This window comes from Mycobacterium sp. Panama NTM2, from assembly GCF_054355555.1.
On record NZ_CM135953.1, the window covers coordinates 5,342,629 to 5,455,553 of the forward strand.

108 protein-coding genes and 3 pseudogenes (2 of these 111 only partly in view) are annotated in these 112,925 nt (G+C 66.3%); 52 read left to right on the plus strand and 59 right to left on the minus strand.

The annotated features are described in order from the left end of the window. Together ACXYX3_RS25675 and ACXYX3_RS25680 are read left to right on the plus strand one after the other, a co-directional pair. Positions 1–863: the 3' portion of an aldo/keto reductase gene (locus ACXYX3_RS25675; protein WP_458609530.1), read on the plus strand. 208 nt of this gene lie to the left of the window's left edge; only the last 863 of its 1,071 coding nucleotides appear in the window; its start codon lies beyond the left edge, outside the window; it ends in the stop codon at positions 861–863. 31 nt (positions 864–894) lie between these two features. After that, on the plus strand, positions 895–1,281 hold the full coding sequence (locus tag ACXYX3_RS25680) for a hypothetical protein (protein ID WP_458609531.1): 387 nt from the start codon (positions 895–897) through the stop codon (positions 1,279–1,281). On the opposite strand, the gene ACXYX3_RS25685 is transcribed toward ACXYX3_RS25680, so the two are convergent. Next, on the minus strand, positions 1,270–2,448 hold the full coding sequence (locus tag ACXYX3_RS25685) for an FAD-dependent monooxygenase (RefSeq protein WP_458609532.1): 1,179 nt from the start codon (positions 2,446–2,448) through the stop codon (positions 1,270–1,272). The genes ACXYX3_RS25680 and ACXYX3_RS25685 overlap by 12 nt on opposite strands. Positions 2,449–2,679: 231 nt before the next feature. Here ACXYX3_RS25685 and ACXYX3_RS25690 point away from each other — a divergent pair, with 231 nt between their 5' ends. Next, positions 2,680–3,183, plus strand: coding sequence for an STAS domain-containing protein (locus ACXYX3_RS25690; RefSeq protein ID WP_458609533.1), 504 nt, complete (start codon positions 2,680–2,682; stop codon positions 3,181–3,183). Between the two features lie 11 nt (positions 3,184–3,194). On the opposite strand, the gene ACXYX3_RS25695 is transcribed toward ACXYX3_RS25690, so the two are convergent. Further along, positions 3,195–4,061: a nitroreductase family protein gene (locus tag ACXYX3_RS25695; protein WP_458609534.1), complete on the minus strand. Its 867-nt coding sequence runs from the start codon at positions 4,059–4,061 to the stop codon at positions 3,195–3,197. A 54-nt stretch (positions 4,062–4,115) separates the two neighbouring features. After that, positions 4,116–5,099, minus strand: a complete 984-nt coding sequence (locus tag ACXYX3_RS25700; RefSeq protein ID WP_374238352.1) for a glycoside hydrolase family 6 protein — start codon at positions 5,097–5,099, stop codon at positions 4,116–4,118. Between the two features lie 109 nt (positions 5,100–5,208). Here ACXYX3_RS25700 and ACXYX3_RS25705 point away from each other — a divergent pair, with 109 nt between their 5' ends. Further along, positions 5,209–5,952: an SDR family oxidoreductase gene (locus ACXYX3_RS25705; protein WP_458609535.1), complete on the plus strand. Its 744-nt coding sequence runs from the start codon at positions 5,209–5,211 to the stop codon at positions 5,950–5,952. 12 nt (positions 5,953–5,964) lie between these two features. Here ACXYX3_RS25705 and ACXYX3_RS25710 read toward each other — a convergent pair whose 3' ends face one another. Continuing rightward, a complete protein-coding gene (locus tag ACXYX3_RS25710; protein WP_241204478.1) occupies positions 5,965–6,459 on the minus strand; it encodes a MarR family winged helix-turn-helix transcriptional regulator in 495 nt (164 codons plus the stop codon). Continuing rightward, positions 6,459–8,798 (minus strand): arylsulfatase, encoded by a 2,340-nt coding sequence (locus ACXYX3_RS25715; protein ID WP_458609536.1) that lies wholly within the window; start codon positions 8,796–8,798, stop codon positions 6,459–6,461. Before ACXYX3_RS25715 ends, ACXYX3_RS25710 begins: the two co-directional genes overlap by 1 nt. 78 nt (positions 8,799–8,876) lie before the next feature. On the opposite strand from ACXYX3_RS25715, the gene ACXYX3_RS25720 reads away from it, so the two are divergent. Together ACXYX3_RS25720 and ACXYX3_RS25725 are read left to right on the plus strand one after the other, a co-directional pair. Beyond that, positions 8,877–9,908: a fused (3R)-hydroxyacyl-ACP dehydratase subunits HadA/HadB gene (locus tag ACXYX3_RS25720; RefSeq protein ID WP_458609537.1), complete on the plus strand. Its 1,032-nt coding sequence runs from the start codon at positions 8,877–8,879 to the stop codon at positions 9,906–9,908. A gap of 102 nt (positions 9,909–10,010) precedes the next feature. Beyond that, entirely contained in the window at positions 10,011–10,955 is a 945-nt protein-coding gene (locus tag ACXYX3_RS25725; protein ID WP_458609538.1) for an NADP-dependent oxidoreductase, read from the plus strand. A gap of 6 nt (positions 10,956–10,961) precedes the next feature. Here the strand turns inward: ACXYX3_RS25725 and ACXYX3_RS25730 are convergent, their stop codons facing one another. Both ACXYX3_RS25730 and ACXYX3_RS25735 read right to left on the minus strand, forming a co-directional pair. Then, on the minus strand, positions 10,962–11,450 hold the full coding sequence (locus ACXYX3_RS25730) for a MarR family winged helix-turn-helix transcriptional regulator (protein WP_458609539.1): 489 nt from the start codon (positions 11,448–11,450) through the stop codon (positions 10,962–10,964). A gap of 33 nt (positions 11,451–11,483) precedes the next feature. Continuing rightward, entirely contained in the window at positions 11,484–12,113 is a 630-nt protein-coding gene (locus tag ACXYX3_RS25735) for a DedA family protein (protein WP_458609540.1), read from the minus strand. A gap of 140 nt (positions 12,114–12,253) precedes the next feature. Between ACXYX3_RS25735 and ACXYX3_RS25740 the strand changes: the two genes are divergently transcribed. Beyond that, positions 12,254–12,730, plus strand: a complete 477-nt coding sequence (locus ACXYX3_RS25740; protein WP_458609541.1) for a hypothetical protein — start codon at positions 12,254–12,256, stop codon at positions 12,728–12,730. 6 nt (positions 12,731–12,736) lie between these two features. Here the strand turns inward: ACXYX3_RS25740 and ACXYX3_RS25745 are convergent, their stop codons facing one another. Next, the gene (locus ACXYX3_RS25745; protein WP_458609542.1) at positions 12,737–15,628 is read right to left on the minus strand and encodes an MMPL/RND family transporter; all 2,892 of its coding nucleotides are present in this window, start codon (positions 15,626–15,628) and stop codon (positions 12,737–12,739) included. Continuing rightward, positions 15,625–16,071, minus strand: a complete 447-nt coding sequence (locus tag ACXYX3_RS25750) for an MmpS family transport accessory protein (protein WP_241204470.1) — start codon at positions 16,069–16,071, stop codon at positions 15,625–15,627. The genes ACXYX3_RS25745 and ACXYX3_RS25750 overlap by 4 nt, the downstream gene beginning before the upstream one ends. Positions 16,072–16,304: 233 nt before the next feature. Here ACXYX3_RS25750 and ACXYX3_RS25755 point away from each other — a divergent pair, with 233 nt between their 5' ends. The 4 genes from ACXYX3_RS25755 (at position 16,305) to ACXYX3_RS25770 (ending at position 20,055) form a co-directional block, all read left to right on the plus strand. Continuing rightward, positions 16,305–17,375: a sodium:calcium antiporter gene (locus tag ACXYX3_RS25755; RefSeq protein WP_458609543.1), complete on the plus strand. Its 1,071-nt coding sequence runs from the start codon at positions 16,305–16,307 to the stop codon at positions 17,373–17,375. 33 nt (positions 17,376–17,408) lie between these two features. After that, positions 17,409–18,236, plus strand: a complete 828-nt coding sequence (locus ACXYX3_RS25760; RefSeq protein ID WP_458609544.1) for an MOSC domain-containing protein — start codon at positions 17,409–17,411, stop codon at positions 18,234–18,236. 51 nt (positions 18,237–18,287) lie between these two features. Next, a complete protein-coding gene (locus tag ACXYX3_RS25765; RefSeq protein WP_458609545.1) occupies positions 18,288–19,316 on the plus strand; it encodes an alpha/beta fold hydrolase in 1,029 nt (342 codons plus the stop codon). Positions 19,317–19,395: 79 nt separating this feature from the next. After that, positions 19,396–20,055 (plus strand): class I SAM-dependent methyltransferase, encoded by a 660-nt coding sequence (locus ACXYX3_RS25770; protein WP_458609546.1) that lies wholly within the window; start codon positions 19,396–19,398, stop codon positions 20,053–20,055. On the opposite strand, the gene ACXYX3_RS25775 is transcribed toward ACXYX3_RS25770, so the two are convergent. Continuing rightward, a complete protein-coding gene (locus tag ACXYX3_RS25775) occupies positions 20,025–21,380 on the minus strand; it encodes an NAD(P)/FAD-dependent oxidoreductase (RefSeq protein ID WP_458609547.1) in 1,356 nt (451 codons plus the stop codon). The two genes, ACXYX3_RS25770 and ACXYX3_RS25775, sit on opposite strands and share 31 nt — an antisense overlap. An 84-nt stretch (positions 21,381–21,464) precedes the next feature. Here ACXYX3_RS25775 and ACXYX3_RS25780 point away from each other — a divergent pair, with 84 nt between their 5' ends. Next, complete coding sequence (locus ACXYX3_RS25780) at positions 21,465–23,078, plus strand: diguanylate cyclase domain-containing protein (RefSeq protein ID WP_458609548.1); 1,614 nt, start codon at positions 21,465–21,467, stop codon at positions 23,076–23,078. Here ACXYX3_RS25780 and ACXYX3_RS25785 read toward each other — a convergent pair. Continuing rightward, positions 23,066–23,881: a lysophospholipid acyltransferase family protein gene (locus ACXYX3_RS25785; protein ID WP_458612233.1), complete on the minus strand. Its 816-nt coding sequence runs from the start codon at positions 23,879–23,881 to the stop codon at positions 23,066–23,068. The genes ACXYX3_RS25780 and ACXYX3_RS25785 overlap by 13 nt on opposite strands. Before the next feature lie 131 nt (positions 23,882–24,012). Here ACXYX3_RS25785 and ACXYX3_RS25790 point away from each other — a divergent pair, with 131 nt between their 5' ends. The 5 genes from ACXYX3_RS25790 (at position 24,013) to ACXYX3_RS25810 (ending at position 27,619) form a co-directional block, all read left to right on the plus strand. Then, positions 24,013–24,723: a TetR/AcrR family transcriptional regulator gene (locus ACXYX3_RS25790; RefSeq protein WP_458609549.1), complete on the plus strand. Its 711-nt coding sequence runs from the start codon at positions 24,013–24,015 to the stop codon at positions 24,721–24,723. Between the two features lie 8 nt (positions 24,724–24,731). After that, positions 24,732–25,097, plus strand: coding sequence for an RNA-binding S4 domain-containing protein (locus ACXYX3_RS25795; RefSeq protein WP_458609550.1), 366 nt, complete (start codon positions 24,732–24,734; stop codon positions 25,095–25,097). Between the two features lie 166 nt (positions 25,098–25,263). Further along, complete coding sequence (locus ACXYX3_RS25800; protein WP_458609551.1) at positions 25,264–26,337, plus strand: catalase family peroxidase; 1,074 nt, start codon at positions 25,264–25,266, stop codon at positions 26,335–26,337. Then, a complete protein-coding gene (locus ACXYX3_RS25805) occupies positions 26,334–26,900 on the plus strand; it encodes a cytochrome b (protein WP_458609552.1) in 567 nt (188 codons plus the stop codon). Before ACXYX3_RS25800 ends, ACXYX3_RS25805 begins: the two co-directional genes overlap by 4 nt. After that, the gene (locus ACXYX3_RS25810; protein ID WP_458609553.1) at positions 26,897–27,619 is read left to right on the plus strand and encodes a cutinase family protein; all 723 of its coding nucleotides are present in this window, start codon (positions 26,897–26,899) and stop codon (positions 27,617–27,619) included. The genes ACXYX3_RS25805 and ACXYX3_RS25810 overlap by 4 nt, the downstream gene beginning before the upstream one ends. Positions 27,620–27,683: 64 nt before the next feature. Here the strand turns inward: ACXYX3_RS25810 and ACXYX3_RS25815 are convergent, their stop codons facing one another. From ACXYX3_RS25815 to ACXYX3_RS25825, 3 genes are all read right to left on the minus strand, one after another. After that, entirely contained in the window at positions 27,684–27,902 is a 219-nt protein-coding gene (locus ACXYX3_RS25815) for a hypothetical protein (protein ID WP_046364887.1), read from the minus strand. Between the two features lie 41 nt (positions 27,903–27,943). Then, complete coding sequence (locus ACXYX3_RS25820) at positions 27,944–30,802, minus strand: bifunctional diguanylate cyclase/phosphodiesterase (RefSeq protein WP_458609554.1); 2,859 nt, start codon at positions 30,800–30,802, stop codon at positions 27,944–27,946. 138 nt (positions 30,803–30,940) lie between these two features. Further along, positions 30,941–31,801 carry a universal stress protein gene (locus tag ACXYX3_RS25825; RefSeq protein WP_458609555.1) on the minus strand — a complete coding sequence of 287 codons (861 nt, stop codon included), beginning with the start codon at positions 31,799–31,801 and terminating at the stop codon, positions 30,941–30,943. Between the two features lie 81 nt (positions 31,802–31,882). Between ACXYX3_RS25825 and ACXYX3_RS25830 the strand changes: the two genes are divergently transcribed. Further along, positions 31,883–33,295, plus strand: coding sequence for an APC family permease (locus ACXYX3_RS25830; RefSeq protein ID WP_458609556.1), 1,413 nt, complete (start codon positions 31,883–31,885; stop codon positions 33,293–33,295). A gap of 64 nt (positions 33,296–33,359) precedes the next feature. Then, entirely contained in the window at positions 33,360–34,703 is a 1,344-nt protein-coding gene (locus ACXYX3_RS25835; RefSeq protein ID WP_458609557.1) for an NAD-dependent succinate-semialdehyde dehydrogenase, read from the plus strand. Positions 34,704–34,712: 9 nt separating this feature from the next. On the opposite strand, the gene ACXYX3_RS25840 is transcribed toward ACXYX3_RS25835, so the two are convergent. Continuing rightward, a complete protein-coding gene (locus ACXYX3_RS25840; RefSeq protein WP_458609558.1) occupies positions 34,713–35,459 on the minus strand; it encodes a 3-oxoacyl-ACP reductase family protein in 747 nt (248 codons plus the stop codon). 143 nt (positions 35,460–35,602) lie between these two features. Here ACXYX3_RS25840 and ACXYX3_RS25845 point away from each other — a divergent pair, with 143 nt between their 5' ends. Next, positions 35,603–36,301: a TetR/AcrR family transcriptional regulator gene (locus ACXYX3_RS25845; RefSeq protein WP_241204450.1), complete on the plus strand. Its 699-nt coding sequence runs from the start codon at positions 35,603–35,605 to the stop codon at positions 36,299–36,301. Positions 36,302–36,314: 13 nt separating this feature from the next. Here the strand turns inward: ACXYX3_RS25845 and ACXYX3_RS25850 are convergent, their stop codons facing one another. Next, positions 36,315–37,124 (minus strand): class I SAM-dependent methyltransferase, encoded by an 810-nt coding sequence (locus ACXYX3_RS25850; protein WP_458609559.1) that lies wholly within the window; start codon positions 37,122–37,124, stop codon positions 36,315–36,317. A gap of 84 nt (positions 37,125–37,208) precedes the next feature. Between ACXYX3_RS25850 and ACXYX3_RS25855 the strand changes: the two genes are divergently transcribed. From ACXYX3_RS25855 to ACXYX3_RS25880, 6 genes and pseudogenes are all read left to right on the plus strand, one after another. Continuing rightward, on the plus strand, positions 37,209–38,276 hold the full coding sequence (locus tag ACXYX3_RS25855) for a sulfite oxidase (RefSeq protein ID WP_458609560.1): 1,068 nt from the start codon (positions 37,209–37,211) through the stop codon (positions 38,274–38,276). 10 nt (positions 38,277–38,286) lie between these two features. Next, on the plus strand, positions 38,287–39,231 hold the full coding sequence (locus tag ACXYX3_RS25860) for a LysR family transcriptional regulator (protein WP_458609561.1): 945 nt from the start codon (positions 38,287–38,289) through the stop codon (positions 39,229–39,231). A gap of 168 nt (positions 39,232–39,399) precedes the next feature. Further along, on the plus strand, positions 39,400–40,416 hold the full coding sequence (locus ACXYX3_RS25865; protein ID WP_458612234.1) for a TDT family transporter: 1,017 nt from the start codon (positions 39,400–39,402) through the stop codon (positions 40,414–40,416). 32 nt (positions 40,417–40,448) lie between these two features. Then, positions 40,449–41,183, plus strand: coding sequence for a universal stress protein (locus tag ACXYX3_RS25870; RefSeq protein ID WP_458609562.1), 735 nt, complete (start codon positions 40,449–40,451; stop codon positions 41,181–41,183). Between the two features lie 53 nt (positions 41,184–41,236). After that, entirely contained in the window at positions 41,237–42,334 is a 1,098-nt protein-coding gene (locus tag ACXYX3_RS25875; protein ID WP_458609563.1) for a methyltransferase, read from the plus strand. A 39-nt stretch (positions 42,335–42,373) separates the two neighbouring features. Beyond that, positions 42,374–44,566 (plus strand): annotated as a pseudogene (locus ACXYX3_RS25880) (glycoside hydrolase family 3 C-terminal domain-containing protein). Here ACXYX3_RS25880 and ACXYX3_RS25885 read toward each other — a convergent pair. Both ACXYX3_RS25885 and ACXYX3_RS25890 read right to left on the minus strand, forming a co-directional pair. Beyond that, positions 44,529–44,957 (minus strand): DoxX family protein, encoded by a 429-nt coding sequence (locus ACXYX3_RS25885; RefSeq protein WP_458609564.1) that lies wholly within the window; start codon positions 44,955–44,957, stop codon positions 44,529–44,531. The pseudogene ACXYX3_RS25880 and the gene ACXYX3_RS25885 sit on opposite strands and share 38 nt — an antisense overlap. Positions 44,958–44,991: 34 nt before the next feature. Next, positions 44,992–45,429 (minus strand): MarR family winged helix-turn-helix transcriptional regulator, encoded by a 438-nt coding sequence (locus ACXYX3_RS25890; protein ID WP_458609565.1) that lies wholly within the window; start codon positions 45,427–45,429, stop codon positions 44,992–44,994. Positions 45,430–45,547: 118 nt separating this feature from the next. Here ACXYX3_RS25890 and ACXYX3_RS25895 point away from each other — a divergent pair, with 118 nt between their 5' ends. After that, the gene (locus ACXYX3_RS25895; RefSeq protein WP_458609566.1) at positions 45,548–46,018 is read left to right on the plus strand and encodes a DUF4174 domain-containing protein; all 471 of its coding nucleotides are present in this window, start codon (positions 45,548–45,550) and stop codon (positions 46,016–46,018) included. Positions 46,019–46,043: 25 nt separating this feature from the next. Further along, the gene (locus tag ACXYX3_RS25900; RefSeq protein WP_458609567.1) at positions 46,044–46,637 is read left to right on the plus strand and encodes a CIA30 family protein; all 594 of its coding nucleotides are present in this window, start codon (positions 46,044–46,046) and stop codon (positions 46,635–46,637) included. 9 nt (positions 46,638–46,646) lie between these two features. On the opposite strand, the gene ACXYX3_RS25905 is transcribed toward ACXYX3_RS25900, so the two are convergent. The 3 genes from ACXYX3_RS25905 to ACXYX3_RS25915 form a co-directional block, all read right to left on the minus strand. After that, positions 46,647–47,732: a coiled-coil domain-containing protein gene (locus ACXYX3_RS25905; protein WP_458612235.1), complete on the minus strand. Its 1,086-nt coding sequence runs from the start codon at positions 47,730–47,732 to the stop codon at positions 46,647–46,649. A gap of 106 nt (positions 47,733–47,838) precedes the next feature. After that, positions 47,839–48,261, minus strand: coding sequence for an NAD(+)--rifampin ADP-ribosyltransferase (arr, locus tag ACXYX3_RS25910; RefSeq protein WP_458609568.1), 423 nt, complete (start codon positions 48,259–48,261; stop codon positions 47,839–47,841). 106 nt (positions 48,262–48,367) lie between these two features. Beyond that, on the minus strand, positions 48,368–50,062 hold the full coding sequence (locus ACXYX3_RS25915) for a hypothetical protein (RefSeq protein WP_458609569.1): 1,695 nt from the start codon (positions 50,060–50,062) through the stop codon (positions 48,368–48,370). 135 nt (positions 50,063–50,197) lie between these two features. On the opposite strand from ACXYX3_RS25915, the gene ACXYX3_RS25920 reads away from it, so the two are divergent. Together ACXYX3_RS25920 and ACXYX3_RS25925 are read left to right on the plus strand one after the other, a co-directional pair. Continuing rightward, positions 50,198–50,803 (plus strand): PadR family transcriptional regulator, encoded by a 606-nt coding sequence (locus ACXYX3_RS25920; protein ID WP_458609570.1) that lies wholly within the window; start codon positions 50,198–50,200, stop codon positions 50,801–50,803. Between the two features lie 7 nt (positions 50,804–50,810). Beyond that, entirely contained in the window at positions 50,811–51,791 is a 981-nt protein-coding gene (locus ACXYX3_RS25925) for an NAD(P)H-dependent flavin oxidoreductase (RefSeq protein ID WP_458609571.1), read from the plus strand. Between the two features lie 7 nt (positions 51,792–51,798). Here ACXYX3_RS25925 and ACXYX3_RS25930 read toward each other — a convergent pair whose 3' ends face one another. Then, positions 51,799–52,236 carry a pyridoxamine 5'-phosphate oxidase family protein gene (locus ACXYX3_RS25930; RefSeq protein ID WP_458609572.1) on the minus strand — a complete coding sequence of 146 codons (438 nt, stop codon included), beginning with the start codon at positions 52,234–52,236 and terminating at the stop codon, positions 51,799–51,801. Between the two features lie 76 nt (positions 52,237–52,312). Between ACXYX3_RS25930 and ACXYX3_RS25935 the strand changes: the two genes are divergently transcribed. Continuing rightward, entirely contained in the window at positions 52,313–53,248 is a 936-nt protein-coding gene (locus ACXYX3_RS25935; RefSeq protein WP_458609573.1) for an AraC family transcriptional regulator, read from the plus strand. Here the strand turns inward: ACXYX3_RS25935 and ACXYX3_RS25940 are convergent. From ACXYX3_RS25940 to ACXYX3_RS25960, 5 genes are all read right to left on the minus strand, one after another. Beyond that, positions 53,243–53,902 carry a stage II sporulation protein M gene (locus ACXYX3_RS25940; RefSeq protein WP_458609574.1) on the minus strand — a complete coding sequence of 220 codons (660 nt, stop codon included), beginning with the start codon at positions 53,900–53,902 and terminating at the stop codon, positions 53,243–53,245. The two genes, ACXYX3_RS25935 and ACXYX3_RS25940, sit on opposite strands and share 6 nt — an antisense overlap. Then, positions 53,874–54,494, minus strand: a complete 621-nt coding sequence (locus tag ACXYX3_RS25945) for a TetR/AcrR family transcriptional regulator (RefSeq protein WP_458609575.1) — start codon at positions 54,492–54,494, stop codon at positions 53,874–53,876. Before ACXYX3_RS25945 ends, ACXYX3_RS25940 begins: the two co-directional genes overlap by 29 nt. A gap of 79 nt (positions 54,495–54,573) precedes the next feature. Continuing rightward, the gene (gene hchA / locus ACXYX3_RS25950; protein WP_458609576.1) at positions 54,574–55,455 is read right to left on the minus strand and encodes a glyoxalase III HchA; all 882 of its coding nucleotides are present in this window, start codon (positions 55,453–55,455) and stop codon (positions 54,574–54,576) included. Positions 55,456–55,521: 66 nt separating this feature from the next. Further along, positions 55,522–55,908: a VOC family protein gene (locus tag ACXYX3_RS25955; protein WP_241204424.1), complete on the minus strand. Its 387-nt coding sequence runs from the start codon at positions 55,906–55,908 to the stop codon at positions 55,522–55,524. Continuing rightward, positions 55,889–56,206, minus strand: a complete 318-nt coding sequence (locus tag ACXYX3_RS25960) for an ArsR/SmtB family transcription factor (protein ID WP_458609577.1) — start codon at positions 56,204–56,206, stop codon at positions 55,889–55,891. Before ACXYX3_RS25960 ends, ACXYX3_RS25955 begins: the two co-directional genes overlap by 20 nt. Positions 56,207–56,316: 110 nt before the next feature. Here ACXYX3_RS25960 and ACXYX3_RS25965 point away from each other — a divergent pair, with 110 nt between their 5' ends. Together ACXYX3_RS25965 and ACXYX3_RS25970 are read left to right on the plus strand one after the other, a co-directional pair. Continuing rightward, positions 56,317–57,078 carry an SDR family oxidoreductase gene (locus ACXYX3_RS25965; protein WP_458609578.1) on the plus strand — a complete coding sequence of 254 codons (762 nt, stop codon included), beginning with the start codon at positions 56,317–56,319 and terminating at the stop codon, positions 57,076–57,078. Between the two features lie 91 nt (positions 57,079–57,169). Next, positions 57,170–58,258 (plus strand): YdcF family protein, encoded by a 1,089-nt coding sequence (locus tag ACXYX3_RS25970; protein ID WP_458609579.1) that lies wholly within the window; start codon positions 57,170–57,172, stop codon positions 58,256–58,258. A 13-nt stretch (positions 58,259–58,271) separates the two neighbouring features. Here ACXYX3_RS25970 and ACXYX3_RS25975 read toward each other — a convergent pair whose 3' ends face one another. Both ACXYX3_RS25975 and ACXYX3_RS25980 read right to left on the minus strand, forming a co-directional pair. After that, positions 58,272–59,102 (minus strand): acyl-CoA thioesterase domain-containing protein, encoded by an 831-nt coding sequence (locus ACXYX3_RS25975; protein ID WP_458609580.1) that lies wholly within the window; start codon positions 59,100–59,102, stop codon positions 58,272–58,274. Positions 59,103–59,130: 28 nt separating this feature from the next. Beyond that, on the minus strand, positions 59,131–59,952 hold the full coding sequence (locus tag ACXYX3_RS25980; RefSeq protein ID WP_458609581.1) for a MerR family transcriptional regulator: 822 nt from the start codon (positions 59,950–59,952) through the stop codon (positions 59,131–59,133). A gap of 120 nt (positions 59,953–60,072) precedes the next feature. Between ACXYX3_RS25980 and ACXYX3_RS25985 the strand changes: the two genes are divergently transcribed. Both ACXYX3_RS25985 and ACXYX3_RS25990 read left to right on the plus strand, forming a co-directional pair. Then, on the plus strand, positions 60,073–60,411 hold the full coding sequence (locus ACXYX3_RS25985) for a nuclear transport factor 2 family protein (RefSeq protein ID WP_458609582.1): 339 nt from the start codon (positions 60,073–60,075) through the stop codon (positions 60,409–60,411). Further along, a pseudogene (locus tag ACXYX3_RS25990) lies at positions 60,408–61,247 on the plus strand (SDR family NAD(P)-dependent oxidoreductase). The gene ACXYX3_RS25985 and the pseudogene ACXYX3_RS25990 overlap by 4 nt, the downstream one beginning before the upstream one ends. A 2-nt stretch (positions 61,248–61,249) precedes the next feature. On the opposite strand, the gene ACXYX3_RS25995 reads toward ACXYX3_RS25990, so the two are convergent. Further along, positions 61,250–61,852 carry a TetR/AcrR family transcriptional regulator gene (locus ACXYX3_RS25995; RefSeq protein WP_458609583.1) on the minus strand — a complete coding sequence of 201 codons (603 nt, stop codon included), beginning with the start codon at positions 61,850–61,852 and terminating at the stop codon, positions 61,250–61,252. A 95-nt stretch (positions 61,853–61,947) separates the two neighbouring features. Here ACXYX3_RS25995 and ACXYX3_RS26000 point away from each other — a divergent pair, with 95 nt between their 5' ends. Next, entirely contained in the window at positions 61,948–62,691 is a 744-nt protein-coding gene (locus ACXYX3_RS26000; RefSeq protein ID WP_458612236.1) for an SDR family NAD(P)-dependent oxidoreductase, read from the plus strand. A 63-nt stretch (positions 62,692–62,754) separates the two neighbouring features. Here ACXYX3_RS26000 and ACXYX3_RS26005 read toward each other — a convergent pair whose 3' ends face one another. Further along, on the minus strand, positions 62,755–64,242 hold the full coding sequence (locus ACXYX3_RS26005; protein WP_458609584.1) for an HNH endonuclease signature motif containing protein: 1,488 nt from the start codon (positions 64,240–64,242) through the stop codon (positions 62,755–62,757). Between the two features lie 84 nt (positions 64,243–64,326). On the opposite strand from ACXYX3_RS26005, the gene ACXYX3_RS26010 reads away from it, so the two are divergent. After that, positions 64,327–64,878, plus strand: coding sequence for a YaeQ family protein (locus tag ACXYX3_RS26010; protein WP_458609585.1), 552 nt, complete (start codon positions 64,327–64,329; stop codon positions 64,876–64,878). Positions 64,879–64,966: 88 nt separating this feature from the next. Here the strand turns inward: ACXYX3_RS26010 and ACXYX3_RS26015 are convergent, their stop codons facing one another. Further along, complete coding sequence (locus tag ACXYX3_RS26015) at positions 64,967–66,250, minus strand: spinster family MFS transporter (RefSeq protein WP_458609586.1); 1,284 nt, start codon at positions 66,248–66,250, stop codon at positions 64,967–64,969. Positions 66,251–66,392: 142 nt separating this feature from the next. On the opposite strand from ACXYX3_RS26015, the gene ACXYX3_RS26020 reads away from it, so the two are divergent. Continuing rightward, positions 66,393–67,223: a helix-turn-helix domain-containing protein gene (locus ACXYX3_RS26020; protein WP_458609587.1), complete on the plus strand. Its 831-nt coding sequence runs from the start codon at positions 66,393–66,395 to the stop codon at positions 67,221–67,223. Here ACXYX3_RS26020 and ACXYX3_RS26025 read toward each other — a convergent pair. From ACXYX3_RS26025 to ACXYX3_RS26035, 3 genes are all read right to left on the minus strand, one after another. Next, positions 67,198–68,106, minus strand: coding sequence for an aldo/keto reductase (locus tag ACXYX3_RS26025; RefSeq protein WP_458609588.1), 909 nt, complete (start codon positions 68,104–68,106; stop codon positions 67,198–67,200). The two genes, ACXYX3_RS26020 and ACXYX3_RS26025, sit on opposite strands and share 26 nt — an antisense overlap. Next, a complete protein-coding gene (locus ACXYX3_RS26030; RefSeq protein ID WP_458609589.1) occupies positions 68,099–69,043 on the minus strand; it encodes an alpha/beta hydrolase in 945 nt (314 codons plus the stop codon). The genes ACXYX3_RS26025 and ACXYX3_RS26030 overlap by 8 nt, the downstream gene beginning before the upstream one ends. Before the next feature lie 116 nt (positions 69,044–69,159). Continuing rightward, positions 69,160–69,684 (minus strand): DUF308 domain-containing protein, encoded by a 525-nt coding sequence (locus ACXYX3_RS26035; RefSeq protein ID WP_241204409.1) that lies wholly within the window; start codon positions 69,682–69,684, stop codon positions 69,160–69,162. A 139-nt stretch (positions 69,685–69,823) separates the two neighbouring features. Between ACXYX3_RS26035 and ACXYX3_RS26040 the strand changes: the two genes are divergently transcribed. Further along, positions 69,824–70,396, plus strand: a complete 573-nt coding sequence (locus ACXYX3_RS26040; RefSeq protein ID WP_241204408.1) for a TetR/AcrR family transcriptional regulator — start codon at positions 69,824–69,826, stop codon at positions 70,394–70,396. Positions 70,397–70,411: 15 nt separating this feature from the next. Here ACXYX3_RS26040 and ACXYX3_RS26045 read toward each other — a convergent pair whose 3' ends face one another. From ACXYX3_RS26045 to ACXYX3_RS26055, 3 genes are all read right to left on the minus strand, one after another. Then, a complete protein-coding gene (locus tag ACXYX3_RS26045) occupies positions 70,412–71,503 on the minus strand; it encodes a sensor domain-containing diguanylate cyclase (protein WP_241204407.1) in 1,092 nt (363 codons plus the stop codon). Positions 71,504–71,903: 400 nt separating this feature from the next. Next, the gene (locus ACXYX3_RS26050) at positions 71,904–74,813 is read right to left on the minus strand and encodes an MMPL/RND family transporter (protein WP_458609590.1); all 2,910 of its coding nucleotides are present in this window, start codon (positions 74,811–74,813) and stop codon (positions 71,904–71,906) included. After that, positions 74,810–75,256: an MmpS family transport accessory protein gene (locus tag ACXYX3_RS26055; RefSeq protein ID WP_458609591.1), complete on the minus strand. Its 447-nt coding sequence runs from the start codon at positions 75,254–75,256 to the stop codon at positions 74,810–74,812. Before ACXYX3_RS26055 ends, ACXYX3_RS26050 begins: the two co-directional genes overlap by 4 nt. 209 nt (positions 75,257–75,465) lie before the next feature. On the opposite strand from ACXYX3_RS26055, the gene ACXYX3_RS26060 reads away from it, so the two are divergent. Continuing rightward, positions 75,466–76,047 (plus strand): TetR/AcrR family transcriptional regulator, encoded by a 582-nt coding sequence (locus ACXYX3_RS26060; protein ID WP_458612237.1) that lies wholly within the window; start codon positions 75,466–75,468, stop codon positions 76,045–76,047. Between the two features lie 38 nt (positions 76,048–76,085). Here the strand turns inward: ACXYX3_RS26060 and ACXYX3_RS26065 are convergent, their stop codons facing one another. After that, positions 76,086–76,829, minus strand: a complete 744-nt coding sequence (locus ACXYX3_RS26065) for an SDR family oxidoreductase (RefSeq protein ID WP_458609592.1) — start codon at positions 76,827–76,829, stop codon at positions 76,086–76,088. 879 nt (positions 76,830–77,708) lie between these two features. Further along, entirely contained in the window at positions 77,709–78,608 is a 900-nt protein-coding gene (locus tag ACXYX3_RS26070) for a nucleoside triphosphate pyrophosphohydrolase family protein (RefSeq protein ID WP_458609593.1), read from the minus strand. A gap of 87 nt (positions 78,609–78,695) precedes the next feature. Here ACXYX3_RS26070 and ACXYX3_RS26075 point away from each other — a divergent pair, with 87 nt between their 5' ends. The 5 genes from ACXYX3_RS26075 to ACXYX3_RS26095 all read left to right on the plus strand — a co-directional run bounded on the left by ACXYX3_RS26075 (position 78,696) and on the right by ACXYX3_RS26095 (position 83,204). Next, positions 78,696–79,001 carry a transposase gene (locus ACXYX3_RS26075; protein ID WP_003891404.1) on the plus strand — a complete coding sequence of 102 codons (306 nt, stop codon included), beginning with the start codon at positions 78,696–78,698 and terminating at the stop codon, positions 78,999–79,001. Next, positions 78,914–79,891, plus strand: a complete 978-nt coding sequence (locus ACXYX3_RS26080) for an IS3 family transposase (protein ID WP_458612238.1) — start codon at positions 78,914–78,916, stop codon at positions 79,889–79,891. Before ACXYX3_RS26075 ends, ACXYX3_RS26080 begins: the two co-directional genes overlap by 88 nt. A 438-nt stretch (positions 79,892–80,329) precedes the next feature. Next, complete coding sequence (locus ACXYX3_RS26085; RefSeq protein WP_029372812.1) at positions 80,330–80,770, plus strand: DsrE family protein; 441 nt, start codon at positions 80,330–80,332, stop codon at positions 80,768–80,770. A 93-nt stretch (positions 80,771–80,863) separates the two neighbouring features. Continuing rightward, positions 80,864–82,321, plus strand: a complete 1,458-nt coding sequence (locus ACXYX3_RS26090; RefSeq protein WP_458609594.1) for a catalase — start codon at positions 80,864–80,866, stop codon at positions 82,319–82,321. 115 nt (positions 82,322–82,436) lie between these two features. After that, on the plus strand, positions 82,437–83,204 hold the full coding sequence (locus ACXYX3_RS26095) for an SDR family oxidoreductase (RefSeq protein WP_236732177.1): 768 nt from the start codon (positions 82,437–82,439) through the stop codon (positions 83,202–83,204). A 250-nt stretch (positions 83,205–83,454) separates the two neighbouring features. Here ACXYX3_RS26095 and ACXYX3_RS26100 read toward each other — a convergent pair whose 3' ends face one another. The 6 genes from ACXYX3_RS26100 to ACXYX3_RS26125 form a co-directional block, all read right to left on the minus strand. Beyond that, complete coding sequence (locus tag ACXYX3_RS26100; RefSeq protein WP_458609595.1) at positions 83,455–84,300, minus strand: alpha/beta fold hydrolase; 846 nt, start codon at positions 84,298–84,300, stop codon at positions 83,455–83,457. Between the two features lie 56 nt (positions 84,301–84,356). Beyond that, positions 84,357–85,355 carry a zinc-binding alcohol dehydrogenase family protein gene (locus tag ACXYX3_RS26105; protein WP_029372807.1) on the minus strand — a complete coding sequence of 333 codons (999 nt, stop codon included), beginning with the start codon at positions 85,353–85,355 and terminating at the stop codon, positions 84,357–84,359. A 70-nt stretch (positions 85,356–85,425) separates the two neighbouring features. Beyond that, positions 85,426–87,798: a transketolase-like TK C-terminal-containing protein gene (locus tag ACXYX3_RS26110; protein WP_458609596.1), complete on the minus strand. Its 2,373-nt coding sequence runs from the start codon at positions 87,796–87,798 to the stop codon at positions 85,426–85,428. Beyond that, a complete protein-coding gene (locus ACXYX3_RS26115; protein ID WP_458609597.1) occupies positions 87,795–89,153 on the minus strand; it encodes an FAD-dependent oxidoreductase in 1,359 nt (452 codons plus the stop codon). Before ACXYX3_RS26115 ends, ACXYX3_RS26110 begins: the two co-directional genes overlap by 4 nt. Before the next feature lie 377 nt (positions 89,154–89,530). Then, positions 89,531–89,740 (minus strand): hypothetical protein, encoded by a 210-nt coding sequence (locus ACXYX3_RS26120; protein WP_051244253.1) that lies wholly within the window; start codon positions 89,738–89,740, stop codon positions 89,531–89,533. Positions 89,741–90,167: 427 nt separating this feature from the next. Further along, positions 90,168–90,779: a TetR/AcrR family transcriptional regulator C-terminal domain-containing protein gene (locus ACXYX3_RS26125; RefSeq protein ID WP_458609598.1), complete on the minus strand. Its 612-nt coding sequence runs from the start codon at positions 90,777–90,779 to the stop codon at positions 90,168–90,170. A 256-nt stretch (positions 90,780–91,035) separates the two neighbouring features. On the opposite strand from ACXYX3_RS26125, the gene ACXYX3_RS26130 reads away from it, so the two are divergent. Both ACXYX3_RS26130 and ACXYX3_RS26135 read left to right on the plus strand, forming a co-directional pair. Then, complete coding sequence (locus ACXYX3_RS26130; RefSeq protein WP_458612239.1) at positions 91,036–91,932, plus strand: alpha/beta hydrolase; 897 nt, start codon at positions 91,036–91,038, stop codon at positions 91,930–91,932. Then, a complete protein-coding gene (locus tag ACXYX3_RS26135; RefSeq protein WP_029372799.1) occupies positions 91,929–92,405 on the plus strand; it encodes a winged helix-turn-helix transcriptional regulator in 477 nt (158 codons plus the stop codon). The genes ACXYX3_RS26130 and ACXYX3_RS26135 overlap by 4 nt, the downstream gene beginning before the upstream one ends. Here ACXYX3_RS26135 and poxB read toward each other — a convergent pair. The 4 genes and pseudogenes from poxB to ACXYX3_RS26155 form a co-directional block, all read right to left on the minus strand. Beyond that, positions 92,402–94,137, minus strand: a pseudogene (poxB, locus tag ACXYX3_RS26140) (ubiquinone-dependent pyruvate dehydrogenase). The gene ACXYX3_RS26135 and the pseudogene poxB sit on opposite strands and share 4 nt — an antisense overlap. Positions 94,138–94,190: 53 nt before the next feature. After that, the gene (locus ACXYX3_RS26145; protein WP_458609599.1) at positions 94,191–94,847 is read right to left on the minus strand and encodes an isochorismatase family protein; all 657 of its coding nucleotides are present in this window, start codon (positions 94,845–94,847) and stop codon (positions 94,191–94,193) included. Positions 94,848–94,894: 47 nt separating this feature from the next. After that, positions 94,895–96,490, minus strand: a complete 1,596-nt coding sequence (mdlC, locus tag ACXYX3_RS26150) for a benzoylformate decarboxylase (protein ID WP_458609600.1) — start codon at positions 96,488–96,490, stop codon at positions 94,895–94,897. A gap of 51 nt (positions 96,491–96,541) precedes the next feature. Further along, on the minus strand, positions 96,542–97,663 hold the full coding sequence (locus ACXYX3_RS26155; protein WP_458609601.1) for an enolase C-terminal domain-like protein: 1,122 nt from the start codon (positions 97,661–97,663) through the stop codon (positions 96,542–96,544). Positions 97,664–97,959: 296 nt separating this feature from the next. Between ACXYX3_RS26155 and ACXYX3_RS26160 the strand changes: the two genes are divergently transcribed. From ACXYX3_RS26160 to ACXYX3_RS26170, 3 genes are read left to right on the plus strand one after another with little or no spacing between them, the layout of a single operon-like run. Next, positions 97,960–98,712 (plus strand): glycine betaine ABC transporter substrate-binding protein, encoded by a 753-nt coding sequence (locus ACXYX3_RS26160; protein ID WP_458609602.1) that lies wholly within the window; start codon positions 97,960–97,962, stop codon positions 98,710–98,712. Then, positions 98,709–99,494 carry an acetolactate decarboxylase gene (gene budA / locus ACXYX3_RS26165; RefSeq protein WP_458609603.1) on the plus strand — a complete coding sequence of 262 codons (786 nt, stop codon included), beginning with the start codon at positions 98,709–98,711 and terminating at the stop codon, positions 99,492–99,494. The genes ACXYX3_RS26160 and budA overlap by 4 nt, the downstream gene beginning before the upstream one ends. Positions 99,495–99,499: 5 nt before the next feature. Further along, entirely contained in the window at positions 99,500–100,747 is a 1,248-nt protein-coding gene (locus ACXYX3_RS26170; protein WP_458609604.1) for a condensation domain-containing protein, read from the plus strand. On the opposite strand, the gene ACXYX3_RS26175 is transcribed toward ACXYX3_RS26170, so the two are convergent. From ACXYX3_RS26175 to ACXYX3_RS26190, 4 genes are all read right to left on the minus strand, one after another. Beyond that, the gene (locus ACXYX3_RS26175) at positions 100,727–101,197 is read right to left on the minus strand and encodes a cupin domain-containing protein (protein WP_458609605.1); all 471 of its coding nucleotides are present in this window, start codon (positions 101,195–101,197) and stop codon (positions 100,727–100,729) included. The genes ACXYX3_RS26170 and ACXYX3_RS26175 overlap by 21 nt on opposite strands. A 10-nt stretch (positions 101,198–101,207) precedes the next feature. Next, positions 101,208–102,443, minus strand: a complete 1,236-nt coding sequence (locus tag ACXYX3_RS26180; protein ID WP_458609606.1) for an LVIVD repeat-containing protein — start codon at positions 102,441–102,443, stop codon at positions 101,208–101,210. Positions 102,444–102,524: 81 nt separating this feature from the next. Beyond that, positions 102,525–103,511: an NADPH:quinone reductase gene (locus tag ACXYX3_RS26185; RefSeq protein WP_458609607.1), complete on the minus strand. Its 987-nt coding sequence runs from the start codon at positions 103,509–103,511 to the stop codon at positions 102,525–102,527. Positions 103,512–103,543: 32 nt separating this feature from the next. Further along, positions 103,544–104,620 carry an SMP-30/gluconolactonase/LRE family protein gene (locus tag ACXYX3_RS26190; protein ID WP_458609608.1) on the minus strand — a complete coding sequence of 359 codons (1,077 nt, stop codon included), beginning with the start codon at positions 104,618–104,620 and terminating at the stop codon, positions 103,544–103,546. Between the two features lie 209 nt (positions 104,621–104,829). On the opposite strand from ACXYX3_RS26190, the gene ACXYX3_RS26195 reads away from it, so the two are divergent. Together ACXYX3_RS26195 and ACXYX3_RS26200 are read left to right on the plus strand one after the other, a co-directional pair. Further along, the gene (locus tag ACXYX3_RS26195; RefSeq protein ID WP_458609609.1) at positions 104,830–105,240 is read left to right on the plus strand and encodes a winged helix-turn-helix transcriptional regulator; all 411 of its coding nucleotides are present in this window, start codon (positions 104,830–104,832) and stop codon (positions 105,238–105,240) included. 93 nt (positions 105,241–105,333) lie between these two features. Continuing rightward, a complete protein-coding gene (locus tag ACXYX3_RS26200) occupies positions 105,334–108,210 on the plus strand; it encodes an FAD-binding and (Fe-S)-binding domain-containing protein (protein WP_458609610.1) in 2,877 nt (958 codons plus the stop codon). A gap of 280 nt (positions 108,211–108,490) precedes the next feature. Here the strand turns inward: ACXYX3_RS26200 and ACXYX3_RS26205 are convergent, their stop codons facing one another. The 5 genes from ACXYX3_RS26205 to ACXYX3_RS26225 all read right to left on the minus strand — a co-directional run. Next, the gene (locus tag ACXYX3_RS26205) at positions 108,491–109,276 is read right to left on the minus strand and encodes an SDR family oxidoreductase (RefSeq protein WP_458609611.1); all 786 of its coding nucleotides are present in this window, start codon (positions 109,274–109,276) and stop codon (positions 108,491–108,493) included. Continuing rightward, the gene (locus tag ACXYX3_RS26210) at positions 109,257–110,126 is read right to left on the minus strand and encodes an NAD(P)-binding domain-containing protein (RefSeq protein WP_321180835.1); all 870 of its coding nucleotides are present in this window, start codon (positions 110,124–110,126) and stop codon (positions 109,257–109,259) included. The genes ACXYX3_RS26205 and ACXYX3_RS26210 overlap by 20 nt, the downstream gene beginning before the upstream one ends. After that, positions 110,123–111,022, minus strand: coding sequence for a dihydrodipicolinate synthase family protein (locus ACXYX3_RS26215; RefSeq protein WP_458609612.1), 900 nt, complete (start codon positions 111,020–111,022; stop codon positions 110,123–110,125). Before ACXYX3_RS26215 ends, ACXYX3_RS26210 begins: the two co-directional genes overlap by 4 nt. A gap of 66 nt (positions 111,023–111,088) precedes the next feature. Next, the gene (locus ACXYX3_RS26220; RefSeq protein ID WP_458609613.1) at positions 111,089–112,246 is read right to left on the minus strand and encodes a substrate-binding domain-containing protein; all 1,158 of its coding nucleotides are present in this window, start codon (positions 112,244–112,246) and stop codon (positions 111,089–111,091) included. A gap of 14 nt (positions 112,247–112,260) precedes the next feature. Further along, a protein-coding gene (locus tag ACXYX3_RS26225) for an ABC transporter permease (protein ID WP_458609614.1) crosses the window boundary here: on the minus strand, positions 112,261–112,925 show its 3' portion. 442 nt of this gene lie beyond the right edge of the window; 665 of the gene's 1,107 nt are visible here — the last part of the coding sequence; the start codon falls outside the window, past its right edge; its stop codon occupies positions 112,261–112,263.

The following is a 112,925-nucleotide window of genomic DNA, read 5'->3' on the forward strand; positions in this document are numbered from 1 at the left end:
GCATCACACATTTCGACCTGGCCAACAACTACGGCCCGCCGTACGGTTCGGCGGAGGAGAACTTCGGCCGCATGCTGCGCCGAGACTTCAAGCCGTACCGCAACGAGTTGCTGATCTCCACCAAGGCCGGCTGGGACATGTGGCCCGGCCCGTACGGTCAGCTCGGCGGCCGCACCTATATGTTGAACAGCCTCGACGAGTCCCTCGATCGCCTCGGGCTCGACTACGTCGACATCTTCTACTCCCATCGCATCGATGCGAACACTCCGCTGGAGGAGACGATCGGCGCGCTCGACACGGCGGTCCGCATGGGCAAGACCCGCTACGTCGGCATCTCGTCGTACTCGCAATCCAAGACGGCAGAGGCGGCGGCGATCGCGCGCCGGCTGGGCACGCCCCTGGTCATCCATCAGCCGTCGTACTCGCTTCTGAACCGCTGGATCGAGGACGGTCTGGCCGCCGAGCTGAACACGGCGGGCATGGGCGCGATCGCGTTCACCGCGCTGGCGCAGGGCCTGCTCACCGACCGCTATCTCACCCAGCCCGCCGACGGCGTGGAGCGTGCGACGGCGCGGCCGACCTTCGATGACGAGCAGGTCACCGACGACGTGCTGGAGCGGCTGCGGGGCCTGGCCGCCATCGCCGAACGTCGCGGTCAGTCGCTGGCCCAGCTGGCGCTGGCCTGGGTCCTGCGGGAGCCGACGGTGGCGTCGACGTTGATCGGCGCGTCGAGCGTGGCCCAGCTCGACGAGAACCTGGGCGCGTTGAAGAACCTGGACTTCACCGACGAGGAACTCGCCGAGATCGACCGATACGCCATCGAATCCGGCATCGACCTGTGGCGGGAGAGCTCCGACGTCTGACCGGGTCTCGCTCGAGACGCTGGGCGCGTGGGTGATCAAGGCCAACCCACGCCACACGCCGGTCGAGCCCATGGTCGCGGCCGGACACACTGCGCCGCAGTGGTGTGTGGCCGACAACTACCGAACGCGGTTGATGCAGCCCGGCCAGCGGGTGCTGCTGTGGGTGACGACGCGGCCGGACCGCGGCATCTGGGGCCTGGGACGGATCACGGGCGACGTGGTGATCGCCGACGGCCGACACCGGGTACCGGTGCACATCCCGCTGCTCTCCACGCCGCTGACGGCGGCACACCTGCGGACGGTTCCGGAGTTGGCCGAGCTCGAGGTGTTTCGCGTTCCGATGCAGGCGAATCCATCGTGGGCGAGCGCCGCTGAGATGAGGGTCATCGACGCACTGCTGCACGCATCAGGGCAGTGACACCTCGTCACCGCCGATCCCTGCCATTCCCGACACCGCACCGACTGCTCTGCCGAGCGGACCCGCCGCGACGCGCCCGACGGCGTGCACGGCGCGCACCCCGGCCTGCGAGCGTGGATTGGCCAGCCGCAGCGTGCCTTCGCGGACGGTGGGCGCTGTCGCCACGAACGGTTGCATGACTCGCTGGTAGCGGCGCAGCGCGCCGCCGGGATCGTCCCCGTCGGCGAGCTCGCGGGCCAACAGATGGCCGCCGATCAGCGCGAGGCTGGTGCCGGCACCGCCGAACGTCGCGTTGCAGAACGCGCTGTCGCCGAGCAGCCCGATGCGTCCCTTGCTCCAGACCGGCGGATGCACCTGGCCGACGGCGGAGAAGTACATCGGTGCTCCGGCGTCGAGGGCATCGAGGATGCGCGGCGCGGCGCCCCCGACGTCGGCGAACGTGCGACGCAGCAGCGTGATCTGGTCCCCGCTGCTGAGTTCCTCGAGGCCCCGCACGTCGGACATGAACGTCAGCAATGCCCGGGTGGTGCCGAGGTTGTCAGGTCGAAGGTGCACGCTGCGAGACCTGGTCGCGTGCTGCCAGTTCCACCATCGGTCGTCGGTGTGCTCCCGCGGCAGCGTGGCATAGGCGCAGTACATCCCCAGGGTGTGAACGGCGACGGGGGTGACGAACCGGCGCGACCGCGAGTACAGCCCCTCGGCGATGACGAGAACGTCCGCGTCCAACGTCGAGCCGTCGCTCAGAGCCGCGGTCACCCGGTCGCCGTGGTCGGTGACGTCGCAGAGCTGGGTGTCGAAACGGTAGTCGGTCTGCTGTTCGGTGTGTTCGACGAGGATGCGGGACAGTTCACCGCGCAGGATCTCCAGTTCGGCGGTGGGTCCGTCGGAGCGGCCCCCGCGGCCGACCGGGAACGAGGCCACGGCTCGCCCGTCGGCGGTGACGAAACGGGTTCCGATCTCGGTGGTGTTCGCCGCGCGCACGTCGGCGTCGATGCCCATGCGCCGGATGACCTCACGTGCGGCGCCGCGGATGTCGACGTTCTGTCCCTCGTCGCGACGCTGCGGGTAACGCTCGAGAACGGTGGTGCGCCAGCCGCGCGCGGTGAGTTGGTGGGCCAGGGCAGGACCGGCGATGCCGGCGCCGGAGATGATCGCATGTGAGGGCACGATCCATTGTGCCTGCGGTGACGCGACGACGGATTTCGTAGCACTTCCGCGTCAGATCAGCCTGAGCGTCAATTTTCAGGCGATGCGCAGACACAGACGCGCTGCTGAGAGGCGTCTGTCAAGAATGCGAACGAACCTTTCGCTCAAACGAAATCCGTACTATCTTGACTTTGGTTGAGCTTGCAGCCCGCGGAGTGTCCACGAGTTCGACCGATCCGAGGTGCCACCACCATGACCACCGTCGAGAAGCAGCGCCGCTTCTCCATACAGCACAGCTCGGACTACGAGCAACAGCGTTGCGGCGCAGCCGTTTTCGAGGCCCGGCACTGCTCGTCCACCAGGGTCGCCATCGCGGTCGTCGGTGAGATCGACGCTCTCAACGGCCGCGACTTCGGCCGCTACGTACAGCGCCACACACGGATCTCGAAGCAACTCGTGCTCGACTTGCGCGCCGTCGAATTCTTCGGCACCGCCGGTTTCACTGCGCTGTATTACATCAGCGTGCACTGCACGCGCATCGACGTGGACTGGATGATCGTGGGCGGCGACCCGGTGCGCCGGATGCTGTCGATCTGCGACCCGGACGGCGAGCTTCCGCTTGCCGCCGATCTGGCGTCGGCGCTTGCCCGTCTGGACCGCCTCGGGCACGGTCTCGCCCACGTCATCTGGACGGCGCAGTCGGGATGGCACCGGCCGCAGCGCCGATCAGCGCCGCCGCAGCGGATGCGCCGCTGACCCCCGCGCCACTAACTCCCGGATACCGACCACGTCGTCGTCTCGGCCAGCGGCCGCCGGGCGACGGGCGGCACATCCGGCGCATCGGGCGGTGGTGTGCCGATGCGGATCAGCATCTGTGGGTGCCGGGTGCCGTCGAACACCTCACACGCCACCGCGACCCGGTCCCGCGCCGAGCGCAGCGGCTCGGTCAACGGACAGGTCGCCAAACCCAGCGCCGTCGCCGACAGGAGAACGCGGCTGGCCACTTCCCCGGCGCGCAGCCGTGCCGCATCGGAGTCGTCCTCGGTGCCGAGCACGAGCAGCGCGCCGTCGGCAGGGGTTGCGGTCGGGCCGGCGTGGACCGCGTCGCCGAAGTGGAGATGCACCTGCCCGGAGTCGTCGCGGTGCCAGCGGGCGGTCGGCACCACCGCCAGATCCACACCGCGGCGCGCAGCACGCACCAGCAGCGTTTCGATCGTCGCGTCGGGAAGGGCAGCGGTGCCGTAGCCACGCCGGTCGGACCGGCGGCGGCGGATGACACCGGCGAGCTCGCGCGCGGCGGGCGCGGGAACCGATTCGATCATCTCGAAGGTCGCCAGGCGCACAGGATTCAGACCGGGATCGAGCACGGCGCCGCCGGGAAAGCGGTGGATGCGGGTGGCCCAGCCCGCAGCGCCCAGCGCGATCGCGCAGTGATCGAGCACGGCTCCGCAGGCGAGCAGGACGTCACGTCGGTCGAAGGGTGACCCGCCGAGCCGGCGACTCCAGTCGGCGTCCAAATGCAGGGCGTCGGGGTCGACGTGCCACTGCCACGGTTGCGTGTTCTGTGCCGATGGCGCCCAACCGGCCGCCTCCAGCACCCGCTTCAGCGTCGCGGTATCGGGTCCGCTCGCCACCGTGTGTCCTTCCGCCCGGGGTTCTGCGGAAGAAATCCTACGCGCGCGGGACGCTCACCAGCCGGCGTTGCGGGCCAGGTCGATGGCGTACTGGTTGACGAAGGTGCCTGCGCCCGGCTCGCCGCGGCCGCACGAACCGTCGGATTCGCCGGGCCGCTTGACCCACAGGAAGGCGTCCACCTGCGGGTTGCCGGTGTTGGCGGTGGGCGCCACGCCGAGGGCACGTCCTTCGGGGTTGCACCAGTACAGCGGGTCACCCTCGACCGGGCCGGCGCCGTTGCGCGAGGTGTCGATGACGAACGGCTTACCGCCGGTCATGCCGGAGATCGCCGAGCCGTAGCCGATCTCTTCCTCGGTGGTGAAGAAGTTGGCGGTGTTGAGGCTGAAGCCGCGAGCCTTGGCGACACCGACCTGGTTGAGCCGGTTCGCCATCTCCTCGGCGCTGACCCACCGGGAGTGGCCGGCGTCGACGTAGACGGCGGTGCCGGGGTTGCGCGTCAACGTGTCCACCGCATACGAGATCAGGTCGAACCGCTCTTGCCGTTGATCGCCCGAGAGGCAGTCGGCCATCGCGAGGGCGTCGGGCTCGAGGATCACGGTGGCAGGTCCGCCGCCGATCGCGCCCGCGACACCGTCGATCCAGTTGCGGTAGGCGCCCGCGGATCCGAAGCCGCCCGCGGCGAAGCTGCCGCAGTCGCGGTGCGGGATGCCGTAGAGGGCGAGGATCGGCATGGTGCCTGCAGCCTGTGCGGTCGCGATGTACTTCGCGTCGACCGCCGGAGTGGACAGCTGGTCCATCCAGTACGCGGTGGGCGTGTTGACCACTCGGTCCAGCGTCGGATTGCCGGCGCCGCGAGCCGCCCTGATGCCCTTGGAATCGGGGTTGACGTAGAAGGGCAATCCCGCCAGCGGGTTGGCGTCGGCCGCGAGGCGGATCGCCGGTGCAGGAGTGACCGGAGCCGAGACGAGTCCAGCGACGGTGAGCACGGCCAGGAGCGGAACGGTCCAGCGCGCGATGACGCGCGCAGCGCGGGAGATCACCCAGAGAAACCTAGTGCCGGTCGCCGACCGCGCGCCAATTTACACCTGGAATAGGTGACATGTCACCTACGTTGAAGCGCGTATCCACCAAGAGAAGGGAAGCATCATGGGACAGCTGGACGGCAAGACCGCACTCGTCACCGGCGGCACCTCAGGGATCGGACTGGCCACCGCGCAGCGCCTGGCCGCCGAGGGCGCTCATGTCGTGATCACCGGTCGTCGGCAGGATGCGCTGGACGCAGCCGTCGCGTCCATCGGCGACGCGGCGACGGGGGTCCGCAGCGACGTGTCGAAGCCGGAGGAACTGACGGCGGTCGTCGACGCCATCGCGGCCCGGGGCAAGGGCTTGGACGTGGTGTTCGCCAACGCCGGCGGCGGCGAGTTCGCCGCACTGCCCGACATCACCGTCGAGCACTTCACCTCAACGTTCACCACCAACGTGGGCGGCACCCTGTTCACCGTGCAGAAGGTGCTGCCTCTGCTCAACCGCGGCGCCTCGATCGTCCTCGCGGGCTCCACGGCGGCCTCCAACGGCACGCCGTCGTTCAGTGTGTACGCGGCCACCAAGGCGGCGATCCGCTCCTTCGGCCGCACCTGGGCTGCCGAATTGGCGCCCAGCGGCATCCGGGTCAACACCGTGGTGCCCGGCCCGATCGAGACACCGGGACTGGTCGGGCTGGCCCCGGGTGCCGAGCAGGAGCTGTTGGACTCCGAGGCGGCGAAGGTCCCGTTGGGCCGGGTCGGCCGGCCGGAGGAGATCGCCGCTGCGGTGCTGTTCCTGGCGTCGGATCAGAGCAGCTTCATGACGGGGGCAGAGGTGTTCGTCGACGGTGGCACAGAACAGGTGTGAGCGCAGGTGTGACTAGTCGGCCGGCGGCCCGAATCCCGGAGGCGGGAGCGTGCCCGCGCGCAGGAGTGAGTCGTGGACCGTGGTCAGGACGTCGGCCAGCGCCGTCTCCTGGCCACGGTCGGTGTCGGAGAACACCGTCTCGCTCACCCAGGCGGCATGCACCGGGGCGGCTTCCCGGAACCGGCGGGCGCCGTCGTCGGCGAGCGTGATGTCGGTGGCGCGGCGGTCGGCGGTCGAGGGCAGCCGGTCGATCAGCCCGCGCGTGGCCATGCGCTTCAGGTGGTGCGAGAGCCGGCTGCGCTCCCATCCGATGACGGTGGCCAAGCTGGACAGTTGGGCACTGCGCCCCGGCGCGTTGTAGAGCGCGTTGAGCACCGTGTAGTCCGCAAGTGACATCCCGCAGTCGCGCTGCAGGTGCCGGTTCATCTCGTACTCGAGCCGGTGGTACACCCGCATGTAGGCGACCCACGCCCGCTGCTGAGAGGCGGTGAGTCCGTCGCCCGCCACTAGAGGTAGGCGACGTGCACGCGGTCGATGTGTCCCTCGAAGGGGAACGGAGCCCGTTCGCGATAGTCCCGTGACACGGGCGAGCCCAGGCAGGTGCCGATGTCGAGGCAGTCGTTGGCGGTGAACAGCAACGGTGCGCTGATGGGAACCCGGCCCGCCGCGACGTCGTCTCCGTCGACCGTCACGGTGACGTCGAGCGGTCCGGCGGGTCGACGTTCCGCATAGCGCGTCGTCACGACGATCTGCGACCGGCCCGGGTTGATGCGCCCTTCCGAGCGGATCACGGTGCGGGACAGGATGAACAAGTTGTACTCGTAGCAGAGGTAGCCGTCGTCGAAGTAGCAGGTGAGCCCGCCGGCCGCGCCGCCGAGGGCATACAGCACCCCGTTGGCGTTCGCCGGGATCTCCGCGTCGATGACCACGGTGTTGTCCTTGTTGCCGAGTGCCGGAGCGCAGAACTCGGGCATGCGCACCATGTCACCGGAGAACTCCCACTCGCTGTACGGCGGGGTGATGCGCAATTCCGGGTGATACACCGGCACCCACAGTCCACCGCCGATCGGAAGCACCGCGTTGCGGGCGGCTTCGATCGCGAACATCTCGCGCATCTGAGCGAGCTTGTCGGGGTGTGCGGTGGCGAGATCGTGTGCCTGCGACCAGTCCTCGTCGAGGTGGTAGAGCTCCCACGCGTCATGGTCGGGTGTCCAGGTGGCGATGCCCTCCGGTTGACCGGGCACCCACGGCAAACGCGGGCCGCGGGCACACGCCAGCCATCCTTCGTGGTAGATGGCCCGGCTGCCCATGATCTCGAAGTACTGGGTGGGTTTGCCGCCGTCAGCCGACCGGTCGGTGAGCGTCCGGGCGAAGCTGACGCCCGCGAGAGGCATCTGGGGTTCGCCGTTCACCGACCGCGGAGGCTCGATGCCGATCAGCTCGTACAGCGTGGGCACGACGTCGTTGCAGTGCAGGAACACGTCGCGCGGCGTGGGGTCGGCCGCGACCATTGCGGGCCATCGCACCACCATCGGGTTGCGGGTGCCACCGAGATGGGACGCCAGCAGTTTCATGCCCTTGTACGGCGTCGAGCCCGCCCACGCCCATCCCGCGTGATACTGGTTGTCCACCACAGGCGAGCCGAGCACGTCGAGGCCGCCCAACTCCTCGAGCGCATCGATGTGCTGCCGAACCGTCGTCGGAATCCCGTTCTGCGCCAACAGCTCTGCAATGGTGCCGTTCTGTCCCTCACCAGAGGAGCCGTTGTCACCCCAGATGTAGACGAACACCGTGTTGTCGGCGTACCCGAGCCGGTCCAGCTCGTCGGCGAGGCGACCGACCTGGACGTCGACGTGTTCGGCGTAGCCGGCCGCGACCTCCATCAGCCGCCGCTGGAACGGTTTCTCGTCCTCGGGGATGTCGTCCCACGCGGGCAGCGTCTCGTCGCGTTCGGTCAGTTGGCAGTCGCCCGGCAGCCAGCCCTTCTCCTTGGCTCGCTCGAACACCCGAGCCCGGTAGGCGTCCCATCCGTCGTCGAAGGCCCCGGCGTACTTGTCTGCCCAGTCCTTCATGATGTGGTGCGGCCCGTGCAGACAGCCGCTGGCCCAGTACATGAAGAACGGTTTGTCGGCGTTGAACGCGCGGTGGCGGCGCAGCCAACCGATCGCGTCATCGGCCAGGTCCTCAGACAGGTGATAGCCCTCCTCCGGGGTCCGAGGCGGGCTCACCACCGTGGTGTTGCGGACCAGGTGGGGCTCGTACTGGGAAGCCTCGCCGGCCAGGAAGCCGTAGAAGTACTCGAATCCCAGCCCTGTGGGCCAGTTCTCGAACGGACCTGCTGCGGTCGTCTCCTCCGCCGGGGTGTTGTGCCACTTACCGAAGGCCGATGTGGCGTATCCGTACTGCTTGAGCACCTCGGCCACCGTCGCGCTCGAGCGGGGGATCTTGCCGGCATAACCGTCCCAGTCATTGGCCAGCTCGGCGATCTGACCGTTGCCGATCTCGTGGTGATTGCGCCCGGTGAGCAGCGAGGCCCGCGTCGGCGAGCACATTGCCGTGGTGTGGAACCTGTTGTATGACACACCTTCTGATGTCATTCGGTCCAGCGTCTCGGTTCTGATCTCGCCGCCGAAGGTCGAGGGGAGCCCGGGGCCCGCGTCGTCGATCAGCACGATCACGATGTTGGGGGTGTCCGGGTGCAGCCGCTGCGGCGTGGGACGCGGCGCATACGTCGACTCGCCCAAGGTGCGGCCGGCGACGCTGCCCGAGGGCACCGGCGGGAAGGGCAGGGTCGCCCCTCCTGGCAGTGGTGGAGCAACGATGGACACGGATGGGCTGTCGGTCACCTGATCTCCTTCGCCGAGCGGTGCGCACACAGTCTGCGACAAAGGTGCCCGCTGCGTCACGCGTAAGATCACGCAGTCATGACTGCCGCAGCCGAAACGTCGCCGTTGGAAGCCCGGGTGGGCCACTACTACCAGATGGACGGCACGTACCTCGTCGGCCGCGAGAAGTTGCGCGAGTATGCCCGCGCCGTGCAGGACTACCACCCGGCACATTGGGACGTCGACGCCGCCGCTGCCCTCGGCTACGCCGACCTGATCGCGCCGCTGACATTCACCTCGGCGCCGGGGATGCAGTGCAACCGCCGGATGTTCGAAGAGGTGGTCGTCGGCTACGACACCTACATGCAGACCGAGGAGGTCTTCGAGCAGCACCGCCCGATCGTGGCGGGCGACGAGCTGAAGATCGACGTTGAACTGACCTCGGTACGCCGCATCGCCGGGCGTGACCTGATCACCGTCACCAACACGTTCACCGACGCCGCAGGCGAGCGGGTGCACACACTGCACACCACGGTGGTCGGGGTGACGGCCGAGGACATCGGCGCCGACGTCAAGACCGCGGTGCAGAACGCGATGATGCACGACATGAACATCCTCGACATCGGAGGATCGCAAGAAGGCTACGAGAAGACGGTGCGGCCCGACGGTGACGTCCGGGTGTCCGACGGTGGCTCGACGCGGACGCCGGGCTCGCGGGCGTTCGACGACGTGGCCGCCGGCGAGGAGATCCCCGTGCTCCACACCCGGCTCTCGCGGGGCGACCTGGTCAACTACGCCGGCGTGGCCGGCGACGCCAACCCCATTCATTGGGACGAGGACATCGCCAAGCTGGCCGGGCTGCCCGATGTGATCGCGCACGGCATGCTGACGATGGGCTTGGGCGCCGGATTCGCCTCGTCGTGGACCGGTGATCCCGGCGCGGCGCTGCGATTCGCCGTGCGGTTGTCGGCGCCGGCGATCGTGTCGGCCAAGGAGGGCGCCGACGTCGAGTTCAGCGGCAAGGTGAAGTCTCTGGACCCCGAGACGCGGTCGGGGGTCCTGATCGTGGGCGCGAAGTCGGCCGGCAAGAAGATCTTCGGCCTCGCCACCCTCGCGGTCCGGTTTTCCTGACCACCGCAAGACCTCCGGGCTCTCGGGAATGCTTCGACAGTGAAGTGAGTTGCAGCCTCCAGATGCTTCGAATTCGAAGCACATGAGCTGGAGGAGGACACCATGAAGGCAATCCGGTACCACGAGTACGGCAGCAGTGACGTGCTGCGTTACGAGGACGCGCCGCGCCCGACACCCGGGCCGCAGCAGGTGCTGGTCGAGGTCGCAGCCACCTCGTTCAACCCGGTGGACGCGGGCATCCGGGGCGGTTACCTCGCCGAGGTCTACCAGGTCGCGTTCCCCCACATCCCGGGTGTGGACGTGGCCGGCACGGTCGCTGAGCTGGGCGACGGCGTGACCGGGTGGACCGTCGGCGACGCCGTGGTGGCATTCCTGCCACTCGATGCGGACGGCGCGGCCGCCGAGTACGCCGTGGTGCCCGCGCAGGCGTTGGCCGCGGCTCCCACCTCGGTGCCCCTGGCCGACGCCGCCGCGCTGCCCGAGCCTGCGCTGACCGCCTGGCAGGCCCTGTTCGAGATCGCCGGGCTCACATCGGGACAGCGAGTGCTGATCAACGGGGCGTCGGGAGCCGTCGGGGGGTACGCCGTGCAATTGGCGAAGCAGGCCGGCGCACACGTCACGGCGACGACCAGGGACCGTGACGCGCAGCGGCTGCTGGGCCTCGGGGCCGACCAGCTGGTCGCCCACATCGACTACACCCACTCGCCTATCCAGGTCGAAGGCGCCCCGTTCGACGTCGTCCTGAACCTCGTCTCCACCACCGACGAACAGACGCGGGAACTGATCAGCCTGATCGCCGACGGCGGATTCCACGTGGGCACCATGGTGTTCGGACCCGAGGAGCCGCCAAGGGGCGTCCGCACCCAGCGGGTGTTCGTCCGCAGCGATGCCGCCCAACTGGCCGCGCTGGTCACGAGCGTCGACGAGGGGCAGCTGCGCATCGAGGTCGCCGATCGCCGCCCCCTCGCAGAGGCCGCCGCCGTGCACGACGACTCCGACAGCGGCCGCCTGCACGGCAAGACGCTGCTCGTCCCCGCGGGGAACTGACGCCGGTCAGTCGGCGCGGTGGCGGCGGCGGGCCGCGGAGCGCGGCGGGCGAGCACGCATGTGGTCGCGCGCCGCGCTCATCATGTCCGCGAGTACACGCACGTCGCGGGCGGACAGCGCGTCGAAGAGCAACTCCCGCACGACCTCGATGTGCCCCGGCAGCACCGCCGCCACCCGGTCGCGGCCCGCTTCGGTGATCTCGACGACGGTGGCGCGCTGGTCGTCGGGCGACGGGGTGCGCCTGATCAAGCCCTGCCGTTCCAGAAGGCCGGCCTGGTGGGTCAGTCCGGAACGGCTGTAGACCACGCCGTCGGCGAGCTCGGTCATCGTGAGCGGTCGATCGTTGTCCGAGAGCTTCGCGAGGATCTCGAACTGCACGTAGCTCAGGCCGCCGTCGTCGAGGAGCTGTTGGCGGACGGCGTACTGCAGAAGGCTGACCGACTCCATCAACGCGAAGTACGCCCGCAGTTGCTCGGGGTTCAACGAGTCGGCCACCGCACCACCCTAGTGCTTCGATGTCGAAGTGTCTTACGCCCGGGCGCGACGCCTCCGCGCGATGACGAATCGGACGGTCCAGAGGGCGACGGCGCCGAGCACCAGGTACTGCAGGACGGCGGTGTACGGATCGATGGCGTGCCAATTGGCCCCGAGCACGTAGCCCGCGCCGATCAGGGCGCTGTTCCACACCAGGCTGCCGAGCAGCGTCAGCACCGTGAACAGCGCGAAGTTCATGCGCTCGGCGCCTGCCGGGATCGAGATGAAGCTGCGGAACAGCGGGATCACGCGGCCGATCAGCACCGCCTTGGCGCCGTGCTTGCCGAACCATGCCGTCGTTCTGTCGACATCCTCGGCGTCGACGAGGGGGATCCGCAGGATCAACGCGCGCATCCGGTTGTGCCCGAGCCACGCCCCGAGGGCGTACAGCAGCCAGGCGCCGACGATGGAGCCCGCGGTGGCACCGGCGATCGCCTCGGCCAGCGACAGGTCGCCGAGGCGTGCGGCGAAGCCCGCCATCGGCAGGATCACCTCGCTCGGCACCGGCGGGAAGAGGTTCTCGGCCGCGATCGCGATGCCGGCACCGAGGCCGCCCCACCGCTCCATCAACTCGACCGTCCAGCCGGCAATACCATCCACAGCGGTCGCGGACTGTGTCGTCAACGGGAAGCCTTTCCTGAGGGGATCACCCGCGAGGGTACCGAGGGGCGCCCGTGGCCAGCCTTCCTGTGTCCTTGCTGTGAGCATGCGTCGACAACAGTTAGCCCGGGTAACCTTCCTTGTCGAGCGTGAGGAGTTCCATCGTGGGTCTCGGTCTGTGGGGCGATCTGACGGCGCTTGCCGCTGTCGCCGAAATCGTTTTCGCCACTGGCGTTTTCGTCTACATCGGACGCCTCGAGCGGCGGACGTCGCACCCGCTGGGTGACACCGTCGGCGCGCACAAGGAGGTGCTGGCGAAGCTACGGAAGCGGCAACCGCTGACACGTGATGAAGCCCACTATGCGGCCGAGTTGATCGACGACGCCCGCTCCCCACTCGCCTACGCCATTCCCGCCGCGCTGTTCACCCTCGGGTTCTTCTACGTCGTGGGGTGCATGTTCGTCCTGCACCTCGACGGGGGGCACCCGTCGTTCCGGACGTTCATCGGCGGAATCCCGATGCTGACATCGCTGAACATGGCCAATCAACTCCGCCGCGTCGCCGCGCTGAAGGCCAAGCTGCGTGACGTCGAGGTGCTCGACACCGAGCCGATGGAGCAGCGCACACCCGCGCACGTCTGAGCCCGGCTACTTCGCGTGCCGGACCGCCGGATCGTCGTCCTCCCACAGCAGCAACTGCCGCACCGCCGCGCGTGACCCGTAGGGCTGCAGCATCTGACTCGCCGGCCTCGGCCGCACCCGCAGGGGCCACCAGAACCAGCGGCCCAGCAGGGCGGCCACCGCCGGCGTCATGAACGACCGCACGATGAGGGTGTCGAACAGCAGACCGAGCGCGATCGTCGTACCGATCTGACCCAGAATGCGCAGATCGGCGAACAGGAACGACGCCATCGTGGCCGCGAACACCAGCCCGGCCGCCGTCACGACCGACCCGGAGCCCGCCATGGCCCGGATGATCCCCGTGTTCAGACCGGCCCCGATCTCCTCTTTGAAGCGGGAGATCAGCAGCAGGTTGTAGTCCGAGCCGACAGCCAGCAACAGAATGATGGCCAGCGCCAACACGATCCAGTACAGCTGGATGCCCAGCAGGTCCTGCCAGATCAAGACCGACAGCCCGAACGACGCGCCGAGCGAGAGCGCCACGGTGCCGACGATGACGAACGCCGCGACGATGCTGCGCGTGATGAACATCATCACCAGAAGGATCAGGCACAGCGCCGCGATGCCCGCGATCATCAGGTCGTACTTCGCGCCGTCGGCGATGTCCTTGTAGGTGGCCGCGGTACCGGCGATGAAAATGCGCGAACCCGCCAACGGCGTGCCTTTGACGGCCTCGACCGCCGCATGCCGGATCGCATCGATGTGCGAGATGCCCTCGGTGGTCGCGGGATCGCCCTCGTGGGTGATGATCATCCGCGCGGCCTTGCCATCGGGTGAGAGGAAGAGCTTGAGCCCGCGCTGGAATTCGGGGTTGGTGAATGCTTCCGGGGGCAGATAGAACGAGTCGTCGGTCTTCGACGCGTCATACGCCGCGCCGAGCTGCGTCGAGTTCTCCAGCGCCCGCGAGTTCTGCTCGTTCAGCCCGGATTGGGTCGCGTAGTTGGTCATGGTCAGATCGCGGTTGGTCTGCTGATCGCTGATCTGTGGCGGAATGAGAGCCAGCAGCTTCGGTTGCAGCGCATCGAGTTTCGCGATGCTGCCTGCGACGTTGGCGAGCTGGTCGGTCAGGTCGTTGATGCCGTCGAGGGCGTCGAACAGCGACCGCAGCGCCCAACAGATCGGGATGTCGTAGCAGTGCGGCTCGAAGTAGAAGTAGTTGCGGATCGGCCGGAAGAAATCGTCGAAGTTGGCGATCTTGTCGCGCAAGTCCTGGGCCGTCGCGACGGTCTGGGCGAACGCCCTGGTCTGCTCGTCGGTCACTGCTGCCGACTGTTGTTGCAGCTCATACTGTTTGCGCAACGTGTTGATCGAATCGTTGATGACACCGACCTGCTTGAGCAGGTCGGCGGTGCGGGCCTTCTGGAAGGGCAGCGAGTTGATCTGGGCCGCACTGCTGGCGCTGAGCTGGAACGGGATCGACGTGTGGTCCAGCGGAGTGCCCAGCGGACGCGTGATCGACTGCACCTGCGCGATGCCGTCGGTGTGGAAGACGGCCTTGGCGACCCGCTCGAGCAGGATCATGTCGGTCGGATTGCGCAGGTCGTGGTCCGCCTCGACCATCAGCAGTTCGGGCTCCAACCGAGCCTGGGAGAAGTGCCGCTCCGCGGCCGCGTAGCCGACGTTGGCCGGCGAGTCGGCGGGCATGTACGTGCGGTTGTCGTAGTTGGTCTTGTAGTTCGGCAGCGCCAGCAGACCGATCAGCGCGATCGCGACGGTGGCCACCAGGATGGGGCCCGGCCAGCGGACGATGGCCGTGCCGATTCGTCGCCACCCGCGGGTGCTCATCGGCCTCGCCGGCTCGAAGAGTCCGAAGTGCCGACCGATCGCCAGCAGCGCCGGCGCCAACGTCAGCGCGGCCACCACGGCGACGAGCACGCCGATGCCGGCAGGCACCCCGAGACTCTGGAAGTACGGCAGCCGGGTGAACGTCAGGCACAGCACCGCGCCGGCGATGGTCAACCCGGACCCCAGGATGATGTGCGAGGTGCCGTGATACATCGTCGTGAACGCCGCGATCCGGTCCTGGCCGGCGTAGCGCGCTTCGTGGAAGCGGCCGAGGATGAAGATCGCGTAGTCGGTTCCGGCCGCGATGACCAGCAGGGTCAACAGGTTCGTCGAGTAGGTGGAGAGCTCGATGATGCCGGCGTTGGCCAGGACCGCGACCACACCGCGGGATGCGGTCAATTCGATCATCACGGTGAAGATCACGAAGAACACCGTGGTCAGTCGCCGGAAGTAGACCATCAGCATGACCGCGATGACGCCGATGGTGATCAGCGTGGTCTTCAGCGTGCCCTGCCGCCCGACCTCGAACTGGTCGGTGATCAGCGGCGCCGGGCCCGTCACGTAGGCCTTCACCCCGGGCGGGGCCGGGGTGTGGTCGACGATGTCGCGCACCGAGTCGACGGACTCGTTGGCCAGCGACTCGCCCTGGTTTCCGGCCAGGAACACCTGCACGAGTGCGGCCTTGCCGTCGGAGCTCTGCGAGCCCGCCGCGGTCAGCGGGTCACCCCAGAAGTTCTGGATGTGCTGGACGTGGGTGGTGTCCTGTTCGAGTTTGGCGACGAGCCCGTCGTAGTAGCGATGCGCCTCGGCCCCGAGGGGTTGGTCGCCCTCCAGGACGATCATCGCGGAGCTGTCGGAGTCGTACTCCCCGAAGTCCTTGCCGATGCGCTTGCTGGCCTGCAGCGACGGTGCATCCTGGGGGCTCAGCGAGACGTTGTGGGACTCGGCGACCGTCTCCAGCTGCGGTACGAACACGTTGGTGAGAACGGCCGTCGCGAGCCAGAACAGCGCGATCAGCACCGAGAAACGCCGGATCAGATCGGGGACCGATCGCCAGGACATCGGCGCGCTCATCCGGACTTGTCCAGGCAGAAGGTGTAGGCGTTCAGCGTGTTCACCTGCTTCTCGTCTTTGACCTGGCCGTCGATCGTGATTCGGCAACCGATGGAGTTGCCGTCGCCCTGAGCGGCGACGTTGACGAAGACGGCGGGGTCGGTGGTGACGGCGTCGTAGGACCAGGGCAGCGCGACGCCGAGCGCTTTCTGCGGCTGGGCGTGGACGTCGAGGTAGGTGACGGTGGCCGTGGTGCCGGGCGGACCGAAGACGTCGAGGACGACGTGCTTGGGGTTGAACGGCACGATCTGGCTGTCCGATCCGCTGGGGGTGGCGGTGACGTCGCCCGAGGCGAAGATCCCGTGCAACCGGTAGACCGCGAATCCGGCCACGGCGATCACCACGACCGCAACGAGCAGCGGCCACCGTCGCCCGAGCCGCCGGGCGAACGAATCCCGCTGCATGCGTTGGCCTTTCAGGAGCGGCGACAAGGCGCGGACCGTCCGGAGATCGCTAGGATCACTAATCAACTTCGTTGACGGTACGACACGGGACCGTACCGCACAACATCGGAGTCACGACAGCGTGCGGCAATCGCCGGATGCGCACTGCCAGCGCGCTTTCAGGAAGTTGACAGGTTTCTCACCGCCGTACCGGGTAGCCCTCGCCCACCGCCCCCGTTCGAGAGGAAACACCTGTGTCAGGTTGGCCGTTGTGGGCCCTGCTGCTGGCGTTCGGTGCTGCCGCCGCGGCGATCTGGGTCGCCGGTATCTCGCTGTCCAACCAGACCGATGTGCTGTCCACCCGGCTCCATCTCGGGTCGGCGCTGGGTGGGTTGATCCTGCTCGCGGTCGCCACCAACCTGCCGGAGATCGCGATCGTCGCCAGCGCTTCGCTGTCGGGAAATCTGGGCGTCGCGGTCGGCAACATCCTCGGCGGTATCGCCATCCAGACCGTGGTCCTGGTGGCACTCGACGCCTTCGGGGTGCGCGGACCGCGGCCCCTGACCTACCGCGCCGCCTCCCTGGTGCTGGTGCTCGAGGCGACCCTCGTGGTGGCGGTCCTGGCGCTGGTGATCGCCGGTACGCAGCTCCCGCCGACGTTGATCGCCTGGCGCGTGACCCCCGCCGCCGTGCTGATCCTGGCGGTCTGGGTGGGTGGGTTGCTGTTGCTGCGCCGCGCCGGACGATCCCTGCCGTGGCACGAATCCGGCGAACCGCCCGACGGTCAGGACAAACCCCGCGGTCACAGCGCGGCGCGCAACGAGCGCGAGGCGACCGCACAGGGCGTCAGCACGACGCGATCGGCGCTGATCTTCGGCCTGGCCGCCGTGGTCACGCTCGTCGCCGGGGTCGTCCTCGAACGCAGTGGTGATGCGATCGCCGACGGCGTCGGCCTGTCCGGGGTTCTCTTCGGCGCCACGGTGCTGGCCGCGGCGACGTCGTTGCCCGAGCTGTCGACCGGCCTGGCGTCGGTGCGCAACGGGGACTATCAGCTCGCCGTGTCCGACATCTTCGGGGGCAACGCCTTCCTTCCCGTGCTGTTCCTGATGGCGACGTTGCTGTCCGGGGATGCCGTGCTGCCCCAGGCAGAGCGCACCGACATCTACCTCACCGCGCTGGCCATCGTGATGACGTTGGGCTATGCCGCAGGCCTGCTGTTCCGCCCCCAGCGGCGCGTCGCCCGGATGGGCATCGATTCGCTGGCGGTGCTCGTCATCTACGTCGTCGGCGTCGCCGGATTGTTCGCGATCGCGCAGACCGGCTGACCGCACGTGGCGGCCCGTACGCTGGCGCAGGCGATGACTACCGTTCCGAGCGGCCGGGTGGCCGCACTGCACCGCTATCCCGTGAAGTCGATGCTCGGCGAAGAGTGCACCCGTCTGGAGTTCGGCCCCCTCGGTGCCGCAGGCGATCGCGGTTTCGCGTTCGTCGACGACGAGACGGGACGAGTGGCCACGGCCAAGAACCCCCGCCTGTGGCGCCGATTGCTGCAGTGCTCGGCATCCACCGAGGACGGCGGTGTCGTGCTCACCCTGCCCGACGGGCGCGCCATACCGGTCGCAGAATCGCCCGAGGCGATCTCGGAGATGGTCGGACGGCGCGTCCATCTGGCCGACGAGCGCCACGCGGGGGCCACGGTCGAGCGCTCCGATCCGGTCGACGTGCTGACCCACGGCATCGACGCCGACATCGAGGCCGAGCTCCTCGAGATCGCGCAGGGCACACCCGGAGGCGCCTTCGTCGATCACTCTCCCGTGCACCTGATCACCACGGCCACGCTCGACGCCATCGGGTTCGAGCACGGGCAGGCGGTGCGCTACCGCCCCAACATCGTGATCGAAACCCCGCATGGCTGTCCACCTTTCGTGGAGAACGACTGGGTCGGTGTCACGTTCGGCATCGGCACGACACGGGTGCGCGGGACGTTGCCCACGCCACGTTGCTCGGTACCCACGCTGGAGCACGGTTCGCTGCCGCGTTCCCCGCACGCCGTTCGGTATGCGCTCGAACACAACCGCGTCCAGGCGGGCGAATTCGGGGTCCTGCCGTGCGCGGGTCTGTACGCCGACGTCGTCACCGGCGGGATCGTCGAGATCGGGGACGAGGTCCGAATCCCCGACGCGTAGGTCTGCCCCGGGTGTACGTTCTACAGCCTGTGGGACAGGGGTTTCGAGGCGATGCAGTTCCTGCGCGTCGGTGACCGCCGGCTGGCGTACGAGGTGCGCGGTCCGGTCCGCGGTGCCCAACCGCCGCTGGTCGCTCCCGCCTGGTGGGTGAGTCATCTCGAACTCGACTGGCAGCAACCGGGCGTGCAGCGCTTCTGGACGGGGATCGCCGAGGATCGCACACTGATCCGCTACGACCGCCTCGGCGTGGGCATGTCCGATCGCGACGTGAGCGCGCCCGACCTGACCCTCGAACACGACGTGGAGACGCTGCGGTCGCTCTGCGACGAATTGCGGCTGGACCGGGTGTCGCTGCTGGGCGGTTCCTCGGGTGGTGCGACCGCAATCGCCTTCGCCGCAACGTATCCCGAACGCGTGGACCGACTGGTTCTCTACGGCGCCTTCGCGCGGGGTGGCCTGCTGACCCCACCCGAGGTCGGCCGCGCGGTCGTCGCGGCCATCGACGCGCACTGGGGTTTGGGGGCCAGGGTTCTCGGCGACATCTTCCTCGCCGACGCAGACACCTGCGAGCACGAACGATTCGCGCGACTCCAACGCGCGTCGGCCACGGCGCAGACCGCCGCGGCGCTGCTCGACGCGGTGTACCGGCTCGACGTGCGCGCGTATCTGACCGACGTGCGGGCACCCACGACCGTGGTACATCGGCGCGACGATCGTGCGGTCCCGTTCCGACTCGGCCGGGAGGTCGCCGCCTCGATTCCCGACGCGGTTCTCATTCCGCTGCAGGGTAGTTCGCACTTCCCGTGGTACGGCGACGTCGGCGCGGTCGTGCGCGCCTGCCGCGCCGGCCTCACCACTGCGGCGGCCGACGCGGCTGCGCCGGTCACGGGGCCGCTGTCGGTGCGCGAGCGCGATGTCCTGCGCTGTGTGGCGCGCGGTCTGGGCGACCGTGAGATCGCCGCACACCTGGGCATCAGTCCACACACCGTGCACCGGCACGTCGCCAACATCCGTCACAAGCTCGGCTGCCCATCACGCACCGCAGCCGTCGCCGAGGCGAACCGTCAGGGGCTCCTCTGACTGACCCGTACCGGCCATCGCGCGGTGATGGCCGATTCGGGCGATGCGGCGCGCGGTCACCGGCTCCTACATTCGAGCCGTGAACCAGGCGTGGTTGCGCGTGACGGCGCTGCTCTATGACCCCTTCCTGTGGCTGGGCGAGCTCGCGGGGATGCGGCGCCGCCGACGGACGCTGCTCGCCGGGGCATCCGGGCGGGTACTCGAGATCGGGGCGGGGACCGGACTCAACCTGCCCTGCTATCCCGCCGCGATCGACGAGCTGATCCTGGCCGAACCGGAGCCCGGGATGCGCCACCGGCTCCACCGTCGGCTTCAGGGGCTCGGCCGGGTCGCCCGGATCATCGATGTACCGGCCGAAGGTCTTGCGCTGCCCGACGCGTCGGTGGACACCGTGGTCTCGACGCTGGTGCTGTGCACCGTCGCCGAACCCGAGCGTGCGCTGCGAGAGATCGCGCGGGTGCTCACTCCCGAGGGGCGGCTGCTGTTCATCGAACACGTCCGAGCGCGATCACGATGGCTGGCGGCATGGCAGGACCTGCTGCTGCGACCCTGGCGCGCCTTCGCCGGCGGATGTGTCTGCAACAGAAACACTCTCGAGACGATGACCGCCTGCGGGTTCACGCCGGAGATCGAGCGCGCGACCTGGCGGGGTATGCCGATGATCGTCGGCCCACTCGTCGTCGGGCGCGCCCACCGCGCCGCAGCGTCCTACGCCGACTTCTCCGGGCCCGCCTTGTAACTCTGGTGCACCGGCGATTCCCAGGTGTAGGGCTCCTCGGGGTGGCCGGAGCCGCCCAGGATGAAGGTGCGGTCGCTGCGGTTGGCCCGGGCGATCGTCGCCATCCAGGTGCCGACGGTACTGAACCGGTTGCGGACCCCGGTGAGGAAGGCGATGTGGATGAACCCCCAGCCCAGCCAGCCCCACGCCCCGGCCAGCTTGACGGGCCCCGCTTGCAGCAACGCGTTGCCGCGGCTGATGTAGGCCGCGGAGCCGAGGTCACGGTAGCGGTAGTTCTTGCGTCGCTTGCCACTCACGTCGCGCCGGATACACGCCGCCGCGTGCAACCCGCCCTGCATGGCGTTCTCCGCGACGCCGGGCAGACCGTCACGCCCTGCGATGTCACCGATCACGAAGACCTCCCGGTGGCCGGACACCGACAGATCGGGGTCGACGGTGATGCGGCCGGACCGATCCGTGTGCGCACCGAGGACGTCGGCGGCGTGCCGGACGAAAGGCACCGCTTCCACGCCCGCGGTCCACAGCACGGTGCGGCTGGCGTAGTCCCGGCTCGGCCCGCCGCCTTTCGGGCTCACCGTCACGCCCTCGCGCCGGACATCGGTGACGTGGACGCCGAAGTGCATCTGCACCCCGAGGTTCTCCAGCGTCTCCTGTGCCCGACCGGCCAGGGCGGGGGCGAAGCTCTTCAGCACCCGGTCGCCGCCGTCGAACAGCAGCACGCGTGCTTCCCGCGGTTGGATGCTGTGGAATTCGTTGGCCAACGCCCGCGTCGCCAGTTCCCGGATCTGCCCGGCCAATTCGACACCTGTGGGACCGCCTCCGGCGACGATGAACGTCAACCACGCGTCCCGGTCCGGTCCCGGCGGCAGCGTCTCGGCGATCTCGAACGCGGCGAACACCCGGCGCCGGATGCTCAGCGCATCGTCGAGTGTCTTCATCCCGGGCGCCCACGTGGCGAATTCCTCGTGACCGAAGTAGGACTGCCGCATCCCCGCCGCGATCACCAGGTAGTCGTAGTCGAGTTCGAAAGTGGAGTCGTCGGGTCGGCGCGCTGTCACCCGTCGCGCCTCGGGATCCAGGCGAACGGCCTCCCCGAGCAACGTCTGGACGTTGGGATGGTGCTCGAGTTCCTCACGCAGGGAACGGCTGATCTGGCCGATGCTGAGGGTGCCCGTCGCGCACTGGTAGAGCAGGGGCTGGAACACGTGGCACGCGGCTCGGTCGAGCAGAGTCACGTCGACGTCGACCCCGCGGAAGCGGCGGGCGCAGAACAAGCCGCCGAATCCCCCGCCGATGATCAGGACTTTCGGACGCGGATTACCCATGGCACCGTCGATACCCGTTTCTCATCGAATGCACCCGCCGACACGCTAGCCTCGATCGAAGGGATCGGGCCGGCGGGGGCGGGTATGTCAGGAGACGACACCGACGCCGCACCGGCGGCGGTGGACGGCGCAGCAGTCGCCGAGCAGCGCTTCCGCGAGCTGTTCGATCTGGCCAGCGACGGTATCTGTGTCCATCAGGACGGCACGATCGTGTTCGCGAACGCCACCGCGGTGCGGTGGATGGGGGTGCGGGGCAGCAACGACCTGGTCGGGCGAAAAGTGTCGGATTTCATCCCGGCCGACATCCTGCCGAAGGTGGAGAGCCGCCTGAACGGTCTGCACCGCGACGGCGACAACGCTCCCCCGACCGAGGTGTCCATGAGCCGATCGCGCGGAGCGGTGCGCGACGTCGAAGCCACCTCGATCCGGATCCACTGGAACGACCGGCCCGCGGTCGTCACCTATTTCCGCGATCTGACCACGAGCCGAGCGGCGGACCTCCTGCGCTACCAGGCGGCGTTGCTCGACCACATCAGCGACGGCGTCATCGGGTTGTCCCGCGAAGGCACGGTCAGCAGTTGGAATGCCGCGGCCGAGAAGATCTACGGCCGCCGGTTCCACGAGGTGCGGGACCGTCCCGTGCACGACGCGGTGGGCGCGGAGATCGACGCCGAGCGGCTGATCGACACATTGGGGGTGCTGCACACGACGCACGTCGCTTCCGATGGCTCCCCCCGCTCCATCCGGCTGACCGCGGCGCGGACCGCGTCCGGGTACGTGCTGATCTGCGCGGACATGACCGCTCTGCGCCGCGCCGAACGACACTTCGAGGCAGTGGTGACGGCGCTGGACGCCGGGGTGGTCGTGTTCGGCGCCGACGGCTCGGTGATGTCGACGAACCCGGCGGCGCAACGCATCCTGGCCACGGTGCGACCGGTCGATGCGCCGTTCGCCTCGAACATCCCCCTGGTCGACGCGGAGGGGTGCACGTTGCCTGTCATGCAGCAGCCGGTCTGGCAGGTGGCGCATTCCGGCGTCCCCCAGGTCGACCGCGTGGTGGGCGTCGACTGTGAGGACGGCAGCAGGGTGTGGCTCTCCATGAGCACCCGATTGCTGAGCCCCGACGATCCGCCACACTCGCCGGTCGTCGCGACGTTCGTCGACATCACCCCGCAGAAGGTCGCGCACGAGCGCGCCGCCCACGAAGCCGCCCACGATGTGTTGACCGGCCTGCTGAACCGATCGGGGGCCTTTGCACGCATCGCGGCGTCGTTGCGCCCGGATGCGGTGCAGCGGCTCAGCGCGGTGCTGTTCATCGATCTCGACGACCTCAAGTTCGTCAACGACTCCTTCGGCCACGACGCCGGTGACGCGGTGCTGGTCACCACGTCGGCCCGGATGAAGCAGGCGCTGCGGGAGTCCGATGTGATCGCGCGGTTGGCGGGAGACGAGTTCGTGGTGCTGCTGATGCAGCGCATCGAACGGTCCGAGCTGGACCAGCTGATCGACCGATTACATTGTGCGGCAACCGATCCGATCCGGTACCACGACGTCGAGCTCACCGTGACCGCGAGCATCGGCGTCACGTTGGTGGGCGTGAACGACGTCCGCGACGCCCTCGAGTTGCTCCGGGCCGCCGATGAGGCGATGTACCACGCGAAGGCCTCCGGGCGGGGGCGCACGCGCTACGCGGTCTGAGCCGGCGGCTGGACCGCGCTGCGCCAGGCGAGCGGGTTGAGCCGGCGGAAGGGGTCCTCGGCGCGGAGGGTCTGCACCTCGTCGAGGATCGACTCGAGCGCGTTCTGGGTGGTCTGCTTGACCGCTCGCTCCCACGACTCCACCGCGGTGCCGGTGGGCCGTTCCGTGGGGATCGGAGCGCCGAAACGCAGGTACATCCGCTGCGGTCGCGGTGCGAATGTCGGCCCGATGCCGCGGACCAGCGGGATGCCGACGCCGCGCACCCCGTGCAGTCGCTCGCCGATGCCGCGGGTCATCCGCTCCCAGGCCCCGTCGCGCTCGGTCATGCTGTGGAACACGTCGTCCCCGCCCACCAGCCCGACAGGCACGATCGGATAGTCGTGCGCGATGGCCAACCTCGCGAAACCACTGCGGCCCTGCCAGAGAAGCCGATACTCCTCGCCCTTGAACTTGAGCATGTCGCGTCCCCCACCGGGGAACACAAGCACGGTCTCGCCCTTGCTCATCAGTTCGGCAGCGGTGGCGGGATCGCCCACCACGGCACCGGCGGCTTCGGCGATCTCCCCACCGAGGCCACCCATGTCGGCCAGCTGTCTGGTCGCCAAACCCCTCACCCGGACGCCCAGTTCGGCGTGCACGAAGTAGGGAATCATCACGATTTCCGGCCAGCCTGCCGTCGTGTGGTTCCCGACCAGGAGGAAGCGTCCGTCGCGCGGTAGCCGATCGAGTCCGTCGACGTAGATGCGCGACCTCGACACCACGGGGTGCAGTCGGTCGGCGAGCGAGAAGATGGCCGACTCCATGGCTGCCACTCGCTTGGCCCGGTCGACGACGGAGAACACATTCACGGCCGCCAGCGTACCGGAACGGCTGACCAGAATACTGAAATGGTCAGTTCGATCTGCGGCGTCGTCGGCGCGGCTATAGTCGGCCGGTGAGTTCCGCGCCGACCGCCCTGCCCGAGCAGCAGTCGGCCACGGCCGCTCGCGTGGTGACGGCCGCCGGCGAGCTTCTCCTCAAACGGGGTGCGCGTGGCTTCACCGTCGCCGATGTCGCGGCGCGCGCGCACGTCGGCAAGGGCACCGTCTACCTGTACTGGCCCACCAAGGACGATCTGTTGCTCGGGCTGGTCGGACGCGGGTTCCTCGCCCTCCTCGATGACCTGATCACCCGCCTCGACAGCGATCCCGATCTGGCACGACCGTCTCGGTTCTGCCCGACGATGCTCGACGCGGCCGTCAACCATCCGTTGGTCGCGGCGTTGCAGCGTCAGGACGGTGATCTGCTCGGCATGCTGGCCGACCATCCCCGCTCCCTCACGCTGCACGAGACCCTGGGGCCGAGCGCGGTCATCGGCGCGGTCCTGCCGGTCTGGCGTCGTCATCGAATGATCAGGAGCGACTGGGACATCGCCGATCAGGCGTTCGCCCTCCACGGTCTGGTGACAGGTGTCGCGATGACGATGATGGCCGATTCCCGTCCGGCGACCGACCCGCTGCGGGTCGTCAGTGCCGCTGTCACCGCACTGCTCGGACCGGACGATGCGACGAGCGACGACATCAACGCAGCCGCAGGCGAAGTGGCGGCATTTCTTCGCGAACGCCGGAATGCGGCGGTGGGGCTCATCGCCGGCGATGTTCCATGATGGTCTCCATGGACGCCACGCGCGTGGACCGCTGGCTGTGGGCGGTCCGGTTGACCAAGACGCGCCCGGACGCCGCCGAAGCGTGCCGCGGCGGTCACGTACGAGTCAACGACCGGCCCGCCAAGCCGTCGACGATGGTCGGTCCCGGCGACACGGTGCGCGCCCTGATCGGCGGTCGCACCCGGATCGTCGAGGTGGTCCGCGTGATCCAGAAGCGTGTCGGCCCCGCCGACGCGGCGACCTGCTACCTGGACCGCACGCCGCCCCCGCCCCCGGCCGTCGCGATTCCGGTTGCGATGCGGGACCGGGGCGCGGGCCGACCCACCAAGCGGGACCGCCGGCTTCTCGACAAATGGCGCGCGCAGCAGCGCTGAACGGGCCAAGGGCACGAGTGGGGTTAACCCTCACCAAGTGGTGATGCCAGCCGCCACTGCTGCTGGTCGGTACCGGCAATGCGGTATGGGGTCCGTGCCCGTCAGGATCGCTTGTGACCATTTCCCGCCGCGGCGCGGTGCGCCGCCAGCACGGAGGGTACCGACGGTGAACGGACCATCCTGGCGTGCCGAGATCGATCGCCGGTCAGTGCTGGCCGGACTCGTGGGCGTCGGCGCGTTCCTCGCCGTCGATCTCGGCGCCGTCGCCTACGCGAACGACTGGATCAGACCTGCCGCCAGGTTCACCCGACAGACCGTCATCGACGGCCTCCGTGGGGTTTACGGGACACACCTGGGCTTCCGCAAGAACCACGCGAAAGGTGTTGCGGTGTCCGGTTATTTCGACAGCACCGGGAACGGGTCGGCACTGTCGACAGCGGCCGTTTTCCGACCCGGCCGCACCCCGGTCCTCGGGCGCTTCTCGCTGGCCGGCGGTGACCCGTTCGTCGCGGACACCCCTGGTGCTGCGCGCGGGCTGGGTCTGGCCTTCGACCTGCCGCACCGCCGGCAGTGGCGCACCGCGACGCTGAACCTGCCGGTGTTCCCCGACAACTCGGCCCAAGGGTTCCTGGCCAGGGCCCAAGCCGGCAAGACGGTACCGGGCACCGGTAAACCCGATCCGGTCAAGATGGCGGCATTCCTGCAGGCCCACCCCGAGACGGCGGCAGCCATGCGAATCATCAAAAAGCACCCGCCGACAACGGGTTTCGCAGACAGTACGTACTCCAGTCTCAACACCTTCTACGCCGTCGACGCCGCGGGGGTGCGCACGCCGGTGCGCTGGTCGTTCGTCCCCTTAAACACCGCGCTGCCCGCCGGATCGGGACGCGATGGCCTCTTCGATGCGCTGGTGCGGCAGATCCGCAACACACCGCTGAGCTGGCGGCTCGAACTCGTCGTCGGTCAGGCATCGGATCCGCACGACGACGCCACGCTGCCGTGGCCGGCCGACCGGCAACGCATCGATGCCGGAACTCTCACCCTGACCTCGGCCCGGACCGAAGCCCCCGGCAACGCGCGGGACGTCAACTTCGATCCATTGGTACTGCCGGATGGCCTCGAACCCTCTGCGGACCCTCTCCTGAGCGCCCGGTCCTCGGTGTACGCCGCGTCTTATCGGTTGCGCACCGGCGAACCGTCCTCACCGCCGGCGGTCCAGGTCGACGAGGTACGCGCATGACGGCCCCCCGGCGGTTCGCGGTGCGCTCCCGAATCCTGCACTGGATCACCGCGATCGGAGTCTTCGCTGCCCTGCTGATCGGCTTCGCGATGGTGAATTCCATCGGCTCCTACGCCGCGCTGGTCGCGGTGCACATGAGCATCGGCATCTTGATCCTGGTCGTCACGGTGGTGCGCCTGGTCAATCGCCGCGTCACGCATCCGCCGGCGTGGCCGCCGACCGTCGGACGGTTCGAGGCGAGGATCGTCACCTACTCAGAGCGGCTGATGTACACCCTGCTGCTGGTACAGCCTCTGGTCGGCTGGGCCATAGTCTCCGCGGCGGGTCGGCCGGCCATCGTTGCCGGGTTCCATCTGCCTTCGATCGCGCCGTTCGATGCGGACGTGTATTTTGCTCTACGGCAGACCCATTCGGTACTGGCCTACCTCCTGGTGGTCGTCATCGCCGCCCACGTCTGTGCGGTATTGCTCCACACCCTGACGCTGCGCGACCGCATGCTCTCGCGCATGACGTTCGGGACATCGGGCGACAGGCCTGTCACCACTGCGAAAGGACCGTCATGAACGCCAGTCTCCGGACCCTGCGGGTGAGCCGCGTCGTCGGCGCGGCCGCCGCCCTCGTGGCTGCGTGCGTGGGGCCCCAGGCTGCCGGGATCGCCGCGGCGCAGCCGGCACCTGCCTGCCCGGCGGTCGAGGTCGTGTTCGCCCGGGGAACGCTGGAGGCACCGGGGATCGGAGACACCGGTCAGGCACTGGTCGATGCGCTGAACACTCGCCTGAGCGCACCAGTGGCCACCTACGGAGTGAACTACCCGGCCTCGCTGGACTTCCCCACCGCCGTCAGCGGCGTCGCCGATGCCGCGGATCACATCCAGTCGGTGGTGAGTAGCTGCCCGCAGACGCAGATCGTGCTGGGCGGCTACTCCCAGGGCGCCGCGGTCGCGGCCTACACCACCTTCGATCACGTGCCACCGGGATTCATCCTGCCCCCCGACATCGACGGGCCCATGCCTGCCTCCGTCGCGCCGCACGTGGCTGCGGTCGTGCTCTTCGGCACACCAGACCCGTTCTTCCTCAACCTCGTCGACCGCAATGCACCGTCGTTGACCGTCGGGCCCCTGTACGCGAACAAGACGCTGCAGCTGTGCGCGCCGGGCGATCCGGTGTGTCAGCCGGGTGCTTTCGATCGGGCCGCCCACAGCGCCTACAAGAGCAACGGCATGGCCGACCAGGCGGCCGCCTTCGTCGTCGACCATCTGAACGGCGGCGCCGACTCTCAGTGATCCGCGCCTGAGGACACGAAAGAGGGCGCCCGCTGCTGCGGGCGCCCTCTGTGACGTTCGTCGATCAGTTGTGGACGGTGGTGTCCACGTGCGGCACGTGCACGTGCGGGAACAGCTGGTCGTACCACGGGTAGTAGTCGTTGCTGTATCCGTAGCCGTGGTGGCCGTAGCCGTAGCCGCCGAACCCGAACCCGCTCTGGTCGGCCTGGGCCGGACCAGCGAAACCGATCACGGCGGCGGTCATCGCGCCGGCGACCATGCTCATCAATCCGAACTTCTTCATTGCTATCGCCTCTTGTCGTCTCTGCTGGGCGGTGGTGCCGCCTACGCAGGGTCAAACAGCATTGCGGGCGATTTGATTCCATCGATGTCCGAGCCGGCGCGCCCGAAGAGGAAACCCTGCCCCCGTGCACACCCCCATTCGAGAAGACGGTCGCGTTGTTCGGGCCGCTCGATGCCCTCGGCGATCACGGTCATCCCGACACGGGGACCGAGCTCGACGATCGCCCGGGTGAACATCGCACACCGCTTGTCGTCGAGCATCCCTGCGATGAACTGCCTGCTGATCTTGATGATGTCGAACGGATAGTCCACCAATTTCTGCAGGCCGTTGAAACCGGTACCGACGTCGTCGATCGCGATCTGCACTCCCAGTTCCCGCAGTGCCTCCAGGTCCCCGCACAGAGAACGGGCGGCATGACCGGCGTGTGTCTCGGTCAGCTCGAGCACGAGCCGGTGCGGGTCGAGGCCGCTCACCTGCAGCGCGGACAGGACATCGCTGCGTAGGTCGCCGCGTTCGAGTTGACGGCCCGAGACGTTGACGTGGACCGCGGCCTCGGACCAGCAGCCGGTCCACGACACGGCCTGGTGACACGCCTCACCGAGCACCCTGCGACCGATCGCCGGCATCAGGACCGACGCTTCGGCCATCGTCAGGAAGTCCCCGGGCAACAACAACCCCCGGTCGGGGTGTTGCCACCGCAGCAATGCCTCTGCTGCAACGTTTTTCGCGGTGTCCAGGTTCACGATCGGTTGGAAGTGCACTGCGAGCTCGTCGCGGTCCAGGGCGCGGGACAGTTCGGATTGCAGCTGTGAGTCCTGCCGCGGGAAAGGCGCTCGAGGGACATCGCCGCTGATGGCGACACAGTCTTTGCCGTGGCGCTTGGCGGAGTACATCAGCTTGTCGGCGCGCTGCAGCAGCGTCTCTCCCTCGCACCCCGGTTCGGCGAGCGCGACCCCGACACTGACCGACAGCTGGTCGTAGATCCGCCCGTTCCCCAGCGTCACCGGTCGGCGCAATTCTGCTCTGATGCGTTCGGCAGCACGGCGTAGGGCCTCCGCATCGCGCACCTGCGGGCAGAGCACCGCGAACTCGTCGCCTCCCAGGCGCGCGGCGGTGTCCTCCGATCGGCTCACCGAAGTCAACCGTTCGGCAACGGTTTTGAGCACCTCGTCGCCGCAGGCGTGCCCCCAGGTGTCGTTGACGGCCTTGAACCCGTCGAGGTCGAGGAAGATCAATCCGACTCCGGTCGCCTCGGCGCGGCCGGCAGCTGTCAGAGCCGCTTCCACGCGCTCCATGAACAGCGCGCGGTTGGCGAGGCCGGTCAACGGATCGTGCGAGGCCAGATGTGTGAGCTCGGCTTCTACGGCCTTGCGCTCGGTGATGTCCGTGGCCACGCCGATGTAGCCGACACATCCGCCGTCGCGGTCGGTCATCTGAGAGATGGCCACGCTCACGGGTACTCGGCTGCCGTCGCGGCGGACATAGGTCCACTCCCGGACGTCGGCGGTCCGCGGGGTGAGGTGCCGGAAGAAGACGTCCTGCGCCCGGGCGATGCCGAGCTCGGCCGCCCTCTCCTGTACCTCGGGCAGGTGGTGGAACACGATCGGAGAGCGTCCGATCATCTCCGCGGCAGACCACCCCAGCAACCGTTCGGCGCCGTGGTTGAACACCGTGATCCGCCCTGCCGCGTCGGTGCCGATGATCGCCTGCTCGTACGCCGCCTCCAAGACCCCGGCGAACAGATCATGCGCCGCCCGCAGTTGCTCGGCGTGCTGCCGTTCCTCGGTGACGTCCCGGAAGGCGGCGACGGTGAAGGCCGGCCGCAGCGCCAATGGGGCGGTGGTCAATTCGATGACCCGGTTCTGCGCCTCGATCACGAGATCCCGCTTACCGGCGACACCGGTCCCGGCGTCCCGAACGGCCTGCGCGATGTCGTCGATGTGACCCGACGACACGGCTCGAGAGTTCTTCACGACGACGTCGCCGTCGGCATCGGTGAGCACCACGCTGTCGTGGATGCTGTCGAGGACCGCACCGAGGAGCTCCGACGTGCGGTCCGCCGCGTCCCGCGCCCGGGAGAGCTCCGCGATCAACCGCGCGCGGGAGTCGCGGTAGAGCGCGAGGGTCAGCACCACGACGGTCAGGCTGATGACCATGGCCTGCGCGAGCAGCGCGCGCAACTCGACGTCGGGGACGATCAGCGCGCCCCGGTTGCGCAAGGTGGCGCCGACGATCCAGGCGCCCGCGATCATGAGGAAGGTCGTCGCCACCGTGGTGCTGTAGCGCAGCGCCAACCAGACCGCAGGCACCAGCACGATGAACGCGATCGGGACGCCGGTGTTCAGCCAGAAGGCATATACGAAGGTGACGACGGCGGTGCATGTCACTGCGATCGCTTCCGGAAGACCTCGAACGGTGAAGCGCGGCCACGCCCAGGTGATCTCCTGGGCGCGCAGCCAGATCGAGACGCCCAACAGCAACGAGGCGCCGTTGCGAACGGCGAACAGCGCGAACGTCTCCCCGAAAGAGTCGCCCTCGACGACTCGGAAGTATCCGGCGGCCAACACCGCCGCGGCGCTGGTGCCGACGACCACAGCTACGACCAGACGGGCGAGGTCACCCGGATCTCGCAGGGACGCCACCCGTCCGCCGCGCGTCAGCACCGCCACCGTCACCGCGGCGAGCACCAGATTGACCAGCACGAACCAGGCGGCGAGCGGCACCGCCGCACCGGTGGCCAGGTTCACGACGAAGGTGAGAGCGACCAGCAGGGCGACGTGCGCGCCACGCTGTTGTGCTCGGCACGACCGGGTCGCGAGGAGCCAGATGGTGGCCACGGCGGCGGCCGGCCACACCAGTGAGATCTCGTCACCGCCGAGCCGCGTGGCACGCCCTGCCACTATCGCCAGGCTGTAGGCCATCGGGAAAGCGACGAGATACGCCAGACATCGACCGGTGCCCACCATTGCCACCCTTTGCTTGAGCGTCAATAAACAGCATGGGCGCTCGGCGGCGTTTTCGTCGGCGAATCGGTCCGGTCAGTCCCTCGGCCAGACGATCAGCGGTACCGGCAACGCTCGCAGGATCTTGGCGGCCGACCGGCCGAGGAACAGTCGCCGGGGCGCGGCCAGCCGGCTCGACCCCACCAGCACGACCTCGCTGTCGGAGAACTCGACGCCCTCGACGGCGTCTTCCAGCGAGCGCCCCCGACCGACGATGCTGGTGACCGGGCACTCGGCCGGTAACCGCTGGTGTGCCTCGGCGACCAGCCGGGCCGCGTGTTCCTGCGCAGCGCGGGTCCATTCGTCGCCGTCGCCTCGCACGTCCTCGTCGAGTGCCACCAGCGACATCAAGCGCAGCGGAACCCGCCATTCGCCGGCCAGCCGGACGGCGTTGTCGAACAGCACCTCGTTGCCCGGCCGCAGCCCGACGGCGCAGGTGATGCGAGAGACCCCGGGCTGCGCTCGGTACTGAGCCGGCGCGAGGGCGACCGGCACCGGAGAGGCGTGCAGCAGTGCATCGGCGAGGCTGCCCAGACCGAACCGGCCGCTCCGCACGCGGTGATAGGTACCGACCACGATGAGCCCGGCCTCGCCGCGGTCGGGGTCGGTGGCCGCATCGAGCAGCCCCTGGGTGATCGAGTCGGCGCGCTGCACCGTGGCGTCGGCGGTCACGCCGTCGGGGACCCGCGACAGGCCGTCGCGCAACCATTCTCGGGCCTGCTCATCGAGCTCGGCGTTGAAGGCCTGGTCAGGGGAATACCGCTGGAACGTCGGTGCATCGCTGGGCAGCACCGACACGAGTTCGAGGGTGGCTCCGGAGGAGCGCGCCAGGGTGGCCGCGACGTTCACTCCGTCGACGCCGCGCTGACGCGGACCGTACCCGACGACATATCGCATGGCTGGTCACGGTACAGAACCGCCGAGGTTGTGGTAAGCCCCGTGAGTACCTTTTTCCACCAGCGAGATGGCGGTGCCACCATGACTCAGTCAGCCTCCGGCTCCTCGGGTTCTCCCGCGCTGGCCCGCACCCTGGGTCTCTGGGCGATCGTGTTCCTCGGGCTGGGTTACATGACCCCGACGGTCGTGTTCGACACGTTCGGCATCGTCTCCGACGAAACCGGCGGCGTGGTTCCGACCGCCTATGTCTTCGCGCTGGTGGTCATGGCTTTCACCGCGATCAGCTACGGCCGGATGACGACGGTGTTTCCCTCGGCCGGTTCGGCATACACGTACACCTCGGCGACGATCAGCCCCAACTTCGGCTTCCTCATCGGGTGGGCCGCGCTGCTCGACTACCTGCTGCTCCCGCTGGTGAACGCGCTGATCATCCGCAGCTACATGTACTCGTTCTTCCCCGATGCCCCGCAGTGGCTGTTCGTCGTCGTCTACGTCGCCGCGATCACCGGGATGTGTCTGTTCAGCATGACCAACACGTCGCGGGTGAACATGCTGCTGGTGGTGTTCGAGGTGGTGCTGATCGGGGTGTTCCTGATCCTGGCCGCCAAGTCCCTGATGGACGGCGCTGGTAACGGGACGTTGTTCTCGACCAAGCCGCTGTGGCACGAGGGTGTGCATCTCGACCTGGTGATCACCGGCGCGACGATCGTGGCGTTCTCGTTCATCGGGTTCGATGCGATCACGATGTACACCGAGGAAGCCAAGGATGCGTCGACAGTGCCGAAGGCGATCCTGCTGGCGCTGCTCATCGGTGGCGCCATCTTCTTCGTCGCCGCCTTCTTCACCCAGTCGCTGTTCCCGGACGTGTCGAACTTCAGCCAGGAGTCGCTGGAGAACAGTGCGCTGCCAGAAATCGCGTTCAACGTCGGTGGGCATCTGTTCAAGATCCTGCTGACCGCGGCGGCGTTCGCGGCCACGGTGGCTTCCAGCCTCGCGTCACACGCGTCGGTGTCGCGTCTGCTGTACGTGATGGGGCGCAACGGTCGCGGCCCCGTCGGACGCTTCTTCGGGTACCTGCACCCGAGCTTCCAGACGCCGTCCTACGCGATCATCTTCGTGGGTCTGGTGTCGCTGCTGGCGATTGCGTTCAACCTCGATTTCGTCGCCTCGCTGATCAACTTCGGCGCGCTCATCGCCTTCACGTTCGTCAACCTGACCGTGATCGTCTACTTCGCCTACCGCCGCCGTGAGGTCAGCGGTGCCGGCCAGATCTTCCGCAACGTCGTCCTGCCCGGTGTCGGTGTCGCGGCCACCGTGCTGCTCTGGCTCTATTTGTCGCCCGAGTCCACCCGGTACGGGATCATCTGGTTCGCCATCGGAATCGTTGTGCTGCTGTGGCTTACGCGCTTCTTGCGGCGGCCGCTGACGGTCAACATGGGCGAGCCGATACCCGACGCCGACGAAGTCGACCCGCCCCGGAACACCGCGACCTAGACTGGCGGCGCACGGCTTGTACTCGGCCCGTTCAACGAGCCCGATCTTGAGGAGCGAACTGTCGATGAGCACGTCTATGTACGCAGTGGTCGACCCGTCCACCGGCGAGTTGGTCAAGGAATACCCGACGGCCACCGACGAGCAGATCGAGCAGGCGATCGCCGCGGCCGACAAGGCGCACCGCGAGTGGTCGAAGACCTCCTCGGTCGCTGATCGGGCAGCGCTGATCCGCCGGGTCGCCGAGCTGCACGAGGAGCGCAAGGACGAGCTCGCGCGCATCATCCAGCGTGAGATGGGCAAGCCGCTGGACCAGTCGGTCGGCGAGGTGGAGTTCAGCGCGGCGATCTACACCTACTACGCCGACAACGCCGAGAAGTTCCTCGCCGACGAGCCGATCGATCTTCTCGAGGGCGAGGGATCCGCGCTGATCCGGCGGAGCTCGGTGGGCGTGCTGCTGGGCATCATGCCGTGGAACTACCCGTACTACCAGGTGGCCCGTTTCGCCGGACCGAACCTCACCATCGGCAACACCATCGTGCTCAAGCACGCGCCGCAGTGTCCGGAGTCGGCGGAGGCGCTGCAGAAGATCTTCCGCGACGCAGGCTTCCCCGAGGGGGCCTACGTCAACGTCTACGCCACCAACGAGCAGATCGCCGACGCGATCGCCGACCCCCGCGTGCAGGGCGTGTCGCTGACCGGCTCGGAGCGGGCCGGCGCCGCCGTCGCCGAGATCGCGGGCCGCAACCTCAAGAAGGTCGTGCTCGAACTCGGTGGTTCCGACCCGTTCATCGTGCTGTCGACCGATGACCTGGACGCCACCGTGGAGGCCGCGGTCGACGGGCGGTTCGAGAACACCGGCCAGGCCTGCAACGCGGCCAAGCGCATCATCGTCGCCGAGAACGTCTACGACCAGTTCCTCGACAAGTTCACCGAGAAGGTCCTGGGCAAGGCGGACGGTCTGGCCCCGCTGTCGTCGGTGGCCGCCGCAGAGCGCCTCGAGGATCAGGTCAAGCGGGCCGTCGAGGCCGGGGCCAACTTGACCAGCCAGGGTGAGCGCAACGGCGCCCACTTCCCGCCCGGGGTGCTCACCGACATGCCGCGCGACTACCGCGAGGAGCTGTTCGGGCCCGTCGCGTCGGTTTACAAGGTGGCCGACGAGCAGGAGGCGGTCGAGCTGGCCAACGACACCCCGTTCGGGCTGGGCTCCTACGTCTTCACCACCGACAGCGAACAGGCCAAGCGGGTCGCCGACAAGATCGAGGCGGGCATGGTGTTCGTCAACGCGGTCGGCGCCGAAGGGGCCGAGCTGCCCTTCGGTGGCGTGAAGCGGTCCGGCTTCGGACGCGAGCTGGGCCGGTTCGGCATGGACGAATTCGTGAACAAGAAGTTGATCCGCATCGTCGATTAGCGCCGAGCGTCAGATCACGAAGCCGCCGTCGATGTTCCACGTGACGCCGGTGACATAGCTCGCTTCCGGGGACGCCAGATACGCCACCGCACTGGCGATGTCGGGCGGCTGACCGTACCGACCGACGGCGATGAACGGACGTACCTGATCGGAGAACGCGCCACCCTCTTCGGGGTTCATGTCGGTGGCCACCGGGCCCGGCTGGATCGTGTTGACCGTGATCCCGCGGGGGGCCAGCTCACGCACCAACCCGCGGGTGAACCCGGCGACGGCGGCCTTGGTCAACGCATACCCGGACAGGCCGCCCATCGGTGCGCGGTCGGCGTTGACACTGCCGATCGTGATGATGCGCCCGCCCTCCCCCAGGTGCGGGACGGCGGCCTTGGTGGCAGCGAAGACACCCCGCACGTTGACGGCGATGAGGCGGTCGAACTCCTCGAGGGGAAACACCTCGATGGGCGCCCCGTAGGCGATTCCGGCGTTGTTGACCAGGATGTCGAGACCGCCGAGGGACGACGCTGCCGCCGCCACCGCATCGGAGACGGCGGCGGGATCGGCGCTGTCGGCCTGCAGTGCGACGACTGTGCCGCCCCCTGCCGTCAGTTCGTCGACCAGGTTCTTCGCCGGCTCGGGCGAGGACTGGTAGGTGAACGCGACAGCGGCGCCGTCGGCGACGAGGCGGCGCACGATCGCCGCTCCGATACCTCGCGAACCGCCGGTGACCAGGGCGCGTTTTCCGGACAGGGCACTCGTCATCGCCGTCTCTTTCCTTCATGGCCGAACTGTTCCGCCCCGTGTCCAAGCACAAGCGATCGACGACGGAAAAGATTCCGCGTCCGCAGCGGCCACCGCACTGACGAATTCCTCAGGACTGGGACCATCACTGCTATCCTGCCTCCATGGATTCGCCCGAGGTCGACGGCGGTGAGCAGCCCGTCAACCGGCTCCAGCGGCGCAAGATGCGCACGCGCGCGGCGCTGGTGCGCGCGGCGCAGACGTTCATCGCCGAAGGCAAACTCGCGGTTCCGATCCTGGAGATCACCCAGGCCGCCGATGTCGGAATGGGGTCGTTCTACAACCATTTCGAGAGCAAGGAGCAACTGTTCGAAGCGGCCCTGACCGACGCTCTCGACCAGATGGGCGCGCTGCTCGATGTCTTCACCGAGTCGATCAGCGACCCGGCGGAAGCTTTCGTCACGCGGTTCCGCCTTGCCGGCAGGCTGTTTCGTCATCGACCGCAGGAGGCGGCACTGCTGCTGGCCAATGCCGGGTCGTTGATCTTCTCCGAGCACGGGCTGTCTCCTCGCGCTCGTCGTGACATCGCCGCGGCCATCGACGCCGGCCGCTTCACGCTCGCCGATCCCGACGTGGGACTTGCGCTGGCCGGCGGCGCGCTGATCGGCCTGGCCACACTGCTGCGAGAAAGACCCGATCGTGACGCCGACGCCACGGTCGACGAGGTTGCGCGGCATCTGCTGCGCACCTTCGGAATTCACGCGAAGCAAGCGGCGGCGTTGTGCACGCTCCCGCTGCCCGACACGTCGTCGCTGGCGGATGCCCCGGCCGACTGGCCCGCGCCGCTGACCCGCCCGGGCTGATCGGCCGCGGGCGTCAGACCCGTCCCACGGCGAGATGCGCCGTGGTGGCGACAATCAACGATCCGTCGGCCCCTGCACGGCGCTGTGCCGCCGCAGTCAGTGCCGGAGTCAGACGTTCGCGTTCCTCCGGCGACAGACCCGTGAACGGCGGCAGGAACCCGAACACCTCGTCGATGTCGGCGCGAAATCTCGCCATGGTCGGACCGGCCCAGGTGAGCTGCACCGGGCGGACCGTGACGTCGCGGAAGCCCGCCCCGGCCATCTCCCGATGCAGCGCATCGACGTCGGCAGCCAGCAGCACGCCCTCGGGTAGCGGTACCGGCTCGCGTTCCGGAAAGACCTCTGCCATCGCTTCGACGAGTAGCGCTACCGAGCCGACTGTTCGGGGGTCCTTCCAGCTGCTGATGCAGCCGCGGCCACCGGGGCGGGTCACCCGGGCCATTTCCCGCAGGGCGGTGCGCCACTCGGGCAGGTTGATGATGCCGAACATCGAGAAGGCGATGTCGACGGTGTGGTCGCCGATGTCGAGCGCCTGCGCATCCATGACGGTCGCGGAGCACGCCGGGTGGGGCGCCAGTCGCTGCGCCGCCCGCGCCACCATGGCCTCGGAGATGTCGGTGGCCACGACGCGGGCACCGAGCTCGGCCGCGGCCACGCTCAGACCGCCCGGTCCGCAGGCGACGTCGAGCACCTCGGTGCCGGCAGCGATGCCGCCGACCGCCTCGAATGCGTGGGGAATGCACTGTGCGGTCAGCGGTTCGCCGAGGCGTTCGTAGAGCGCAGCGTCGGGTAGCAGATGTGCCCGACCGGAAGAGTCTGTCATCGATTCAGCGTGCCCAGCGCCCGAGACCCCTGGCAAGGATGATTGCCGTCTGGGCAAAATCCGCCACGGGCCTATCCTGCAGAAGTGAGCGAATCCGCGGTGGTGAAGCCGACACCTGCAGAGCTGATGGAAGACGCCGGTACCGGGCTCGACTACGGGACCAACCCGACACAGATGCTCGGCGACATCACACCCAACGACCGCTTCTTCATCCGCAGCCATGCTCCGTCACCCCGTATCGACGCCGGCACCTGGACCCTTCGCGTCGACGGTGACGGCGCTCGAACGCCGCTGGAGTACTCGTATGCCCAGTTGTGCAACGACTTTCCCCTCGTGTCGATGATCCGGACCTTGGAGTGCGCGGGTAATCGCCGCGCACTGTTCGGACAGGAAGTGCAGCACACGTTCGAGGGCACTCAGTGGGGGCGGGGGGCGATCAGCACCGCGGAGTGGACCGGGGTGCGGCTGCGCGAGCTGCTGGCACCGGCAGATCTCACCGACGACGCTGTCGAAGTGATGCCGGAGTCCCTCGACCAGATCCGAGCCCGCAGACCGCTGCCGCTGGCCAAGGCGCTCGCCGATGACACGATCGTCGCGATCGCCATGAACGGGGAGCCCCTCCCCGTCGACCACGGCTTTCCGGCCCGGGTGGTGGTGTCCGGCTGGCTGGGCGCGGCGAGCATCAAGTGGCTGGGCCGTCTCGAGGTCAGCACCCGCCATCTCCACACGCCCTGGAACACCGAGGATTACGTGCTGATCGGCCCCGGCCTGCACGCCGACGGTCCCGCCCGCGGCCCGGCCATCACCGAGCCGGCGCTGTCCAGTCTCATCGAGCTCCCGTGGCCGGCGACCCTGTCCGCGGGGGCTCAGTTGATCCGCGGTCGCGCCTTCGCCGGCGAAGGATGGGTCACCAGCGTTCAGTACCGGATCGACGACGATCCGTGGCTGCCCGCCACCATCACCTCGCCCGGCTCCGCCGGGGTGTGGGCGCGCTGGCAGTTCCACTGGAATGCGACCCCCGGGGAGCACGTCCTGCGGGTGCGCGCCACCGACAACCGTGGCACGGTCCAACCGGACCGGACCCCCTGGAATGAGCTCGGGTACATGCACGAGTCGGTGCTTGCACACCCGGTGCACGTCACGTCGCCTTAAGGTCGATCGTGTGCAGCTGAGCGCGAGAATGCCCGACCTCACGTCGTTGGAGGTCCTTCTCGCGATCGCCCGCACCGGCACCCTCAGCGGCGCGGGGCGGGAGTGCGGGCTGACTCAGCAGGCTGTGTCTGCGCGCATCGCTGCTCTCGAGCGGCAGACGGGGGTGCGCCTCGTCATCCGCAGCAAGACCGGGTCTCGTCTCACCCCGGCGGGCGCGGTCGCCGCCCAGTGGGCAGACCGCCTGCTGACCGTGGCCCACGAGGTCGACGCGGGACTCGCGACGCTGCGCGACGACAGCAGGACACGGCTGCGGATCACCGCGAGCCAGACCATCGCCGAACAACTCCTGCCGCGCTGGCTGGTCAGCTGGCGAGACAGCGTCACCCGGCAGCGCGCGACGCCGCCGGATGTCATCCTCACCGCCGCCAACAGCGAGCAGGTGGTCGCGGCCATCGGTGACGATCGAGCCGATCTTGGCTTCGTCGAGAGCCCCGGGGTGCCACGACCGTTGCGCAGCACCACCGTCGCCCACGATGACCTCGTGGTGGTGGTGCCACCCGCACACAGGTGGGCGCGTCGGCCGGCGCCGATCTCCGCCGGCGAGCTCGCGGCAGCGGCGTTGGTGACACGCGAGAAGGGTTCGGGCACAAGGGAGTTCCTCGCCAGCGCGCTTCGGCGCGCCACCGACGCCGAGCAGGTCCCGCCAGCGCTCGAACTGTCCAGCGCCGCCGCCGTCCGCGCAGCAGTGCTGGCCGACGCAGGACCGGCTGTCTTGAGCAGACTGGCCGTCGCCGACGATCTCGAACTCGGACGTCTGCGCGCCGTCGAGGTGGCCGGCCTCGAACTCCGCCGCGCCCTGCGCGCGGTGTGGGTGGGTGCCAGCACTCCCCCTGCGGGTGCCGCACGGGACCTGCTGAGCCACATCGCCACTGTCCGGCGCCATCGAAGCGAGTGATCGGCTCACAGATTCTGTTTGTGTCTTGATTGCTGTTCAGCCGCGCCACCAGCTCCTACCGTGACAATCATGCAGCAATCCACGCTCACACTCCCTCCGGCCGGCCACGTCACCGAGGCGCCGAAACCCCTGCTGCACCACGTCGGACCGAACTGGTTCGCCTCGGTGATGGGAACCGGGATCGTCGCCACCGCGGCAGCGAGCCTGCCGATCCACGTGCCGGGGCTGCGCGGCTTCGCTCAGGTGGTCTGGGTGCTGGCTGCAGCAGTGCTCGCCGTGCTCATCGTGGCGGTCGGCTCGTTCTGGCTGCGGCACCCCGCCGTCGCCCTCGGCCATGCGCGCAACGCAGCCATGGCGCACTTCTACGGCGCCGCCCCCATGGCGCTGCTGACGGTCGGCGCCGGGGCGCTGCTGGTCGGCGGCGACCTCATCGGCGCCGGCGCCGCCCTGCGGCTCGATTGGACGCTGTGGATTCTCGGTACGGCAGGCGGACTCATCACCGCGGCCGTCATCCCGTTCCTGATGGTCACCCAGCACGACGTCGGGCCCGACGCCGCTTTTGGCGGCTGGCTCATGCCGCTGGTGCCGCCGATGGTGTCGGCCGCGACGGGGGCTCTGCTCATTCCGCACATCGGCAGCCAGACCGGTCGCGCCACCCTGCTCTACGCCTGCTTCGCGATGTTCGGACTGTCGATGATCGCCGCGCTGATCATCACCACGATGATCTGGAGCAGGCTCGTGCACTACGGGACATCCGGCACCGCGCGGGTCGCCACGCTGTGGATCGTGCTGGGCCCATTGGGCCAGTCCATCACCGCGGCGGGACTCCTCGGCGGCACCGCGGCACTGGCCGTCGATCCGCAGATCGCGGGCGGGTTGCAGGTCTTCGCGGTTCTCTTCGGCGTACCCGTGTGGGGGTTCGCCGTGTTGTGGATCGTGCTGGCGACATCGCTGACCGTGCGAACCCTGCGCCGTGGCATGCCGTTCGCGTTGACGTGGTGGAGTCTGACGTTCCCCGTCGGCACATTCGTCACCGGCACAACGCAGTTGGCGCTGCACACCGGACTACCGGCCCTGCGCGTCGCGGCGGTGATCGGTTACGTGTGTCTGCTCGGTACGTGGTGTCTGGTGGCGACACGCACCGTTCACGGCAGCATCCGCGGCGAACTGCTCGGCCCTCGCTGACATCTCACAACTCACGCGTCCAGGAGGTAGACATGACAACACTGTCCGACGACGGCACCCGATTCCGGGGCGCCTCACCCGCCGATGCGCCGGCGGCCGTCGCAGACGACGGAAGCACCGCGGTGTCGGGCGCCGTGGCGTGGGCCCGTGACTCGGCGATCGCTCAACGGCCCGCGACACGCCTGCCCTTCGATCCACACGATCCCGCTGCTGCGCTGGCGCAGCTGCCTGAAGCGGTGCACCTGTTCGCGATCGGGGTGCCCAGACACCGACGCCGCTGGCCCGCTCTCACTCGGCTCGTCGGCACACTGCTCCCCCACCTCGAGGTAGCGCTCGTACCCGAGGGATACACACCCCGCCCGGGCGCACCGGTCGTCGTCGCCGTCGAGGGTTCGGTCGCCGACCACGGCGCGATCGAGGCCGCGTTCACCAGCGCTTCCCTGGCAGCCGCACCGCTGGTGGCGGTGCACTGCTGGAAAGAGCCGGGCGCGCTGAGCTTTCCGTCACCGGCCTGGTGTCCGATCGACTGGGCCGACCAGCGCGACCGCGAATGCGCACTGGTTGCGGAACGTCTGGCCGATCACAGCGGACGGTACCCCGACGTCATGGTGGACCGCGTCATCCGAACCGGTCAGCCCGGCAGTGCGCTGCTGCCGCTGGCACGCTCTGCCCAGCTCGTGGTGATCCCGGGCCGAGAGGACGGCCTGCTCGCCGCGAGGCTGTCGGCTCTCCTCGACGACGCCGCCGTTCCGGTTCTGCTCACGTGAGCCCACCTCACAGGGTCCGCGATCTGCGCATGCCACGCAGGTAGCCTGCACGGATGCCGTCGACGCCCCTACCCGTGGTGCTGGCCACGCTCGCGCTTCGGCGCGGGCTCAAGCGCTTCGCCGACAGGTTGGTGCCGCCGCAGTTCGCGATGCTCGACCTCGGTGAGGGTGTCGCCGGAGTGCAGATCGCCGCAGCAGTCGCCGAGCTCGGGATCGCCGATGTGCTCGCCGCCGGGCCGATGACCGCCCATCAGATCGCGACGCGTCTCGACTGCGACCCGGAGGCCACTCATCGCCTCCTGCGCGGGGCGGTCGCGGGTGGCCTCTGCACCCTGGACCGTCGCACGGGTGCGGCCCGACTGACCCCCATGGGTGCGGTGCTGCGCAGTGACCATCCCTCGTCACTGCGGGCGTGGATGCGCTACAAGGGAATGCGGTCGACGGTCGACGCGTGGGGTGGTCTCGCGGCGAGTGTGCGCAGCGGCCGAAGCGCTTTCGAGCTCGTGCACGGTGTGTCGGTGTGGGAGTGGTATGCGGCCCATCCCGACGAGCAACAGATCTTCGCGGCGACGATGCGGCAGGCGACCAGCATGATCGCGCGCGGGATCGCGCGCGTCTACCCATGGCCCGACGGTGCGGTGGTGTGCGACGTCGCCGGCGGAATCGGGACGCTGCTGTCGGTGATCGTGACCGAGACCCAGGCGGAGCTGCGCGGAATCCTGGTCGACAGTCCCGCCATGCTCGCCGAAGCGGACCGCTTCCTCGCCGAACGCGGCGTCGCCAGCCGGATCGAGCGCGTCGAGGGAGACATCTTCGGTTCCGTCGACGCCACCGCCGACGTCTACATCCTCAAAGACGTCCTGCACGACTGGGACGACGACCGCTGCTCGACCATCGTCGCGACCGTGGCGGCGAGCATGCCCGTCGGCGCCACACTCCTGGTGATCGAATACCTGCAGCCGCGCAACCGTCCGAATCCGTTCTCTCCGTTGCTCGATCTGCACACTCTCACCCAGCGCGACGGCGGCAGGCTGCGGTCGAAAGAGGAGATCGAGAGGTTGCTCGTCGGCGCGGGACTGCGGCCCACCGGTCGGACCTTCTCCGTCGTGCCGCACGACATCATCGAGGCGACGAAGATCGCGCACTCCTGACCCGTCGGCGACACACGGCGCGTGCGTACCGTCGTCATCATGGACACGTCGACCTCGGACCTGCCGCTGCATGTGAAGGCCTCGCTCGGTAGCGGAGCGTCGTTCTGGCAGACCAAGACCGTCGCCGGCCTCCAGGCGATCACGCTCACCGACGGTCCGCACGGCGTCCGCGTTCAGCACGCCACGGCAGACCATCTTGGTCTGGGCGCCAGCTCACCCGCGACCTGCTTTCCGCCGGCTGCGGGCTTGGCCCAGAGCTGGGACCGCACTCTCGTCCGCCGGGTCGCGGCCGCCATCGCCGACGAGGCCCGCGCACTCGGGGTGAGCGTGGTGCTCGGCCCCGGTGTCAACATCAAGCGCGATCCGCGCTGCGGGCGCAATTTCGAGTACTACTCCGAAGATCCGTTGCTGAGCGGCAGCCTCGGCGCTGCATGGGTCGACGGCCTGCAGGACCGAGGCGTGGGCGCCTCGGTCAAACACTTCGCCACGAACAACGCCGAGACCGACAGGATGCGCTCCGATTCGCAGGTCGATGCGCGGGCACTACGGGAGATCTACCTGAAGAGCTTCGAGCTCGTGGTCACCCAGGCGCAGCCCTGGACCGTGATGTGCTCCTACAACAAGATCAACGGCGTCTACGCCTCGGAGAACAGGTGACTGCTGACCGACGTCCTGCGTGGGGAGTGGGGCTTCGACGGGTTGGTGGTCAGCGACTGGGGTGCGGTCGCAGACAGGGTCGCGGCGCTGGCGGCCGGTCTGGACCTTGCCATGCCCGGAGGTGACGCGACGATGGACGACGATGTCGTCGCCGCCGTCGGGCAGGGCCGGCTCGACCCGGACGTGGTCGACGAATCCGCCGCTCGCGTCGTGCGGCTGTTACGGCGCGCGGCTGCTGCCGAACCGGTGGCCATCGATCGACACGCCCACCACCTGCTGGCCCGTGAGGCAGCGGCGCGCAGCATCGTGCTGCTCAAGAACGACGACGCGGTCCTCCCGCTGACTGCGCACGAAACCGTCGCTGTGATCGGTCGTTTCGCCGTCCAACCGCGCTACCAGGGCGGTGGCAGTTCACACATCAACGCGGCCGAGCTCGACGTGCCCCTCGACGAGATCCGGGCCCGCGCCGGCGGGCAGGTCACTTTCGAGGACGGCGCTGACGACACCGACGCCGCCGTCTCCTCGGCTCGTGCCGCCGACGTCGCCGTGGTGTTCCTCGGCCTCTGGGATGAGGACGAGTCGGAAGGTCACGACCGCACGCACATCGATCTCCCGGCTGAGCAGATCCGGCTGCTGGAAGCCGTCCGCGCGGTGCAACCCCGCACGATCGCGGTGCTCTCGCACGGCGGTGTCGTGAGATTGTCGGAGGTGAACCGCTGCGCCGCAGCGATTCTCGATGGCGCTCTGCTCGGGCAGGGCGGTGGCGCCGCGATCGCCGACGTTCTCTTCGGTATCACCGACCCGTCGGGCAGACTCGCCGAGACAGTGCCCGTCCGCCTGCAGGACGTGCCCTCGTTTCTCACCTTCCCCGGCGAGCACTCAGAGGTGCGTTACGGCGAGGGCGTCTTCGTCGGGTACCGGGGATACGACGCCCGCGACATCGAGGTGACCTTTCCGTTCGGGCATGGACTGTCCTACACCGACTTCCGCTACAGCGAGCTGTCCGCCGCCGTGGACGACGCCGGCGTCACCGTGTCGGTCACGGTGACCAACATCGGCGATCGGTCCGGCCGGGAGGTCGTCCAGGTGTATCTGGCCTTCCCGGAGTCGGCCGTCACCCGACCACCCCAGGAACTCAAGGCGTTCGACGTCGTCGAATTGGAGAGCGGGGCCGACGCCACTGTGACGATGAACATCCCGCGGACCGAGCTCGCGCACTGGGACGACCGCATCGAGGAGTGGGTCGTGGAAGGCGGCCGATGCTGCGTGAGAGTGGGTAGATCAAGCCGAAACATCATGTGCAGTACGGATATTGAGGTGTCGGGCGATCCCGTGCACATTCCGTTGACGACGGACTCCACACTGGGTGAACTGCTCGCCGATCCTGTCGTCGGCCCGCGGCTGCTCCAGCTGTTCCAGGCCATGGCCCCGGGGGACGGCCTCGGAACCGACATGCTGACGATGATCTCGTCGATGCCGCTGAGCCGCCTGAGGACTTTCGGGGCAGGCGAGGCCGTGGCTGCCGTGGAGCGGATCCTCAGCGCCGGCGCGGAATCCCCCGCGGAATCCCGGTAGCCCACAGCGCCCAGGCGATCAGCACGGGCTGGAACAGCAGCCTGACGAACCGGCTGGTGTCATTGTTCAGCCCGAAACCGTCGGCCTGATTGACGAATTGGGCGATGTTTCCCGGGAAGATCAGCACGAAGAACGCCGCGAGCAGCCTGCCGACCAGAACACGGTCCCGCCGCAGCAGCGCGAGTCCGACGCCCAGGGTGATCTCCACACCGCCCGAGGCCATCACGACACCATCGGCGTCCATCGGCACCCATGTGGGCACCTGCGCCTGGAACTCCTTGCGCGCCCAGAACAGGTGGCTGAAGCCGGCGAAGACCATCGCACCCGCCAGCACCAGACGACCGATGGTCCGGGCACGGGTGGTGGGTGGCGGAGCAGACAGTTCGGACACAGGTGAACCTCTCGTGGTTGTCAGGTCGGTGATGTCAGTCGGCGGCGCGTGCGTGCAGGTCCGCGGTCACCTGCTGCAGGGCGTCACGCAGCACAGCGAGATCCGCGGCGGCCGACTGGTTCGAGCCCAGCAGCCGGTCCGGGATGCAGGCCGCACGGTCTTCCAGGGCGCGACCCTGCGCTGTCAAGGAGATCTCGACGCGCCTCTCGTCGGCGGCGCTGCGCTGACGGCGCACGAGGCCGGCCGACTCCAAACGCTTGAGCAGGGGCGACAAGGTGCCCGAGTCGAGATGGAGGCGATCACCCAGATGGCCGACCGTGCAGGGTTCTTCCTCCCACAGCACCATGAGCACCAGATACTGCGGGTAGGTGAGCTGCAATTCCTCCAGAAGCGGTCGGTACGCAGCCGTGACAGCACGCGACGCGGAGTACAGCGCGAAGCACAGCTGCTCATCCAGACGGGGGCCGGGCACGCCAGAACTGTATCGCACGCAGCTCAATTGTGGACAATACGTTTGCGGACGTTTGCGCATGCACTGCCGCACATCGCGTACCCGTCCACACCCCGGCGTCGGTACCGTGGTAGCCACTATGGCCCGACAGCGCAGCGTGGTGCGGTCGGCGTTCGTCGCCACCCTCGTGGCGATCAGCGCCGCGCTCGGTTCGGCGACGGCATGGGCCGGCGGACTCGGTGACTACCTGTGGGAGCGTCGCCCTCTCGTCGTTTTCGCCCCCGCCGGAGACGACCCGAGGTTGACGGAGACTCTCCGCAGAATCGAAGATGCCCGGTGCGGGTTCACCGACCGCGACATGGTGCTCGCGGTGGTGGTCGCCGGCGGCAGCAGCACTCTAGACGGCGCGGTGATGGACCCAGGTGAGGTGGATCGCCTGCGGCAGCGGTACGCCGTGGCTCCGGACGCGTTCACCGTGGTGTTGGTCGGCAAGGACGGCGGCGAGAAGTGGCGCACCGACGACGTCCCGGATCTCGAGGTCGTCTACTCGGTGATCGACGGTATGCCCATGCGGAGCCGTGAGATGGGCTCCACCGCGGATGTTTGCTGACATGTCGCGGAATCGACTGTGGCTGTTGAGCATCGGTCTCATGGTCTCGGCTCTGGTGGTGTCATGCGGACGGCCTGCCAACGCGGACGAGACGACGATCGCGCCGAGCGGCGGTGCGGTGAGTCTGGTGGCGCTCGACAACGCCGACGCCGTGGCCGGCTGGACCACGGTCAACGATCCGGTGATGGGCGGAAAGTCGACCTCCCGCGTGGCATTCAGCGGAGGCGGCCTGGAGTTCTCGGGCACGTTGTCGTTGGAGAACAACGGTGGGTTCGCCTCTGCCCGCAGTCCACAGGGTCCCGGCATCGGGCAGCGCGCGGCGGGCGCTACGGCGCTGACCGTGCGGGCCGTCGGCGACGGCAAGACCTACGTGCTGAAGGCCGGCGTCGCCGGGCACCCGTGGTCCTACATCCAACGGTTCCGCACCGACGCCGGGATCGCGGGCGACTACGCGCTACCCGTCGCGGGGTTCGAACCTGTCGGGATGCGTCTGGACCCTGAACCGAACGCCCCGCGCCTGCTCGATCCCTCCACCATCGACGAGGTGGCCGTCTACATCCTCGACAAGCAGCAAGGCCCGTTCACGATCACGATCACCGGCATCGACGCAAACCCCTGAGGGGCGTGGTCAGTTGCGCGGCGTGGTGGTGATGTGGACGTGGTCGTAGTGACCGTATCCGGACGCCTGAGGGCCGGCCGGGGTGGAGTACGTGCCGCGCCAGATCACGTCCTGCAAGCCGAAGCGCGACGCGTTCGCGAGTGCGAATGCCCGGATCTGATCACCGAGCGCGATCCCCTCGGGACTGTCGGGATTGGGGATCATGATGTCGATCGCGAGGCCCCGCGGATGCCAGGGCTTCGAGTCCGGACGCACCCCGTCGATGGTGGAGATCTGCGGGAACTGAGCGCTGACAGCTCGCGCGGCCAGGATCGTATTGGGTTGTAGCCCGGCCTCATTGGCGACGCCGACCGGAAGGGCGTCGGAGATCTCGGGCGGCGGGGCGAGGTCGCCGGGTGGCAGACCGGGCATCGCGACGACAGCCGGGTCCTGAGGTACGGGAGGCGCGGCCGGCGGTGGGGGCGGAACCGCAGCGTCGATGACCGCTTGCTGCTGCGGGGTGAGTGCCGCGTACTGCTTCTCCGCAGCCGCGATCCGCCGGAGGAGGTCCTGCCATTTGGCCTGCAGTTCGGCTCGGATCGCTGCGGCGCGTTCCGCCGCTGCGCGGGCGTCGGCGGCCGAGCGCTCGGAGGCCCGGGCAGCGGCCTCTACCTGGTGGCGTGTCTGCCGATACGACCGCACCTGCGCAGTCGTCGTCGCGTCCATCAGGTGCTGCAGCGACAGGCGGTCGATGAGGCGCTGCGGGGACGACGCGGTGAGCACCGTCGCCATCTGGTTGTCCCCGCCGCTCGTGTAGTTCATCGCCGCGAGGCGGTCGACCGCATCCTGCAGGGGTGCGAGCCGGGTGTTCGCGTCGGCCAGTGCAGCTTCATCACCGCGTACGCGATCCTCGGCCGCGCTGACCTCAGCCTGCTTCGTGTCTGCGTCACGCTGCGCCGCGGTGACGGCCTCGCGACTCGCAACCGCTTGCCGAGAGAGCTCGTTCAGGGTGTTCAGCGCCTCGTCGGCGGGATCGGCATGCGCGGGACCGATCGTCACGGAGACCACCAGCAGGGCGCCCGCCACGCCGGTGAGCGTCTCCCGTAGATGGCGCATGCGGATTGTCACGATCCCTTGTTCTCGGAATGGCCCCGGCCGGGGCGATCGACGTCCCGCGCAAGGCTACGAACTGCACCCGAGGATGTCTAGCTGAGTGTCGCGCTCAGTTGATGATCTCCCCGCCGTCATCGGCGAGCAGGACAGCCAACCGTTCCCGCCACATCTGCAGCTGCTCTGAAGTCAACCGCTGCCACTCGGTGACCTCGGCGACCACCCGCAGCGGAGCGGTGCTGCGGTACGAGCGGGTCGGATTTCCGGGGAACTTCTTGTCGGTCACGTTCGGGTCGTCCTCGAACTCTCCCATCGGGTCCACCTGGTAGACCCGAGGCGTCGGTGACCCGTCCGCCAGTTCCGCGGCGATCTCCGCAGCCAACCCCGCGCCGTCGACCAGCGCGGTGAAGTAGATGTGGTTCATCACGATCTCGGGGCGGTAGTTGGACGGTCTCCCGGCGGTCAGCAGGTCGCCGACTGTCAGGTCCGCGATCGTGCCGTGAAAGAACGGGCCGTTCTCTAGGGGTGGAGCCACTGGGCGGTCCTTCCGAGCGAGGGACAGGGGCCGCGCCAGCATGCCGGAGCACCGGGGTCTTGCCGCAAGCCCCCTACGCTCGCTTAACCTGAGGTGGGAGGTTCGATCACCCCGCGATGACCAGGCGCACCGACGCCGATCGCCGCGACACCAAAGACGTGACCGAAGCCGGGCGGAAATCGGTCCTCGCCACGGCAACCGAGGTACCGATGACCGTGCCGGTGGCAGCACCGGCCGGCGTCGCGACGGTGATCTCCGCGCCGGGCGCGCCGTAGATCCCCGCGCAATCGCCGCCCGCACACGCTCCCGTCGACGGGTCGATGCGGCCCGCGAAGATGTCGTTCAGCCAACCCGCCATCAGGGTCTGGGCGGCCGACTTGTTCTGCTCGGTCGGGAAACCCTGATTGAGATAGGAGATGAGCTGGATGGCCCGGCTGCCGCCCTGCATCGAATCCAGATGCTGCCCGTTGTCCAGCACCACCCCGTTGAAGTGTCCCGGCCGGTGCTCGTTGAGTGCTTGGTCGACACGGCGGGGCGAGCCGTCCTCCCTGGGCGCGCCGAGCTCGAACACCGGGATGTAGGTGTCCAGACCCTCGAGCTTGTCCAGCGCGCCCGCCAGCACCGTCCCCGGCGGTGCGCCGTCGAGGGTCATGATCCCCACGAGGTGGTTGGTCGCCCCGCCGGCGACGACGGCTTCGGCGTAGTAACCGGCCGCACCTGCGGCCACACCCGCGCCCAGCGAGTGGCCGACCAACGCGAACCGGTCCGGCAGCGCGGCGGTCGCGCCGTAGCGCTTGGCGAAGCCTGCAGCCACCGCGCTGGCCGTCAGTGCGTCACGATCACCGAGCAGCAGCTGCGCGGTCGCGCGGTACACCTGATCATCGCCGAGCCAGAAACCGTCGCGCACATAGGGATTGGATGACAGCGTCGGGACGACGACGATGCTATGGGTACGCTCGGCGAGCCACGACGCGGTGTAGCTGTACATCGCGCCCACACCCCGGTAGCCGTGCTGCAGATAGATGAACCGCTCCGGCAGTTCGTCGCCGTCGGGGTAGTACCAGTCCGCTCGAACGAAGCGGCCATCGGTGATCTCCAACCGCGAGCTGCGAACGGTGACGTCCACGCCCGGCGGTACCACCGGCGGTCCGGCGACGACGCGGATCGCCGCTCCGACGATCTCTGTCACCAGGGACTGGATGACCTCCTCGAGGGTCCGGCGCTCCGGCGCGGATACCAGCGCTGAGGGGCGATTCGGTGAAACACGCTGTGCTGTCGTCTCGTACGCGATCGTTCGTGCGTTGGCAGGTGGCGTCGCGGGCGCGTCATCGATCACCGTATCGGCCGGCACTCTATCGACCGGCTCGGGCTCTGACTCCGACTCGGGAGCAACGACGTCGTCCATCGCGTCAGAGGCATCCGCGTCGCGTGCGTCGTCGATGTCTGTGTCTTTGTCGTCGGTGCCCGTGTCGTCTGCCCCGTCGTCGTCGGCATCCACGTCGGCGACGTCTGCGTCGGTGTCCGCGCCTTCAGTGTCCGTGTCGTCCGCGTGGGCTCTGTCCGTGTCAGTGACTCGGGTGTCCTGATCGGCGTCCGTCGTCTCGGAGTCCGTCTTCGTGGCCTCTGTGGCCGAGTCATGCGACGCACGGGGGCCGCGGTGGGTCGTCTCCGAGGCACTGCTCGAGGTACCTCCCGTGTCAGAACCCGTGTCCGCCGACGCCGCGTCGGCACCCGCGATCATCGCCGCCGACATCCCCGCGGCCACCACACCGGCACCCATCCACGCTGACAGTTGCGACATTCGACTCCCACCTCGATATTGACGCCTGCGTCACTGCAGTCGTCGACACCATAGGGCGGCTCGCGGGTCGAATAGACACAAATCAGAATCTGGTCATTTTTCGGTAGTGACCGTATCAATGATACGGTCACTTGCATGTCCGAGGGCTCCCGGCTCAACCACCTCTCCTACGTGGTGCTGGGCGTCGTCGCCGTGCGTGGCCCCACCACCTCGTATCAGCTCAAGCAGTACGTCGCTGAATCCATCGCCTACCTGTGGCCCCTCCAGCACGCGACGCTGTATCGCGAACCGCGCCGACTCGAGGACTGCGGCCTGCTGCACTCCGAGACAGAAGCCGGCGGCCGACGTCGCCAGTTCTTCACGATCACACCGGTTGGCCTTGACTGCCTGAGAAACTGGCTGCGCGACCCGGGTACCTCACAGCCGTCGGAGTTGCATGACGAGGCGCTGCTGAAACTCCATTTCGGCGAGCTCGCCGATCCCGCGAGCACGCGTGAGCTCGCCGAGAACCAGATCGTGGAACGCAAGACCCGATTGGCGTACTACACCGACTTGCAGCGCCGCTACCAGGATCGGCCCGGTCTGGGCTACCCCCTGGCGACGTTGCGGGCGGGCCAGATGATCGAGAAGGCCTCGATCGCCTTCTGGCGCGAGATCGCCGAGACCGCAGACGAACTGGCTTCCCCGCGTCCAGGACACGACGGATCATCCCCCACGACAGTGCAACCCGAGCGAAAGTGACTGCCCCATGGCCTTACCCGAGATCTTGCGTGACAACCTCACACTTCCCGCCGTCGCAGCCCCCTTGTTCCTGTGCTCGGGACCGGAATTGGTGATCGCACAGTGCAGCGCCGGCGTCGTCGGATCCTTCCCCGCACTCAACGCCCGACCGGGCCCGGCGGTGCGCGAGTGGTTGGAACAGATCACCACCGCGTTGGACACCCGGCGCCGCGACCATCCCGACCTCGTGACGGCACCCTTCGCCGTGAACCAGATTGTCCACAAATCGAACGCACGTCTCGACGAGGACGTCCAGGCGTGCATCGACTTCAAGGTCCCCATCGTGATCACCTCACTGGGCGCTCGCGCGGACGTCAACGACGCCATCCACTCCTACGGCGGCATCGTGCTGCACGACGTCATCAACGACACGTTCGCGCGCAAAGCCATCGACAAAGGCGCTGACGGCCTGATCGCCGTCGCCGCGGGAGCAGGTGGGCACGCCGGTACCATCTCGCCGTTCGCACTGGTGCAGGAGATCCGCGCCTGGTTCGACGGACCGCTCCTGCTCTCCGGTGCCATCGGACACGGCCGCTCCATTCTGGCCGCTCAGGCCGCCGGCGCCGATCTCGCGTACATCGGTTCAGCCTTCCTGGCGACGACGGAGGCGCGCACCGAGGCCGCCTACAAGGACATGATCGCCGCCAGCGGTGCAAACGACATCGTGTACTCGAACCTCTTCACCGGTGTGCACGGCAACTATCTGCGCGGCTCCATCGAGGCGGCCGGTCTGGATCCCGACAACCTGCCCCAATCCGATCCCTCGACAATAGATTTCGGTTCGGGTGGGAACACCGATGCCAAGGCGTGGAAGGACATCTGGGGCGCCGGGCAGGGTATCGGCGCCATCCGCGAGGTGGTCTCCACGGCAGAGTTGGTGTCACGCTTGAGCGAGGAGTACACCGCCGCGCGCACCCGGCTGTTCGCCGAGGAGCGGGCCGCAGTGTGACACGGGTTCACATCGCGTAGCGATGCACCTTCTCCGGATGGATGACGATCCGCACCCACTGCTCGCTCATCATCGCCGCGAGATCCTCTGCGCGACGGGAATCCCGGAGGTCCCAGTAGCGCGGCGCGAGTCGCTCGAGCAAGGCGCGCGCTCCGTCGTCGGCCACTGTCGCGGTGCCCGTCACCGACACCCACTGTTCCCGCTCACCGACGGGAGCGGTCACCACCAGCGACGCGCGGGAATCCCGGCGAAGCCGGCGTACCCGGGTGGTGTCCGGTGCGCTGAACAGCGCAATGTCTTCCGTGTCGGTCACCTCGAACCACACGGGTCGTGGTTGTGGGGGCCTCGTCCCCTCGGCGGTGGACAGGAACCCGTAGAGGGGGCGGCGCAGCAGGCGCAGATCGTCGTCCGTGAAGCAGGAGCCGGTCGAATCGGTCATGCCCATGATTCAACCTCGGCAAATCGGACGAGTACATGGGTTGCGATCCGGAATTCCTTTGCGATCCTCTATCGTCGGCGTCATGGACGCATTCGGTGATCTCTTTCGCGGCGTACGGGCGCACGGATCGCTGTTCGGCAATTCTGTCCTGACGCCGCCGTGGTCGCTGCACTTCGTCGACGGTGCACCGCTGACTCTGTGCGCGGTCCTCGGAGGCGGCGGGTGGATCGTCCCCGAGAACGCCGCGCCGCAACGCATCGACTCCCATGAGACGGTCGTCGTGCGCGGCCCCGGAACGTTCACGTTCGTCGACGCGCTCGACACGCCGGCCGAGCCGATGGCCTGCGGTGAGTTCTGCGCGATCCCCGAGCAGGGTGGAACCCGCCACCGCCTGGGGTGGGCTGAGCCTCACACAGATTCCGGCGCAACCACTTTGATCGTCGGTGCGTATCCCCTGCGCGGAGAGATCAGCCGGCGGCTGCTGGATGCCTTGCCCGTGATCGTGCACGCCGGCGCCGACGCGACCGGCGACGCTGTACTCGTTCATCTCGCCCAGGAGGTCGCCGTGGATGCGCCGGGACAGCAAGTGGTGCTCGACCGACTCCTCGACTGGATGCTGGTGTGCACCATCCGCGGGTGGTTCGACCGGCCCGGCGGTGAGCCACCGGCCTGGTGGGTGGCTCAGCGCGATCCGGTGGTGGGTGACGCACTGCGCCTTCTGCACTCCGATCCGGCGGCGCCATGGACGGTGGCGACCCTGGCCGAACGCATCGGGGTGTCGCGATCCACTCTCGCAAAACGTTTCGCCGATCAGATGGGGGAAGCTCCGCTCACGTATCTGACCCGTTGGCGGATGGCCCTCGCGGTGGACCGGCTGACCGACGAACCCAGCCTGTCGATCGCCGACGTGGGCCGCTCAGTCGGCTACACCGACCCGTTCGCGTTCAGTACGGCGTTCAAGCGGGTGCGGGGCGTCAACCCACGAGACTTCCGGCGGGACGCGCTGCGCCGCTCATAACAACCACTGTGCCAGCGGATTGAGCAGGTACCGGAGCGAGAACGCCTCGTACAGTGCGCCTACGACCAGCAAGCCGGCCGCCGGCATCGCAAGCCACCCGAGCTGTCTCAACCCGCCGAGGTAGCCACCTCGATGAGTCTGCGCGCCAACGTTTTCAGGGCGTATCCACGCCTTGCCCAACAAAAAGGCCCCGAGCACCAGGAGGATGTACGCCTGGAGCTCGATGAGCAGTGTGACGGAGTGAGGGATCAGAGCGACCCAGCCGATATCGCTCGCTGGTGCGAGAGCCGCTCCCGTCTGCGCGGCCCAATACGCGAACAACGCCATTCCGGCGAACGGCACGATGAGGGAGGGAACGACGATCGTCATCAGGCTGAGCTTCAGGCTGTTCACGGCCAGGATGACGAGGGCGAAAAGCCAGGGATTGCGGAAGATCGACAGGACGAGCTCTGCCGTGCCGTCTTGTTCCAACCGCACCTGCTGGCCGTGCTGTAACCCCGGGAACACGAGCCCGGCGCCGAACCCCGCCAGAACCAGACCGTAGGTGGCTACATTCAGCCCCAGGTACACCCGGCGGTTGTCCATGACGACCTGGACCGGCCGCCACCGGGACAACGTATGTAAGTCAACGCTTTTCGACATGCGCATTCTCATCTTTCAGTATGCTGGCGACGGCGATGCGCAGAGTCATCGCCTCGAAGGGGAGTCGCCCTCGGTCGCCCGGAAGCGCGCGCTCGAGCGAGAGGCCGTTGACCACGGTGCCGAGGAATCGCGCCGCGATGTCGATGTCATCCGTAGCAAGGGCCTGTTCGTCTCGTAACACCCTGAGCCACTTGGCAATCTGGTGCAGGTTCAGCCGCTCGAGCGCAAGAAACGAATGGGTCGCGTCCTCCGACGGCGGCGAGACGACGTACGCGTCGTGCAGTGCTCGTATGTACTGGCGCGCCCGATCACCCGTGCCCACTTGGGAGAGCAGCAGTTGCAGGCAGGCCAGCAGCCGCTCGGCCGGAGGGACGGCGGTGTCGTGCATGGGGTCGTCCGGGATGTCGAGGTCGTACAAGGCGGCGACGACCGTGTCGATCAGCTCTTGCTGGGTCGGGAAGAAGTGGCGCAGTGAGCCGACGCTGACGCCGGCGCGCGCAGCGACCGCACGCACGCTCAAGCGCGAGGTCGGGTTCTCGCCGAGCATGGTCGCCGCGGCGATCAGAATTTTGTCTCGCGTGCTGTGTGTGACGGAATCGGGCATCCAGCGGCACCTCCGCCCACCTTTCTAGCACACTGTACTAGTGCTGGGCGATTCTGCCGTCGTGCGGTGCGGTGCGCCGTCAGCGCGCCGTGGCTGCCGCCTTCACCAGGACGTCGGCGGCAAGGAGACCGAGATTGTTGGCCGCCAGGGGACTGTCCCCGCTGAGCAACTTCCGATCCTGGTGCACCTTGCCGGTCATGTCGTCGTTGAGGACCGTAATGCCCTGCGCCTTCAGAGATTCGGCCAACAGCCATTGCAGATGTCCGGGGATGTATCCCATGTCGACGTTGGCTCCCTCGTCGAGGGCATCGGGGAACACGCACATCGAGTAACCCGCGAAGGGTGACCGACGACCGTTCTGGCCGACCGCCAACAGCGCGGCCGGTCCGTGGCACAACGTGATGATGTATCTCTCGCGGTTCAGCGCCCAGTCCAGAGTTTCGGCCACCAGCTCGGAGTCCGGCAGCCCGATGAGCGCTCCGTGCCCGCCGGGGATGAGCACTGCGAGGTAGTCGGAGTCTTCGCCGAGTTCATCGGCGACGACGTCGGAGAGCTTCTTGGGCTGCTTGAGTTTCGGCTTCAGTGCCTCATGGGCGTGCGCGACGGTCTGATCCTCGGCCGGCAACGCCCACAGCTCCAGCTTGGCCGGGTAGCCGGTGACCGTGGCGATCTCGACCTCGAAACCCGCCTCCATCAGATGATGAAGCGGCAGAAGTGTTTCCACGGGGTGGTTTCCGGTGGAGAACAGTACTCCGTTCTTGCACAAGAGGTAGCGTTCCTCAGCGGCTATCGTCAAGATCTTCCATCGGCCCCCGGTATAGGCGCCCTGGTGCTCGACCCGGTCGAAGTCGGTCCGGGGTGGAACGTATTGAGTCAACGAATACGGCGAAGGAAAGAACGCGTTGTCTTCGGCCTCATCGGGGCGGGGCTCGCGGCTCACGTCATCACTGGTGGTGGTCATCGGTCATCCCTTCCCGTCGATTCTTCAACTGTTCGGGAAGTGGCCATCGATCGCAAGGCTGCAGGGCTAACTCATCTGGTGGATCTGGATCAGGTTGCCGCAGGTGTCGTCGAGAACGGCCGTCGTCACGGGTCCCATGGCCGTCGGCTCTTGTGTGAAGGAGACCCCGAGCGCACGGAGCCGCTCGTATTCGGCGTGGACGTCGTCGACAGCGAATGACGTGAAGGGGATGCCGTCGGCCGCGAGCGCTTCTCTGAACGGCGTCACCGCGGGGTGACTGTCCGGTTCGAGCACGACTTCGGCGCCCCCGGGCTCCTCCGGTGACACCACCGTGATCCACCGGTGCTCGCCCATCGGTATGTCGTGTTTGGCTTGGAAGCCAAGCACTTCGGTGTAGAACTTCAGCGCCTTGTCCTGCTCGTCGACGAAAACGCTAGTCAGGGTGATCCTCATGTCGATTCCTTCTCGTCGGTGTCGGACCCGGCTTGGTCAGCCATCGCTCGACGATCGGTTCCAGCGGCGTGGTGTCGATGTCGTGGTACTTGAAGCGGCCCTCGCGTCGCGTGGTCACCAGTCCCGCGGCCTCGAGAACGTCGAGGTGTTGGGAGATCGCCTGACGCGACGAACCGAGGCCGTGCTTGGACGCCAAGCGTGCGCAGATCTCGAACAGCGTCTGCCCGTTGCGGTCGGTGAGCTCGTCGAGGATCGTCCGTCGCGTGGGATCGGCCAACGCCTTGAAGACATCGCCCACACTCCGCCACGTTAGGCAAGTGAGCACTTGCGTGTCAATGGTCTGCGCCGCGGACCAACCACGGGGTTTCCAGGGGGCGCGTCGCCATCTCCGCTGGCAACGTGGTTGGCGTGCCCACCGAGACCCCGAAGAAGATCACCGTCATCGGCGCGACCGGATTGATCGGCCGCCGACTGGTCCCCGTGCTCAGCGACCGCGGGCACGAGGTCACGCAGGCATCTCGGGCCACGGGAACCGATCTGCTCACCGGCGACGGTCTGGACACGGCCCTGTCCGGCGCGGACGTCGTCATCGACGTGAGCAACTCCGCGACGCCGGACGATTCCGCCGAGGTGTTCTTCGAACGAGCTTCGGCCAACCTGTCCGCCGCCGCAGCACGGGCGGGCGTCGGCCACTACGTCGTCCTGTCGATCGTCGGCGCGGACCGGATGGCCGACCAGTCGGGGTACATCCGAGGCAAGGTGGCGCAGGAGCGGGCGGCGGCGAAAGCCGGCATCCCCTGGACGGTTCTGCGCGCCACCCAGTTCCACGAGCTCGCCGAACCGATCACCGAATCCCTCGTCGCCGACGACGTCGTTCGGGCACCGGTGGCCCTGATACAACCCATCGACTCCACCGAGGTGACAGCCGTTCTGGCCGACATCGCGACAAGCCGGCCGCTCAACGCCGTTCATCACGTCGGCGGACCGGAGAAGATGACCTTCGCCGACATGGCTCGTACCGTCATGCGGCACCAGGGCCGAACGCTCGACGTCATCGACGATCCGTGCGCCACCTACAGCGGGCTGGCGATCGATTACACGACACTCGTCACGGGCGACGATGCCGAATTAGGCACTACGCGGCTCGAGGACTGGTTGTCACGCCGCTGACCACCCGGCTTGATCGCCTACGGTGGAGGTCACAGCCGATCGCCAGGGGGACCTTGTCATGGATCGATCACTCTCGCGCGTAGTGCTGGTCATGTCTGCCGCCGCCGTCGTCCTCGGCGGCGCGGCTTGCGCCAACGACCGCACCGACCCGCCCACGCCCTCGACACCCACCTCGCAGACTCAGGCGAGCTCGGCGGGAGGCGGGAGCACGCACGACAGAGTCGAGAAGCTACTCGACGAAGCAGAAGAAGCATTCGACGCGCCGGCGAGAACGTCGTCGGCCGGCAACACCGACAAGACCGTGGACAACATGTCCATCGTCGCCGACCGGTTGATGCAGGCGCACGAGCTCGCTCCCTACCGCAACGACCTCCTCTCCAGTGCGGCATCCGCGCAGATCGCCCGCAAGGACGTCGACGCTGCCGTCGCGCTCTACAAGCAGGCCCTCGACACTGCGCCGAATGATGTTGACGCGCAGTCGTATCTGGCCGGCTGGTCCCGGTATCTCGGCCGCCGAGCCGAGGCCGACAACTACGTCGATCAGATCCGGGCGCTGGATCCCGCACGCGCCGAGCAGTTGACTGCGATGTTCGCGACGATCGATGAGAAGGTCTCGACACCCCTGACCGATGCCCTTCCGGCGCTGCCGGAGCCAGGGCTCGCCATCGTGACGCTGGGGTATGCGTTGCACGAAGACGGGTCGATGGACGACATCTTGATCGCTCGTCTCCAGCAGACGAAGGCGGCGGCGCAGCGGTGGCCGGCTGCTCCCATCATCGTCACCGGCGGCGTCGAGCAGTCAGGTCGCACCGAAGGCGAGTCGATGAAGGAGTGGCTCGTCGACAACGGTGTCGCAGCCGATCGCATTCACGACGAGAACTTCGCGCGTTCCACGGTCGAGAACGCTTCCTACGGTGTGGAGGTGCTCGCCAGTGTGCGAGCGACGCACGCGCTGATCATCAGTTCGGCCAGTCATGTTCGCCGCGCGTTGACGGTCTTCCAGTTGGCCGCCGCCGACACCCTGGGAAACGACTTTATCTTCTCGGGCAGCGGCAGTGCCGACAAGCCGCTCGCCGAACTCGCCACCGCACGGCCCGACGAGCTTCTCTCGATCTACCGCGACGCTTTCAGTTCGATAGGCATGTGGAGCTACCGCAGTGCGCCGCTGCTCCGGCAGTAGCCACTGATCGCGGTCAGGACAGTGGGAGGTTCGGAGGAGAAAAGCCGGGATTGACCAGCGCGGTGGCGGAGGCTGTTCCGATCGGCCCCACTTCGTCGACGAGAAGCGCTGTTCCCGTTGCTATCCCGTCATGGCTGTGGTGCGTCAGGGCGGCCAAGCCGATGAACCGCCCCTGCGGATGTCGGCTCAGAGACACCGTGTAGTCGGCATTGATGAATGGCAGGCCGTCCGGGCCGAAGCCCGTGAGCGAGCTCGACACGTCACCCGCCATCGCCGCGGATCCGAAGGGAGTCTTGGGCAACGCGTCGACGATCGGCAGCAGATCGTGAAACCACACGTACTTCGGGCCGCTGTGCGCCCACGCCGCCAGACCGTCATGGGGGCTTGCGTCGTCCCGCCCCGCGGTGAACATCAGCATCGGCGCCTCATCGGGAATCGTGTCCGGCATCGCCGGCAGCGGCGGCATGTGCACATCGGCCGACCAACGCGGAGCCGACGGCTGCTCACCCGGGCGCAGATAAAGGAGACTCGCTCGCGCGATCGACTTATCGTCCTGGGTCATCACCACGTCGGCCAGAAGAAGGCGGCGCCCCGCCCGGACGACGTCGGTGGTCACCGACACGGGCGTCATCGCCGCGGGTCTCATCAGGTCCACGGTGAACCGAGCCGGATGCATGCCGGCCGCTTGGTCCGCGACATCACGCTCACCGATGAGGCCCAGCAGGCCACCAAGATAGTTGCCGCTGACGGTGTCGCCCCACGGACCGCGCGCCCAGGGTGTGGGCTCGAAGGCCTCGCGGCCGGCGTCGTCTGTGGTCAACGCGAAGAACGCTCGGGTACTCATCGCGCCTGACGATAGCGCCCGACAACGCTCACTCGACCGTCGTTCGAAAGATGGGCCAGTAGATCTCGGTCGCGGCGAAACTCGTTGGCTCGGACAGTGATCCTCCGAGATAGTGCTCGCGGGTCGGTCCCTGACCACTGATCAATCGTTCGTTGGCATACGTCCCCAGAGCCGCATACGTGCGGTCGATCCCTTCGTGATCGCCGGTGTGGGTGAGCACCGCATAGTCCGCGCGCGGGAGCACGTGGCCGCGGACGCCCCGCGGTGCGGACGCCGAATTCGGCGCAGGGACGAACAGGGTTGCTTCACCGTGGGATTCACTGAACAGGGTCCGTTCGTAGAGGCCACCGTAGAAAGCGGCGTCACGGCCGCCGGTGGCCGTTGACAGCGCATCCCCGAGCCTCGACAGCGTCCCCCCGAACCAGGTGTCGATGTCGTCGATGTCGATGACCGCACTGACCGACCAGACCGCGAGTGCCGGTTCCTGCCGCACCTCCACGGCGGCGGAGACGTCCACCGGGGCGAGGAGTTCGCGCAGCGCGCTCACGGTTTCACGAGTCTGCTGTAGCTGCTGCTCCATCTGCTCGAGGTGTGTGGTGATGATCTCGGTTCGGGCCATGGCGTCGTCGGTGCTCAGCAGCGCTTTGATGTCGGGAATGGACATGCCGAGCGAGCGGAACCGCCGGATGATGTGGGCGTGGTCGACCTGGCTGGTGTCGTAGAAGCGGTAACCGGTATGGGGGTCGATGTGGGTGGGTTCGAGGATCCCGAGATCGTGATAGTGCCGCAGGGCCTTCCTGCTGAGACTCGTCATCAGCGAGAAGTCACCGATCGACACCTGTGCACCCATGGCGTCCTCCTTGGCGGTTCGGCCGTCACCCGGGACGATTCTGCAGCTTCCCGTAGGGGCAAGGTCAACGTCGGATCGTCGGCTTGACCCTCCCCGTAGGGGAAGGTCCACGGTCGTCTCATGACAACTGCATGGGACGCACTCCCGGACACCATCACCACATTCATGACCGCAGTCGACGCCCGCCAGGTGGACCGCGCGCTGGCCACACTGACCGCCGATACCGTGGTGACCGACGAGGGTCACGATCACGCGGGACACGACATGATCGGGACGTGGATCGCGACTGCGGCCTGCGAATACACCTACACCACTGAGTTCACCGGCGCGACGACGACAGAGGCGGGCGTGGACGTCGGGCAACACCTCGAGGGCGACTTTCCCGGCGGTGTCGCCGATCTCACCTACCGGTTCACGCTGGACGGAACGCTGATCAGCCGGGTGGTGATCGAGCCGTGACGCGCCGCTGGTTCATCACAGGAGGCACGCCCGGCGGGCTCGGGGTGGCGTTCGCCGAGGCGGCGCTCGAGACCGGCGACCGCGTGGCGCTGACCTCTCGCCGGCGGCAGGAACTGGCCGCGTAGGCCGAGCAGTACGGGGACCGGGTTGTCGTGGTGCCGCTGGATGTCACCGACGCCGCGCAGGTGCGGCACGCAGTGCAGGCCGTCGAGGAGCAGTTCGGCGGCATCGACGTGGTGGTCAACAACGCCGGCCGCGGCTGGTTCGGGTCGATCGAAGCGATGGACGAGTCGACGGTGCGCGCCATGTTCGAGCTGAACTTCTTCGCGGTGCTGTCGGTGACGCGGACGGTGCTGCCGGGCATGCGCGCCCGCGGCAACGGCTGGATCGTCAACGTGTCGTCGGTGGCCGGGTTGGTCGCGGCGACCGGGTTCGGTTACTACAGCGCGACGAAGTTCGCCGTCGAGGCGGTCACCGAAGCGCTCCGCAATGAGGTGGCGGCACAGGGCATCTCCGTGATGGCGGTGGAACCAGGGGCGTTCCGCACCAACGCGTACGCCGGATTCGCGGATGAACCTGTAGAGGAACATATTTCGGAGTACCACGAGATGCTCGAGCAGGTGCGCGCTGCCTTCGCGGCGATGGACGGTGCGCAGCCGGGCGATCCGCGGCGAGGTGCGCGTGCGGTGATCGCGGCCATGGCGCAGAACCCGCCTCTTCGGCGACTTGTCCTCGGCAACGGCGGATTCGATGCGGTGGTCGACACACTCGAAGGCGCGTTGGCCGATATCCGGTCCAACGAGAAGCTCTCGCGTAGCGCCGATTTCCCCGAGTAGTCCTACCTTTTGAGTGTCGCCGCCAGGCCGGCCAGCGCCACGTCGACGGCGGCGTCGAGCCGGCCCTGCGGTACTCCTGCCGCAGCGTCGACCGCAAGCCCCTGCCCGATCGTGACGGCATAACCGGCCAGTGAGGCGGCATCGATGGCCGCGGCGTCTTCGGTCGCTGCAAGAGCTTTCGCGATCGCGTCTTCGATCCCCCGACGGTAATCGGCGAGCATCTGCGGTATGTGGGCGTTGCCCGGCCCGCAGGAGATACCGCCCTGGATGGACAGGCATCCGAGCGCGCTGCCGGCCCGCACGGCCCGGACAGTGTCGCGGAGGTAGGCCGCCAGCACGTCATACGCGTTGGACTGGGCCAGCAACTGACTCAGATGTCCGTGATAGCACTGCCTGTAGCGTTCCAGCGCACGAAGGAACAGTCCTTCTTTACTGCCGTACGCCGCATACAGGCTCGGCTTGTTGATACCCATCGCCTGCGTGAGCTCGGTTAGAGATGCGCCCTCGTAGCCGAGACGCCAGAACACATCGATGGCCGCATCGAGCGCGTCGTTCTCGTCGAAGGCTCGCGGTCGACCTCCCGCGTGCCGTTGCCCTGCGCTCATTGGACCGATTGTATTCCGGAGTCACCCGTTTTTTACCGTTCGGTATAGAACTGGTACCGTCGGCTGCGACCGATCGGTACAAAACTGGAGGATCCATGCCGAACCTTGCTGGCAAGACCGCGCTCGTCACCGGAGCGACGTCCGGGATCGGCCTCGCCGGGGCACGCGCGCTCGCGAATGAGGGGGCCCACGTGTTCCTGGTCGGGCGTCGTGAGGACGCACTCGCACAGGCCGTCCTGACAATCGGCGCCGCACACGCCACTCCCCTACGCGCGGATGTCACCTCGGACGCTGATCTTCAGGCGCTGGCGGCCACCATCGAGACCTCGGGACGTCAGTTGGATGTCGTTTTCGCGAATGCGGGCATCAACGAATTCGCGACGCTCGGCGCCCTCACCTGGGAGCACTACAGGAGAATTCTCGACACCAACGTCGGCGGAGTGACCTTCGCCGTGCAGACTGCGCTTCCGTTCTTGCGCGAGGGAGCATCGATCATTCTGTGCGGTTCGAATGCCGACGTGAAGGCCGCTCCAGGGGCGAGCGTGTACGCCGCGTCGAAAGCCGCGATCCGCTCGTTGGCTCGCACATGGGCCGCCGAACTCATTGACCGCAGAATTCGCGTCAACGTCGTCGCTCCCGGACTCACCGAAACACCCGGGCTCGCAGACCTTTTCACCGGGGCCGACGACGCACTGTCCGATTTGACTTCGACTGTGCCTCTGAAGCGCCGCGCCCGCGCGGAGGAAATCGGCGCTGTCATCGCCTTCCTGGCGTCGGACGCCAGTTCCTACATGACGGGGTCAGAAGTGTATGTCGACGGTGGCGTCAGTCAGTTCTGACAGTTCGGTCACCATGGGCGAACCGGGAGACCCCGGCTGACGACGAGGAGTGGGGCGGCGCCGTCAGGCGACCTGGTTGTCGGGTGGTGCGGGTCCGCCGGGTTCTGACGGATCGCCGGTCGGGGATGGTGGGCAGGCGTCGGCCTCGCTGACCGGTTTTGTCCCGTCAGTGTCGGTCTCCTCGTCGTCGGGTGGTCGGAGGAGGCGTTCGGGGGTGTGGTGGGTGTTGATGCGGGTTTGGCCGGTGTCGAGGTTCGGCGGTGGGGCCCATTCGACCTCGTGGCGGGTGTTCATCGACGTGGTCCAACCGCCCTCGCCGACGGAGCGGTTGTCGGGTGGGCAGGCCAGGCCGAGGTCGTCGATGTTGGTGAGCCCACCATCAGCCCAGTGCTGGGTGACGTGGTGGACCTGGCAGCCGTAGGCCCCGACGGGGCAGCCGGGTTTGGTGCAGCCCCCGTCGCGGGCGATCAGCATGATCCGCTGCGCCGCCGACGCCACCCGCCGTGTCCGGAACAGGTCCAGGGCGGCACCGGTGGCCCGGTCGAACACCGCCAGATAGTGACTGCCGTGCGCGCCCATGCGGATCACGTCCTTGATGGGCAGCCGGGTGCCGCCACCCGTCGTCCCGATCCCGGCCCGGGATTCCAGGTCCTGCAGGGTCGTGCGCACGATCACGGTCACCGGTAACCCGTTCAGTTGACCGAGCTCACCGCTCATCAGGGCGATCCGCCCGACTGCGACCAGGGCGTCGTGCTGGCGTTGGGCCAGGCTGCGGTGATCACTGTCGATCTGCGCTTGGGTCGGAGTGCCGGAGGTGCACGGTTCGGGGTCGTCGGGGTTGCACATGCCCGGGGCGGCGTATTTGGCGAAGATCGCTTCCCACACCGCCGCCGCTTCTGGGGTCAGGTCGGCCCGCCACGGCGTCATCCCGTCCCGCCCCTGCCGCGACTTGCTCAGAGCCCGTTTCCGGGTGCGTTCGGTGTCGTCGGGTTCAGGGCCGTCCTGATCGAGCAGAAACAGTTCCAGTTCTGCGGCGTCGTGGGTGGCTTTGGGCCCGGCGCCGGTGGCGATGCGCACTACATCGGCTTCGAACTGCTCCCGCGTGGTCAGGTCGCAGAAGCCGGGCAGCTTGTCCACGGCTTTCCGGATGATCTCCACATGCTCCGGCGTGATCCGGCCCTGCGCCTGCGCGGAGGCGGTCTCCGCGAGCACCGGCGGCAGCGGTGTCCCGGTCATCGACCGCCGCGGGGCGAGCAACGCGGCCTCAGTCAACCGCCGATGCGCCTCCGACCCACTGATCCGGTAGCGGGTCGCGAGGACGTCGCGCCAGTTCTTGGCCCCCATCTGCACCGCAGACGTCTCGTCCTGCAACCGCGCCAACGCGCGGTGCCGGGCCGCAGGCAGGCGGCAGCCGGCGGATTCGAGCTCGTCGAGCAGCTCGGTGATCTCCGCGGCGGTCGACAGATCGAGATCGGCGGCGAGCACGGCATCGACGGCGGCCCGCAGCCCCGCCACCGCCTCCCGCGCCTCCGACATACCTCGAACATACATTCGACCCCCGACAAGTGTGGGTTCGTGCGCGGTGGAGACAAGCGTGCCGTTTGCGGTGCGCCGAGCGATCACCGAGGCTGTGGTGTGGCACTTTCTGCAACCGTGTTCAAAGTCGACCTCGGCGTCTCCGATGTCGATCACGGCTACTACGCCGATCACTCGCTGACAGTGGCCCGTCACCCCAGTGAGACCGATGAGCGGATGGTGGTGCGGTTATTGGCGTTTGGACTTCGCGCACACCGACTCAGCGACGTCGACGGCGAGTTGACGTTCGGGCCGGGTCTGTCGACCCCAGGCGTACCGGACCTACGGCTCGCCGATTTCACAGGCCGAATCCTGGAGTGGATCGCCGTGGGCCAACCCGACGACCGCGTCCTGGGCAAAGCGGCCGGCCAAGCCGACCGGGTGGTGCTGTTGCCGTTCGCCGCGGGAGTGGCCACTTGGTGGCGCACCGTCGGCCCCAAAGTGGCGGGGCTGCCGAACCTGTCCGTGTTGCAGATCCCGCATCAGCCGGTGCAACAGTTGGCTCAGACAGTGGATCGGCGGGTGACGGGACAGGTCGTTGTGATCGAGGGGCAGGTGACGATGACCGTGGGCGACGTCGATGTCACGTTCACCCCCGAACCGCTGATGTGATGGTGGGCCCGACGACCCACGGGTCATCGCGTGGGAGTCGACCTCACCGATGCCGGCGCAGCGCTGGCTGACCAAGCGCCCGCTGCGCTCATACCTCCGCGATGATGTCGCGCCGATAGTGTTTCGCGGCGAGCGCGTAACACCCGATCGCCACCAACTGCATGCTGGGCACAAGAATCAGCAACGCCCTTCCCAGTGCTTGGGAACCCATCTCGGCCGTCAGGGAGTCGCTGACCACGCCAGTGACAAACGGCCCGACCGCACCCAGCGTCGCGTTGAAGAACAAGAACACCGCCGACGCCGTCGCGCGATGTTCGGGAAGAACCACACGCTGGATCGCGGCGATGGAGGGCGCAAGATAAGCGATGCCGATGACATAGGACAGAGCCAGGAAACCGACACACCACCAACGGTTCTCGACGATGAATGCCAGTACGGACGCGGGCAGCAGGCCCGCGATGAGAATGACCACGATCCACAGCAGCCACCGTGGGTCGCGTGCGGCCAACCGGTCGGAGATCCGGCCGACGATGAGCAGCCCCAGAATCCCGAGCAGTCCGGTGGTCAGACCGTACTCGACACCGACCTGGCCGAGGGTCATTCCCCGGGTCCGCATCAAGAAGGCCGGCGCGAAGGTGGTCAACGAGTATCCGGCCGCGGACACCAGCGCAGTGCCGGCCACCATCGCCAGGAAGCTGCGCTTGCGCAGGGGCTCCCACCATCTCATCGTGCTGACGTCCTGCCGCAGCGGCGGGGTCGGCAGGTTCTGACGAACTCCGACCACCCAGAGCACCACCGGCGCCAGGAGCACGCTGATGACACCCATGGTCACGAAAGCCGCTCGCCACCCCAAATTTTCGGCGAGTAGGCCGCCACCGAGCAGGCTCGCGGCACTGGCGAGTGGGATCGCCATGGTGGTGACCGCCAGCGGCGCCGATCGCTTGTCGGCGACGAAGTTGCGAGCTACGTAGGCGTGAGCAGCCGGTGTGCTGCCCGCCTCGCCGATGGCCACACCGACGCGGGTCAACGCAAGCTGCAGACCGGACTGGACCGCGCCGCCGAGCATGGTCATCGCGCCCCACAACGTCAGGCACCCGGCGATGACGGCACCGAAGGCACCGCGGTCGGCGACGCGCGCGATGAGAATGCCCACGACTGCGTACACGATGAGGAATCCGAACCCGTTGATGACGCCGATTGCGGTGTCAGACAGCGCAAGATCTCGCTTGATCGGTTCGGCCAGGACTCCTGGCAGGAAGCGGTCGACGTAATTCAGGGTGCCCACGACAGCAAGCACCACGACCGCGGTCCATGCCCGCGTCGGCGAATGAACGGTATCGGCGGGCGGCGCGGTGTCCTGTGGTGTCGACATCACTCTCCTCGGTAATGACTACCGAGCAGCTTGACAGACGTCGTTCGGCCCCTGGTCGGCCGGGAGGCTGCCGGCAGGTCCGACACCCTCTACAGTTGACCATCATGTGACGGCTTCAGGGCTGTCGGTTACGGATAGGGCCATGGCAGATCGATCGGCGGAGCTTTCCTCGTTCTTGCGAGCGAGACGCGACGCGGTCACGCCACAGGACGTCGGCCTGATTCCCGGTGACGGCCGGCGAGTTCGGGGTCTGCGCAGAGAAGAGCTGGCTCTCCTTGCCGGACTGAGCACCGATTACTACCGACGGCTCGAACAGGGTCGGGAAAAGCGACCGTCGCTCCAAGTGCTTCGTGCCCTCGCCCGCGCGCTTCGGCTCGATCCGCACGCAACGGCCTATCTCGTCTCGCTCGTGCATCCGCAGCCGATCGCGCTGCCCGCTCACGCGACCGACGTCTCGGCCGGGATCGAACTTCTCGTCGATTCCGGTCTTCGCGTGCCGGCAATCGTCGTCGATCTCGGCCTCAACATCCTCAGGCTCAACGCCGCTGCTCGTGCGATGTACAGCGGCTTCACCCACACCGACAACCTCGCGCGCATGGTGTTCTGCGACCCTGCCGCCAGAGACTTCTACCCGAACTGGCACCAGGTGGCCACTCAGGTGGTCGGCAACCTCCGCGCAGGCCTGACTCGATTTCCGAACGACGACCGTGTCGCCGAGGTGGTCGATGAGATCTCAGCTCAGAGTTCAGTGTTCGCCGAGCTGTGGGCAACGCACCACGTACGCCCGCGCGCCAGTGAGGACAAGGTGTTTCACCATCCGCAAGCCGGTGAGCTACACCTGCACTTCGAGGCACTCGAGGTCGCCGACGCACCCGATCAGCGGCTGTTCGTCTACTGCCCGGCGCAGAACGGTCCGTCCCCCGACGCCGTCGCCCTGCTGCAACCGCTCACGACGCAGACCGCATCGGCGTAGCCGCGCTGAGGGCGTCGATCTGATCCGGGGTCAACCGGATGTCCGCGGCGGCCATGTTCTCCTCCAGATGCGTGCGGCGCGACGTGCCAGGGATGACGAGCATCGCCGGGGACACATGCAACAACCAGGCGATCGCCACTTGGTTGATCGTGCACCGGTGCGCCTGGGCGATGTCCGCGAGGGTTTGGTGCGCCGCGTCGAGCCCACCCTGCGCAACCGGCGCCCACGGAATGAACGCGAGCCCATCGCGTTCGCACACCTCCAACATGTCGCCCGCGCTGCGATCGACGACGTTGAACCGACTCTGCACACTGACGATCTCGACGATCTGTCGCGCCTCGTCGAGCTGGGCCACTGTGCACTGCGACATCCCGATCTCACGGATCTTGCCCTCATCTCGGAGCGCCTTCAGCTCTCCGATCTGATCTGCCAACGGCACTTTGGGATCGACCCTGTGCAACTGCAGGAGATCGATCTGGTCGACTCCCAAGCGCCGCATGCTCATCAGCACCTGCTGTCGCAGGTATTCGGGCCGCCCCACCGGTGGCCACGCGGCCGGCCCGAGTCGCTTCGGCCCTGATGCGGTATCGATGACGTCCGGCCCGTTCCGGGTCAGGCCCGCCTTCGTCGCGATCACGACGTCATCAGGGTAGGGGTGCAGCGCCTCGTGCAAGATCTGCTCGGCGACGTGCGGGCCATAGGAGTCCGCGGTGTCGATGAACTGGACACCGAGGTCGACCGCCCGACGGGCCACGGCGATACATTCGTCCCTGTCGCGGGGCTCGCCCCAGATTCCGCGGCCGGTGAATCGCATCGATCCGAAACCCAACCGCGACACTGCCTTTCCGGCTATCTCGATTGTCTGCGGGTTCCCTTCACCCATGTCTCATACCTCCATGTGATTGTGTTGCTGTTGTCGTCACGCCTCGAGCGGTCGCATCGAAGTCGCAGAACATCCCGGTGAAGTACATCGGCTGTTCCTCGGCTATCCAGTGGCCGCAGTCCGGGACGAGCTGATCCGTCACCGAATCGGCGATCTCTTCACACATCGCCCGAAAGTTCCCGGCGAGCGGATTCGAGGCGCCGCCGGAGGCCAGCACCGGAATGGTGAGCTTGCCGCGTTGCCGCAGCGCAGCGCGATTGTCCTCGGCGTCGCGGTCGAGCTCTCGATAGACCTCACACATCGCGCGCATGGCTCCCGGGGCTTCGAACGCTCTGGCGTAGACGCCGAGATCGTCGTCGGAGATCGCATCCGGCTGGTAGGTGAGATCGTCGAAGAATCGGTTGATGTACCACCGTTCACGCCCGTGCGTGAGGTAGACCGCGATGTCGGTGTTGGCATGAAAGGCGAACTGCCACGCCGATTTCTGAGCTACACGCCAGTCGTAGTAGGCGGTGCCCGGTAGCGGAGCCTCTATGAACGTGGCACTCACGACATCATCGCGATACCGCAGCGCGTAACCGAGAGCCAGGGTCGACCCCAGATCATGACCGACGAGCGAAACGGGCTCCGTCACGCCCAGGATCTCGTGTACGAGACTGTGGACATCACCGGCCATCGTCCACTTGTCGTACCCGTCACGGGGTTTGTCAGACGCACCGGCGCCGCGATAGTCGGGCATGATCACCCGGTAGCCGGCGTCGGCCAGCGGCAGCATGACTTTGCGCCACTCGTACCGCGTTTGGGGGGCGCCGTGAAGCAGCACGACGGTCTTCGTGGGTTCAGCCGGAGTGACGAGCGTGTAGCCGATACGGACGGTCTCGTTCGGGTCCACCATGGCCCGACCGTGGCGGATCTCGACATCGCGCTCTGCGGTCACGGTCTTCGCCCTTTCTGTCCGCTGCCTGTCGACCAGTGTCGTGCCGGCATCCGCATCGAAAGGGGGTACGAGTCGGCCCCCCAGCATGCTCGAATCACCGGTACGCAAGACACGAGTCATCCCTTCGGCAGGATCTGATGTCGGCGTCGTGCAGCGGAGAAGACCAGCCACGCCGCCGAGACGAGGAAGTAGAAGGCGCCGAACGCGGCATAAGGGGTGATGTCGACGACGCCCGGCGTCTCCGGGGCGCCGGCCGCCAGCACGAACATGGCGCCGGCGATTGCGGATTGGGCACCGCTGAGGATCATCACCCACTGTGCTCCCGCGCGCTTCCACCGACGCACCGCCGTTGCCAGTTGCAGCAACCCCGAGATGGCTGCCCACACCCCGAAGACCCCCAGGACGGCGTTGAGGCTCATCGTGAGTGCGATACCCACGGCGACTGTCGTCAGGCCGCTGACCGCCATGTTGAACGCCTGGGTGGGATTGCGCCGAAGGCCTCCGTGCAGCCGGGCATCGACCGCGTTGGCGGCGGCATCCCATGCCGGATAGAACAGCAGCAGGGCGCCGGCGATGAACGCCGACGTGGACCCGATGAGCAACGCGGCGGCGACCCAGGCGAGCGAAACAACGCCGCGCACACTGTAATACGACGCCAAGGTGCGATCTGCACCGGAGATTTGACGCGCTTCGAGCAAGTGATCTGACATGCGTTTCCCTGTCTGCGCCACGCGTCTGACCGCGCGCTGTAGTCGATTGACTACACGCTACTGTAGTCGAGTGACTACAGCAAGTGGAGGGCCGAGCGACGCGGCCACACGGGTTCGTACCGTCGTGCTGCCGCATGCGGCAGACCTGTTCGCTGAGCGAGGTCCGGCCGCGACGTCCATGCGCGACATCGCCGACCGCTCAGGGGTCAACGCCGGGCTGATCTTCCGCCACATCGGCACGAAGGAAGCGGTTGTGACATCGGTGCTGGACTACCTCGCCGAGGACTTGGTGTCCGCGCGAGATGCGGGCGCGCCACGCGCAGTCGTCGAAGCGCGCGCGGAGCGGAGTTGGAAGGTCATCGCCCGCGCGCTGCTCGATGGCTACGACGTCGCACGGCTTCAACGCAGCTTTCCCAACATCGATCAACTCATCGCGGCCGCCCGGGACCACTACGACGACGACTACGCAGCGCGCGTCGCCACTGCAGACGCACTTGCTCTGCAACTGGGATGGCGCCTTTTCGGTCCTTTCCTGCGGGTAGCGACCGGACTCGATGAGCAGAGCGACGGCCACACCCTGCCGCCGCCAACTGGTTTCGTCAACCCGCACCTGAGCGACCCCCGCGGGCTCCACCGCGAGTGAGCTACCCGCGGGCGGTCACGTCCCGCTGGGGGCCATGGTCACCCGATTGCGGCCGGTCTGCTTTGCGCTGTAGAGCGCTTGGTCGGCGCATTGGAGAAGCTCCCGCGGCGAGACGGTGTCCGCGTCGATCGCGGCCACCCCGACGCTGATCGTGATCGCGCGTTTCGGCCACGGTGCCCTCTGCACGGTGCGCCGGAACCGTTCGGCGAGCACGAACGCGCCTTTGCATGTGGTCTCGGGCAGAACGACCGCGAATTCCTCCCCGCCGTAACGGAACAGGGAGTCCGACTCGCGCATCTCCGACTGCAGGAACTGCGCGACCGAGCGCAGCACCTCATCACCCGCCGGATGACCGAACTCATCGTTGAAGGATTTGAAGTTGTCGATGTCGATCATGAGCAGTGACAGCGTCGTCCGTCTCGAGCGCGCGCGCATGAATTCCTCTTCGACTGTCAGGTCGAATGACCGTCGATTCTTCACGCCTGTCAGCACGTCGGTGACCGACTGTGACTCCAGGTGCACCCGGACCTTCTCGATGTCCCGCTGGTACTCCTGCAGGAGTTCGACGTACTTCTCCTGGTCGAGAACAGCCTGCTCGAGCGTCGCGATACTCCGCCGGAGTTCGAGTTGCACGATGATCTCGCGGGAGAGTATCTCCAGCGCCTCTCGCTGGGTTTCGGTGAGACTGCGCGGCTCGCGGTCGATCACACAGATCGTGCCCAGCGCCTCACCGGTCGGTGCCACAAGCGGTGCGCCGGCGTAGAAACGGATACCGGGGTCTCCGGTCACCAGTGGATTCGCGGCAAAGCGCTGGTCGGCGGTGGCATCCTCGACCGTCATCACGTTGCCGGGATCCATGATCGCGTGCGCACAGAACGCTTGTGACCGGGGTGTCTCGCTCACGCCCAGGCCCACATTCGCCTTGAACCACTGGCGGTCGTCATCCACCAATGTGATGAGCGCGATCGGTGTGCCGCAGATCGCCGAAGCGAGCTTCGCGAAGTCGTCGTACGCCTGTTCCGGCAGCGAATCCAGGATGTTGTAATCGGCGAGAACCTGCATCCGCCTGTCTTCGTTACCGGGTACCGGAAACTCGCTGCCCGACATGCACGGCCCCCTTACGTGTTGAGCAGTCCCGGTGACGCCCTCGCTGTACCTCGTCCAGCGAGGCCAAATCTTAACTCGGCACGTGGTGCAGTCTGGCCGAATCTCCGCTCAAATCCGGTTCACCGCGTCGAAACCGCCAGTGGCCCTTGAGTATCTTCCACCAACGACGTGCGTTCTGTACGCGCCGCGCGCGAGCCAGCAACCGATAGCTCCTTTGCTGCCTGCCGCCAAGACGCGTGGCGAGTGCCGCGACGCACCTCACCGTGACCGGCAATACGCCGTCGTCTCGGACTCCCGCTTTCTTCGCTGACGGCGTGCTGGTCAACATGCCAGTGCCAACACGCGCCACAGGGGACTGCTTACACCTGCCGGCTCTTCTCCGTACCGGCACTCGGATCTTCTAGTTGTCTACGGCCGCCGAGGCATCGCGCTTGCGCTCGTCGAGGTGGAGCAACTCCCGCACCGCGGTGCGGGTTCCGTACGGCCGGAACATCCGGCTGGCCGGGCTGGGCCGTACGTTCAGCGGCCACCAGAACCACCGCCCCAGGAGCGCTGCGATGGCCGGTGTCATGAACGAGCGCACCACCAAAGTGTCGAACAGGAGCCCGAGCCCGATCGTGGTGCCGATCTGACCGAGCACCACCAGGTCGCTGAAGATGAACGACGACATCGTCGCGGCGAAGACCAATCCGGCTGCGGTGACGACGCGACCGGTACCGGCCATCGCCCGGATGATGCCCGTACGCAGGCCGGCATGCATCTCCTCCTCGAACCGGGAGATCAGCAGCAGGTTGTAATCCGCACCGACCGCGAGCAACAGGATGATTGCCAACGGCACCACGATCCAGAACAGGTGGATCCCGAAGATGTACTGCCACAGCAGCACTGACAGACCGACCGAGGCGCCGAGGGACAGCGCCACGGTGCCGACGATCACGATGGCGGCCACGATGCTGCGGGTGATGAACATCATGACCAACAGGATCAGCGCCAACGCCGCCAGCGCCGAGATCAGCAGGTCGTACGTCATACCCTCCTGAATGTCCTTGTTGGTCGAAGCCAGCCCCGCGACGTAGATCTTGGCATCCGACATCGGGGTGGCTTTCAACGCATCGAACGCCGCGTCCTTGATGGCGTCGATGTGCGGAATCCCCTCGGGGTCAGCCGGATTGCCCTGATGGGTGACGATCATTCTGGCCGCCCTACCGTCGGGCGACAGGAACAATTTCAGGCCACGCTTGAAGTCCGGGTTGTCGAACGCCTCCGGTGGTAGGTAGAAGGAGTCGTCGTTCTTGGCGTCGTCGAAGGCCTTCCCCATCGCGGTGGCGTTGACCAGCGCCTCCTGGCTCTGGTTGTTGGTGCCGCCCGTGGTCGCGTAGTTCGACAACGTCAGTTCGCGGTTGCGTTCCTGAATGGCGATCTGCGGTGGTAGCAGCGCAACGAGCTGTGGCTGCAGCGCGTCGAGCTTGTCCAGGCTGGCGGTGATCGCGTTGAACTTGTCGGCCAGCTCGGAGATCCCGTCGAGGGAGTCGAACACCGAGCGCAGCGCGGCACACAGCGGTATGTCGAAGCAGTGCGGCTCCCAGTAGAAGTAGTTGCGCAGCGGCCTGAACTGGTCGTCGAAGTTGGCGAGCTTGTCGCGCAGATCGGTGACTGTGTTCACGGTGTCATGGAATGCCTCGGTCTGCTCGTGGGTGACCGCGGCACTCTGTTGTTGCAGGGCCAACTGCTGCCTGAGCACATTGATCGTGTTGTCGATCTCGTGTGCTTGTTTGAGCAGATCCTGGGCGCGGTCCTGTTGATAGCTCAGGTTCATGATCTGGCTGGCACTGGATGCGCTGATCTGAAACGGTATCGAGCTGTGCGTGATCGGTGTGCCGAGGGGCCGGGTGATCGACTGCACCAGAGCGATCCCTGGGGTGTGCAGGACCGCTTTGGCGACGCGCTCCAGGATGAGCATGTCGGCCGGGTTACGCATGTCGTGATCGGTTTCGATCATCAACAGCTCCGGGTTGATCCGCGCCTCGGTGAAGTGCCGCTCGGCGGCCTGCATACCGACCACACCGGGCGCACTGTCCGGGATGTAGGGACGGTTGTCGTAGCTGGTCCGGTAGCCGGGCAGTGCGAGCACACCGATCAGCGCGATGCCCAGTGTCACGACCAGGATGGGGCCGGGCCAGCGCACGATGGCCGTGCCGATCCGGTGCCACCCGCGCGCCTGTAGCTTGCGCTTGGGTTCCAACAACCCGAAACGGCTGGCGATCAACAGAACTGCAGGCCCCATCGTCAACGCCGCAGCCAACGTGACGACGACGCCGAGCGCTGCCGGGATCCCCAGGGTCTGGAAGTACGGCAGCCGGGTGAACTGCATACATGCCACCGCGCCGGCGATGGTCAAGCCCGAGCCGAGGATGACATGCACGGTGCCGCGGTACATGTCGAAGTACGCCGGGAGTCGATCGAGCCCTTTGTTGCGCGCCTCCTGGTACCGGCCCACGACGAAGATCGCGTAGTCCGTCCCGGCCGCGATGGCCAGCAGCGTCAACAGATTCGTGGAGTACGTGGACAGGCCTATGACACCGGAGTGCGCGAGCATGGCGACCACCCCGCGCGCCGCCATCAGTTCGACGGCCACCATGACCAGAACGATCAGCATCGAGACCACGGAACGGTAGACGACCAGCAGCATGATCGCGATCACCAGGAAGGTGATGGCCGTGACCTCGTGCGTGCCCTCGCTGCCGACTTCGAAGTTGTCGGTGACCAGAGGCGAGGCTCCGGTGACATAGGCCTTCACGCCCGGCGGCGCGGGGGTGTCGGCGACGATCTTGCGGACCGCGTCCACCGATTCGTTGGACGCCGCCTCGCCCTGGTTCCCGTGCAGGTAGAGCTGCACGGTGGCGGCCTTGCCGTCCTTGCTCTGCGATCCGCCGGCGGTCAGCGGGTCACCCCAGAAGTCCTGGATGTGCTCGACGTGCTCGGTGTCGGCCGCCAGGCGCTTGACCAATCGGTCATAGAACTCGTGCGCGTCGGCACCGAGGGGCTTGTCACCCTCGAGCACGATCATCGCCGCGCTGTCCGAATCGAATTCGTGGAACACCTGTCCGATGTGACGCATCGCTTGAATCGACGGAGCATCCGGCGCATTGAGACCCACCGAACGTTCTGCGCCGACAACCTCGAGTTGAGGGGCCAGCACGTTGGACAGCACGGCAATGGCGACCCAGATCAACACGATGGGAAGTGACAGCCGACGGATCAGCCGCGCCATCCGAGACCCCTCGACGGTCTCGGCGCTGTGGCTGCTCATGCCGTCTTGTCCAGGCAGGAGATGTAACCGTTCACGTTGTTCGTGGACCTTTCGTCCTTGACGATCCCGTTGACCGTGATCCGGCAGCCGATCGTGTCGCCGTCGCCCTGCGCGCGCAGATCCGCGTACAGCGTCGGGTCATCCGTGGTCAACGTCTGCGTCCACGGGAGCGGGACGTCATCGACCCGCTGCGGTTGGGCGTGAATGTCGAGATAGTTGATGGTGGCCACCGATCCCGGAGACCCGAAGACCTCGAAGATCACCTGCTTGGGGTTGAAGCCCGTGTTCTCCAGCGCATCAGAACCCGGCCGGGAGACCTCGTTGTCGGAACCGAAGATCCCGTGCAACCGGACGACGGTGAACGCGACCAGGGCGACCACCACGACGGCGACGATGACCGTCCACCACCGCCGCGCCAGCCGGCCGACCGAAATCCCACTCACTGGTGCGCCTTTCGCGTTCGGCCGACACAACCGGCACTGGCTGTGTCTGGTGGCCATCCTGTGGACCGTATGAGAACGGTACGGTACCGTACGAAGCATCGCAACCGCTTGACGTGCGCATGAGTGACTGCTCTGCAGCTGGGAACATCACTGATCGCGAGAGCATTCCCATCGCGCGACCGAAGGTGGAAGACGTGAACGCCGAGGAGATGGCCGACACCTCGCAATGTCCGTGGACGGCGCGCGAGGCCGAACTCCTGGCCGTCACGTTGCAGCAGCTGCGGCTGCACGGGTACGACCGATTGACTGTTGATGCCGTCGCGGCGGAAGCACGGGCGAGCAAGGCGACAATGTATCGGCGATGGCCCTCCAAAGCCGACCTGGTGCTCGCGGCATTCATCGAGGGCACCCGCGGCTCTTCGGCACCGCCCCGCACCGGGTCTCTGCGACAAGATCTGATCGAGATCGGACGGGCGGTGTGCGAACACTCGGACGAGCACACGTCCACCATGCGAGCCGTACTGAACGAGATGTCCCACAACCCGCGGCTCAGCCAGGCGTTCCACCAGAAGTTCGTCATGCAGCGCAAGTTGATCATCGACGGCGTGCTCGCGGATGCGGTGGAACGCGGCGAGATCGACGCGTCGGCGATCAACGAGGAGATCTTCGACCTGCTGCCCGGATACCTGGTGTTCCGCGCACTGGTCGCCGACCGACCGCCGACCGAAGAGACCGTACGCACCCTCGTGGACACGGTGCTGATTCCCAGTCTGACCAGACGGCTCGACTGACGCGTCTGACGTCATCGGGCTCCAGGTGCGGACGTCCGCTAGATGACTTGTTCCGTTGGGCGCAAGAGGATTTCGTTCACTGCGACGTGCGGCGGCTGGGTGATCATGTACATGATCGCACCGGCCACGTCGTCGGGGTGCAGCGGTCGGCCGCCTGTTGCGTCGGGCGCGTGCTTCGCACCGCCGGTCGTCATCTCGGTGCGGACCACTCCGGGTTCGATGAGACCAACACGCACCTGCTTGCCGCTGAGTTCCTGCCGCAGCGCTTCACTGAATGCACCGACGGCATGCTTGCTCGCAGCGTAGACATTGCTGTTCGGACCCGGAACCCGCCGTCCGGCAGCAGAACTCGTATTCACGATGTCGGCGACGCCGCGGGCGCCTTCTGCGGCAGTCACCAGATACGACAGGGCCGCGTGGGTGAGGTTGAGTACTCCGCCGACGTTGATGTCGATCATGCGGTGCCAGTCGGAGAGATCGGCGCCGACGGCCGGCCCGTTGGCCAAAACGCCGGCATTGTTGACCAAGACGTCGATCTGACCGTACTCCTCGCCGATGGCCCGGATGACGCGCTCGACGGCGGATGCGTCGGCGACGTCGACTTCGAAGGCTCGCGCTCGTCCTCCATCGGCGGCGATGCCGTCCGCGAGCTCGGTCAACCGATCGATGCGTCGGGCGAGGGCCAACACGGTTGCGCCCTGGGTCGAGAGCGCCCGTGCCGTCGCCCAACCGATCCCACTCGACGCACCCGACACCACCGCCACGGCACCGCTCAACGTCATGGAACGTCCTCCTGTCATTGACCCAGCTCCCACGGCAACAATGGCGTCGATCCGGTCATTCCGTGCAGCAATCCGGCGGGGGTCACTCACGTCGCTAGGTCGAACAGCCGGATAGATAGGCGGCGAACCCGCAGCTGTCGCGCTTGATGATCGACCGGTATTCGGTGGTCACCTCAAACGGAATCGGTCATGAGATTTTGGGAGCAACGGGTGTAGGTTCTCACGATCGGCTGCATTTCCCAGATTGCTGACCTGCAGTTATTCCATATGTCTCACGGCAACTTCACCTGGGTTTGTCTCACGAACCGTTGCATTTCCTAGGCACGGGCGATTTCGCCGAATCCGTCGTCATCCGACATGCTTGCCAAACTCGATAGCCGTCGTCGCCGATTCGTCACTGTGACGGTGGAACAGAACTCGAATACTCCGGCCCTTAGCGCCTTGCCGTCCGTAGTGGCGTCGCCGATGCCGAGGAGGAGAGGGCTATCTGTATAGGTTGAAACCTTTTGTCCCACAACATGTCCCGCGTTCTCGATTCGCACTTCTGATTGTAAGTGGCTTCGACATCGCATTCGGTTATGCTGGGAATGCCCCCAAATTCACGACTGGACCGCGAATCCTCTATCCGCGTGGCATTTACGGTCGTCAACCTAAGTCGCTGAATCAGTACTGCACCCTGGTCGCCCACGCTCCAAGGCGGCTTGGCGACCGGGGGCGGGACGAGGCCGTTCGTATCCTGTGCCCTGGTCCCCCGGTGTTTGGTTCAGCCTTCCAGGTATCGAGCGTGTGGCGCTTGGTTTACTCGCCTTTTGCCGACAGCCCTCTGCCTCAAGGCGCGGCACCCCGCGATCCGATTCGTTCGCGGATCCAGGTCGCGATTCAGTCGGTTACCTCCCCTGCGGAGCTGCCCTTCTCGGCCAGCTTTTCCGCTGCCGCTTCCACGCATACGTGGTGGTGCAGGGATGCGTCAGCGTCGGTCAGTGGTTCGACCGTGCGAGTGCGCGCATCGAGGTCACCCACCAACACGCCACGGCCCACGGTGACCAGGGTGCGCCAACAGTCGAAGCCCGTCAGCACAGCACGTTCCCATTCCATGGGTGTGATCACCTTGGCTTCAAGTTGCGATGTCAGCCGACGACACAATGCCAAGGCGTCCCCGGGAACCGACTGACCGTGGACAAACCAGTCGTTGCGTCGTGCTTCTTCGAAGAGGAACGCCGCGATACCTTCCTCGATCGCGATCGCGCGGCCGCCATCCTCGACCTCGTCGACTAGCGGTACGTCTCGCCTCTTGAGGCCTCCGAGAGCTCGAAAGACGGGACTCCAGCCCAAGATCGCCGCGTAGGCCAGGTGGAACGCGTCGTGGTAGCGGTACCAGTCGGACTCAGCCGCATTGTCACTAAGCGGATCGCCAAACCGTTGACCGTTGCGAACCATGCGGACTCGTCCAGAGCCGAGGAACGGGTCTGGCGCGATGGCCACGCGGAACTGACGAGGAAGCCGTTGCTCCCGTCGATACCCGTCGTCAAAGACACGGGCCTGACCGAGAATGACGCTGGGGGGCCTGATCCCGCCGGCTTCAGGGCGGTCTGGCCCGGCGTCGGGGTACGGCGCGTCGGTCGCGGGCCATCGGTCGGCGATTTTCTGCAGGTTGCCTGCAGCCGCATGGTTAAGGTCAACACCCAGCCGGGCCGCTGTCGTCGCCAAGTACCAGAGGATGTCGCCAATCGCCTCGGTGTCGGCATCCGGAGCTGACGAAGGAGTGACGTGGTCGCGCACACGTTTCTTCTGACTGGGTGTGAGGTTCCCCCCGGGTGGTGGACATCGAGATAGCGGGATTCTTGGTTCCGCTGGAAGGATGTCACCATGTCCCGAACCCGCCGGTCGTTCACGACTGAGTACAAGGTCGAGGCCGCTCACCGAGTCATCGACTCCGGGCGCACCATCGCCGAGGTCGCCCGCGAACTCGGCCTCAATGAAGGCCTGCTGGGCCGCTGGGTCGCCGATGAACGTCGCCGTGTTGAGGCCGCCGCAGCCCGCAACGACGAACCGTTGACCCCGGCCGAGCGCACCGAACTGACGCGATTACGGCGCCAAGTCGCCGAGCAAGAGAAAGACATCGCGTTCCTGAAAAAAGCCTCGGCGTACTTTGCCGCCAACGGACCGAAGTAGACCGGTTCGAGCTGATGGCCGCAGAGTGCGTCACCACCGCGATCACCCGCATGGCTCGCCTACTGGAGGTGTCGACTTCGGGTTACTACAAACATGCACATCGTTCCACTGCAACGGAATTGACTGATCGCCGCCAACGCAAAGCCGATCTGACCGTGAAGATCATCACCCATCACCGCGACTCCGGCGGGACCTACGGCTCGCCGCGGATCACCGCTGACTTGCGTGCCGCCGGCGAGGCGGTCTCGGAAAAGACGGTGGCCACGATCATGGCCGAGATCGGTCTGGCCGGGATCAGCCCCCGCACCTTCAAAGTTGCCACCACCGTGGTCGATCCGAAGGCGTCGTTTCCGCCGGATCTGGTCGAGCGTCACTTTGACCAGGGCCGCCCTGATGCAGTGTGGAGCTCGGACATCACGTACCTGACCTGCGGCGAAGGCGATATGTACCTGTGCGCAATCCGTGACGAGCACTCCAAACGGGTACTGGGCTGGTCAGTGGCCGACCACATGCGCACCGAGCTGGTCACGGACGCACTGGCCGCGGCCGTAGCCGTCAGAGGCGGCCAGGCCAGCGGCACCATCATCCACTCCGACAGGGGAACTCAATACACCGCTGCGGCGATGGCCCAGGCCTGCGCTGATGCCGGTTTACGCCGGTCAATGGGTGCCACCGGGATTTGCTGGGACAACAGCGGTGCCGAATCGCTGTGGTCGACGTTCAAGCACGAGTACTACTACCGCCACACCTTCGCCACAATGTCCGAACTCATTGCAGCCGTTGACAAGTGGATGTATTTCTATAACACTCAACGACGGCACTCCACGATAGGGATGCTCAGCCCCATCGCTTACGAACAATCACTGACCGCGGTCACTCAAGCCGCGTAACCCCTGTCCACTTTTCGGGGGGAACCTCAGCTGCGAGCATCTCGACCGTCGGCTTGACCTAAAGTTCGCATCGACGACCCACGGTTCGACGGCTACTTCACGCAGTTGTCCATGAGTTCGAGGTGAGCGCCCACAGAGCCACTGAAGATGCGGTTCCGTGCAGTGCGTCACGCTTCCGTTCTCGTCTTAGCACCAAGCCTGTTCCCGCTCGCTGCCAGCCGCTCGGATAGCAGGGATGGTTTCCCCGAGGGAAGTTAGCGTCCTTGTTAGATACCCACTGCTGGTTGTAAATTCACGCTTTGGTGGCAGGCGAGTACTGCAGAGGGTTGGCACACGACGAGCCTGGCCAACGCAGCATCGCTCAGCCCCGAGTAGACGTTGTGTTCAAGCTGTCGACGCGGCCTGTCGCGACGGAATCAAACGTAGGAGTGCCCTGCTATGCCAAACAATAGCGATAGCCTGATCGTCGATATCCCAGTCGAACTGACCAGCGTAAGCGTGGTGTTCAGTATTGCGTCGCTGAGCTTTGAGGGTGACCTTCCGGCCGCGTTGTTTCACGCGAATCTGATTCGCGATGACGCAACGGTTTGGGGCGTCGAACCGAACCTGATTGTCGTATTCCACACCAACGCCGGACATCCCGCGCTCAGCGACCAAGCGTACAACCGCGACCGTAACATACAGACCGGCAATCCATTTCGCGGACTCATCACCGACCTGATGGCCGCCGGTGTCGGTGTTGAACTGTGTGGAGCAACCGCTAGAGCCCACGGGTGGATCAACTCCGACACCATCGAAGGCGTCAAGGTGAACACGGACGCGATGGCTCGTATTACCCAGCTGAGCCAGCAGGGTTACGTGGTCATCTCTGAGTCGTAAGTGGCAACTCTGCCGCAGCTTCGAGATTCCATTGCTTTCACCGCTTTTAAGCGTCTACGACGTGTCGCGCTCACACCTGAAGGGGCAACCGGAATGACCGAGAAGATCGCAACGACCGATGGCGGCGCACCAGTCCCCAGCGTCGAGCATTCACTGACCGTCGGCCCAGACGGGCCGATCCTGCTCCAGGACCACTACCTGATCGAGCAGATGGCCAACTTCAACCGCGAGCGCATTCCCGAGCGGCAACCGCACGCGAAGGGCGGCGGCGCCTTCGGCGAGTTCGAGGTGACCGGCGACGTCAGCAAGTACACCAAGGCCGCGTTCCTGCAGCCGGGCGTCAAGACCGAGATGGTGGCCAGGTTCTCCACCGTGGCCGGTGAGCGTGGCAGCCCAGACACGTGGCGCGATCCGCGCGGCTTCTCGCTGAAGTTCTACACGTCCGAGGGCAACTTCGACATGGTCGGCAACAACACCCCGGTGTTCTTCGTGCGTGACCCGATGAAGTTCCAGAACTTCATCCGCAGCCAGAAACGCATGGCCGCCAACAACCTTCGCGATCACAACATGCAGTGGGACTTCTGGACGCTGGTGCCGGAGTCGGCCCATCAGGTGACGTACCTGATGGGGGACCGCGGCATCCCGAAGTCGTGGCGGCACATGAACGGCTACTCGAGTCACACGTATAGCTGGGTCAACGCCGATGGCGAACTGTTCTGGGTGAAGTACCACTTCATCTCCGACCAGGGTGTCGACTACCTCACGCAGGAGGACGCGGATCGCATCGCCGGCGAGGACGGTGACTACCACCAGCGCGATCTCTACGACGCGATCGAGGCGGGCGAACACCCGAGCTGGACGTTGAAGGTGCAGATCATGCCGTTCGAGGACGCCAAGACGTATCGGATCAACCCGTTCGATCTGACGAAGGTGTGGCCGCACGCCGACTATCCGCTCGTCGACGTGGGGACGATGACGCTGAACCGCAACGTCGTCGACTACCACGCGCAGATCGAGCAGGTGGCGTTCGAGCCCAACAACACCGTGCCTGGCACGGGGCTGTCGCCGGACACGATGCTGCTGGCGCGCGGGTTCTCCTACGCCGATGCGCACCGGGCCCGACTTGGGGTGAACTACAAGCAGATTCCCGTCAACGAGCCCAAGGTCGACGTCAACGCGTACTCGAAGGACGGGGCCATGCGCATCAAGTTGTCGACCGACCCGGTGTACGCGCCGAACTCGATGGGCGGCCCGGTGGCCGAGGATCCAAAACGCGTGGCCGAGGTGCACTGGATGTCCGACGGCGACATGGTCAGGACCGCGTACGCGCTGCGGGCCGAGGACGACGACTGGAGCCAGGCCGGTGCGTTGGTGCGTGACGTGTTCGACGACGCTGAGCGCGAACGTCTGGTCGGCAACATCGTCGGGCACGTCCTCGACGGCGTGAAGGAACCCGTGCTGTCTCGGGTCTTCGAGTACTGGCGCAACGTGGACCCCGAACTGGGAAAGAAGGTCGAGCAGCGTGTGCAGGCCAGCCTCGGGCGAAGGTAGAAGGCCGGTATCGACGTCCCCGCCGCGTTGGGCGGCCAACTCGTGAGCTTCGTACGTGTTTCAGATCTCGCGCTAGCGATCACCCCGGTGCGGCAGCATCGGCGTCATTGCGTGGTTGCTGGAAGGCGAGATCAACTATCCCCAGAAGGAATTGGACATGGCTAGTACAAGCTCCCTAGCGGGGCAGACGGTTTTGGTCATCGGCGGCACTAAGAACATTGGGCTAGCCATCTGCCGCCGCGCAGCGCAGGCTGGCGCATCGGTCGTGATAGCCGGACGCAACGCTGCGTCCGCGGCCGCGGCGGCCGCCGATCTGCCCGGCGCCACCGGCATCAGGTTGGACCTCGATGACGAGTCGACCATCGTCGCAGCCGCCGAATCGATGTCGGTCATCGATCATGTCGTTATCACCTCGGCGGCTCATCACAACGTTGCGGTCGCAGACGTGCAGAAAGACGGAATCCTCGGAGCGTTTCAGGCGAAGGTCGTCGGCCCCTTGTTGGTTGCCAAGCATTTCGCACCGAGGATGCCTGCCGGTGGTTCGTTCCTGCTGTTCTCTGGCATCGCCGCGTGGAAGCCGGCCGCGCCCTACAGCGTCATGGCGATCGCCAACGGAGCCGTGCAGTTCACCGCCAGCTCCCTTGCCAAGGAATTGGCACCTATTCGGGTGAACGCGATTTCGCCGGGAATCATCGACTCGGGAGCCTGGGATGCGATGCCGACCAAGCAACGGCAGTCATTCTTCGCCCAGTCGTCCGACGGCGCCTTGGCGGGCCGGGTCGGCACCCTTACCGATATCGTCGATGCTGCGATGTGGCTATTCACCGCGGGTTTCGTCAGTGGAGAGACCGTGCACGTCGAAGGTGGAGCACGCTACGTGTGACATACGTTACGGCGACGCGGAGAACCTGATCTAGTCTCGCGTGCTAGCCGATGGTTGACTGCGGTGGAGTGTCCGCGGCGGCGCTCCAACCCGAGGGTCGGTGACAGCCGCAGGCGTCGAGGCGCGACGAGCAGGACGTTGGCAACTGCGCGGCTGGGTCCAACCAACTCAGGCGGCCGCAGCTGTTTCGGGACATCCGTGGGCGGCCCCGTTGAACTGTCCGACCGCAGCCTCGATAGCAACGACGGGTCTACATGCCGGGCACGCCTGAGTCCTTGATGAAGTTGAGCAGGTCGGCGTTGATCACGTCGGCGTGGGTGGTGGGCATACCGTGGGGGAAGCCGTCGGCGTAGGTCTTCAACGTCCCGTTCACCAGCAACTGTGCCGACTTCGGGCCCGACGCTACAAACGGAACGATCTGGTCATTGACGCTGTGCATCACCAGGGTAGGAATGGTGATGGTCCTGAGGTCGTCGGTGAAGTCGGTTTGCGAGAACGCGACAATGCCGTCGTAGTGTGACAGCGCGTCACCCATCATGCCCTGGCGCCACCAATTCGCGATGATGGCCTCCGACGGCTCCGCGCCCGGCTGGTCGAAGTTGTAGAAGGGCCCAGCGGCTAGATTGCGGTAGAACACCGAGCGGTTGACGGCCAGTTGGGCCTGCAAGTCGTCGAACACGCTCTTGGGCAGCCCTTCTGGATTTTCCGCGGTCTGCACCATCAACGGCGGGATCGCACTGATCAGGACCGCCTTCGCTGCGCGACCCTCGCCGTGGCGGGCCAGGTAGCGGACCACCTCACCGCCGCCAGTGGAATGCCCCACGTGGACCGCGTCGCGCAGATCGAGGTGTTCTGTTAGGGCTGCCAGGTCATCGGCGTAGTGGTCGATGTCGTGGCCGCCGGAGGTTTGGGTGGAGCGGCCGTGGCCTCGCCGATCGTGGGCGATCACCCGGAAGCCCTCGGACAGGAAGTACAGCATCTGGTTGTCCCAGTCGTCCGAAGACAGTGGCCAGCCATGGCTGAACACGATGGGTTGGCCGGTCCCCCAGTCCTTGTAGAAGATGTCGGTGCCGTCAGAGGTGGTGATGAAAGCCATTGCCCTACTCCGTTATGGTCGTGGCGGGATGATCAAGACTCTGGGACTGTTCGGTGTCACGCGACCACGACGACTTTGCCGATCATCTCGCCGGACTCGACGGCTTGGTGGGCCTCCCGTATACCGGAGGCATTCAGGCCGTGGATCGTCTTGGTGACCGTGGTCTTGATAGTTCCGGCATCGACGAGCGCTGCAGCCTCGCTCAGGAGGCGCTGCTGCGCGAGCATGTCGTAACCAAAGAGGGGCCGCGTGAACATCAACTCCCAATGCCATGCGATGCTCTTGGGCTTCAGCGGGGCGAGATCCAGGCCTTCAGGATCGTCGATGGCGGTGATGTGTCCGAATGGGCGCATCACCGCGGAGAAGGTCTCGACGTTTCCGTGGGAGAAGGGCGTGAAGAGGTAATCCACGCCACCGGGAGCCGCCTGGAGCGCTTCCTCTTCTAGGTGGTGATGATCGACGACGTCGTCGGCCCCCATTTGCAACACCCATTCTCGCGATTCGGGTCTGCTCGCGGTGGCGATGACCCGGACCCCGGTCAGCTTCTTGGCCAGTTGCGTCATGATCGAACCAACGCCGCCGGCACCCCCGATGATGACGAGATCCCCGGTTGTGTCCTTGGTCAGGGCGAAGCGCTCGAACAGCGACTCCCAGGCGGTGATCGTGGTCAACGGCAAGGCGGCGGCTTCGGCGAACGTGAGCGTTGTCGGTTTGCGAGACACGATGCGCTCGTCGACCGCGTGCAGTTCGGCGTTGGTGCCGGGGCGGCTGACGTCTCCGGCGTACCACACCTCGTCCCCGATCGACAACGTCGTCACTTCCGGGCCTACGGCTTCGATGGTTCCCGCTGCATCGAAGCCCAGTACCACCGGGCCGTCGGCGGCGGTGAGACCGCGGTGCCGTTTTCGGTCGACGGGATTCACCGACACGGCGGCTACGCGCACCAACACGTCGTGCGGCCGTAACACGGGCTGTTCAACCGCGATGTCCTGGATGGACGTCGGGTCGTCCAGCGACAACCCCGCATACGACGCCACGGCCTTCATCGTGCTCATTTCGCATTGTTCCCTTCGTTCGGAAAGTGTCATATCGACCAACAGTGTTGTGGCAGATCATTTTCCGTGCTCACGCCGTGACGTCCAGGGCCGCGCGCACGATACTGTCAGCGTCGATCCCGTGGTATCGGTAGACGGCGTCGAGATCGCCGACTTGTCCGAAGCGACTGACACCCAGGGGCGTCAGCATGACGTTGTTGACCGTGCTCAGGAACGCCAACGTGTGAGGGTGACCGTCGAGGACCGTCACCATCGGGGCGGAACGGCCAGTTGGGAAGACCTGGTCGAGTATCCAGGTGGGAGCATCGCCGAGCCCGCGGCGCGCCTGCACGGACTCGAACAGAAGTCCCGGACTCGTTACGCACACGACGTCGACGCCGATACCCATGTCCGTCAAACGATCTGCCGCAGTCAGTGTTTCGGTCACCATTGCCCCCATCGTGACGAGGGTGACGTCGACGGCCGCGGCGCGCCGCAACGTGTAGGCGCCGGCGACCGCATGCTGACGCCGTCGCTCGCGAGCGGCGGCGTCGGCGGGCACCGCGGCCAGGGTCTGGTCGACGGGTCGGGTCGACAACCGAAGATAGGACGACGATCCGCCGGGGCGACCCAGCTTCCCGATGCACGACAGCAGAATCCATTCGACGTCGAGGGCGAACGCGGGTTCGTAACTCGTGCAGTCTGGTTGCTCGAGGCCGATCGACGGGGTCTTGATCGACTGATGTGCCCCGCCTTCGGCGGCCAGGGTCACGCCGGACGGCGTTCCCACCAGGATCGATTGTCCGCCAGCGTAAATGCCGTAGGACCACGGTTCCAACGCGCGTTCGACGAACGGGTCGTACAGGACACCGATCGGGAACAGCGGCTGACCCCAGCGGCTCCATGTCGCCCCCAGTTCGCCGATCAAGCCCACGAGGTTGGTCTCGGCGATTCCGAGTTCCATGTGTTGGCCGCTCGGGCCCTGTCGCCAGTGCATGAGGGTCTCGGCGTCGTCGTCGAACCAGTCTCGTTGCTCCGCAGGCGACCACACACCCACCTTGTTCAGCCAGCCCGCGAGGTTCGTCGTCGAACTGACGTCCGGGCTCACCGTCACCACTCGGCCGGCAACCGGCGGCGCCTCACGGGTCAGATCGAGCAGCGCCCTTCCGAGGGCGGCCTGCGTGCTCGAGGTTCCGCCGGGTGTGCGCCCGAAGTCGCTCGGGACACCGTCGATGACCGCACTTGCGTCGGGAACGGCATGTCGCGTGAGGCGGCTAGCGGTTTCCACACAGAGCCGCGCCTCGGCGCTCTGTGCGTCGAACGCCTTCCAGGGGAGATCGACATCGGTATCCAAATCGGCGGCCAGCTTTTGGTATTGGGCTTCGGTGAGCAGAGACGAGTGGTTCTGCGGATGTCCTTCGGTCGGTAATCCACGTCCTTTGATCGTGTAGGCGACGATCACCGTCGGCCGGGAGTCGTCGATCTGCGAGAACGCATCCCGCAACGCTGCGAAGTCGTGCCCGCCGAGATTACGGATCGCCGTGGCGAGGGTCTGGTCGTCGAGACCCGCAATCAACTGCGCGACGGAGTCGGCGTGGGCGCCGCCGCCCGGTAGGCGACGTCGCAGCTCGTCGACGTCGCATCGCAGCAGACGCTGGTACTCAGGGTTCGGCATTTCGACGATGCGGGCCCGCAGCGAGGCTCCGTGCTGCGGGTCGGCGAACAGGGATTGCAGCAGGCCCCCGAAACGCACGTTGATGACCTGCCAGCCAGCAGCATCGAACATCTGCTCCAGCCGGTCGGCGGCGATGTGGGGTACCACGCGGTCCAGCGACTGACGGTTCATGTCGATGATCCAGACGATCTCACCGAAGTCGGCCACGGCGGGATCCAAAACTGCTTCCCATACCGCGCCTTCGTCTAGCTCGGCATCGCCGACGAGTGAGTACTGCCGGGCCAACGCCGCGCCGCTCGAACGATCAGCTCCGACCAGGTCATCCGGCTGCCCGTACCTGCTGTCAACATAACGCCGTGCCATCGCTGCCCAGATGGGCGCCGTCGCTCCGATGCCGACCGATCCGGTCGAGTAATCGACGGGATCGGGATCCTTGGCACGGCTGGGGTAGCTCTGCAGTCCGCCGAATTCCCGGAGCCGAGTCAGATACGACTCGTCGAGCTCGCCAAGTAGGTAGTTGATGGCGTGGAGAACCGGTGATGCGTGGGGTTTGACTGACACCCGATCACCCGATCGCAGGTGCTCGAACCAGAGCGACGTCATGATCGTGACCATGGATGCCGACGATGCCTGGTGGCCGCCGATTTTCATGCCGGAGTTGTTGGCGCGACGGCGATTCGCGTGATGGATCATTGCCGTGGACAACCACAGAACACGGCGGGCGACGTTGTCGAGGATGCCATCGGCCGACTCGGCGTCGGTGATCTGAGCGGACCGGTTCTGCCTCACAGCATCCCCAGGAGTTGGTTGAACGCTTCGGTCATCGATGGATGGGTGTAGATGGAGTCCCGCAGTGTCGTCGCGGTGATGCCGTGGCGCATCGCCAGTGCCACGGTGTTGATCACCTCGTGGGAGTCGTAGGACAGGAGCGCCGCGCCGAGGATCTCATCGGTGTCGGCATCGACGACCACCTTCATCAGGCCGGAGGGCTGGTGCACGATTCGCGCCCGCGGCACGGTCGCCATCTTGGCCACCGGCAGCGCCGCGACCTTGATGGCTCCGACCGCTTCACGGGCTTGCCGTTCGGTAAGTCCCACTCGCGCCAACGGGGGTGTCATGAAGAGCGTGTAGGGCACGGCGACACGATCGGAGGTGGTTCGGGATCCGTTGCCGTTGAGTTGATCCAGTACAACTCGGTAATCGTCGAGCGATACGTAGGTGAATTGAGGGCCGCCGTTGACGTCACCGACGGCGAATATGTGGGGTTGACTGGTGCGGAGGTGCTCGTCGACCGCAATGGTGCCGTCGTCGCGGATGGCGATGCTCGCGCCCTCCAGGTTGAGGCCGGATGTCACGGGACGACGGCCCAGCGCCACCAGGATGCCGTCGGCTTCCACCGATGTTTCGCGGGCCCCGACGCGGTAGTGCACTGTCGACTCGTCGATCGAGGTGACGTCGGCCGCGCACACGATGCGCACTCCGGCCTCTTCCAACAGTTTCACGGCGACCGCCGCGACGTCGTCGTCTTCACGGCTCAGAACCGCCGGCTGCCGTTCCAGCAGGGTGACGTGGGCGCCGTATGCGGCGCACATCGCGGCGAACTCGAGGCCCACGTAGCCGCCGCCGAGAACGACCAGACTGCTGGGCAGTTGATCCGTGGCCAGTAGCTCGGTGCTGGTCATGGCCCGCGGATTACCCTGTAAGCCAGGAATACTGGGCCATACGGGTTCCGATCCGGTGCCGATTACGATGTGGTGGCCCTCGACCGTCACCACGCCGTCGTCAGTCTGGACCGACACGGTGTGGGCGTCCAGAAACGTCGCCGTTCCCGTCAGGACGTCGACACCGGGGATGCTGTCGAGCATGGCGTAGTTCTGTTCGCGAAGGCTGGCTGTCAGCTCCGCCGTCCGGTGCACCGCGGCGGTGTACATCTCCGGGTCACGGGGATGGCCGAGTGCTTCCTCGGCTGCGAACACCATCGACTTCGTGGGCACACAGCCGATGTTGATGCACGTACCGCCGTACATCTGGTTCGAGCGTTCGATCATGACGACACGTTTGCCTTGGCGACCCAGCGTCGCAGCGAGTGTCTTGCCGCCCTTGCCGAAGCCGATGACTACCAGATCCGCATCAATGTCACTCACATCAGTCTCGCTTCCGTCACAAAGCACGTCGATTCTTCGGCTGGACCCACCAACTCGGTCAGGGAACGCCGTTGATCCCGGGGTGCTGGCCCCCCGGAACGGTGGGTGCGGGCGGGGCCTGAACCGACGGCGTGAACTTATTCGCGCCGGTCGGATCGATGGCCTTCTCGGTTGGCGTTACGGTCGCACTCGACGTGGTGCTCTCCGACGTGGTGGGACTGGGCTCGTCGGCGTGCCCACATCCGATGACCGACACGGCAACCACAGCCGTCGTCATCGACCAGGCCGCAACCCGGCGTAATGCCTGTGCTCGAACGTTATTCATGCGGGAAGTCCTATCCTTCGATGTGCGGTGCGCATCGACCGTCGGTTCTCACTCAGTTGTTGCGGTGAACGCCGGGCGGCTCGGTCGGTGCCGGCGGGGCCTTGATCTCGGGGGTGAACAGGTTCCCCCCGTTGGGATCGATGCTCTTCGTCGTGGGCTCCACACTGGGCTGCGGGCCGGCCGGCGATGTGGAAGTGGACGTCGAGGTCGGCGCTTCGGGCTTGTCGTTCGAGCCGCAGGCCGAGACGAATGCAACCACCATCAGTAGCACCGCGGTGCAACCCGCGACGACTCGCGACCGTCGTGTTCGTTTCGTTGCTCCCACTTTCGTCTCCTTTGATCCGCGCCGCTTGCTTCGAGTTCTGCGGCGACCACCTCTCGCGCGTCGCCTGGCTTTCCGGGATATCGGTTGCCGCGCACGCACCGTCCGGAACCACGTTGTGCCGGCGGACTATCCAGCGGATCGTCGGCCGAGCCGGCGCGACGTGCTGGATTACGTCGCCGCGATGGTAGGCCCTGCACCTCGCTGTCCTGCAAGGACCGTTAGTTTCCTAGGCGACACCAAAGCTGGTAAAGCGACCACTGGGTCGCACCTGTTCCGAGGTCCTGCGCGTGCGCGTGAACCACCGACGACCTGCGATCCTTCGGTACCGCTCCCGCATGAACACGCTGCGCGGTCAGCACCGCGGTCACGAACGAGTGTCGAGGCGAATTCTGTCGGCCTCGTGAAGCAAGGAGTCGAGCCCTCGCAGCAGGAGATCGCGACTGAAGTCGAACCGGGCATCGTGGTCGCCAGACACATGATGCTCATGGGCGACCTTCACGGACGGGTACTGCGCCACGTCGACACCATGGTCAAGCCGCTGTCGCCAGTCCTCTGGTTCGCCTTGCTGCTCGAGAACCAGGCCCAACACGAGTGCCGAAGAGTGCCAGGTCGCCCAGGTTGCGACCTCTTCGGAGAACCCGGCGGCGAGGAACGTGCTCGTGAGCTGCTCGGACAGCGCGAGGGTGTTGGGCATCACCGAATAAGTTCCTGCGACCAGACGCGCACCGTCGCGGTGACGTAGCAGGGCGTGTCGATAACTGTTCAGCAAGGCTGCGAGCCGCTCTTGCCAGTCTCCCGACAGCGCGACGCTGCCACAATCGTCCAACACGGCGTCGGCGATCATCTCCAGCAGTTCGGGCTTGTTCTTCGCATGCCAATACACCGTGTTCAACTGCACGCCAAGCTGTTTGGCCACCAAACGCATCGTCAACCCGTCAAGGCCGACGTCATTCAAGACCACCAGGGCGGCGCGCACCACATCTGCCCCCGTCAAATTCTTCGGTGCCCTCGTCGACATGTGGTCTCTCCCGCCTAGTCGCACGCGCAAGCGGTGTGACGTACCGCGGTGCCGTTGATCAATGATCAACGTTAGAGCATACTGGTCTTGATCAAAGATCAAGGAGGCTGCCTTGTCGGATTCGTCGCTATCGCTTCATCCGGATCTGCGGACGGGCACCGCGGACCTGCCTGAACTGCATCTCTTCGCCGACATAGCGGCCACGCGCGCGGCTATGGCGGAAAACCCACCCCGATGTCCGGGTGGCGGTCTACTCGTTGAGGACCGGGTCATCACCGGACCCACCGGCGGACCGCTCACTGTGCGTATCTATCGCGCTCGCCAGGGCCCCGGGGACCAGCTGCGGCCGGCAATCGTGTGGTGTCACGGCGGCGGGTTCGTTCTCGGCGACCTGGGAACCGAGGACGCCCATTGCCGGCGTACGGCACGTGAGCTCGATGCCGTGGTCGTTTCCGTCGACTACCGACTCGCACCGGAGCACCCCTATCCGGCGGGATTCGACGACTGCTGGTGGGCAACGGAATGGGCCATCGCTCATGCTGGGGAGCTGTCGATCGATCGGACTCGGGTCGCCGTGGCCGGCCACTCGTCAGGGGCCGCAATGGCTTTCGGGTTGGCCGTGAAGTCGAGGGATCTGGGCTCGCCGGAAATCTGCTATGTTTTCATGGGCTACCCCGTTGTAGATGATCGCCTCGACACAGGATGTCGGAGTTGCCCCGAGGACGCGCGGTTCTTCGGTCGAGACGACTGTGTGGACATGTGGTCGCTCTACCTAGGCGGCGACGATCCTGCCGAGGCGTTGTATGCAGTCCCTGGGCGTGTCGTCGATCTTGCCGGCCTGCCGCCGATCTACGTGATGATCGGTGCACTGGACCCGAGTCGAGATGCCGTCCTGGGATGGGTGCAGCGACTCACCTCGGCGGGGGTCTCGGTCGAGTTGCATCTCGTGCCGGGAGCACCGCACATGTTCGATCTCTATGGCTCGGGGACTCCGCTGGTCGACAGGGCGGTGACGAACTGGTCGAGTGCGCTCGGTGCTGCGCTGCATCCGGAGGACGCGGTTTCCGTTCATACGCTCGGCGGCTCATCCGGGGGACGTGGCCGATCATGACCGCGGCCTTCGAGGAGCATCTGGGTCCGTGCGCACCACCGGCTCAGTCGATCGCTCGGTGCACGTTGTTCGAACTGCTGGGTTCCAAGTGGTCGGCGCTGACGTTGGACCTGCTCTATGCCCGTGGGGTAGCCCGCTTTGGTGAACTGCAGCAGTCTTTGCCGGGAGTCGGGGCCAAGATGCTCACGCGCACACTGCGACGTTTGGAGGCGGTCTCGCTGGTTCACCGGACGGTGTATGCGGAGGTCCCTCCGCGCGTGGAGTACGAACTCACCGAACTCGGTGTCAGTCTCGCTGAACGATTGGCCAGCATTCAGCGCTGGTTCGTCCTCAACGTCGATACCCCCGAGCTCCGCCTGGCACCGATTCGCTCGCCCAGTACGTCCACGGAGTCGCCTTCTGCGATGTTGCAGCCGCATCTCCACAGCGCACCGTCGCGTGCTGCCGACGACATCGCCTGTGCGCGCGGCTAGTCGAGGATTCGCCTGGCCACGTTCGCGGTGAACAAGTCGAGAAGCTCTTCGCCCCGGCCAGCCAGCACGGTACGGATCGCGTACAACGAGAAGCCTTTTGCCTGCTCTAGCGTGATCGACGGCGGAACGGACAACTCCTGGCGCTCGGTCACCACGTCAATGACGGCTGGGCCCTCGTGGGCGAATGCCTCGGCCAGTGCGGCGTCCAGGTCACCGGGGCGCTCGACGCGGCGGCCGAACATACCCAGGGCCTCCGCGACGTCGGCGAAGTTCGGATTCTGCAGGTCGGTGCCGAAGTTGACGATGCCGGCGGCCTTCATCTCCAAATCGACGAAATTGAGCGATGAGTTGTTGAACACCACGATCTTGACCGGAAGCCGGTTCTGCGCCAACGAGAGATCAGCTCGCCGAACAACATCGTCAGCCCACCGTCACCCGCGAACGCAACGACCTGACGCCGACGATCCACGGCCTGGGCGCCTATCGCCAGGGGCAGTGCGCACGCCATGGTGCCGTGGTTGAACGAACCGATCAGCCGCCGCTTTCCATTCATCGTCAGATAGCGGGCGGCCCACACCACCGGGGAGCCTACGTCGACGGTGAACACCGCATCGTCGGTGGCCATCCGACTGGCTTCTGCCGCAACACATTCCGGCCGTATGGGGGTGCGATCGCGATCGTTGACCGCGAGTGCGTCCAGCGATGAGCGGGTGTTGCGGTAGTGCCGCAGACAGCGATCGAGGTGGGTGCGGTCACGCTTCTGCTGTAGCAGCGGCTGCAGAGCGCTCAGTGTGTCGGCGACCCTACCGACCAAACCCAGGTCGACCGGGGTTCGGCGGCCCAGATGGCGGCCGCGGATGTCGACCTGGATGACCGTCGCCTTCTCGGGATAGAACTGCTGATACGGAAAGTCGGTACCGAGCATCAGCAGCACGTCGGCCTCGTCGATGGCTTTGTATCCTGACGCGAACCCGAGCAGCCCGGTCATGCCGACGTCGTAGGGGTTGTCGTATTCGATGTACTCCTTGCCGCGCAGCGCGTGCACGATCGGCGCCTGCAGGGTGGCGGCCAGCTGAAGCAGTTCATCATGCGCGCCGGCCACCCCGGCACCACCGAGGATGGTGATGTTGTTGGCGCCGTTGAGGATCGCCGCGGCGGCGGCCAACGACTCGTCGGTGGGCCGGACCACGGATCTGGTGGGCAGCACAGGCCGTAGCCACGGCGACTTGGCCATCTTGGCCAGGAAGATCTCGCCGGGCACCACGACGACGGCGACGCCTCTGTCCTCGATGGCGGCGCGCATCGCCATCTCCAGGATGCGCGGCATCGTCTCGGGTGTGCTGACCAGTTCGCAGTACACGCTGCATTCTCCGAACAGGTCCTGTGGATGGGTTTCCTGGAAGTACTCGGAACCGATCTCCGTCCGCGGGATGTGCGCGGCGATCGCGAGCACGGGGACCCGGCTGCGTTGCGCATCGAACAGTCCGTTGATCAGATGTAGATTGCCGGGCCCGCAGCTGCCGACGCAGACGGCGAGCTGATCTGTGAGTGCGGCATCGGCGCCGGCGGCGAACGCCGCGGTCTCCTCATGGCGGACGTGTTCCCAGCTGATGTCGCCAGCTCGGCGAATGGCGTCGGTGAATCCGTTGAGGCTGTCGCCGGGCAAGCCGTAGATGCGGCGGATACCGCTGAGCTTCAATACCGAGATGACGTGATCGGCAACAGTTGCCATGGCGATACCGGCCTTCCTCGACGTGGTCGATGACTCATGGGCGTGCGTGACTACTAAGCGGATGCGGCCATCTGTGCGGTGATGGCGGCTGTCGTGGTGACGTGGTGGGCGAGGTATTGGTAGTTCACCATCGCTGCCTGGTATCCGTCACCCCAGAGCGGGTGCCGGGGTCCGGCTGTGGCGTCGGTGACGACGGCCAATTCGAATCCCTGTTCCAGTAGCTCGCGCAGGTGCGATTCAACGCACATGTTCGCCAGCATGCCGCCCAGGATGACCTTGCTCACCCGGCGTTTGCGCAGTTGCAGAACGAGGTCATTGGTCTGGGGTCCGAACACCTTGTGGGGGCTGGCGACGATGGTGCGTACGTCGTCGATGTAGGGCTTGAACTCCGGAAGCCAGTCGGCACCCGACTCGCTGAATCCGGTCAGGTCCAATGCACCCGCACGGCTGAAGGTCCGTGATTCGAACTCGGCGGATTCCAAGGGGCCGTTGAAGTTCCAGTCGTCATCTGCGGGATAGAAGTAGTGGGGCGAGATAGCGACGTGGAATCCGTGATCTTTGGCGGCCTCGAAGATGGCGGTCATGTGCTCGACGGTTCCGTTCTCGGTGACGCTGTCTTCGAGCACCGCCCAGTTCTTTCCGCGCGGGCTCAGAACATCGATCTGGGGATCGATGAACACAACTGCGGTGTCGTGCTTGGTGATCTGCATATTCGGTTCCTCGGGATCTGATGAGTTGATTCGTAGACGGCACTCTGTCAGGACAGTAGAGGTGGAACCGTCGCGTCCACACTCACCTCGATGAGATGAGGCCGGTCTGCTGCGACACCGCGTGCCAGGATGTCACGCAGAGCGGCGGGATCGGAGACGCGTTCGGCCGTGCATCCGTAGCCGTTGGCGAGCGCAATGAAGTCCAGCCCCGGGAGGTCGAGTCCGGGCACTCCCGGTGTTTGCAGCAGTTCAGCGAAGGACTTCAGGATGTTGTACGCACCGTTTCGAGCCACGACGAACAGCACGGGGAGTCGCTGTTGGACGGCCGTCCAGATGCCCTGGATGACGTAGTTGGCGGCACCGTCCCCGACGATGCAGATGACCTTGCGGTTGGAGCCCTGCTCACGTTCGGCGAGGGCGACGCCGACCGCGGCGGGAAGTCCGTAGCCGAGGACGCCGCTCGACATCGAGTAGAACGACGCCGGGCTAGCTGTAGGGATGATTCGGCGTAGCTGGCCGACTGTTGACATGGATTCTTGAACGATGATGCTGTCGGCTGGCCGCACCTGCTCGATCGTCGTGTACAGCAGGGCCGGGGTCAGATGGTCGGGATCTGCGACAGCCTCGGGCTTCGGTGTGACCGCGACTTCGCGGCTGGCTTGGGGAAGCGCTTCGGCGAGAACAGCGCATGCGCGGGCGGGGTCGGCGAGGATCGAGGTGCCAACGGGCGCTCGCGCGGCTTCTGATGGGTCGTCGGTGACGTGAAACAGTGTTGTGGTGTCTGCGACGTATTCGCCGGGAATGTAGGGGTAGTAACGGAACACCGGCGCACCGATGACGACGACGACGTCGTGGTCGGCCAATTGCCGTCCCAGTGGACCGATGGCTGGTGGCAGTGGCCCCGCGAATTGGGGGTGATTCTCGGGGAATCCGGGTCTGCCTTCCAATGGTGCGGCGTAGACCTTGCAACGCAACCGCTCGGCGAGCGCAACGGCGTCGTCCCAACCCCCCGACTGGTCGACCGCCCCACCGAACACCAGGGCTGGCGCGGTCGCCGAGCGGAGGCCGTCGATGATCGGGGCCAGTGTGGCCGGGTCGGCGGCCAACCGTGAACTCACCGTGCGTACCGCTGGAATGCGCGCGACGGCCTTGTCGCAATCATCCATGGGGATGGACAGGAACACCGGTCCAGCGGGGGGAAGCACGGCGGCGGCATAGGCGCGGACCAGCGCTGCCGGGACATCCTCGGCACGTGCCGGCTCGTAGGCCCACTTCACGAAGGGCTCGGCGACGACGTGGGGGGCGGAGTTCGTCAAATACGGCTCCAGTAGCAGCATTTCGCGTGTCTGCTGGCCGGCGGTGATGATCAGAGGAGCCCGATTGTAGAAAGCGCTTTCGATGTTGCCGATGGCGTTTCCGAGTCCGGCGGCCGTATGCAGGTTGACCAAGGCCGGTCGTCCGGTCCGTTGCGCGTAGCCGTCGGCCATTGCCACCGCCGGTGATTCCTGCAGCGTGAGCACGTAGGTGAAATCGTCGGGGAAGTCCCGCAGGAGTGGTTCTTCCGTCGACCCCGGGTTCCCGAACATCGTCGTCAGACCGAGCTGACGGGCCACTTCGAAGAACGCCTCACGCACCGTGAACATGGTCTCAACTCTCGTTTCTATGCGGTTCGTATCGGATGGCTGAAGTGGCCGTCATACCGATACCGCGTACTTGCGGATCGCGGGCTCGTCCCAGACCAGGCCGGTGCCCGCAAGGTTGGGGGCCGTGACGTGACCGTCAACTGGTAGGGCCGGGTTATCCAGGATCGGATGGGCCCAGTCCACCCACTCCAACCAGTGCGCGGACGGGGTGACCCGCAACAGGTGGGCAGCGAACTCCGGGTAGAGGTGGTTGGAGTATTGGATACCTGCTGCCCCGGCCACTCCGGCTGTTCGAAGCCAACCGGTCACGCCGCCGATCCGCATCAGATCCCCCATGGCGTAATGGACGCCGCCGGCGGCCGCGAGATTCCACAGATCCCTTGGCCCGTAGTGGTTTTCGCCGAGCTGCAGCGGTGTCTTCACATGCCTCGCCAGCTGGGCGTATCCGCTGAGGTTGTCGTAGACGATCGGTTCCTCGAACCAGTACAAGCCCTGATCGTCGAGTTCGTGGCAACGCCGCACGGCGTCCCCGAACCCCAGCGCCTGATTGAAGTCCACCATCAGATCCAGGTGCGCTTCAGTGGCTCCGCGGACCGCCGAGATGGCGTAGAGATCGTCTTCGAGGTGTTCGTTGCCCAGGCGCAGCTTGACGGCGGTGAAGCCGCCGTCTGCGAGCAGTTCGACGGCCTCGGCTTGCAGCGTCGCCGGATCGTGGCGCCACAGTCCGTTGCTGTTGTACGCCCGTACCGGCCCTAGTGATCCGCCGAGCAGAACGGCCAGCGGCAGACCGGCCTGTTTGGCCAGGGCGTCCCACAGGGCCATGTCCAACGCCGAGGCCGCGATCCGCGACATGCCGGCGGTTCCCACGACGTTGGTTGCCTTGGCGGCGGAGTCGAAGACGTCGATCGGTGACGAGCCGCGAAAGACGACGTTGTCAACGAGGTCGCTGATTTCGGCGACGATTCCACGCACCGCGGACTGCCGGTAGGGGGCGATGTAGCTGGAACCCACGACACCGTTGGTGGTTTCGATATCGACGAGCACCAGGGGCCATTGATCGAATCGGCCGATGTCGGCGATCACGGGTCTACCCAGCGGCACGACCACTACGCGCGTCGATACGTGTCCTATGGTCAATCCCGAGTCGGCCATTTCCGAGACGTGCTCATCCATCTTCGGCCGCCTCTCGATCGTGGGGAGTTGGGGTGTCGACAAAGGCCGTTTGGTAGCAGACGTGCGCACGCCTGCGGCCAGGCCGAAACGGTAACTGCGAGACGCCGCTTTCCGTCAAGGCCCGCAAGTTTCCTCACGGAAAGCATTGGAGCGTACGGCGGGGCGAGGGGCATTCGGGACCCGTCCACTCTGACGCTCCATAGTTTCCTCGGTGAAAGTTGCCGCCCTTGCTTGATACCGCACATCGGCGATTACGTTGGCGGCGTCGTTGCATGTTGGTCGCTGGAAGGAATGTCGTGCCCAGACCCGTCCGCGTTGGACACATTGGACTGTCGTTTCACGATGCCGCCGCCGAACAGGTCGAATTGGTGCTGCGCTCCCACGGTCACGACGTCGAGCGGACCTCAGCGCCGCACTCGTTGATGTTCGAGGCGTTGGGCAGATCCGAAGTGGACGTGCTCGTCGCGGCATGGTTGCCGTGGAGTCACGGCCAGTACTTCGCCCCGCTCGCCGATAAGGTGCGCATGCTCAGCGTCCTATACGAGCCCTACCCGATCTGGGGAGTCCCGGATTACGTACCTGCGGAAATCGCGTCCATACCCGATCTCCTGAATCCGCTCGCGCTCGAGCGCATGGATCGCCGCATCCAGGGGATGGCGCCCGGGGCCGGTATCAGTGAGATGTCCCCGCGGGCCGTCAGTGAGTACGGGCTTGACGGCGCCGGTTACCACTTCGAGAACGGCACCGAGGATGACTGCATTCAGCGCTTCATCGACGCCGTAGGGGATCAGCAGTGGGTGGTGATGCCGTTCTGGCATCCGCAGGCCCTGCACGCACGTTTCCGGATTCGCCGGCTGCAAGACCCGAAGGTGATCCTCGGAGCGACCGACAACGCCACCTTGCTCGTCTTGCGGGACTCCGAACATCTCATCGGAGAGGCGGCCCTGGCCGATCTCGCTCAGCTGTACATCGGCAACGAGATGCTCGTACGACTCGACGCGGCGATCCGTAAACGCTCGTCCAGCCCGTACACGGACTTCTCGGCATGACAGCGCCCGCGCCCGACGAGCGCACCACTGCAGGCGAACTCGCTCACTCCCTACTGCGGCGTCCCGGCACGCTCTACCAGACATCGACCATCGCCGCCCTGTTGGAAGGCGTCTACGACAGCGACGTCACGATCGCCCAGCTGCTCACCCACGGCGACTTCGGACTGGGCACGTTCAACCACCTCGACGGTGAGATGGTCGTGCTCGACGGCATCTGCTACCACCTGCACTCGGACGGCACCGCGGTGCTCGCCGGTCCCGACGAACGGACGCCGTTCGCCGCGGTGACCTACTTCGCCCCCGAGGTGGTGCTCCCCGTCGAGCAACCCTCCCCCTTCGCGGCGATGCGCAACGTGATCGACGCTGCCATCGGCAGCTCCAACGCGATCGTGGCGATACGCGTCTCCGGCACGTTCAGCGAGGTTCGTACCAGAACGCTGGCCGAACAGCACCGTCCCTACCCACGCCTCGCCGATGCGACCACGGGCCAACAGGAAGCGACCTTTGGCGCGATCTCGGGGAATCTGGTCGGCTATCGCACCCCGGCATTCGAACAAGGCATATCGGTAGCCGGCTACCACCTGCACTTCATCGATGAATCGCGCCAACACGGTGGACACGTCCTGGACTGCCAACTCGAGTCGGGTCGGATCGAACTGGCAGTGGAAAGCGACCTGCATCTGAGCCTGCCTCAAACGGCTGAATTCCTCGCCGCCACATCTCATCACGATTCCATGGACGCCGAGATCAGGCGCGTGGAAGGTTCGCTCTCACAGGATTGACGAGCATGACAACACCCCATCCGCAACGCGCGCTGGGTGCCTTCGAGCGGCTCTTCTACCGCTACTCCGAACGCAACCCGCTTCACTTCGCGTTCGTTGCTGAATTTCCCTCTGAAATCGGCGATCCCGCGCTTAGGGCTGCACTTCGCGCCGTTCAGGCGCGGCACCCGCTGCTGCGTGTGTCGGTCGAGGACGACGGCACCGGTGGTCCCGTGTTCATCGCCCAGGCGTCGGTGCGACCGATCCCCCTACAACGCGTCGCAGACACCTCCGCCCAGTGGACGCACATCGCGGCCGTCGAACTGTCCACGCCGTTCGATCGCCAAGCAGCTCCCCTGGTGCGCGCGACGCTCATGGCGGGACCGCTGCGCAGCACCATCCTGCTGACGTTCGATCACACCATCGCCGACGGCATCTCATCGGCTCTGATCGTCGAGGACCTGGTGTCCGCGCTCAACGGTGTCGAACTCCCACCGCTCCCTCTGCCGCCGCCGCAGGAAGTGATGCTGGCGCAGCACCCACCACGTGTCCCGGGTTCGGCGCTGTCACCAGACTCCGTGCCGGCCGCAGATCCGCACCTGAGTGCCATGAGCACGATCCGACCGTTCGACAGAACCCCTCCTCACCTCGCTACCTGCGAGTGGACCGAGAAGGACACCGCCGCCCTGGTCGAGCAGTGCCGAACCCACGGAACTACCGTGCACTCGGCGATCGTCGTTGCGGCATCACGGACATTCGCGGGTTCCCGCAGCCTGCCCTACGTACGAGTGTTGTCCCCCATCAACTTTCGCGGGTTGATCGGAAACCCGAACGACTGTGCCGACTACTTCATGGCCGCCCGCACGGGAATGGCCACCACCGATCGCGCCTCGTTCTGGGACGATGCGCGCGACGTGCTGGATCAGCTCCGGCCGTTGAGATCAGCACACGGTATACGCACGGCGTCTGAGACGGTGCAGTCCATGGTGCCGGCCCGTATCAGCGCACACGGGGCGCAGCAGTTCCTGCTCAATGGACTCAGCCACGACCTGACCGTCACCAATCTCGGTGTACGAAAGAACGACTCCGATCCTGTCCGCGCGATCCGGCCCGACGCCCTGTGGGGCCCGATCCTGCTGAATCAGATCGCCGACGAGACCGTCACCGGCGTCACGACGTACCAGGGCCGGCTTCGGATGGTTACCACCAGCTACACGCCACCAGGGGACTTCCTCGATGCCATGGTCGATCGGTTACTGCACGTCGTCCGCTGAATTCTCACCGCAGCACTCGTCGCGTACCCGTTGGATCATCATCAGCAGGCAGGGCTCATCGCCGGCCTGACCGCTGCGGTGTCCGTGTCCACCGGCTCCGGCGGCAGTGGTGTGCTGATCGGCTCCCCAATGCAGATCACCCGGCCCGAACGCCACTCGCGTCCCGTCCTGCGCTTCAATGAACCACCGACCGCGCAACGCGACCACCCATTGCGGATGCGGGCTCTCGTGCCAGTCACCAACCCAACCGACGGGTAGAACGAGAAAGGACACGTTGTCGAAGTGACCGGGAACGTCCTTGGCGGCTGTCGGAGCCGCCTGCCCACCCACCGATCTGACCACGAATCCGGCGAGCTCGGCTTCGGCGATCGTGCTCAGACCGGACGCCCCGGTAACGAGCCGGTGGTAGGAGGCGACCGGCCCCGCCGCCGTGTGCCGAAGCTCTGTCATATCAATGCGCTCAACGCGTTTCGCCGGTGTACTGCAGAACGTCGAGGCCACCGTTGTAATCGGTGGTGAACGTCACCCCGTCGTCGCGGACGTACACGTCCGCGGTCTGCACGACCGGTTTGCCGCCGGGACGAGGGTCGATCACGCGGTCCGGCTGTCCGGGCACGAACGCGGCCACCTGGACGGGCTGAAACGGATCCGATAGATCGTAGGCACGCACCCCGGCGTTCTGGTAGGTGGCGAAGACGATCTCCTCGGACACGAAGCTCCCCGGCCGGTTCTCGTGCAGATTGTGCGGACCGAAGTGACGCCCCTTGTGGGCGTAGTCGTCCTCATCGGGTGTGGGGAACGTCGCGATGCTGATCGGGTTCTCGGGCTCCCGCACGTCGAACACCCAGACGTGTTTGAGGCCGTCGGCGAGGTCGTCGGCGGTGGCCTCATCGGCCACGACCAACAGGCCGCGACCCGGCAACGGCAACGCGGTGTGCGTACCGCCGCCGAAAGGGGGCGACCAGTTGCGGTACGAGATCTGTCGGGGACGTCGCCGATCGCTGATGTCCAGCAAGGCCAGACCGCCGTCGCGCCATGACGCATAAGCGGTGTCGCCGTCGATGATGGCGTGATGCAGCGCGTATCGCCACTTGTCCTCATCCCAGCCCGGAGTCTCGCCGGCAGCGGAATTCATTCCAGGAAGCCAGTATTCGCCGATGAACGAGGGCCTGGCGGGGTCATGCAGGTCGATGATCTTGAACACGTAGTCGGTGAAGCCCTCCGACAACACCGAGGCGTACGCGTAGCGCCCACCGGGGAACCACAGGCGATGCACTCCAACGCCCTCGACCGGGAGGAACGAGATCTGACGCGGTTTGGCGGGATCGGAGATGTCGTAGACGGCGACGCCGGCACTCCAGTCCTTGGTTGACTGCTGCAGTCGGGTGCCTACCGAGCCGGTGTAGTAGCTCTGTTCGACGTCGAACTGTTTCCACAGGTCCTTGGCGTGGATGACCAGCAGAAGGTCATCGGCGGCCTGCAGATGGATGTTCCACGTGTTCTCCGGCGCCGGGTGGAATCCGACGGTGCGCGGTTCGCGGGGACTGGACACGTCGATGACCGAGAATCCGCTGTTGAACAGGTGCCCGACGTAAACATGCTCACGCCAGTACTGCACTTGCATCGCGTCGGGCCGCCCACCCTGATCGGAGTGGCCCAGGTGGATGAACCCGGTCGCGAGGTCGGGGGCTCTCACGGCCGCACCCCGTCGCGTGATCCGGCAGTGACGCGGGTTCTTGGGAGTGAAATCTTCAGCATCAGTACGGCTTTCGCTCGGTCAGGATGTCGGATCGCTTGCGACGTCGATGAGCACCTTGCCGACCGCGTGGTGTTCGACCGCGCTGTGGGCGAGTTCGGTCTCGGCGAGTGGGTAGCGCGTGATGGGCAGCCCGGCGGCATCACCCACGGTGAGCGCCCCTTCGGCAACCGCGGTGCTCACTGACTGCATGGCGCGGTGCTTCTGGGCCGGCGTCGTGGTGTAGGTGAGGATGAAGGACACCTGAACGTTCTTGGTCATCGCCGGTATCGACGGAATCGATGTCGTGCCGTCGCCGGGGGTGTAGATGGAGATGCCACCATGATGGCCGATCATGGCCATGTCGGCCGCGATGTTGGCCTGAGCGTTGACCTCGACGATGAGGTCAACTCCGTGCTCGGCGATGCCGGAAACCTGCTCGGGTACGTCGACCTCACGGTAGTTGAGGACGTGGTGAGCGCCCGCAGCTCGGGCCAACCGCCCCTTGGTCTGGTCACTGACCGTGGCGATGATCTCGGCGCCCGCCCACCGAGCCAATTGGATGGCCGCATTACCGACCGCGCCGGCGCCGCCGGCCACGAGCACGCAGCGCCCACTGAGCGCACCTGCAGACAGCTCCAGCGGACCCTCGGCGAGAGAGGTGAGCGCGCGGTGGGCGGTCAACGCGGGAATGCCCAGCGAGGCACCGACGTCGAACGACACCTCCGCAGGCAATCGAACGGCCTGAATCGCCGGCACCACGACGTACTCCTGGGCGGTGCCTTCCGTGCGTTGCCATGCAACGTCCCACAACCACACGCGGTCGCCGACCTCGATGCCGTCGACGTGCTCGCCGACCGCATCGATGATTCCTGCACCATCCTGTCCGGGGACGTAAGCCGCTGCCACGGCGTCGCGATCCCGACGGCGAGCGTCCAGATCCGTCGGATTGACCCCAGCCACGACGACACGGACACGAACTTCCCCGGCACCGACCGGCGGAATCGGCCGATCGATGAGCTCAAGCACCGAATCCCCGCCCGGGTGGTAAACGATCGCCCTCACTGACCGGACTTCACCAGTCGAATCGGCGTCGCGCCGATGTGCTTGCGAATGATCAAGTACGGCAGGATCCGGTCGTCGACGCCGGAGTTGAACAGCGGCGAACGGGGCAACTGGTTGACGCTGACATACAGGTAGCCGTCCCCGCCCAACGCCAACGTGTCGGGCCACAGCAGATCTCGGCCGTGGAACACGGTTGACCACTCACCCTCGGCGTCACGTCTGAACACCGCGGAGTGCTCGTAGGCGGTGACATACAGCGCGCCGTCGGTATCGGATTCCATGCCGTCGGAGGCGCCTTTGTCGCCGTGATCGGTGATTGTCTGTGCGACGTCGTCATCGTCACGGCCACGGTCCAACAATGCTGCGGTGTCCACCGAATACAGTCGGCGACTCGACAAGGGGCAGTAGAAGATTCGTGAGCCGTCGGCACTCATGGCAATGCCGTCGGCACCGACCTTGTAACCCTCGCGTACGACGCCTTGGACCACCGCGCGAAACTGATCGACCGCTTGCGTCGAGTAATGGCCGCGCAGCCGGCACCAGGACTCACCGGTGTGCAGGTCGAAGACGATCAGTGCACCCGTTGGCTGCGAATCGGTGACGTACGCATAACCGGCCACCCCGCGCGAGAAGTCGAAGCGGACGTCGTTCAAGTACGTCGTCGCCGTCACGGCCTCGGCCGAGGGACGCAGCACGCGCACCACTTCATTCGTCGATAGGTCAACCTGTATCAGCTTGGCCCCGCCTGCGACGAACGGACCGAACTCCGGAGCACCCGTATCGAGAAGCCATAGCGATCCAGTCGGGTCGACCACCACGCTTTGCACCGAGATCAGCTGCGTCGCGGGATCACCCGGTGACCACCGGTTCACCTCCGGGTTCGGGTACGGAACCGGCCGGCCATCGACGATCTCGGCGACTGTGAACGGGACATCGTCGCCCCATCGAGGGAACGACACGAAGACACGGCCGTCGTCAGCGACCGTTACACCCGTCGGCATGCTCTCGCTAATCTCGGCGACCACCTCGTAGTCCTCGCCGATCCACGACCCCAGCGGCCCCGCGCCGCTCACGCGATCACGCTCCCACCGGTGCCACCTGTTCGAACCATCCGCACCATCAGCCACCCTTTCGACAGGACTGCACACTCTCGACGCCCCGCACGCGGCATGCGCCGGTACGTCGGCATGCCGAATGGTAGAAGTGACAACCCGGTGTCCTTCAAGGCCCATTACTATCGGTGACGAAAGAAATGCAGGTCATCCGCCAGGAGTAACCTCCGATGCCCACACGTTGTCCCTCGGGACGTCACGATCAACACAACGTCTACGCCGAACGGTGTCCCTGTCGCGCGTTGCTCGATCTGCTTGCCAATAAGTGGTCGGCGCTGGCCATCGGTCTGCTCGACGAGCGCGATCGCATGCGATTCTCCGAACTGCAAGCTGCGCTGCCCGGAGTGGGCGCGAAGATGCTCACCAAGACCCTCCGGCGGCTCGAAGCGGCCTCACTAGTCGAGCGAACCGTGTACGCGGAGGTGCCGCCGCGGGTCGAGTATTCGCTGACCAAGCTGGGTATCAGCGTTAACGAACCGTTGGCCCAGATCAGAGCGTGGGCCGAAGACAACATCGACACCATCGATGCGCTCAACCCACACTGGAACGCCCTGGACCCCTTGACGTCGTTCGAAAAGTAGCTCTCCGACGGAGTCGGACGCCAAACTACCCGGATCCAGTCTGGAGCGGCATCGCTGAGACGAGGCTTCCGCTAGGCGCTAAGTGCGCATAACATGTTACATGTGATCGCTCCACAGGCATTGGCCGGCCTCCTCCAGCACGCTGGGATTGGGGAAGTGCACATCGACGGCACGAGACGCGCGGCCTACTCCTCGGACGCGTCGCTCTACCGAGTCAGTCCCCAGGCAGTTGTGTGTCCGCGCGACGCCGAAGAGGTCGCAGCGGCGCTAACGGTTTGCCGAGCAGAAGGGGTGCCAATCACTGCGCGCGGAGCCGGGACTTCGGTAGCTGGCAACGCGGTGGGTTCGGGTGTTGTACTGGACTTCAGCCGACATATGAATTCAGTGATCGACATCGACGCCGCTGGTGGTACTGCGGTTGTGCAGCCGGGCACGGTGCAGGCAACCCTGCAAGCCGCCGCCGCACAGCACGGGATGCGGTTTGGCCCAGATCCATCCACTCACACACGTTGCACGATCGGGGGAATGATCGGCAACAATGCCTGTGGGTCGCGGACTCTGGGCTATGGCCGCACTTCCGACAACGTGACCGCCCTGCGCGTTCTGACTAGCCGTGGTGAAGATCTACGCCTTGCCGCAGCGGTCCGTGGACCGTCGTTGAGCAGCCCACCACGGTCGCCGACGTTGCTGGACCTACAGGCAATTGCGCTACGCGGACTGGAGACGATCCGCACTCAGTTCGGACAGTTCGGTCGTCAGGTTTCGGGGTATGCGCTCGAACACCTGCTGCCCGAGAACAAGTTTGACGTTGCGCGCATGCTCGTCGGCAGCGAAGGCACCTTGGGACTAGTCACCGAGGCCACAGTTCGGCTCGTGAGGGAGCCCGCCAATCGAGTGCTCGTCGTCCTCGGCTACTCCGACATCGCGTCGGCCGGCGACGCTGCGCCGACCGTGCTGAAGTACTCACCGACTGCGTGCGAGGGAATCGACTCACGGATTGTCGATGTAGTGCGCGAGCGTCGCGGATCTGGAGCCGTGCCACCGCTCCCACGCGGCCAAGCGTGGCTATTCGTCGAACTCGTCGGCGAGACCTACGTCGACACGCTCGGGTTGGCTCAGGTCGTCGGCGAGAGCTGTGGCGCAATCGATTCGCTTGTTGTTACCGCCGAGGCGCGCGCCGCTGCGCTATGGCGGATCCGCGCCGACGGTGCGGGATTGTCAGGCCGAAGCGCCGCCGGGCGGCCGGCCCATGCTGGCTGGGAAGATGCCGCCGTGCCGCCCGACCGGCTCGGTGAGTATCTGCGACGCTTCGAGGAACTCATGGATTTCTTCGACGTCAGCGGACTTCCCTACGGCCATTTCGGTGATGGTTGTCTGCATATTCGAATTGATCTTCCCCTCGATAAGTCAGGCGGCACGAGGACATTCCGTGAATTTCTGTTCGCGGCCGGAGCGCTGGTCGCCGGATACGGTGGATCGTTGTCGGGCGAGCACGGGGACGGTCGCGCGCGCAGCGAACTGCTGCCCCTGATGTATTCGCCGGAGGCCATCGAGCTCTTCTCGGCCGTCAAGTATGCCTTCGATCCCGACAACGTGCTCAATCCCGGCATTGTGGTCGAACCGCGCCCCGTCGACGCCGATCTCCGTGTGCCAGCCGCCCCGACCGTCCGCCGCAATCTGGCTTTCGCGTATCACCAAGACAGTGTGAACTTCACTCAAGCGGTACATCGATGCACCGGAGTCGGGAAATGCCGAGCCGACAACACCGCCCCGGGCGCTGTGATGTGCCCGTCATACCAGGCCACTCGAGAGGAGAAGGACTCCACCCGCGGCCGTGCCCGAGTTCTGCAGGAAATGATCAATGGGTCCGTCATAACCACTGGGTGGCGATCGCCCGAAGTGCGCGATGCTCTCGACCTGTGCCTTTCCTGCAAGGGATGCGCTTCTGACTGTCCCAGCGGGGTGGACATGGCAACCTTCAAATCTGAGGTCCTTCATCAGCGCTACCGCCATCGAATTCGCCCAGCGTCGCACTACTCGCTTGGATGGCTGCCCCGCTGGGCCAGAATCGGCAGCAAGGCACCGAAGTTAGCCAACGCAAGCATGGCCATACCCGGGATCGGACGTCTAGCGCTGTCCGCAGCAGGTGTCGACAGTCGCCGGTTCGTACCGCCACTCGCGCCCAGGACGTTTCGATCCTGGTTCACCGGCACCGAGGCCGAGCGTCCTAGCAGTGGTGATCCCGTGACCGTCTTCGTTGACTCGTTCACCAACTACTTCACTCCGGGGGTGGGTATTGCGGTGGTGCGAATCCTTGAAGACGCCGGTTACTCTCCACGGCTCACGACCAGGCAGCAGTGCTGCGGCCTGACCTGGATTTCCACCGGGCAGCTAAACACCGCCAAAAAGATCCTTGGACGCGCAGTGGACGCCCTCGCGCAGTCCGAGCGCGAGGGCATACCCATCGTCGGTGTGGAGCCTTCTTGCACCGCCGTATTACGTTCAGATGCAGTCGAACTCGTCAACAACGAGAATGCACGACGCGTTGCACGCGCTACCCGTACGCTGGCCGAACTATTGACTGATAGTCGATGGAAACCGCCAGACTTGCACGGAACAACGGTCATCGCCCAGCCCCACTGCCACCATCACGCCGTGATGGGCTGGAGCCCCGATGAGGCACTTCTCGAACAAGCGGGTGCGGATGTGCAACGACTGGGTGGATGCTGTGGACTGGCAGGGAATTTCGGAGTGGAGAAGGGCCACTACGAGGTTTCGGTATCCGTCGCCGGGCAACAGCTGCTACCGGCAGTAGCAACGGCAGGGAACGATACCCCTGTTCTGGCAGATGGGTACTCGTGCCGAACCCAGTTGTCGGACCTCGCGGACCGTCGCGGCCAGCACTTGGCTGAATTGTTCGCAGCCCACCTCGACCGGCACCCAAGAACCGGGGTTCGTCCTTCGCAGTGAGCTTGCAATCCCTCCTTGCGTGCGACGTGGGCCCGTTGCACAACGGCTGGGTCGAATGACAACACCCTCCGCTCCGAGCCGCCTGACCACGGCATTGACTGCGCCCGCTGCCAACCGAGCACCAACATCCATCAGCTCCCCGACGGCGCGAGACGTCCTCTGGTTGCACTTGTCGGCGCTGGCTACGGCTCGGTGCAGCCGTCCTTAATGCCATCTTCGCGTAGAACACAGATTGTCTGACATGGCGTAGCGCCAGCCCGGCCGCCAGGCCAGTTGTCGATCACACGCCGGCGATCATGCCCCCGTCGATACGCACAGTCGTGCCGGTCACATACGACGCGGGCTGTCCACACAGGAACGCGACCACTGCCGCGAACTCGGTTGGATCACCATATCGGCCAGCGGGTATCGAGGAGGCACTGGCCGCGGCGACCTCGGCGACGCTCAAATGGTCGCGCTCAGCTTTCGCAGCATCCAGGGCGGCCACCCGACCGGTTGAGATCCGTCCGGGGACAACGCAATTGACTGTGACACCCGACGAAGCCAACTCCGTCGACAAGTTCTTGGCCCACGCGCGAAGGGCCGGTCGGACGGTGTTGGAGATCGCGAGGTTGGGGATGGGACTCTCCACCCCCGAACTTAGTGCGGCCACGATGCGGCCCCAACCCCGATCGGCCATGGACTGGGCCAGACGACCACCGAGTTCGACCACCGGAGCCACCATCGCAGCGAATGCATCGGCCAGGGCGTCACGGCTGATGTCGACCGCCCGACCGGGGGCGGGGCCACCGGTGTTGGCGAAAAGTACGTCGATGGGCCCCTCGACTGCCTCGATTGCGTCAATGGCCCGGTGCCCGGCTTCCAGGTTGCGCAGATCCCAGTGCTGAGCGATTACCGTGGCGCCTTTTGCGCGCAGGGCGCCCGCCGCTGCGGCGGTGCGCTTCTCGTCCCGGCCACATAGTGCGATCCGCGCGCCTTCGGATGCCAGCTCAGTGGCGACGGCCAGGCCGAGGCCGCCGGTGCCTCCCATCACAAGAGCCAACCGGTTATCGATGCCCAGGTCCATGCTGCGTTCCTTTCTGTACGGTCGCGGCAAATGTGTCACGTGCGCCGGCCAGGGCGGGTGAGGTAACTCCATCCGCCTCGAGTTGAACTATGGCACGGTCGATCTCGTGCATGCGCCGCTCGGCATGCTGGGGATGGGTGGCCACAACCGCGTTGAGGAAGGCGGTGAATCCGCGTTGATCGATATCGCCGAGTGCGCTGAGTAGGGAGTCCCGCAGGCCCCGGCTGCTCGCCGACGTGAAGGCGTCGACCGCGAGGGCTTCCAGGCCTTTCGTGATGACAGTTCGAAGAAGTTTGAGCTGGACTGCGTCGCCGACCTCGCCTGCGTCGATCACTGTTGTCACGGCGCCGAGCGCACCGAACTCGGCGGCAACGGTCTGTGCATCCGGACCAGCGATGAGCAGCGGCGTCGCCACTCGCGTGAGTGACACGGCTCCCATGATCGCAACGTCGACGTAATGGACGCCGGACCGGACCGCGCGTTGCGCCGCGGTCCGCTTGTCCGACGGCGAGGCCGTCGTCATGTCGACATAGACGGTCTGTTGTCCCAGGTGTGCGACGATCCCCTCAATAGCCGATATGGCGAGATCGCCGGGCACGCAGGACCACACCCGATCCACGGGACCCAGCCACTCACCAGGCTGGCGATAGAACGTGATGCCAATTGAAGCGAGCTCGTCCTGAACACGTGTCCCTGCAACAGGATCGAGCACACTCACGTCAAAGGTTGCTGACGCGCACTGCGCGTAGAGCCGTCCAACCTCGCCGGCACCCAACACCGCCAGGCGTGGGCGAGTTGGTGCCCGGCCATCATCGGTCTGGTCATTGCTGACGGCGTCCGCGAGGCTCACTGCCAAGCCTCGCCGGCTCCGAGGACCGCCAGGTGTTTCTTCATCAAGGTTCGCATCATCGGTGGCAAGCTCGGCGCTGGTGGTCGGACGGCGTCGGCTGCGATCAAGCCGCGCTCGACCAGACATGCTTTACGGATCGCTAGGGCAATGCGTGGCTGCTGTTCGAAACAACTCAACGGCAGATAGGGCGCGAAGGCAGATCGTGCGGCTTCGAAACCGCCGGTCCGATGGGCGTTTACGGCCGCGATCAGTCCCTCGGGAAACGAGAAGCCAGTCATTGCGCCAGCTGCGCCGGCTTCGAGCTCATCGATCAGCCCGACGCCGCCGAGTCCGCCAAATACCGGTGTCGCAAAGCGATCAACGAGCTCGCCGATGCGAAGGGCCGTCGGTGCGGCCTCAGCCTTTATCGCGACAAGACCGCTGGTCTGGCCGAGCGCATCGATCTCGTCATCGACGCCAATGCTCACCCCGCTGGACACCGGGTAGTTTTGGGCCACGATGCCTGCGCCGGTCTGCCCGTGAATCGTCGACAGATGCGCTGCCAGCGTCCTGGGCGCCGCGGTGTTCAGTTGGATCATCACTCCTGCGATGCGATCACCGACCACGTCTTGGGCCTCGCGCACCTCGTCAATGGCGGGCCGAGTCGACAGTGCAGTTACGCCAACCACCAACGGCAGGTTCACGGTCGCAGCGACCGTATTCAAGACCAGCCTGCGCTCAGCGCGCGAAAGGGATGCCGCTTCGCCGAACACGCCGAGCACGGTCAAGCCCGCAGCTCCCGCTTCCTGATAGCTGGCCACGAGTCGGGCGAGGCTGTCCAGGTCGACATCGAGCGAGTCGGAATGAAAGGGCGTGGCGACGACATTCCAGACGCCATGGGTGAGGGGCGTGGTCACAGATTCTCCTCCATCTAGCATGTGACATGTTACGTGAAGTGAAACATAGGCCTTCGGGTAGTGGCGCTACACACCCCACACAGACCGGTAGATATCGCGATAGCCACTCGGCGGGTCGAACACGTTGCCTGACTTCGGCACATTGGATGCATCGATGAGTCCGGGGTCGGCGACCCAGTCGGTCACTTTCTGGCCGGCCAGAGTGCTGTTGATCGCATCGATAATCTGCCACGCCTGCAGGTAAAGCGGTTCAGCCACCGTTGCCGCCTGATACTGGCCGGTGCGGATACGTTGCAATTCTGCTGCATCGCCATTGCCCGCGGCGATGCCTTTGGGCGGACCGGAAGGCGGCTTGCCCGCGGACTGGAGTGCGGGCGCTGCACCGGTGAAGTAGTTCCCATTCACGCCGAGTAGGTACGTAAATCGATCCCCATGTTGCTGCAACAGGTTGGAGATCACGCCGGGCATCCGTTGCGCGGTATCCGAAACGGGAGAGTCCTCCACCGTGAGAACTTGGCATCCCCCGCAAGCTTTCACGTAGGCCGCCATGGCATCAGACTTGGCGATGGCCACCGAGTACTGACTGTCGGTCATGATCGCCACGCCAGCCGTGCCTTTCGAATCGGCGACGGCGTAAGCGGCGGCCAATTGGGCGACTCGCGCAGGATCGGTGGAGATGTTCGTCACCAATCCTGCGCTCGGGCCGGGGTCGGCTGCCGAGTGCCATCCGAATACCGGTATGCCGGCATCATTGGCGGCCTTGATGGTTGCGCTTTGTTCGACAGCGTCGACACTGCCGAGCACGATCGCAGCCGGTTTGGTTGTGAGTGCCTGGTTGATGGCGTCGGTGTGTCCTTGGACCGTGCCCTTGCCGTCGAATGTGTCAACGGTCCAGCCGATGACCTTGGTGGCCTCGAGCAGTCCGATTCCCACTCCACTGGGGCCGCCGTCGTTGAGGTCGGCCGCTACGTAGGCGATGTGAGCGCCGGAACGCTGTGCGTGAGCCCCCTGCGACGGGGGTGTGAAACCTTTACTGGCCGATAGGCTTTCCTTGACGATCTGCAGTGATCCCGCGACGATGTCCCCCTTGGGCACGATCGAGGAATAGTCCTCGACCGGTGTGGCCGATCGATTTGCGGCTCCGACGCTCTCCGAAGCACAGCCCGTCACAACTACTAACAACAACGCGGCAGACGCAGCGCCGGTGACTAACTTGCGATGCACGAGTCCGTCCTTTCTCAATGGTCCGCCGGCTGGGCCGTCATGGCTGGGACTGACGTTGGGGGCCAGGGAGTCCGGTTGCTTGGCGGCGCAGTGGTTGTTGGCGCCCCAGCGCGTGCAACGCGCTTTCGAGTCGCCAACGCTGCGATCGTGATGGCTGCCACTAGGGTCAATCCGTTGAACAACGGGGACAGGTAGAACTGGCCGGGGAGCACCTGCATCAGACCGGAGATCCCGATAACTGCGATCAAGACGCCCACCACGGTTCCGAGAGCATTGACCCGGCCGGGGCGAATGGTGGTGGAACCCAGAAATGCTGCGGTCAGGGCGGCGAGCATGTACTCGGGGCCGATATTGCTTTGCGCAACGCCACCCTGCCTGGCAGACAACAGGATTCCCGCAAGGGCAGTGATCATTCCGGAAGTGATCATCGCCCCGAAGACATACCGGCGGCGCTTGATCCCGGTGAGTTCGGCGGCTTTGGGGTTGGCTCCGATCGCGTATAGGTACCGGCCGACGGGAAGGTAGTCGAGGACCACCCACAAGACCACGGCAAGCAGCACCGCGACGACGAACGGCCCCGGGATGGGACCGAGCGACCAATGCGCCAGCTCGTCGAACAACACTGCGCGGGCACCGGTGTCGTCGGTGATCTGCTTGCCGCCAGTGACCCAGTAGGAGA

Excerpts from the sequence above, each read along its gene's own strand:
- ACXYX3_RS25745 (WP_458609542.1), bottom strand. The coding sequence starts at position 15,628 with ATGAGCGCGCCGATGTCCTGGCGATCGGTCCCCGATCTGATCCGGCGT.
- ACXYX3_RS25760 (WP_458609544.1), top strand. The coding sequence starts at position 17,409 with ATGACTACCGTTCCGAGCGGCCGGGTGGCCGCACTGCACCGCTATCCC.
- ACXYX3_RS25785 (WP_458612233.1), bottom strand. The coding sequence starts at position 23,881 with ATGGAGTCGGCCATCTTCTCGCTCGCCGACCGACTGCACCCCGTGGTG.
- ACXYX3_RS25870 (WP_458609562.1), top strand. The coding sequence starts at position 40,449 with ATGACAACACTGTCCGACGACGGCACCCGATTCCGGGGCGCCTCACCC.
- ACXYX3_RS26015 (WP_458609586.1), bottom strand. The coding sequence starts at position 66,250 with ATGTCGACACCACAGGACACCGCGCCGCCCGCCGATACCGTTCATTCG.
- ACXYX3_RS26100 (WP_458609595.1), bottom strand. The coding sequence starts at position 84,300 with ATGGCTTTCATCACCACCTCTGACGGCACCGACATCTTCTACAAGGAC.
- ACXYX3_RS26120 (WP_051244253.1), bottom strand. The coding sequence starts at position 89,740 with ATGGTGGTTGCATTCGTCTCGGCCTGCGGCTCGAACGACAAGCCCGAA.
- ACXYX3_RS25915 (WP_458609569.1), bottom strand. The coding sequence starts at position 50,062 with ATGTCGCAACTGTCAGCGTGGATGGGTGCCGGTGTGGTGGCCGCGGGG.
- ACXYX3_RS26195 (WP_458609609.1), top strand. The coding sequence starts at position 104,830 with ATGCCCACACGTTGTCCCTCGGGACGTCACGATCAACACAACGTCTAC.
- budA (WP_458609603.1), top strand. The coding sequence starts at position 98,709 with ATGACAGCGCCCGCGCCCGACGAGCGCACCACTGCAGGCGAACTCGCT.
- ACXYX3_RS26050 (WP_458609590.1), bottom strand. The coding sequence starts at position 74,813 with ATGAGCAGCCACAGCGCCGAGACCGTCGAGGGGTCTCGGATGGCGCGG.
- ACXYX3_RS26170 (WP_458609604.1), top strand. The coding sequence starts at position 99,500 with ATGACAACACCCCATCCGCAACGCGCGCTGGGTGCCTTCGAGCGGCTC.
- ACXYX3_RS25830 (WP_458609556.1), top strand. The coding sequence starts at position 31,883 with ATGACTCAGTCAGCCTCCGGCTCCTCGGGTTCTCCCGCGCTGGCCCGC.
- ACXYX3_RS26175 (WP_458609605.1), bottom strand. The coding sequence starts at position 101,197 with ATGACAGAGCTTCGGCACACGGCGGCGGGGCCGGTCGCCTCCTACCAC.
- ACXYX3_RS26130 (WP_458612239.1), top strand. The coding sequence starts at position 91,036 with ATGGCGGAAAACCCACCCCGATGTCCGGGTGGCGGTCTACTCGTTGAG.
- ACXYX3_RS25825 (WP_458609555.1), bottom strand. The coding sequence starts at position 31,801 with ATGCGATATGTCGTCGGGTACGGTCCGCGTCAGCGCGGCGTCGACGGA.
- ACXYX3_RS25930 (WP_458609572.1), bottom strand. The coding sequence starts at position 52,236 with ATGGGCATGACCGATTCGACCGGCTCCTGCTTCACGGACGACGATCTG.
- ACXYX3_RS25805 (WP_458609552.1), top strand. The coding sequence starts at position 26,334 with ATGACGGCCCCCCGGCGGTTCGCGGTGCGCTCCCGAATCCTGCACTGG.
- ACXYX3_RS26065 (WP_458609592.1), bottom strand. The coding sequence starts at position 76,829 with ATGACGTTGAGCGGTGCCGTGGCGGTGGTGTCGGGTGCGTCGAGTGGG.
- ACXYX3_RS25970 (WP_458609579.1), top strand. The coding sequence starts at position 57,170 with ATGTCTGCCGCCGCCGTCGTCCTCGGCGGCGCGGCTTGCGCCAACGAC.
- ACXYX3_RS25955 (WP_241204424.1), bottom strand. The coding sequence starts at position 55,908 with ATGAGGATCACCCTGACTAGCGTTTTCGTCGACGAGCAGGACAAGGCG.
- ACXYX3_RS25995 (WP_458609583.1), bottom strand. The coding sequence starts at position 61,852 with ATGAGCGCAGGGCAACGGCACGCGGGAGGTCGACCGCGAGCCTTCGAC.
- mdlC (WP_458609600.1), bottom strand. The coding sequence starts at position 96,490 with ATGTTCACGGTGCGTGAGGCGTTCTTCGAAGTGGCCCGTCAGCTCGGT.
- ACXYX3_RS25850 (WP_458609559.1), bottom strand. The coding sequence starts at position 37,124 with ATGACAGACTCTTCCGGTCGGGCACATCTGCTACCCGACGCTGCGCTC.
- ACXYX3_RS26155 (WP_458609601.1), bottom strand. The coding sequence starts at position 97,663 with ATGGATGAGCACGTCTCGGAAATGGCCGACTCGGGATTGACCATAGGA.
- ACXYX3_RS25920 (WP_458609570.1), top strand. The coding sequence starts at position 50,198 with ATGTCCGAGGGCTCCCGGCTCAACCACCTCTCCTACGTGGTGCTGGGC.
- ACXYX3_RS25795 (WP_458609550.1), top strand. The coding sequence starts at position 24,732 with ATGGACGCCACGCGCGTGGACCGCTGGCTGTGGGCGGTCCGGTTGACC.
- ACXYX3_RS26005 (WP_458609584.1), bottom strand. The coding sequence starts at position 64,242 with ATGTATGTTCGAGGTATGTCGGAGGCGCGGGAGGCGGTGGCGGGGCTG.
- ACXYX3_RS26060 (WP_458612237.1), top strand. The coding sequence starts at position 75,466 with ATGGCCGACACCTCGCAATGTCCGTGGACGGCGCGCGAGGCCGAACTC.
- ACXYX3_RS25765 (WP_458609545.1), top strand. The coding sequence starts at position 18,288 with ATGCAGTTCCTGCGCGTCGGTGACCGCCGGCTGGCGTACGAGGTGCGC.
- ACXYX3_RS25725 (WP_458609538.1), top strand. The coding sequence starts at position 10,011 with ATGAAGGCAATCCGGTACCACGAGTACGGCAGCAGTGACGTGCTGCGT.
- ACXYX3_RS25985 (WP_458609582.1), top strand. The coding sequence starts at position 60,073 with ATGACAACTGCATGGGACGCACTCCCGGACACCATCACCACATTCATG.
- ACXYX3_RS25720 (WP_458609537.1), top strand. The coding sequence starts at position 8,877 with ATGACTGCCGCAGCCGAAACGTCGCCGTTGGAAGCCCGGGTGGGCCAC.
- ACXYX3_RS26135 (WP_029372799.1), top strand. The coding sequence starts at position 91,929 with ATGACCGCGGCCTTCGAGGAGCATCTGGGTCCGTGCGCACCACCGGCT.
- ACXYX3_RS25810 (WP_458609553.1), top strand. The coding sequence starts at position 26,897 with ATGAACGCCAGTCTCCGGACCCTGCGGGTGAGCCGCGTCGTCGGCGCG.
- ACXYX3_RS25750 (WP_241204470.1), bottom strand. The coding sequence starts at position 16,071 with ATGCAGCGGGATTCGTTCGCCCGGCGGCTCGGGCGACGGTGGCCGCTG.
- ACXYX3_RS25935 (WP_458609573.1), top strand. The coding sequence starts at position 52,313 with ATGGACGCATTCGGTGATCTCTTTCGCGGCGTACGGGCGCACGGATCG.
- ACXYX3_RS25905 (WP_458612235.1), bottom strand. The coding sequence starts at position 47,732 with ATGCGCCATCTACGGGAGACGCTCACCGGCGTGGCGGGCGCCCTGCTG.
- ACXYX3_RS26145 (WP_458609599.1), bottom strand. The coding sequence starts at position 94,847 with ATGCAGATCACCAAGCACGACACCGCAGTTGTGTTCATCGATCCCCAG.
- ACXYX3_RS26025 (WP_458609588.1), bottom strand. The coding sequence starts at position 68,106 with ATGGGTGAAGGGAACCCGCAGACAATCGAGATAGCCGGAAAGGCAGTG.
- ACXYX3_RS25690 (WP_458609533.1), top strand. The coding sequence starts at position 2,680 with ATGACCACCGTCGAGAAGCAGCGCCGCTTCTCCATACAGCACAGCTCG.
- ACXYX3_RS25835 (WP_458609557.1), top strand. The coding sequence starts at position 33,360 with ATGAGCACGTCTATGTACGCAGTGGTCGACCCGTCCACCGGCGAGTTG.
- ACXYX3_RS25980 (WP_458609581.1), bottom strand. The coding sequence starts at position 59,952 with ATGGGTGCACAGGTGTCGATCGGTGACTTCTCGCTGATGACGAGTCTC.
- ACXYX3_RS25775 (WP_458609547.1), bottom strand. The coding sequence starts at position 21,380 with ATGGGTAATCCGCGTCCGAAAGTCCTGATCATCGGCGGGGGATTCGGC.
- ACXYX3_RS26200 (WP_458609610.1), top strand. The coding sequence starts at position 105,334 with ATGTTACATGTGATCGCTCCACAGGCATTGGCCGGCCTCCTCCAGCAC.
- ACXYX3_RS26090 (WP_458609594.1), top strand. The coding sequence starts at position 80,864 with ATGACCGAGAAGATCGCAACGACCGATGGCGGCGCACCAGTCCCCAGC.
- ACXYX3_RS25845 (WP_241204450.1), top strand. The coding sequence starts at position 35,603 with ATGGATTCGCCCGAGGTCGACGGCGGTGAGCAGCCCGTCAACCGGCTC.
- hchA (WP_458609576.1), bottom strand. The coding sequence starts at position 55,455 with ATGACCACCACCAGTGATGACGTGAGCCGCGAGCCCCGCCCCGATGAG.
- ACXYX3_RS25865 (WP_458612234.1), top strand. The coding sequence starts at position 39,400 with ATGGGAACCGGGATCGTCGCCACCGCGGCAGCGAGCCTGCCGATCCAC.
- ACXYX3_RS25780 (WP_458609548.1), top strand. The coding sequence starts at position 21,465 with ATGTCAGGAGACGACACCGACGCCGCACCGGCGGCGGTGGACGGCGCA.
- ACXYX3_RS26000 (WP_458612236.1), top strand. The coding sequence starts at position 61,948 with ATGCCGAACCTTGCTGGCAAGACCGCGCTCGTCACCGGAGCGACGTCC.
- ACXYX3_RS26105 (WP_029372807.1), bottom strand. The coding sequence starts at position 85,355 with ATGAGCACGATGAAGGCCGTGGCGTCGTATGCGGGGTTGTCGCTGGAC.
- ACXYX3_RS25840 (WP_458609558.1), bottom strand. The coding sequence starts at position 35,459 with ATGACGAGTGCCCTGTCCGGAAAACGCGCCCTGGTCACCGGCGGTTCG.
- ACXYX3_RS26020 (WP_458609587.1), top strand. The coding sequence starts at position 66,393 with ATGGCAGATCGATCGGCGGAGCTTTCCTCGTTCTTGCGAGCGAGACGC.
- ACXYX3_RS25925 (WP_458609571.1), top strand. The coding sequence starts at position 50,811 with ATGGCCTTACCCGAGATCTTGCGTGACAACCTCACACTTCCCGCCGTC.
- ACXYX3_RS26205 (WP_458609611.1), bottom strand. The coding sequence starts at position 109,276 with ATGGACCTGGGCATCGATAACCGGTTGGCTCTTGTGATGGGAGGCACC.
- ACXYX3_RS25815 (WP_046364887.1), bottom strand. The coding sequence starts at position 27,902 with ATGAAGAAGTTCGGATTGATGAGCATGGTCGCCGGCGCGATGACCGCC.
- ACXYX3_RS26045 (WP_241204407.1), bottom strand. The coding sequence starts at position 71,503 with ATGTCGGGCAGCGAGTTTCCGGTACCCGGTAACGAAGACAGGCGGATG.
- ACXYX3_RS25875 (WP_458609563.1), top strand. The coding sequence starts at position 41,237 with ATGCCGTCGACGCCCCTACCCGTGGTGCTGGCCACGCTCGCGCTTCGG.
- ACXYX3_RS26075 (WP_003891404.1), top strand. The coding sequence starts at position 78,696 with ATGTCCCGAACCCGCCGGTCGTTCACGACTGAGTACAAGGTCGAGGCC.
- ACXYX3_RS25895 (WP_458609566.1), top strand. The coding sequence starts at position 45,548 with ATGGCCCGACAGCGCAGCGTGGTGCGGTCGGCGTTCGTCGCCACCCTC.
- ACXYX3_RS25940 (WP_458609574.1), bottom strand. The coding sequence starts at position 53,902 with ATGAGAATGCGCATGTCGAAAAGCGTTGACTTACATACGTTGTCCCGG.
- ACXYX3_RS25705 (WP_458609535.1), top strand. The coding sequence starts at position 5,209 with ATGGGACAGCTGGACGGCAAGACCGCACTCGTCACCGGCGGCACCTCA.
- ACXYX3_RS26085 (WP_029372812.1), top strand. The coding sequence starts at position 80,330 with ATGCCAAACAATAGCGATAGCCTGATCGTCGATATCCCAGTCGAACTG.
- ACXYX3_RS25975 (WP_458609580.1), bottom strand. The coding sequence starts at position 59,102 with ATGAGTACCCGAGCGTTCTTCGCGTTGACCACAGACGACGCCGGCCGC.
- ACXYX3_RS25945 (WP_458609575.1), bottom strand. The coding sequence starts at position 54,494 with ATGCCCGATTCCGTCACACACAGCACGCGAGACAAAATTCTGATCGCC.